This is a genomic window from Stenotrophomonas sp. YJH_SMC_10, assembly GCF_059371555.1.
Window position 1 is genome coordinate 1 of record NZ_JCAFUS010000012.1, and the last position, 112,637, is coordinate 112,637.

A 112,637-nucleotide genomic window follows, 5' to 3' on the forward strand; every position below is an offset into this window, starting at 1 on the left:
CGTGGATTGAACCGCCGATACATCGGGTAGATCCACGCCATGCGTGGATTGAACCGCCGATACATCGGGTAGCTCCACGCCATGCGTGGATTGAGCCGCCGATACACCCCGTAGATCCACGCCATGCGTGGATTGAGCCGCCGATACACCCGGTAGATCCACGCCATGCGTGGATGAGGTGCCCTCCCGGGTAGGGTCAGAGCCCGTTCCTGCGGAAAGGGATCCGACCCCGTGCCATCAGATCTTCAGATAGATCTTGCGGCGGTCCAGCCACCACGCCACACCCCACCACAGCGCGACGAACGCCAGCGCCTGCAGCATCGATGCCAGCTCAAGCGCCTGCGGCATCGCGGCGGCCAGCTGCTGCCAGATCCAGCTCCAGGCACCGCTGGCCATCAACGCCACCGACATCACCGAGGCCCCCAGATACGCGGTGATCGCATTGACGCCGAAGCGCCGGCCCAGCGCCGGCCATCCCTTCTGGTCGATCAGCACGTGGCCCAACCACAGTGCCAGCGCGGCCAGGCCACCGGTCCACAGCACGTAGCTGGGCGTCCACAGTTGCTTGTTCAACGGCAACACCCCGGTCAGCAGCAGGCCCAGCACGGCGGTCACCGCACCCAGCCCCGCCAGCGCGGCGGCACGTCCGCTGCGCAGCAGGCCACCGGCCAACAGACCCAGTACGGTACTGGCCAGCGCACCCAGCGTGCTCAGCAACCCTTCCGGGTCATGGCCCAGCCCGGTATCGGCCTGCCACTGGTAGATCCAGGGGGCGAACAGCGTGGTGTCCAGGCGGCTGGCCGGGTTGGTCCATGGCGCCAGGTCACCGATGCCCAGCAGCAGCGCGGTGTAGCCCACCAGCAGCGTGACCAGCACGCCCACCTGCACGCGCGGCCGCGCATACACCGCCAGAACACCCACCAACGCTGCGCACACCGCGATCCGTTGCAGCACGCCCCAGATGCGGAAGTGATGGGTATGCAGCGCCCACCAGATCAGCAGGTGCAGCAGCGCACCGGCCACCAGGATGCGCAGCGCGCGCTCCAGCACGCCGCGCGCCAACGCCGGTCGCGCCGCCGTATCCTGCGCGCGCGGCGCCACGCTGAAGGCCATCGACACGCCCACCAGGAACAGGAAGAACGGGAACACCAGGTCGGTGGGCGTGCAGCCGTGCCATTCCGAATGGCGCAGCGGTGCGAACACCGCACTCCAGTCACCCGGATTGTTGACCAGCAGCATCGCCGCCACGGTGATGCCGCGCAGGGCATCGATCGAGCCCAGGCGGCGTGGCGGCGTACTGTTCATCAGGCGGCCTCGTACTGTCCGGCAATCCAGGTACCACGCACCTGCAGGGCGTCGTCCAGCAGCACCAGGTCGGCCTGGTAGCCCTCGGCGATATGGCCCAGGCGGTCGTCGACGTTGAGGAACTGCGCCGGATAGGTCGACGCCATGCGTGCGGCTTCGGCCAGCGGTTGGCCAAGCAGCTGCACGGTATTGCGCACGGCGGTGGCCATGTCCAGCGCAGAACCGGCCAGCGAACCGGCGGCATTGCGCACCACGCCATCGACGGCGGTGATGGTTTCGCCATACAGCACGTAACTGGGATCGTCGGCACCGACCGGCGGCATCGCATCGGTCACCAGCAGCAGGCGGCCACGCGGCTTGGCCGCCAGTGCCACGCGCAGGCTGGCCGGGTGCACATGCACGCCGTCGACGATGATGCCGATCCAGCTGTCGCGGTCTTCCAGCGCAGCGCCCACTGCGCCGGGCTCGCGGCCCTGCAGTGGCGACATCGCGTTGTACAGGTGGGTGAAACCGCGCACGCCCGCATCCAGGCCGGCGCGGATTTCTTCGTAGGTGCCTGCGGTGTGGCCGGCGGCGACGATCACGCCCCGCTCGACCAGTGCACGGATGGTCTCCAGCGGCACGCGCTCCGGCGCCAGCGTCAGCAGGGTCACGCCGTTGTCCAGCGACGCGGCCAGTGCGATCTCTTCTTCATCCGGCACGCGGAACTTGCTGGCATCGTGCGTGCCCTTGCGCGCCGGCGCGATGTACGGGCCTTCCAGGTGGATGCCGATCACCCCCGGCACGCCCTGCGCGATGGCCTCGCGCATCGCACCGATGGCTTCGCGCATCACCGCCACGTCATCGCTGATCAGCGTGGGCAGCATCGCGGTGGTACCGAAACGGCGATGGGCCTGCGCGATGGTGCGCAGCGCCGCGACGTCCGGCGTGTTGTTGAACAGCGCGCCGCCGCCACCATTGACCTGCACGTCGATGAAGCCGGGCAGCAGCCAGCCGCCGCCCAGGTCCACCTGCTCGGCCGCGTGGCCGAGCTGCGGCGCGGCATCGGGCAGCAGCGCGCTGATGCGGCCGTCTTCGATCACCACCGCCAGGTCGTCGCGGAACTCATCGCCCGCCAGGATGCGGGCGTTGCGCAGCACGGTTGCCATCACACCGTCTCCGTGACCTTGTTCAGGTGCGGCGGCAGGTCCGGGTTGAAGCCACGGCGCAGCGCCAGCGCATTGATGGCGCGATAGAAGCTCTGCACGGTCAGCAACGGTGCGCACAACGGATGCGGCGCGGCGGCCACCGGCAGGTTGCCACCGGCACCGGCCAGCCACACCTGCGCGCCCCGTGCGGTGAACTCATCGACCACCGCACGGGTACCGGCGCCGGTTTCGTCCGGCTGGGCGAAGGCCAGCACCGGGAAGCCGCGGTCGACCAGCGCCATCGGGCCGTGCTTGACCTCGGCCGAGCTGTAGGCCTCGGCGTGCAGGCTGCAGGTTTCCTTGAACTTCAGCGCGGCTTCCTGCGCTGCACCCAGGCCCAGGCCACGGCCGAGCACGAACAGGTTGGTGGCGTCGACCAGGCCCTCGGTCACCGCGCTCCAGTCGCACTGCCAGGCCTCACGCAGCGCATCGGGCAGCAGGTCCAGCGCTGAAAGCAGGCTGCTGTCCTGCTTCCAGTACGCGGCCAGCTGCAGCAACGCGGCCAGCGAGGCCAGGTAGCTCTTGGTCGCCGCCACGCTCTTTTCGGCGCCCGCGTGCAGCGGAATGACCGTGTCGGCCAGCTGCGCCAGCGGTGAATCCTCGACGTTGACCAGCGCGATCACGCGCGCGCCAGCGGCCTTGGCCGCCTCGGCGTTGCGCAGCAGGTCCGGGCTCTTGCCCGACTGCGAAATGACGATGAACAACGCACCGCGCAGCTGCAGCGGCGCCGCGTAGACCGAACCGACCGACGGCGAGGCCGACGCGACCACCAGGCCCAGTTGGGTTTCCAGCAGGTATTTGCCGTAGGTAGCGGCGTGGTCGGAGCTGCCACGTGCGCAGGTGACCACGAACGGCGGCGGCGCGGCGCGCAGGCTGGCAGCCAGCGTTTCCAGGGTGGCGTGGTTGCGCGAGAACTGGCGGGCAACCACGTCGGCCGCTTCGGCGGCCTCGGCGAACATCAGGGTGGACGTGGGGTCTGACAGCGACATGGCGGGCTCAGGCAGGATCGGAAGGAAGGGGGCGTGCGCCGGCCGGGCGCATCGGCGCGGTCGAGCCGCGCACCACCAGCTGCGGCACGAAGCCCTGGTTGTGCAGCGGCGCCGGCGCATCGTCGTAGGCATCGCTGCGCAGCTGCGCGATCAGCAGGCGCGCGGCGTGGCGGGCGATGTCCTCGGTGGCCTGCTTGGCGGTGGTCAGCGGCGGCCACGACTGGCGCGAGAACGGGCTGTCCTCGAACCCGGCGATGGACAGGTCGTAGGGCACGTTCATGCCGGCCGACTTGGCAGCGGCCAGCACGCCGGCGGCGATTTCGTCGTTGGAACCGAAGATGGCGGTGGGCGGCTCGCGCAGCGCCAGCAGGCGGCGCGCACCCCGGAAGCCGTCGTCGAAGGTGTAATCGCCCTGCACCACCAGGTGCTTGTCCACGGTCATGCCGTAGTCCTTCAGCGCGGCTTCGTAACCGGCATAGCGTTCGCCCGAGGAGCGATGCGAACTGCCCCCCCACAGGAAGCCGATGCGCTGGTGGCCCAGCTGGATCAGGTGTTCGGTGATCTCGTAAGCGGCCTCGCGGTCGTCGACGAACACGCAGGCACCGTCGGCGGGGTCTTCGGTGGCGGCGATGATGCGCACCAGCTTGATGCCACGCGCGGTCAGCGCCTGGATCAGGTCGCGGCGCTCGGACATCGGCGCGGTCAGCACCAGCCCGGCCAGGCGCGAGCGCTGTACCCAGTCGGCCAGCTCATCGGCCAGCAGCGGCGAGCTGGAATCGCAAGGATGGATCTGCAGGCCGAAGCCGGTTTCGCGGCACGCGGCCAGCACGCCGTTCTGCACGCCGATGATGTGGTACGGGTTCGGGTTGTCGTAGACCAGCCCGATCACGAAGGTGGTGCCGCTGCGCAGGTTGCGCGCGGACGGATCGGGTTCGTAGTCGAGCTCGGCGATGGCACGCAGTACCCGCGCACGGGTGGCCTGCATCACCGAAGGTTCGTTGTTGATCACCCGCGAGACCGTCTTCAGCGAGACCTTGGCCTTCTCCGCAACGTCCTTGATGGTCGCTCTGCGCATGGGTTTTCCCTGGGGTTGGCTGCCGTCCATCATCGCCGATCAGGCCTTGTCCTGCGGCAGGCCGGCGCGATGGCCGATCACCGAGTAGAACAGGATGTACAGGTAGCACGGCACCATCAGCAGCACGAACACCAGCTGGAAGTCGATGTGCTGCTTGAGCACGGCGAACAGCTGCGGAATGATCGCGCCGCCGGCGATGCCCATCACCAGCAGCGCCGAGCCGGTCTCGGTGAAACGGCCCAGGCCGCGGATCGCCAGCGGGAAGATCGCCGGCCACATCATGGCGTTGGCGAAGCCCAGCAGGGCCACGAAGGCCACCGAGACGTAGCCGTGGGTGGCCCAGGCGCCGAGGCAGAACACCACGCCCAGCACGGCCGAGATGGTCAGGTAGCGCGACTGCGACACCACGTTGGGGATCAGCAGCAGGCCGACGACATAGCCGACCAGCATCGCGCCCAGGGTCAGCGAGGTGAACATCTTGGTCTGGTCCAGCGGCAGGTCGAAACCATGGCCGTAGGTACCGATCGCATCACCGGCCATCACCTCCACGCCCACGTAGACGAACAGGCACAACACGCCCAGCCACAGGTGCGGGAACTGGAAGATGCTGCGCCGTTCGGCGGCACCGGCGGCGACCGGCGTGGCATTGGCTTCGGACGACTTGATTTCCGGCAGCGGCGAGAACAGCACGGCCACCGCCAGCACCACCAGCAGCGCGGCCATCGCCAGGTACGGGGTGTGGATCTTGGCAGCGAACTCGTTCAGCAGCGCGGCCTTGGTGACCGCATCAGCCGCCTGCACCTGCGCATCAAGGTCGCCGATGCCATGCAGCACCAGCGTGCCGATCAGCACTGGGGCGAGCATGCCGGCGATCTTGTTGCAGATGCCCATCAGGGCGATGCGGCGCGCTGCGGTCTCGATCGGGCCGAGGATGGAAATGTAGGGGTTGATCGCGGTCTGCAGCAGGGCCAGGCCGCTGCCGATCACGAACAGGCCGCCGAGCGCGCCCGGGTACCAGCGCTGGGTGGCGAATTCGCCGAACAGGGCGGCCCCCCCGGCCATCACCAGCAGGCTCAGGCTCAGGCCCTTCTTCATGCCGGTACGGCGCAGGATCCACGACGCTGGCAGGGCCAGGAAGAAGTAGGACAGGTAGAACACCATCAGCACCAGGAAGGCGCCGACCTCACTGAGTTCGAAGGCCAGCTTGACGAAGGTGATCAGCGGACCGTTGAGCCAGGTGAAGAAGCCGATCAGGAAGAACAGCACGCCGACGATGGCGATGGAGGTGGCCACGTTCGGGCGCGCGCTTGCAGCGGGGACGGCGGACATCAGGAGGGCTCCTGCGGCGACGGCCGCAGAACGCGGCGTCGGAGAGTGGCTGGGAACAACGTTGTCACATTCTTTCGATGGACAACGGCGGTTTGTCAACTTCCATCCGACGCCCCCTGCTACCCATGTTGCACTGCGCAACGCAGTAGCCGTGCATCACGCTGAATGCGCTGCGCGGCTTGAACCCCATGGCACAACGGTTCCCGCGTGAATCCCGCATTCACGCCATGTAAACGTTTACCGCCTGGCGTATTCGTTGCGGCGCAGCAACGAAAGTGTCACGAACTCGTTGACATCGTTGTCAGCGCGGTTACAGACTCCGGCCCAATCGCCGCTCCCGATCCCGGGGCCGGCCCCACCTGCAGCAGGAGCCCGCGTGACCGCCAGCCACCCCGCCCCGGCCCATGTCCTGTCCCGCGTCGCGCCCTCGTTCCTGGCCGCCGACGTCGGTGGCACCCATGTGCGCGTGGCCCGGGTCCAGGCCAGCGGCGATGCCGCCCATCCGGTGCAGGTGCTGGAATACCGCAAGTACCGCAACGCCGACCACGCCGGTCTCAGCGCGATCCTGTCCGACTTCCTGGGCGAAGGCCCGCGCCCCACGCACTGCGTGGTCGCCAGCGCCGGCTACGCCCGCGAGGACGGCACCGTGATCACCGCCAACCTGCCGTGGCCGCTGTCGGCGCGCCAGGTGGAAGCTGATGTGGGCCTGCAGCGGGTCTACATCGTCAACGACTTCGAGGCGGTGGCCTACGCTGCCGCGCAGGTCGACGCCAGCGGCGTGCTGCACCTGTGCGGCCCGGACACCGCCGCGCGTGGCCCGACCCTGGTGGTCGGCCCCGGCACCGGCCTGGGCGCCGCGCTGTGGATCCCCACCGCGCACGGCCCGGTGGTGCTGCCCACCGAAGCCGGCCAGCCGACCCTGGCGGCCAGCACCGAACTGGAAATGGCCATCGTCCGCCACATGCAGCGTGATCGCGCCCATGTGTCGATCGAGCATGCGATCTCCGGCCCGGGCCTGATGAACCTGTACCGCGCGGTCTGCGCGCTGCAGGGGCAGGCGCCGACGCTGGCCAGCCCCGATGCGGTCACCGCTGCGGCCATGGCCGATACCGATGCACGCGCGCGCCAGGCGCTGGATGTGTTCTGCGGCCTGCTCGGCAGCACCATCGGTGACATGGCGCTGTTCTACGGCGCGCATGGGGGCGTCTACCTGGCCGGCGGCATCCTGCCGCAGATCCGCGAATACCTGCACGCCAGCACCTTCGTCGAGCGCTACCTGCAGAAGGGACCGATGGGCGAAGCGCTGGCACGCATCCCGGTGAAGGTCGTCGAGCACGGCCAGCTGGGCGTGGTCGGCGCGGCCAGCTGGTACCTGCAGCAGTCCGCGGCCTGACACCGCAACAGGCTTCAACGCAATCGCAGCACGCAGTACGTGGCACGCCAACGCACGGGACTTCGCCGCCGCCCCGCGCATGTCATCGCAACCGTTATCGAACACCGCCGCCGGCATCCAATCGAGTGATGAGGAGAGACATCATGAACACCCGCAAGACCCTGCTTTCGGCCGCCATCGTCAGCTGCATCGCCTTCAGTGCGCACGCGCAGCAGGCTGCCCCGACCGCCACCGACCTGGACACCGTGACCGTTACCGGCATCCGCGGCTCGATGGAAAAATCGCTGGACACCAAGCGCGAAGCCAATGCGCGCGTGGAAGTGGTCACCGCCGAAGACGTGGGCAAGCTGCCGGCGCACAACGTCGCCGACACCCTGCAGCGCCTGCCGGGCGTCAACATCAGCTCGTCCAGCGCCGATGAAGGCGGCTTCGACGAAGCCGACCGTGTCAGCCTGCGCGGCACCAGCCCGAGCCTGACCCAGACCCTGATCAACGGCCACACCGTCGGTTCGGCCGACTGGTTCGTGCTCAGCCAGGGCAACAACGTCGGCCGCAGCGTCAGCTACTCGCTGCTGCCGTCCGAACTGGTCAGCTCGGTGGAAGTGAACAAGTCCTCGCAGGCCAAGCTGCAGGACGGTGGCACCACCGGCACCGTCAACATCATCACGCGCAAGCCGCTGGAGTTCTCCAAGCCGTTCACCGCGGAAGGCTCGATCGGCCTGGTGCGCTCGGACCAGGCCAAGTCGAACGACCCGCAGTATTCGGCGCTGTTCAACTACAAGAACGACGAAGGCACCTTCGGCGTGATGGTGCAGGGCTTCAGCCAGAAGCGCGAACTGCGCCGTGAAGCGCAGGAAATCCCGGGTGGCTTCTTCAAGATCGGCGCAAACGATCCGGTCGCCAGGACCAATCCGGACCTGATCGGCGTCAACGTTCCGGGCCTGCTGGGTTCGACCCTGTTCGAACAGACCCGCGAGCGCAAGGGCGGCCTGGTCTCGCTGCAGTTCAAGCCGAGTGACAGCCTCACCCTCGGCCTGAATGGTTTCAGCTCCGAGCTGAAGGCGAACAACTACAACCGCAACTTCATGATGTTCGGCAACAGCTTCGCCAAGTCGCAGGCGCCCGATCCGGGCTATGTGGTCAAGGATGGCGTGCTGACCAATGCCACCTACCGGGGCGTGCCGGGCACCGACTACGCGGTGTACGACATGATCTACCGTGAGTCGAAGGCCAAGTCGAGCTATGTCACCTTCGATGCCGACTGGCAGATCAACGACAGCCTGACGGCAAAATTCCAGGCCGGCAGCACCAAGGGCACCGGCGAAACGCCGCGCCAGTACATCGCCGAAGTCACCCTGGCCAACGGCGGCGGCGCCAGCTGGGCCACCCACGGCAATGGCTCGCCGATCGACTGGAACGTCGGCGGCGACATCTCGCCCAACGGCGTGACCAGCTTCGGCACCTGGGGCAACCAGCAGGTCACCGCCGAAGACAAGGAGAAGTGGGCCACGCTCGACTTCAACCAGTACTTCAACGATGGCGGCGTGCTGAGCTCGATCGACTTCGGCCTGCGTTTTGCCGACCACAAGCGCGAAGCACTGTCGCCGGAAGGCGCAACGCCGGGCGACATCTGGAGCGCACTGAAGAACGGCGCGACGGCCAACTATCCCAGCGGCTTTGCCGGTGACATCGGCGGCACCTTCCCGCGCAACCTCTGGTACTTCACGCCGGGCGCGCTGAAGGACGCGGTGACCAACAACTCCACCTGGCTGGCCGGCAATGATGGCCCGACCGGTCGCCACAACTACGGCGCCGAATGGAAGGTGAAGGAAAAGAACTTCGCCGGCTACGTGCAGGCCAACTTCCGCGGCGACTGGTGGAGCGGCAACGTCGGCCTGCGCTACGTCAACATCAAGCAGGACATCGACACCTACAACGCCGTCAGCAAGGCCGCTGATGCCGATGTCAGCAGCCTGTTCGGCATGTGGGAGCGCCTGGCCTTCCAGAACAAGCGCAACCGTGTGCTGCCCAGCGCCAACATCAAGTTCGACCTGGACGACTCGCTGGTGCTGCGTGTCGCCGCCTCGCAGACCCAGACCCTGCCGGACTACTCGGCACTGGGTGCCTCCTCGTACGGTTCGGACCTGAACCGCACCGGCGGCGGCGGCAATCCGAACCTCAAGCCGACCCTGTCCACCAACCTGGACGCCAACCTGGAGTGGTACTTCATGCCGCGCGGCCTGCTGTCGGTGGGCGCGTATCACATGGACCTGAAGGACTACATCGCCTTCGACGTGGTCTCGCGCCAGCTGTACAGCGAACTGACCAACCAGCTCGAGACCTACCAGATCTCCACCCCGATCAATGCCGACGGCAAGGTCACCGGCGTGGAAGTGGCCTACGAGCAGCCGATCGGCGAGTACTTCGGCATCAATGCCAACTACACCTATGCCAACGGCACCACCTCGCATACCTGGTCGGATGGCTCGCACAACCTGCTGGGCACCTCGAAGAACACCTACAACGTGGGTGCCTACTTCGAGAACGAGCGCTTCGGTGCCCGCGTCAGCTACACCCGCCGTTCCTCGTTCCTGATCAGCCTGTCCGGTACCAATCCGTACTACCAGGATGACTTCGGCACGCTGTCGGCATCGCTGAGCTTCAAGGCCACCGATTGGCTGAGCATCAGCCTGGATGGCCTGAACCTCAACAACCCGACCTACAAGTACTACCAGACCGCGGCCATCCCGACCTCGTTCTACAGCAACGGTCGCCAGTACTACCTCAACTTCCGCTTCAAGTACTGATCCAGCGGCAGCAACATCGCCGAGTCGTGCACGCACGCCGGGCCTGGGTCATTCCGGGCCCGGCGTTTTTCATGTATAGCGTTCATCGCACCGTTCCAAGGAGTCGTTCCGATGGTCAAGCCTTCCCGCGCCCGGATGCGCAGCGCGCTGCTGCTGGGCAGCCTGATCGCCCTGCTGCCGGCACTGCCGGCGCTGGCCGCCGATCCCACGCCCGCCACCGAAGCCCCCGGCCCGCAGCTGCGCACCGGCAGCCTGATGCTGATTCCCGCGCCAGCCACTGTGCAACGCGGCCAGGGCAGCGGCATCACCGTGCGCGCCGATACCGTGCTGCTGGCCGAAGGCGAGGCCGCACAGCGCGTCGCCAGCCAGTTCGCCGACCTGCTGGCGCGCAGTGGCGGCCCGCGCCTGGCGCTGGCCAAGGGCAAGACGGCGGCCAGCACCGGTGGCATCCGCTTCCAGATCGTGCCCACCTTCCGCGACAGCGGCGAGAGCTACACGCTGGAAAGCACCGCACAGGGCGTAGTGGTACAGGCCGGCAACGAAACCGGCCTGTTCTATGGCGCAACCACCCTCGCCCAGCTCGCCACCGGCGGCAGCAACGGCGTGCTGCCAGCGGTGCAGATCCAGGACGCGCCACGCTTCAGCTGGCGCGGTTTCATGCTCGACTCGGCACGGCATTTCCAGAGCCTGGACGAGATCAAGCGCGTGCTCGATGCGATGGCCGCGCACAAGCTCAACACCTTCCATTGGCACCTGACCGATGACCAGGGTTGGCGCATGGAGATCAAGCGCTATCCGAAGCTGACCGAGGTGGGCAGCTGCCGCCTCCCGGCCGGCGACGGTGGCATCGATCCGGTCACTGGCAAGGAGCATCCGTATTGCGGCTTCTACACGCAGGACCAGATCCGCGAAGTGATTGCCTATGCCGCGAAGCTGCATATCCAGGTGATCCCGGAAATCGACGTGCCCGGCCACGCCACGGCTGCGATCGCCGCCTACCCGGAACTGGGCTCGATCGGCACGCCGCTGAAGCCGATCAGCGAATGGGGCGTGTTCCCCAACCTGTTCAACGTCGAGGACGGCACCGTCACTTTCCTGGAGAACGTACTGGAGGAAGTGATCCAGCTGTTCCCGGCGAAGTACGTGCACGTAGGGGGCGACGAAGCGGTCAAGGACCAGTGGATCGCCTCGAAGCAGGTGCAGAAGCGCATGCGCGAGCTGGGCATCAAGGATGAGATGGCCATGCAGAGCCACATCATCAAGCGCCTGGAAACCTTCCTGGAGGAGCACGACCGGCGCCTGATCGGCTGGGATGAAATCCTCGAAGGCGGGCTGCCGCCGCAGGCCACGGTGATGTCCTGGCAGGGCACCGAAGGTGGCCTGGCCGCGGCCAGTGCCGGCCATGACGTGGTCATGTCGCCGGTCGGCTACCTGTACCTGGACTACCTGCAGACGGCCTCGCCGAACGAACCTCCCGGCCGCCCGACCCAGGTCAACCTCGGCAAGCTGTACAACTTCGAACCGGTGCCGGCCGAGCTTGCGGCCGACAAGCGCCAGCACATCCTGGGCCTGCAGGCCAACATGTTCACCGAACACACGCGCACCTACGCGCGCCTGCAGCACAACCTGTTCCCACGCCTGGCCGCAGTGGCCGAGACCGGCTGGAGCACGCCGGAACATCGCGACTTCCGCGATTTCCTCGCGCGCCTGCCCTCGCAGCTGCAACGCTACCGCGCCTGGGGCCTGGCCTACGCGCAGACGCCGTTCGAAGTGGGCGTTGACTACACCGATGATCGCGCGAAGAACTCCGTGACCGTGTCGCTGGCCAACCCGCTGGGCTATGAAGTGCGCTACAGCACCGATGGCCAGCCGGTGACGGCGCAGTCACCGCTGTACCACCAGCCGCTGACCGCGCAGCTGCCCGCTACCGTGCAGGCCGCCGCGTTCTACCAGGGCCAGATGCTGGCGGCGAAGCCGACGGTCGCGGCGTTCAGCGCACAATCGCTGCTCAGCCGCCGCAGCGATGAACTGCTCAGCTGCGTGGGCAAGAAAGGTCTGGTGCTGCGCCTGGAAGACGATGGCCCGCGCGAGGGAACGCGTGCGGTGTTCAACGTGGACATCTTCCAGCCGTGCTGGCGCTGGCCGCAGGCGCAGCTGGACGGCATCGGCAGCGTGGAAGTCCGCGCGGGGCGCATTCCGTACTACTTCCAGCTGGCCCACGACGAGCCCAAGCGTCGCTTCGAGAAGCCCAAGCGCGCGCATGGGGAGATGCTGGTTCGTCGTGGCGACTGCAGCGGCAAGGTACTGGCGGAAGTGCCGTTGCCGGCCAAGCCGGATGCCGATGGCTTCGTGACGCTGCGTGCGGCGCTGCCGAAGGGGACGCAGGGCACCGCTGACCTGTGCATCAACTTCACCGGCGACACGCGCCCGGCGATGTGGGTGCTGGATGAGGTCACGCTGGGGAAATGACGGCAGGCCTGTCCGGGTGGGTGCCGACCTTGGTCGGTACCTCGGACAGTTCATCCACGCATGGCGTGGATCTACTGATTCCATCCACGCATGGCGTGGATCTACGGTTAGGTGCCAACCTGCGTTGGCACGACCCTACCCGCGCCAGCGCAGCAGCAGGTCGCGCATGGGGGTCAATGCCGTGCCCATGCCCGCCAGCACGCCCACCGTGTTGGCGATGGCGTCCATCGGATCGGCCATACGGTCATCGGTCAATGCACCCTGCGCAAACTCGATGCCGATCCCCATCAGCACCAGGCCCACGGCCACCCACAGCAGCGGACGACCGCGACGGAACAGCTGCACCGCGCTGCCGGCCAGGATGAAGTAAGCGAGGACGTGTTCGCCCTTGTCGCCGTTTTCCGGCAGCGGGATCGGCGGCGGCGGGATCAGGCAGACCACGATCACCAGCAGCACCGCCAATGTCCAAAGCGCGATCCACAGCCGCGGCCGCCGCAGCGGCTTGATCAGCGGCAGCGCATCGCTCACAGGCGCCAGCTCAGGTCACCCAGCTCGAAGGCGGGCTCGAAGTCGACGCCGCGCTGCAGGCCGATCGCCTGGAAGCGCTCCCCCATCTCGGTCGGCAGGGTCAGCTTCTTCACCTGGTCGCGCAGCTGGATACGGCCGACTTCATCGGTGCGCTCCTCGGCCAGCGACAGCACCTGGTCAAGGCCGTTGCCGAGCAGGAAGCTGGCCTGGCTGCAGTAGCCCGCCAGCTCGAAACCGCCGTGCATGCCGGCCTCGGCCATCGCGGTGAAATCCACCGACGCGGTGATGTCCTGCAGGCCCGGCCAGCGGTGCACGTCGTTGTGCACGTGGTGGCGGTAGAACGCGCGCACGGTGCCCTCATCACGGTCGTGCTGGTAGAACTCGCCACGGTTGTAACCGTAGTCGATGAACAGCATCGCGCCGCGCTGCAGGCCGCCCGCCACTGCCTGCAACCAGTACGGCAGCTGCGGCAGCACTTCGGAGCGGTAGCCCTCGGCGAAGGGGCGCTCCAGGTAGCGCTCGATGTGGCGCACCGCACCGTTGAGCAGGATGTCGGCCGGCTGCGCGCCACGGATGAAGTTGCCTTCGGCATCCAGCTCGACGGTTTCCTCGTAGACCTCGCCGTCCCGGATCAGGAAGCGCGGCGTCGGCAGCGCGTCGATCACTTCGTTGGCAAACACCACGCCCTCCCAGTCCTCTTCGAACGGGCGGTCGACCCAGTCCACGCGCGCGGCCAGCTCCACCGGCAGGTTCTGCTGCAGCCGTTGCTGCTGGCGCTCGCGCAGGTCGGCGCTGGGTTCGAGGATGGCGTAGCGCGACGGCAGTGCATCAAGTTCCGCCAGGCGCAGCAGCACCGCCTCGGCGAATGCACCGGTGCCGCCCCCCAGTTCCAGCAGGCGCGCCTGCGCGCCCAGCTGTGCGAATACCGGCGCCAGCGCATTGGCTACGCTGCCGGCGAACAGGCTGCCGAGCTCGGGCGCGGTGGTGAAATCGCCACTGCCACCAAACTTGCTGGCACCCGCGCTGTAATAGCCCCAGCCGGGCGCATACAGGCACAGCTCCATGAAGCGGGAAAACGGCATCGCCCCGCCATGGGCAAGGATTTCGGCGCGCAGGGCGGCCGCCAGCTGGTCGCTGTGGGCCAGGGCATCGGCTTCGGGCAGGGGGAAGGTGGGCTGCATGGCGTCTTCGAATGCGGTGACAATGGTGCACAGGATAGCCGAGCCTTGGAGGACCCTCGATGAGCGACACCCACCCCGTGGTCCTGATCACCGGCAGCGCACGCCGGATCGGTGCGGCCATCGCCCGCCAGTTCCATGCCTGCGGCTGGTCGGTGGTGCTGCACGCCCACACCTCCAGCGCCGAGCTGCAGCAGGCCGCGTTCGATTTCGACAACGTGCGCCCCGGCAGCGTGCTGGCCCTGCAGGCCGACCTGCGTGACGCCGACGCCCTGCCCGACCTGGTGGAACAGGCGGTTACCCACTTCGGCCGCCTGGATGCGCTGGTCAACAACGCGTCCAACTTCTTCCCCACCCCGCTCGGCCAGGTCACCGCTGAGGCGATGGACGCGCTGTATGCGGTCAACGCACGCGCGCCATTGCTGCTGTCACAGGCGGCGGCGCCCTACCTGCGCCGCCAGCAGGGCTGCATCGTCAATTTGACCGACCTGCACGGCACCGACCCGATGCGCGACCACATCGCCTACACCATGGCCAAGGCCGCGCTGGAGATGGCCACCCGCGCGCTGGCGCTGGAGCTGGCACCGAAGGTGCGGGTCAATGCGGTCGCGCCGGGGGCGATCCTGTGGCCGGAACAGGGCAAGGACGATTTCGCGCGCGAGGCGCTGCTGGCACGCACGCCGCTGGCGCGGATCGGCACGGTCGAGGAGATCGCCGAGGCGGTGTACTGGCTGGTGGCCGAGGCCAGCTTCGTGACCGGCCATACCCTGCGCGTGGATGGCGGGCGTACGGTCAGCTGAGAGGTTGCCGGCCAGCGGCCGGCACTACCGGTAGTGCCGGCCGCTGGCCGGCAGCCCCGTCATTCCAGGTCAACCACCTCGAACGCCTCGCCAAACTGCGGGTGCGCGCGCCACAGCGTGGCCAGGTCCAGTCCGCTGACCGGATCGATGAAGTCCGGCGCGATGTCGGCCAGCGGCTTCAACACGAACGCGTGCTTCAGCTCCGGCCGCGGGATGCGCAGGTGCCCCGGCCCTTCCACCACCAGGTCGCCATAGAACACCACGTCGATGTCCAGGGTGCGGTCGGAGAAGCGCGGCCCGCTGCGGTCGCGGCCATGCGCATCCTCCAGCGCATGCAGCCAGTCGTCCAGTTCCTGCAGCGGCAGGCCGGTCTCGATCGCCACCGCGTTGTTGAGGAAGGCCGGGCCATCAAAGCCGACCGCGGCAGTACGGTAGGCGGGCGAGACCTGCAGCGCGCCGAAGCGCTCGCGCAGGGCCGTCACCGCGGCGTGGAGGTAGCGGCGGGGCTGGACGTTGCTGCCCAGGCTCAGGAGCACGGTGGTCATGCGGTTCAGGTGACGGCACTTGGGGGGCGTGGACATGCCGTCGTCACGGCGGCCTGCCTACAATCCGGGACGCACATGATAGGGCACCGACATGACCTATTGCGTTGGAATCGAGGTGGACGAGGGCCTGGTCTTCGCTGCCGACACCCGGACCAATGCCTCGCTGGACGATGTGCGCGTGCATCGCAAGCTGCACGTGTTCGAGTATCCCGGCCAGGCAGCCTACGTGCTGATGGCGGCTGGCAACCTGGCCACCACCCAGCTGCTGGTGTCGCGCCTGGGCCGCGACGCCGCAGAGCGACGCGTGCCCAACCTGCGCGACATGACCCACCTGTTCGAAGCCGCCGCGTATGTGGGCCAGCTGCTGGTGGACAGCCAGGTGCACAGCAGCCACAGCGAACACGGCCATGACGGGGTCAACACCCAGGCCACGCTGATCTTCGGCGGCCAGATCGCCGGCGAGCGGCCCGGGCTGTACATGATCTACCCGCTCGGCAACGCCATTGCCGCCTCGCCGGAGACGCCCTACCTGCAGATCGGCGAATCCAAGTACGGCAAGCCGATCCTCGACCGCATCCTCAGCCCGGCCACGCATCTGGAGGATGCCGCGCGTACGGCGATCGTGTCGCTCGATTCCACCATCCGTTCCAATCTGTCGGTGGGCCTGCCGATCGATCTGGCGCTGCTGCGCGACGGCGAACTGCGCATCGGCCAGCAGCTGCGGCTGGGCGCGGATTCCACGCTGTATGCCGACATCCACCAGAACTGGTCGCGGCGGCTGGAACAGGCGGTGGACGCGCTGCCGCGCTTCCCCTGGGAAACCCTGGACCGGTAGTGCCGGCCGCTGGCCGGCAACCGCGTTGATCCCACCACGTAGGGATGCCGGCCAGCGGCCGGCACTACCGTGGCATCAGCCCAGCGCTTCGGCCACCGCGCGGAATACCTGCTGCATCTGCAGCGGCTTGCGCAGCACATGCACCTCCACGCCGGGCGGGAACGCATCGGCGGGCACGGCCACCGCGGCATCCTCCAGCACCAGCGCCGGCCCGCGATAGCCCAACGCGGCCATCTCGCCCAACAGCTGGCTGGCCGGCAGCAGCTTGGAACCGGCATCGGCGATCACCAGGGCCGGCATCGCCTCCTGCTGCATCCAGCGCAGCGCCGCCGGGCCATCGGACGCCAGCTGCAGCTGGTAGCCCTGGCTGGACAACGCATTGCCGAGCAGCGACAGGCGCGTGGCCTCGCCGTCGACGACCAGGATCGACTGGCCACTGCCCAACGCCACCAGCTGTTCGATCGGCTCGCTGCCGTCGCTGGCTTCGTGCATGGGCAAGCGCAGTTCGAAGCAGGTGCCCTGCCCCGGCTGGCTGCTGACATGGATGCTGCCGCCGGCGCCTTCCACGATGCGCTTGCAGGAAATCAGGCCCAGGCCGGTGCCATCGGCCTTGGTGGTGAAGAACGGATTGAACAGGTGCGACAGCGTGTCCGCGTCCATGCCGATGCCTTCATCGGCCACGCAGATGCGCATCCAGTCCACGCCATCGCGCTGGCCGGCATGGCTGGCGGTCAGGCTCAGGCGGCCACCGTTGGGCATCGCCTGGATCGCGTTGAGCGCCAGGTTCAGCATCACCTGCTGCAGTTCGGTGTAGTTGGCGTCGACCACCAGGCCTTCATCCTGCACCTGCAGTTCCAGGCGCACGGCGTCGGGCACGTTGCTGCGCAACAGCAGGGCCACCGCATCGAACAGGCCCTTGATCTCGATGCGCTCGCTCGGCTTGCGCGATCCGCGCACGAACGACAGCATCGATTCGGCCATCTCGTGGCCACGGCGGCCACACTCGGCGATGACATCGGCCAGGTGGTGCAGCTGCGGATCGTCGGTACGGGCCTTCAGCAGGTCCGGCATGATCAGCAACGGCTGCAGGATGTTGCGCAGGTCGTGGCTGAGCCCGGCGGCAAGCAGGGACAGGCTTTCCAGGCGCTGCGCACGCATCAGTTCGGTTTCCACGCGTGCGCGCTCGACCGCACTGCGTGCATCGCGGATCGCACGCGCGACCGCCGAGGGCAGGCGTGCCGGCAGGTGCTTGATGATGTAGTCGTTGGCGCCCTTCTGCAGCGCCGCCACCGCGTTCTCCTCGCCCATGGTGCCGGAGACGAAGATGAAGGGCACTTCCGGCGAGGTCTCGCGCACGATGCGCAGCGCATCATCACCGGAGAACCCCGGCATGCTCAGGTCGGACAGCACGATGTCCGGCTGGAACGCGGCCAGTGCCTGGCGCAGCTCAGCCTCGCTCTCGACGCGCTCGAAACGGGCGTCCAGGCCCGCATCGAGCATCTGTTCGGACATCAGCTCGGCATCTTCCGGTGAATCCTCCACCAGCAGGATGCGCAGCGCCCCCAGGGCGGGACCGGTCAGGGGCATGGGCTCACTCGAGTTCCGGTGCCTGGTTGATCAACGCCCAGAACTTGCCCAGGGTCTGCACTGCGCCGAAGAACTGGTCCACATCCACCGGCTTGACCACGTAGGCGTTCACGCCCATGTCCCAGCTGCGGGCCAGATCGCTTTCCTCGCGCGAGGACGACAGGATCACCACCGGCAGGCGCTTGAGCTCCTCGTGCTCGCGGATCTGCCGCAGCACTTCCAGGCCATCCATGCGCGGCATCTTGATGTCCAGCAGCAGCACCGCCGGCAGGCCTTCCTCGCGCTCGGCGAAGGCGCCGCGACGCAGCAGGTAGTCCATCACTTCCACGCCGTCTTCGACGTGCACGATGGGATTGGCCAGGCGCGCCTCTTCCAGGGCATCGATCGCCATTTCGGCGTCGGCCGGGCTGTCTTCGGCGAGAAGGATGGTGCGCAGAGTGGTCATGCAGAAGGCCCTTGTTTGTCCGCGTCGTTCGCGGGAGGCAGGTAGAAGTGGAAGGTGGCGCCGACGTCCGGCTCGGCCTCGGCCCAGATGCGGCCGCCATGGCGGGTCAGCACGCGGCGCACGCTGGCCAGGCCGATGCCGGTGCCCGGATAATCGCTGGCCTTGTGCAGGCGCTGGAACACACCAAACAGTTTGCCGGCGTAAGCCATGTCAAAGCCTGCACCATTGTCGCTGACCGTGAACTGATGGCCGCCATCGGGCTGCGGCTGGTAGTCCACGCGGATCTTCGCCGGTTCACGGTTGCCCGAGTATTTCACCGCGTTGCCAAGCAGGTTCAGCCAGACCTGGCGGATCATGTTCTCGTCGCCCACCACGATCGGCAACGGCGCGATGCTCCACTCCACCCGGTGCGCATGACCGCTGTTCTCGGCCTCGGTCTGCAGGTTGGCATCGAGCATGGCGCGGGTATCGGCCACCAGCGACTGCATGTCCACGGCCTGCTGGCGCATCGCCGCACGGCCCAGGCGCGAGTAGACCAGCAGGTCGTCGATCAGCGCCGCCATGCGACGGGCGGAACTGGAGATCACCTCCAGGTAGTGGCGGCTCTTGTCATCGGCAGCATCGCCAAGGTGGCGCGACAGCTTGTCGGAGAATCCGGCCACGTGGCGCAGCGGCGCGCGCAGGTCGTGCGAGACCGAATAGCTGAAGGCTTCCAGCTCGCGGTTAACCTCGGACACCTGCGCGACCTTGCCTTCCAGCTGGCGGTTCAGCTCTTCCACGCGCAACTGCACTGCGCGCTGCAGGGTGACGTCGCTGATGGTCAGCAGCACCACCTCGTCATCGGTGTCGGGCAGCGGCATGCGGCGCGCATTGAGCATCATGTAGCGCACCATGCCATCGGCGGTACGCTGTTCATGCTCGAAGTCCCAGAGCTCGCGGCCACGCGACAACACATCGGCCAGGCGCTGGCGCACCACCGTATCCCGCCAGGCGCCGTCGCCGACGTTTTCCAGCAGCAGGCCATCGGCACGCTCGTCCTGCAGGTCGTACAGTTCGGCGAACGCCGGGTTGTGCAGCTGCACGCGCAGGTCGCGGTCGAGCAGCACGATGGGTTCGCGCACGGTCTGCAGTACCGACGCCGCACGCGCGGCCGAGCGCAGCGACTGGCGTTCGGCATGCAGGCGGCGGCCGATCTGCCGCTGCAGCAGCCACAGCACCAGGCCCAGCAGCGCCAGCTGGATCACCAGCGAGCTCCACGCGACCAGTTCGGTCTGCTTGCGCTGGCGCGCGGCCTGCTCTGCACGCCGTGCCAGCAGCGTCTGCTCGCTGGCCTGCAGTTCTTCCACCAGGCCCCGGATCGGGTACCGCGTGCTCAGGTCCTGCACCAGTTCGCGCTGGTCGCTGTTCGGTTCGGACCGGGCCAGTTCGCGTGCCACCGCCAGGCGGCCGTCCAGCATCGATTCGATGCGGCCAATGCGGATCAGCTGCTCGGGGTTGTCGCGGGTCATCCGCCCCAGCTCGGCCAGCCGTCCGGGAATGTCGTTGGCCTTGGCCATGCGCTCGCGCAGGCCGGGCGCATCCACGCCCTTGGACAGGGTCAGGGCGGCCGATTCGACGTCGCGCACATCGGCCTGCAGCTGTTGCAGTGCCACGCCCACGGCCTGGGTATGGTTGACCCAGGCCATCGCCTCTTCGCTGTCCTGCTGCAGTTTGCGCAGCGTCAACCACGGCACCACGATGATCGCGGCAGCCGCCAGCGCCAGAGCCGGCAACCGCCAGCGGTCCCAGATGTCGTCACTGAAAACCAGCGCCATAGTTCCTCGTCAGCACGGCCGCGGAGCGGGACCTGGGGCGGAGCCCGGCTGCGGCGGAACCGGCAATATAGCGCAGGCGATCACAACTCTGGAGCCCGAAGCGCGGCAGGCTGGCCGGGCTCACGCAGCCGGCCCCATACGCGAGTGGGCGCCCCTTGCGGGGCGCCCACCCTGTTCAACGCGTGGTGGCTGTTCAGCGCTTGGCGGCGGCGCTGACCTTCAGCGCGGCGGCATCGACGCGGGTCACGCCCTTGATGCCCTTGGCGGTATTGACTGCCTTGTCCTTCTCCGCCTGCGTGGCGACGGCGCCGCTCAGGCTGACCACGCCGTTCACGGTTTCCACCTTGATCTCGGTGCCCGGAACGTTGCTGCTGGCCAGCAGGTCAGCCTTCACCTTGGTGGTGATCCAGGTGTCGGTCACCGGCTCATTGGAGTCATGGCGATCAGCATGAGTGGTCGGGTGGGCACTGGTCGGCGGGCTCTTCGCGGCCGGATCCTTGGCGAATGCGGCCGAGGAGGACATGGCCAGGCCCAGCGTCAGGGCCGAGGCAATCAGCGTGCGGGTCGTATTGCTCATCGTGTCGTACTCCTTCGGAATGTGCTGCCAGTCTGGACAAGCGCACGTGGAGCAGGCGTGGCGTTGCGGTCATGCTGCCGTGAATCGGCAGCCCGGCGATGCCAATGGTTCAGTTTGGGCTCGTCCGCCATCGTCGTTTACCCTGCCCTTCCCCATTGCCGGAGCCCTGCCATGCGCCCCGACCTGCAACTGGCCCTGATCGGTTACGGCCTCGCCGGCCGTGTCTTCCATGCGCCGCTGATCCAGCACACGCCCGGGCTGGCGCTGCACAGCATCGTCAGTTCACAACGCGACACGCTGCTGCGGACGTTCAGCGATGTGCACGTGCGTGCCACGCCGCAGCAGGTATTCGATGATCCGGCCGTGGATGCCGTAGTGATCGCCACGCCCAACGAACAGCATGCGCCACTGGCCATCGCGGCGCTGGCGGCAGGCAAGCATGTGCTGGTCGACAAGCCGTTCGCACTGGACGTGGCCGAAGCGGAAACGGTGCTGGCGGCGGCACGCAACGCCGGGCGCATCGCCACCGTGTTCCAGAACCGGCGTTTCGATGCCGACTTCCTCACCCTGCAGTCGCTGCTGGCCGAAGGCACCTTGGGCGACGTGGCCGAGTGCCACGCGCACTTCGACCGCTACCGGCCACAGGTGCGCGACCGCTGGCGCGAACAGGACGGGCCCGGCAGTGGCCTGTGGTACGACCTCGGTCCGCACCTGCTGGACCAGATGCTGGTGCTGTTCGGCTGGCCCGACGCCATCGATGCCGATCTGGCCGTGCAGCGCGAAGGCGGCGGCGGCATCGATTACTTCCACGCGATACTGCACTACCCGCGGCATCGGGCGATCGTCCACGCCGGTTCACTGGTGGCAGCGCAGACGCCGCACTTCAGCGTGCATGGCAGCACCGCCAGCTGGATCAAGCACGGACTGGACGTACAGGAGGCGCAGCTGCGCCGCGGCGTTGCGCCGGGCGCACCGGGCTGGGGCATTGATCCGCGGCATGGCGAGCTGGTGCGCTGCGATGCCGAAGACAACGTGCAGCGCAGCACCGTCGACAATCTGCCCGGCGACTACCGCCGCCTGTATGCACAGTTCGCCTCGGCGATGCACGGCGAGGGCGAAGCCACGGTCAGCCCGGTGCAGGCCCTGCAGCTGATGCGGCTGCTGCAGGCCGGCATGGACAGCGCGCGCGAAGGGCGGCGGATCGCGTTGGGGTGATCGGCAGGGCTGCGCCCTGCACCGGCAGAAACGGTAGTGCCGGCCGCTGGCCGGCAACCTCAACAGCAACAGCAAAAGGCGGCTATCCGTGAGATGGCTCTTGTAGAGTCGAGCCATGCTCGACTGGCTGCATGGGGTCAGAGCCCTTTCCTGCGGAAGGGGATCCGACCCCGATCTGCCTGGGGTCGGATCCCTTCGGCAACGCCGAAGGGCTCTGACCCACCGCAGTGCTTACGACTTCTTGATCGCGTGCCCGCCGAATTCATTGCGCATCGCCGACAGCAGGCGGTCGGTGAACGAATTGGATTCGCGCGAACGCAGGCGTTCCAGCAGCGACAACGTGATCACCGGTGCAGGCACGTCCAATGCGATTGCTTCGGCTACGGTCCAGCGGCCTTCACCGGAATCCTCGACGTACGGTGCGATGCCATCCAGCGACGGATTGCGCTTGAGGGCTTCGGCACTCAGGTCCAGCAGCCACGAACGCACCACGCTGCCGTGGCGCCACACCTCGGCGACCTGGGCCAGGTCCAGTTCCATTTCCTGCTTGCGCTCCATCAGCGCGAAGCCTTCGGCGTAGGCCTGCATCATTCCGTACTCGATGCCGTTGTGGACCATCTTGGTGAAGTGGCCAGCGCCGGACGGGCCGACACGACCCCAGCCCCGGTCCTCGGCCGGTGCCAGCGTGCGCAGCAGCGGTGCGATCTGCTCCACCACCGACGCTTCGCCACCGACCATCAGGCTGTAGCCTTCCTGCAGGCCCCACACGCCACCGCTGGTGCCGCAGTCGACGTAGCCCAGATCGTCCTCGGCCAACGCCCTGGCGCGGCGGATCGAGTCCTGGTAGTTGGAGTTGCCGCCGTCGATGACGATGTCACCTTCGGCCAGGTGCGGGGTCAGCTGGCCCAGCGTCTGGTCGACGGTTTCACCGGCCGGCACCATCAGCCACACCACGCGCGGCACCGGCAGCGCGGCCACGGCGGCGGCCAGCGAATCGACCACCTCCAGGCCCGCCTCGGCGGCGCGCTCGCGGGCGCCTTCGCCCGGGTCGTAGCCGACCACGCGGTGGCCGCCGCGATGCAGGCGCTGGGCCATGTTGGCCCCCATGCGGCCAAGGCCGATCATTGCAATGTCCATTGTTTCACCTTCAGTTGGGGTCTAGGGTCAGGCTGCCTGGCCTGCCGGTAGCCGCGCAGTGGCGCAGTTGCGCCTCGCGCCAACGCCGGTAGAGCGTGGTGTGCAGATTGTGCACCGCCAGGTCGATCGAAAACGGGGTTCGCGGGTTGCGGTCGAGCAGCCGGGCGATGTGGTAGCCGATGGGACGTATACCGCGTGGATGCACGTAGATCACGAACTGCCGGTAGAACGGATCGTCCAGCAGTTGATCCATGCGCGCCAGCGCCGCGTGGTAGCGCGGCGCCAGCCGTGCGCGCAGCTGTGGATCGCGCTCGTACAGCAGCCGCTCGAAGTAGCGCTGGCCGGTACGCGGTATGTCCTGCGCCAGTGCCCACACCTCGGCATTGCGCTGGTCATACCAGGCCAGGCCGCCGTGCGTGGCCAGCGCCCGCGCAGCATCCTCGCCCACCTCGACCACCACGAAGTTCTCGGCTTGGTTGCTCAGGTCGTCCAGCGTGCCTTTGTCGTACACATGTTCGATGAAACCGGGCACGCCGACGAACGCCTGCCGTCCCATCGCCGAGGTGCGCACTGCCTTGCCATCAGCGAAGAAATCACCCGCGTGCGCGCCAAGCAGAATGCTGTCGGTCCGGTGCAGCGCGAGGAAGGTGCCGATCGACAGTTCATCCGCCGCAAAGCCGGCGTCGAACGCAGCGTCGCCGTACAGCTCGCGCTGGGTGGCCAGCTGCGCAACCTGGCGACCGACACCGCATTCGGCACGCACGGCCCCGCTGTAGAACGCCTCCAGTGCGCGGCTGTTGCCCGCACTGGGCATGAAGCCACGGCCGAGGCTGCGCGTGCGCTGCCACCCCTGTGCCGGCGCACCGTGCACGCCGAAGCCGATCCAGCCCAGCTGCAGGCCGGAGAACCGGAATCCGGGATTGCCCTCGAGTGCCTGCGTCGCACGCCGCGTGGCTGCGCCCAGCTCGAACGCGTAGGCGCAGACCGTGGCCGGATCATCCAGCAGCTGCTGCAGCAGCGCCTGCCGTGCGGTCAGGGCGAGGGCCGCTGGCCAACGCACCTGCAGATCGCCGGCGGCCTGCGCCGCAGCCAGCGACGCACGCGTGCACACTGCGCCGCCGTGTACCTGCGGTGCACTCACGGCCGCGTCCTCGAAGCGCCAGCCCAGCCGTTGCAGCAGGCCCTGTGCACAGTCCAGCGACGGCGCTGCCACGACCCACGATGGCACCAGCAGCAGGGCCACGCTCAGCCACCTGCCGCGCACGCTCAGCCCTGGTCCGTCGCCGCCGGTGCGGGTTCCGGCGCTGTGGCCGGTGATGGCGATGGCGAAGACGCGCCCGCTGCAGCGGGAAGGTACTGCTGCAGGCGCTGGAAGAAGCGGCGATAGAACTCGGCATCGGTGACCGTGCTGCTGGCCACCTTCACCAGCGAGTCGTCGTTGCTGCCGAACGGCAGCGACACCGAGCCCAATGCGCCCACGCCGACACTGGCCGACGTCGGGCTCTTCTTCAGCGCGTAACGGTCCTGCACCGCGCTGACAAACACCAGCGCCTGGCCGCCACGCGGCGCACACGAGATGCGCAGCACCAGCTGCTCATGATCGTCCTCGCGCGGCTGGAAGTTCTTGTTGCCTTCCACCTGGGCATCATCGGCACGGGCGATGGCATAGCCCTGGCTGAGCAGCGTGCGGCGCGCGGCCTCGCAGGCCTCCGCAGGGCGCCCCTCGACGGTACGCGAGAAGGTGTCGCCGGAGTCGAAGGACTCGCGCAGCACGGTGCTGTCGGCGGCGCGGCCACCACAGGCCGACAGGATCAGGGCGCTGGCACAGGCGACGGCAGCGCTGGAAAGACGGGAGGCCCGCATGGGTGCTCCTGCGAGGACGGTAGCGGCAAGGGTAGTCCCGCCGCCGTGTGCGGCAGGTCGACATCGCCGCCCATGTTGCTCCCGGTTCATGCGCCGGCAGCGCCACGGACGGGGGCCCTCAAACGGACGGGGCCCCAAAATAGAAAGGGGCCGGCAATGCCGGCCCCTCGGGGATCGCGTGGTGCGCCGGTTCAGTCCGCCCAGCGGCCCGCGCCGGTGGACTGCGGCAGCACCTGTGCCGACAGCGGGCGGTCGTTGGCCAGCAGGTTCACCGCGTCGGCCAGGATCGACGCCGACTCGCGCAGCAGCGGGTCCGGGCGCTTCTCGGCAGCCTTCTCGCGCGCCGCATCCTTGACGATGTCACGCTCGTTGCCGGTCAGGCCATCATCGCTGCTGTCATCGGCCAGCGGGTCCAGGGCCAGGCCCAGTGCCTTGCGCTGCACCTGGCGCTCCTTGCGCTGGGCATCCTGGCGCTCACGCTCGGCGCGGCGGGTTGCCTCGTTGAGCGAGATGTACTTCTTGGCCGCCTCGGCACGGAACTGCTCCACGTCCTCGTTCCACCACTGGAATTCCTTGTCGGTCGCGATGCGCGCGTCGTGACGGGTTTCCAGCTTCGGCAGCAGCGGCGCGAAGTTGCCGTACTGGGTATGCGGCACGGCCGCGATGCGGGTCCACGGCAGTGCGTTGTCGTAGGTGCTTTCGCCGAACTCGGTGGCATCGACGCTGGCCGGGAACGCCAGGTCCGGCACCACGCCCTTGTGCTGGGTGCTGCTGCCGCTGATGCGGAAGAACTGGGCGATGGTCAGCTTGACCTGGCCGAAGCGCTGGGTTTCGCCGCTCGGCCAGCGATCGAGGTCGACGATGTTCTGCACGGTGCCCTTGCCGAAGCTGGTTTCACCGATCACCAGGCCACGGCCGTAGTCCTGGATGGCACCGGCGAAGATCTCCGAAGCCGAGGCCGAACCGCGGTTGATCAGCACCGCCAGCGGGCCGTCCCACGCCACGCCCTGGTTGCGGTCGCTGTTGACGGTGACGCGTCCGCCGGACTCGCGCACCTGCACCACCGGGCCCTGTTCAATGAACAGGCCGGTCAGTTCGATCGCTTCATCCAGCGAGCCGCCCCCGTTGTTGCGCAGGTCCAGCACCACGCCGTCCAGCTTGTCGTTCTTGAAGCCGGCCAGCAGCTTGGCCACGTCGCGGGTAGCCGAGGCGTAGTCGGCGGCATTGCGGCGACGGCCTTCAAAGTCCTGGTAGAAGGTCGGCAGCTTGATCACGCCGATCCTGCGCGCCGGTTCGCCGTTGGCGGCCGGGATGCTCATGGTCTCGCCCTTGGCGGCCTGTTCGGCCAGGCGCACCTTCTGGCGGGTCAGCACCAGCGTGTGGTGCTTGCCGTCCACGCCCTCGGCGGCCGGGATGAACTCCAGCTTGACCTGGGTATCCTTGGCACCGCGGATCTTGGCCACGACGTCGTCGATGCGCCAGCCGATCACATCCTCGACCGGCCCGGACTTGCCCTGGCCCACGCCGACGATGCGGTCGCCCGGTTTCAGGGTGCCGTCCACTGCGGCCGGACCACCGGCGATGATCTCGCGGATCACCACCATGTCGTCCTGCCGCTGCAGCTGCGCACCGATGCCTTCCAGCGACAGCGACATCGCCTGGTTGAAGTTCTCGGCGGTGCGCGGGGTGAAGTAGTCGGTGTGCGGATCGACAGCGCTGGTGTAGGCGTTCATGAAGAACTGGAAGACGTCCTCGCCCTTCAGCTCATTGACCGACTTTTCCAGCGTGGCATAGCGCTTGTCCAGCGTCTTGCGGATGTCATCGGGCTTCTTGCCGGCCAGTTTCAGGCGCAGCCAGTCATTCTTGACCGACTTGCGCCACAGCTCGTCCAGCTCGGCGCTGCTGGCCGCCCACGGCACCTTCTTGCGGTCGTACTCGAAGCGTTCGTCGGTGGTGAAGTCCGGCTCCTGCTTGAGCAGCTTGCGCGCATAGGCCACGCGTTCGCCGACCCGTTGCTTGTAGACCGCGAACACCTGGAACGCCGGCTCCAGCTCGCCACCACGGATGGCCGAGGAGATGTTGGCTTCGAACGGCGCGAAGCGCGCCACGTCGGCCTGGGTGAAGTACTGCTTGGCGCCGTCCAGCGTTTCCAGGTAGCGCTTGAACACGTCCTTGGAGGTGGCCTCATCCAGCGCGCGCGGGCGATAGGCGTAGCGGCTGTCGGACAACAGGCCGTACACCAGCTTGGAGGTGGTCACCTGATCGGCGGTGGCCGCGGCGGGCAAGGCAGGCGAGTCGGCCTTGGCCGCCAGCGCCAGCGGCGCGACCAGCGCCAGGGCCATCAGGAATGCGGGGGCTTTGAATTTCATTGACGTGCTCGAAGGCGCCTTGCCAAGGGAGAGACTGCGGGGTGTTCAGACACCGCGACAGTGCCGAAAGTTGCCGGGTTTGTCACCCGGCCGCGCTCGGTGGAAAACCAGCCTAGCCGGGCCGGTGTAGCAAATTGTGAATGCAGGCGAAGGCGTGCGCGCGCCCACCAGGGCGGTGGTGGCATCCCTTGGCAGCGCCGGGCCATGTCCCGGCGGCGACCGCTTACCGGACGCCGGCGCCCTTGGCCTGGACGTCGGCGTGGTACGACGAGCGCACCATCGGGCCGGACGCCACATGGCTGAAGCCCAGCGCGTAGCCGTAGTCTTCCAGCGCCTTGTAGTCCTCGGGGGTCCAGTACTTCAGCACCGGGTGGTGATGCGCGGTCGGCTGCAGGTACTGGCCGATGGTGATCATGTCCACATCGTGCGCGCGCAGGTCACGCATCGTGGCCTTGATCTGTTCGAAGTCTTCGCCCAGGCCCAGCATGATGCCGCTCTTGGTCGGCACGTCCGGGTGCTGCGCCTTGAAGTTCTTCAGCAGGTTCAGCGACCACTGGTAGTCCGCACCCGGGCGCACGTTGCGGTACAGGTCCGGCACGGTCTCGATGTTGTGGTTGAACACATCCGGCGGGTTCTGCGCCAGGATCTCCAGCGCACGTTCCATGCGGCCCTTGCCGCGGAAGTCCGGGGTCAGCACTTCGATGCGGGTACCCGGCGACTTTTCGCGGATGGCGGTGATGCAGTCGACGAAATGCTGGGCACCGCCGTCGCGCAGGTCATCGCGGTCGACGCTGGTCACCACCACGTACTTCAGGCCCATGTCGGCCACGGTCTGGCCCAGGCTGGCAGGTTCGTTGGCATCCGGCGGCTTCGGGCGGCCGTGGGCGACGTCGCAGAACGAGCAGCGGCGGGTGCAGACCTCGCCGAGGATCATGAAGGTGGCGGTGCCGTGGCCGAAGCACTCATGGATATTCGGGCAGCTGGCTTCCTCGCAGACCGTCACCAGGCGGTTCTCGCGCAGCTTGGCCTTCAGGTTCTGCACCGCATTGCCCGAAGGAATGCGCACGCGGATCCACGACGGCTTGCGCAGCACCGGCGCATCGGCGAACTGCACCGGCGAACGGTTGATCTTGTCACCGCCCAGCTGCTTGACCCCGGCCTGCAACGGCGCGGCGGACGGAGAATCGCCCTGCACGATCTGCAGGGGAATGGAACGGGCGGTGGTTTCAGTCATGGCGGTTCCGGGGGCGGTCAGGCGGCCGCAGAAAGATCGGGCAGTTCGGGCGTGTGCTGCAGCAGCAGGCCGAACTGGCGGGCCAGGTGGTCCAGCAGCACCGGCTTGACGGCCTCCATGCCGGAGGGGCCGCCCAAGTCTACCACCGAGGTCACCTGCAACCCCTGATAGCCACAGGGGTTGATGCGGTGGAAGGGTTCCAGGTCCATGGCCACGTTGAACGCCAGCCCATGGAAGGTGCAGCCGCGGCGCACGCGGATGCCGAGCGCGGCGATCTTGGCGCCACCGACGTAGACGCCCGGGGCGCCCTCGCGGCGTTCGGCACCGATGTTCCACTCGGCCAGCGTATCGATGAGGGCCTGCTCGATGCGGCACACGTAGTCGCGCACACCAATGCCCAGCCGCGGCAGGCGCAGCAGCGGATAGACCACGATCTGGCCGGGACCGTGATAGGTCACCTGGCCGCCGCGGTCCACGTGCAGCACGGGGATGTCGCCCGGCGCCAGCACATGCTCGTCCTTGCCAGCCTGGCCCAGGGTGAACACCGGATCGTGCTCGACCACCCACAGCTCGTCGGCATCGGCGTCGCTGCGCTGGTCGGTGAAGCGCTGCATGGCGCGCCACACCGGCTCATAGGCCTGGCGGCCAAGGTCACGCACCACCGCCGGACGCGGCGCGCGGTGTTCCGGGGCGGCCTCGGCCGGGCAGCTGTCGGCTACAGCGTCCACTTCACTTCCGGGTGGTCGCGCAGCGCCTGGTGGGCCAGGTCGTACTGTTCGCGGCTCTCTGCCTTGAACACGATGCGGACGGACACGTACTTGCCGTTGGACGAATGCTTCCAGCTGATGCGTTCGTTCACCACATCGATGCCGGCAGCCAGCAGCAGGCGGGGGAGCTCATGTTCCAGGCCGCGGTTGGCCGCGCCCATGGCGCTGAGCTCGAACTGGCCGGGGAACTGGAAGCCGTGGTCGGGGTTGTCGGACTTGATTTCCATGGGCCCATTATCGGGCCGCAGGGCAACAAACCCAAGAGTATTCATCAACATCAAAGGCGGTACCGGCGGCCTGCTGCGTTGCAGGTGGCACCCACACCGGCGCTGCCATGCCCAACGGCAGCTGACTGCGATTCCTGCGCCGGCGCAGGCCGCGACGCCGCGCCGCACGGCTGGCGCCCGCCTTCACGCGAGGCCCCCGGCGCCTGCGCGGGTAACAAATTGTGTCCGCTGGACAATGTTGTTTTCGGAACAGACAAGTGATCCGGACGCGCTCGTTCCGGCGCGCGGGCGCGAGTACCGTGGCGTTGCAGAAAACGACAGAAAACCATCCCCTTCCCCATGAGCATTCCACCCATGCATCGTGTCGCAGTCCTTGGGCTGGCCGGCCTGCTGGCCACTGCCCTCCCCCTTGCCGCGCAGGCGGCCGAACAGTGTGGTCCGGACGCCATGCGCGACCACCCGCCCCAGGTCAATTTCCGCGTCGACAACGACCTGTTCGGTGGCCGCCACCAGGACCAGGGCTACACCAACGGCGCGCAGCTGACCCTGGTCTCGCCGAACCTGGTCGACTACACCGATGACCCCTGCCTGCCGCGCATGGCGCGCTGGGTGAACCAGTACCTGGAAGGCCTGCACCCGGGTCGGTTCGAACAGCAGAACATGATCTTCAGCATCGGCCAGGGCATCTTCACCCCCTCCGACCCGGCCCGCCGCGACCTGATCAAGGAGGACCGGCCGTATGCCGGCGTGCTGCTGGCCAGCTTCGGTTTCAATGCGCGCAGTGGCGACCGGCTGCAGACCACCCAGCTGGCGGTGGGCGTGGTCGGCCCCTGGGCACAGGGCAAGCAGGTGCAGGATGCGGTGCACGACCTTCTGGGCGACAAGAAGTTCGAGGGCTGGGACAACCAGCTGCACAACGAACCGGTGTTCATGCTGACCCACGAGCGCATGCGGCGCTGGCCGGCCGATGCCAGTGTCAACGCCGGCGGCTGGGGCTGGGATGCGATCAGCCACTACGGCGGTGCCATCGGCAATCTGGAGACCAAGGCCAATGCCGGTGGCGAGCTGCGTTTCGGCTGGAAGCTGCCCGATGATTTCGGCAGCACGCCGTTGCGCCCGGCGGGCGAGAACACGGCACCGACCCGCGGTGGCCGCCCCAGTGGCTGGTCCTGGCACCTGTTCGTGACCACCGACGCGGCCTGGATGATCCGAGACATCACCCTGGACGGCAACACGTTCCGCAGCAGCCACAGCGTGGACAAGCGCCATGTGGTGGCACAGGGCGGCTACGGCATCGCGGTGATGCGCGGGCGCTGGAAATTCGCGATGGCGCGTTACCACAGCACCCGCGAGTTCGATGGCCAGCGCCAGTCACCCGTGTTCGGCAGCTTCACCATCAGCCGCGCGCTGTAAGCAGGCAGGCCGCCGGTAGTGCCGGCCGCTGGCCGGCAGCCGGCAGATCCGGATGGGTTGCTGCGGGGCCGGCCGGCGGCCGGCTCTACCCCCCGTCCCGGATGGGTTGCTGGGAGCCGGCCAGCGGCCGGCTCTACCCCCGTCCCGGATGAATTGCTGGGGAGCCGGCCAGCGGCCGGCTCTCCCCCCCGTCCCGGATGGGTTGCTGGGAGCCGGCCAGCGGCCAGCTCTACCCCCCGTCCCGGATGGGTTGCTGGGGAGCCGGCCAGCGGCCGGCTCTACCCCCCGCGTGCGGGGGGAAGCGGCCTCCCGAAACAGAAAAGGCCGGCATTTGCCGGCCTTTTCGTTCACCACGCCGGGGCGTGGATCATTCCGATTCCCACCACATCCAGAAGCTGTCCCACAGGCGCTTGAAGAAACCGGCCTGTTCGACGGCGGCCACAGCCACCAGCGGCGCTTCGGCGATGACCTTGCCATCCAGCGTGACCTTCACGGTGCCGATCTGCTGGCCCGCGGTGAACGGTGCCTCCAGGGTCTTGGGCACGTCGATGCTCGGCTTCAGGTCGTTGTAGCGGCCGCGCGGCACGCTCACCAGCATCGGCTGGGCCACGCCCAGCTGCACCTTGTCGGTGGTGCCCTTCCAGACCTTGTGCTCGGCCACGGCCTTGCCCGGCTCGTACAGGCGATGGGTCTCGAAGAAGCGGAAGCCCCAGTTCAGCAGGGCCAGGCTGTCATCGGCACGCTGCTTTTCCGACGCACCGCCCAGCACCACGGCAATCAGGCGCTGGTCGCCACGCTGGGCCGAGCTCATCAGGCAGTAGCCGGCTTCGGAGGTGTGGCCGGTCTTGATGCCATCCACGCTGCCATCGCGCCACAGCAGCAGGTTGCGGTTCGGCTGCTTGATGTTGCCGACCTGGAATTCCTTGATCTTGTTGTACGCGTAGGTTTCCGGGTAATCACGCACCATCGCGCGGCCCAGCAGTGCCAGGTCGTAGGCGGTGCTGTGATGGCCTTCGGCGGTCAGGCCGTGGGCGTTGACGAAGTGCGAGTCCTTCATGCCGATCTTGGCGGCGTAGCTGTTCATCAGCGACGCGAAGGCTTCTTCGCTGCCGGCCACATGCTCGGCCAGGGCGATCGCGGCGTCATTGCCGGACTGGATCGCCATGCCCTTTTCCATGTCTTCCAGGCGTGCGGTCTGGTTGACCGGGAAGCCGCTGTAGCTGCCGTCGGTACCCGCACCACCCTCGCGCCAGGCGCGCTCGCTCATCATCACCTGGTCATCTGCACGGACCTTGCCGTTCTTGACCTCGGCGGCAACCACGTAGGACGTCATCACCTTGGTGATGCTGGCCGGGGCCAGCTGCTCGTGGATGTTCTCGCCGGCCAGCACCTGGCCGGTGGCGTAGTCCATCAGGACCCAGGCCTTGGACACGCTCGGCGCCGGGGCCGGCGGGGTCGCGACGGTGGCCGGGGCAGCTGCGGCGGCGGCAGGCGCCGGCGTGGCCGGGGTCGGCAGCGGCGTCTGGGCGGAAGCCAGGCCCACCACCAGGGTGGCGGCCAGGGCGGTGGCGGCGGAACGGAAATTCATTGGACAGCAGGCTCCAGGGGACGGCCAGGAATGGAGGGTGGAACGAAGCGGCCATTGTAAGGCCGGGCGAGCCTGGGCCGGCAGCACCAGCCCAGGCGGATCAATCCTTGACGATCTGCGGCGAACCCAGGCCCAGACCGGCGATGCGGCCGACAAGTTCCGCGGCACTGGCATGGTCGCTGGCGGGAACGCGCAGGCGGAACAGGGTACGGCCACCGGCGGCGATGTCGCTGATGGTCGCGCCGACAATGCCGGCCGCGTTGAGCTGGCCCATCGCGCGGTTGGCATTGTCGCGGCTGGAGAAGCTGGCGACCTGCACCATCACCGCGCCGACCACCTGCTGCGACAGGCTGGGGGCTGCTGCGGTGGCGGGCACCGTACGCACTGCGGCCGGCGCGACCGTGCGCGGCGCGGCGCTGGCGACTGCAACCGGCGCCGTTGTGGTGCTGCGCACCGGCGGTGCGCTCGGCGGCAGGCTGCTGACCGCCACGTCCGGCACCGCGCTGGCCACGCCCTGGGTGGTGGCCGGCTGGCCACGCGCAGGCGTGGCGTCGGCCGGCAGGCGCTTGACCAGGCGATCGATGTCGCTGTCGGCGGTGGCACGCGCGGCCGGTATCGGGCGCGCCCCGGCCACCGCGACCGCGGTTTCCGCGGCACGGCGCTCGCGGCGCGACGGCTTCTGCGCCAGCAGGTTGCTCTCGCCCGGCTGCAGCGCACGCACTTCCACGTTGCCGGTGCCGCGCTGGGTGATGCCCAGGCGCACTGCGGCGGCATAACTGAGATCGACCACGCGGCCGTCATGGAACGGGCCACGGTCGTTGACGCGCACGATGACCGATTCGCCGTTGTCCAGGTTGGTGACGCGGGCGAAGCTGGGCAGCGGCAGTGTCTTGTGCGCGGCGGTGAACTGGTACATGTCGTAGACCTCGCGGTTGGAGGTCAGGCGGCCATGGAACTTGGCGCCGTAGTACGACGCCGTGCCGCGCTCGACATAGTTGCGGGTGTCGTCGAGCACCTTGTACGACTTGCCCAGCACCACGTAGGGCGATTTGTTGCCGATCGCCGAACGCTCTTCGGCGGTCACTTCCGGCTCGGGAATGCAGGCGACGTTGGGAATGTAGTCCGGGGTGCTGTCACGCACGCCGGGTCTGTACAGGCCGCCGGCGGTGTAGTTGCCGCGCGTGTTCGGGTCTTCCTTGGCCGCCGCATACGGCGAACCCTCCGGGCAATGCGCCGGGCGCGCGCCGCGGCCCTGCACCACCGTGCCGCTGGGCTTGCCACCGTGGCCGGCCGTGGCCGGCTTCTTCGGCGCGCTGCTGCAGGCGGCCAGCGCGAAGACGATCAAGCTCGGGACCAGCCATCTGATGTTCATGCCGGGGGCAGCTCCTGTCCGGCGATGGCCTGGGACAACTGGAACACGGCCATCGCGTACATCTTCGAGAGGTTGTAGCGGGTGATCGCGTAGTAGTTCTGGAAGCCCAGCCAGTACTGCTTGCCCGTGCTGCCTTCCAGCGTGATCGGCGTGGCCGTGGCGCCCGGCTGCACCGGTGCGCTGGGCTGGTAGCCGCGCTGCGCCAGATCGGCCAGCGACCAGGTCGGCATCCACTCGGTCGGGTTGAATTCCTCGCGCCCCGGGGCCAGCGTGGCCGGTACGGCCACCTGGCCACCCCGGACCCAGCCGCCCTTCTTCACGAAGTAGTTGGCGATGGACGAGAACACATCGTCATAGCTGGTGAACAGGTCACGACGGCCATCGCCATTGCCGTCCACGGCGTAATCCAGGTAGCTGGACGGCATGAACTGGCCCATGCCCATCGCACCGGCATAGCTGCCCTTGAGCGTGGTGATGTCCAGCTTCTCCTCGCGGCCCAGCTCGAACAGCTTGGCCAGTTCGTCGCGGAAGAACAGCTCGCGGCGCACTTCGCGTTCCAGCTTGGCCGGGTCGCCACTGCGCGGGTAATAGAACGCCAGCGTGTACAGCGCATCGAGCACGCGGTGGTTGCCGGCATTCCTGCCATAGCTGGTTTCCACGCCGATGATCGCCACGATCACTTCGGCCGGCACGCCGGTGCGCTGCTGCACGCGATCCAGTTCGGCGCGGTGTTCGGCCAGGAACGCGCGGCCGCCATCGATGCGCGCCTTGCTGATGAACATCGGCCGGTATTCATTCCACGGCTTGACCCGTTCGGCCGGGCGCGACATCGCGGCGATGATCGGTTGGCGCACCTGTGCCTGGTCGAGCACGCTGCGGATCTGCTCCGGCTTCAGGCCATAGCGCTTGGCGGTATCGGCGATGAAGCGGTCCCGCGCGACCTCGAACGGGACCGGGGTGAGATCGACTGGCGGCGCGGTGGCGGCGGTGGCTTCAGGCGCGGCCTCGGCCGGGCCATGGGCCTTGGCGGCGGGCTGGCGCGGCGTGCTGCTGGCCTGGGGCGAAGACGGTGGGGACTTCGGCTGGGTCGCGCAGGCGACCAGGCCGAGGGTGAGCATGCAGGCCAGAGTGCGTCGAATCATCGTCGCAGGTTAGCAGGTCATGGATGAATTAAAACCCCTAACACCATGAATCACAACGATTTGCCCGCGTTCAGCGGGAAATGTGAAGACGTCGTGATCGGGCTTCCCCATTCAGTGAGAGGTTGCCGGTTGCGTCCCCATCCCCGCAGACGCAACCGGCGACCGGATCCGGTCGGTACCTGCGCGGCTGCCGCTCCCCAGTGGCAGTACCCCGCGCTCCCTGTACCCGTTGGATCAGTACTGCTTCCCGCCCGACGCCCCCTCGCGCTGCAACGATTGACGGCGCGCCGTGCCGAACGGGCCGCCATTGTGCAGGCCGATTACGACAAGTCCATTGATCAAGATCAACGCGGTGTAAAAGTGTGAACCAGCTAACGTTTTTTGCGGACTTTGGTCGGTGGGTGTATTGCTTCGCATTGTTGTGAGAACGCTTCCACAACAGGCACTGCGCAACGTCAGAGAGTTTCCAGCCAACGGCGCAGCCCCTCGTGGGTGGAGTCTGGGTGGTCGCAGAAAGCAGAAGCCGCGGGTGGGCCGGTCGGGTTGGGTACGCGGGGGACGCCGTGAATCCGTCCATGGAGGCTTGGCAGCCGCATCCATGCGGCTGACACCCCCGCGTACCCAACCCGACCGTCCTCTGACAGATTTCGGAGGTCTGCCACCCACGGAAAAGAAAAAGAAGATCAAAAGCGGATCGCGGCGCTGCGCTTGCTCGTGATCCGAGCATGGCTATGCCGGTCGTCCTGACCGGCACCCTTCGCGCCGTCGCCATGGGCGACGTTGGCAGCGGCTCCTGCCGCTGCCTTCGGCTCTACAGGAAGCAATGAAGCGGGCGGCCAAGCTGCTTTTGCTCTTGATCTTCTTTTTCTTTTCCGTGGGTGGACGAACACGGAATCTGCCAGCGGGCGGGTGGGTGGGCAGTGCGGGGTGTCCGCGGCATGGATGCCGCGGCCAAGCCCCCATGGATGGGTTCACGGCGTCCCCGCACTGCCCATCCACCCGGCCAGCCCTCAGCAATCCGGCTTTCAACGACCGATTCCACCCACGAGGGGCTGCGCCGTTGGCTGGAAACCCTATCCCCCGTGCACGGGCCGGTGCCCACGCACCGCCATCACCAACCCGATGCCGGCCAACAGCGAAACCGCCGAGGTCCCGCCGTAACTGATCAGCGGCATCGGAATGCCCACCACCGGCAGCAGGCCGGAGATCATTCCACCGTTCACCAGTACGTAGACGAAGAAGGCCAGGCCCAGGCTGCCGGCCAGCAACCGCGCATGCGTGTCGCGCGCGTGCACCGCAATCCACAGGCAACGCCCCACCACGAACAGGTACAGCGCGAACAGCGTCGCCACGCCGATCCAGCCGAACTCTTCGGCCAGCACCGAAAACGCGAAGTCGGTGGTGTATTCGGGCAGGAAATCCAGCGTGGCCTGGGTGCCCTGCCCCCAACCGCGTCCCTGCCATCCCCCGGAGCCGATCGCGATGCGCGACTGCAGGATGTTCCAGCCGGTGCCCAGGGGGTCGGCCGCCGGATCGAGGAAGGTCAACACGCGGTCCTTCTGGTATTGCCGCAACAGCCCGAACCACGCCAGCGGCGCGGCCACTGCCAGCCCCGCCGCACCGGTCGCCACCCAGCCCCAGTGCAGGCCTGCCAGCAACAACGCGAACACGCCGCTGGCGGTGACCAGCGTGGCGGTGCCGAGGTTGGGCTGCATCAGGATCAGCAGCGCCGGCGCGCCGATCAGCACCGCGGCGGTCAGTACCGTGCGTGGCGACGGCGGCAGCGGTTGCCGGTGCAGGTACCAGGCCATCATCAGCGGCAGGCTGAGCTTGAGCAGCTCCGACGGCTGCAGGTAGAACACGCCGAGGTTCAGCCAGCGCTGCCCGTATTTGCCGGTACCGATCACGTACACCGCCATCAGCGGCAGCATCGACAACGCATACAACGCCGGTGTCCACGCGCGCAGGCGCAGCAGCGAAACACGCGACAGCAGCCACATGGCCAGCAGTCCACCGGCAAAGCGCGCCGCCTGCCCGGCCACCGGCCCGGACACACTGTGCAGCACCGCCAGGCCCGCGCCCATCAGGATCAGCAATGCGACCAGCAACGGCAGATCGATCGTGCGCACTGCCTCACGGCAGCCGCCAAACAGTCGTTTCCATTCCACGCGCAGCACGCTAGCAACGGGCGCTTGCGTGAAGCTGTCAGGGTGTTTCCGCTCCCGGACTCAGCCGTAGCCGCCGTGCACCGGGTTGTGGCTGCGCACCGCCATCACCAGCCCGAAGCCAGCCAGCAGCGACACCGCCGAGGTACCGCCGTAGCTGATCAGCGGCATCGGCACGCCCACCACCGGCAGCAGGCCGGAAATCATCCCGCCGTTGACCAGCACGTAAACGAAGAACGCCAGGCCAGTGGCACCGGCCAGCAGGCGCGAATAGGAATCGCGCGATTGGCTGGCAATCCACAGGCAACGCCCGATCACCAACAGGTACAGCGCCAGCACGGTGGCCACGCCGATCCAGCCGAACTCCTCGCTCAGCACCGAGAACGCGAAGTCGGTGGTCTGCTCGGGAATGAAGTTCAGGTGCGACTGCGAGCCCTCGCCCCAGCCCTTGCCGTCGAAGCCACCGGAACCGATCGCGATCTTCGACTGGATGATGTTCCAGCCGGCGCCCAGCGCATCCATCTCCGGGTCCAGGAACATCATGATGCGGTCCTTCTGGTACGGCCGCAGCAGCCAGAACCACGCCACCGGCGCGACTGCGGCCACGCCGCCCACGCCCAGGCCCACCCACCACCACGGCAGGCCCGCCAGCAGCAGCACGAACACGCCACTGGCGGCGATCAGCACGCCGGTACCGAAGTCCGGCTGCAGCATCACCAGGCCGGTCGGCACGCCGATGATGACCAGCGCGGTCAGCACCGTGCTGAAGCGCGGCGGCAGCGGCATCCTGTGCAGGTACCAGGCCACCATCATCGGCAGGCTGACCTTCAGCAGCTCGGCCGGCTGCAGGTAGAAGAACTTCAGGTCCAGCCACTGCCGGCCGTACTTGCCGGTGCCCAGCACGAACACCGCCAGCAACGGGATCATCGAGATCGCGTAGATCATCGGCGTGGCCGAGCGGATGCGCAGGATCGAGACCCGCGAGATGCCCCACAGCGCGGCCATGCCCACTGCGAAACGCGCGCCCTGGGCCATCACCAGGCTGTCGCCACCGGCGCTCTTCAGGGTGGCCAGGCCGATCAGCATCAGCGCGCCCAGCGCCAGGCACAGCACCCAGTCCAGGGTGCTGAAGAAGCGGCGCAGCATGTCGCCGGCCCAGCGCAGGAAGACGCTCATCGTGCAGGCCCCGCGTGGGTCGGGCGTGGCGTGGCCGGCAGCGCGGCCGCCGCCGGTGCATCCGGTTGCGGTGCGGGCGCGGGCGCCGGCGCTGGCACGCCGATCAGCACCGGATGGTCCCCGAGCTGCGCGGCGGCAAGGTCGCCTGCCTGGCGCGCGCCCGCGTCCTCGTTGTCGAACGCGGTGGCGCCGATGGCCGTGGTGCCGCGCTCGCTGTCCAGCGGCTGCATGCCCTCGGGCATCTTGCCCAGCAGGTAGGCATCGAACACCTTGCGTGCGATCGGTGCGGCGGCCGAGCCGCCGTAGCCGCCGCCTTCCACCGCCACCGCAATCGCGATCACCGGGTTCTCGACCGGCGCGAAACCCACGAACAACGCGCGGTGGCGCAGGTGCATCGGCAGGCTCTTCGGATTCACCGCAGCGGTGCCCTTGCGGCTGATGACCTGCGCGGTGCCGGTCTTGCCGGCCATCACGTACGGCGCACCCACCGCCACGCGCCAACCACTGCCGCCAGGCCGCATGGTCGCCATCATGCCCTCGCGCACGGCCTGCACGTTGTTGGGGTTGGGACTGATCGGCTTGCTTTCGCCGGCCGGCATGGCCGTCCAGTCGCTGTCGAATCCTTCGCGCTGCTGGATCACCAGGTGCGGGGTGCGCAGCTGGCCGTCGGCCAGCGCGCTGACGCCGCGCGCCAGCTGCAGCGGGGTCACCTTCCAGTCGCCCTGGCCGATGCTGATGTTGACCGTGTCGCCCGGGAACCAGGCTTCCTTGCGGGTCTTCCGCTTGTAGGCCGGCGACGGCAGGATGCCGCCGATTTCGCCGGTGAGGTCGATGCCGGTCGGCTGGCCGAAGCCGTAGTACTCCATGTAATGGTCGAAGCGCTCGATGCCCAGGTCCAGCGCCAGCTTGTAGTAATAGGTGTTGACCGACTCGGCGATGGACTTGCGCAGGTCGGTCCAGCCGTGGCCGCCACGATGCGCATCACCCCAGCCACGGGAAGTGCCGGGCAGGTAGAACATGCCGGTGGACAGCACCTTGTCTTCCGGGCGGCGCACGCCCGAATCCAGGCCGGCCAGGCCGATCAGCGGCTTCAGCGTGGAACCGGGGGCAACGCCACCGAGCACCAGGCGGTTGAACTGCGGCCGCGACGGGTTTTCGTTCAATGCCTTGAAGTCGGCATGGGAAATGCCGTTGACGAACAGGTTCGGATCGTAGGACGGCAGGCTCACCATCGCCAGCACTTCGCCGGTGCGCGGGTCCATGGCCACCGCCGAGCCTTCCTGGTCGCCGAAGGCAGCGACCATGGCGCGCTGCAGGTCGGCGTCGATCGACAACCGCAGATCGGCACCAGACTGCGCGGCAACGCGGCCGATGGTGCGGATCGCGCGGCCCTGCACATTGGTCTCGACCTGTTCGTAGCCGACCCGGCCACGCAGCTGCTGCTCGTAATAGCGCTCCAGCCCGGATTTGCCGATGTGCGTCAGCGCGGCATTGCCTTCGCCGAGGATCTCCAGATCCTTGTCATCGACGCGACCGACGTAGCCGATGATGTGCGCGAACAGATCGCCATACGGATAGCGCCGGGTCAGGTAGGGTTCCAGCTCGACCCCCGGGAACCGCCAGCGGTCGACGGCAAAGCGCGCCATCTCCTCGTCGCTCATGCGCAGCTTCAGCGTGACCGGCAGGAACTTGCGGCGCGCCTTGCGCGACTTGTTGAACGCTTCCAGCTCTTCCGGGCTGATGCTGATGATCTTCGCCAGCCCTTCCAGGGTGGCGTCCATGTCCTTGACCTTGTCCGGGGTGACGTCCAGGCGGAACGCCGGCACGTTCTCGGCCAGCAGGCGGCCGTTGCGGTCGTAGATCATGCCGCGCCCGGGCACCACCGGCCGCGGCTTGATGCGGTTGGCTTCCGAGCGCGTGGCGTAGACATCGTGGTCCAGCACCTGCAGCTTGAAGTACCAGCCGCCCAGGCCCAGCAGGCAGACCAGCACGCCCAGGAAGCCGAGCGCCGCGCGACGGCGGAACTGCTCGGCTTCGGCGTGCGGATTCTTGACCTGGCGGCGCGGAATCATGGCTCAGCGCCCGCGCTTGCCGAAGCGCACCGCGTCCAGCAGCACGAACACCAGCGGCCACAGGCCCATGCCCAGCAGCGGCGCCCACCAGTACGACCACGGCAGGGTCGGTTCGCCCACCAGGATGTGCACCAGCGCGCTGACGATGCGGTCGTTGAACAGCAGGCCACCGATGGCCAGCATCTGCTGCGACATCGGGAAGAAGCGGATGCGGGCGCGGAAGCGCTGCAGGATGAAGGCCAGCATCACCAGCCGCAGCGCCTGTTCGCCGAGGACACCGCCGTACAGCAGGTCGGCGACCACGCCGCTGGCGAAGGCGATGCCCAGGCCGACGCGCTCGGGCGCTTCGATGACCCAGTACGCCAGCACCAGCGCCAGCCAGTACGGGCGCAGCGGCTGCAGCAGCGCCGGCAACGGCAGCAGGCCCAGCAGCAGCGCCACCACCAGGCTGGCCGGCAGCACCCACGGGTTGTCGCGCAGGCGGCTCATCGCTGCGCCTCCGGCGTGGTCGGTTGCCGGCCAGCGGCCGGCACTACCGGAGCAGCAGGATCAGGCGAGGATGCGGGGGCAACAGTCCTCGTTTGCGACGAGGGCTGTGGCCGGCCAGCGGCCGACACTACCGGGGCGCTGACCGGAGCTGGCGTCGTTGCCGCTGGCGCGATCCCCACAGGCACGGTGGCGCCGGTGGCCGGGCCACCCGGGGCGGTTTCTTCCAGCTGCAGGCGCAGCTCCGGCGGAATGCGGATCGCCGCGCCCGGGCGCAGCAGCAGCACGTCGCGGCCGCGGTCGAGCTGCGCCGCCGGCTTCAGTTCGCCGACCAGGAACGCATGGGTGTCGTCCGGGCGCAGGCCGGTGATGGTGCCGACCGGGAAGCCGGCCGGGAAACGCCCGCCAAGACCGGAGGTGACGATCTCATCGCCCACTTCCACCCCGGCGCTGAGCGGAATATCGCGCAGCTCCAGCGTGTCGCCGCGGCCGTAGACGATCAGGCGCACGCCGTTGCGGGCCACGGTGACCGGCACCGCGTGGTCGGGATCGGTCAGCAGCAGCACGGTGGAGGTGCCGCCGGTCACGCTGATCACCTGCCCCATCAGGCCGCCGGCGTCGATCACGGCCTGGCCGACGTGCACGCCTTCGCGGGCGCCAGCGTCGAGCACCAGGCGCTGCTTCACCGGGTCCAGGTCGATGTCCAGGATCGGCGCCAGCTGCACGTCCAGGCCGCTGCGCTCGGCCACGTTCAGCAGTTCGCGCAGCTGCGCGTTGTCCAGCGCGGCGGTCTGCAGGCGGGTCAGGCGCGCGTTGGCCAGCAGCAGCTGGTTGCGCAGTTCGCGGTTCTCGGCGACCAGCTGGGTATGGCTGGCGGCGGAATCCTTGACCTGGTTGCCGAGCTTGCCGGGCAGGCCGGCCAGGGCCCACACCGGCTGCACCAGGCTGTTGGCCTGCTCGCGCAGGCGCGCCAGCCAGCCGGCCTGGTCATCGAGCACGATCAGGGTGATGGCCAACGCGAGATAGGCCAGCAACCGCAGGGGGCTGGCGGCATCACCGGATCGGGAGGCGACGGGAGGACCGGCGTAGGGCGGCACGGCGACGATTCAACTGGCAGAAGGCGGAAGGGAAACACGCGGACGCCCCGCCGGTGCCGGCCCGCCTTCACGGCGGGCCGCACCCCGGAAGGGCGCGGCGGGCAGGAACGGCCGGGACGGCTTATTCCGGCGCAAAGAACTCGTTGCCGTGCATGTCCACCAGCTCCAGCGCACGACCGCCGCCGCGGGCCACGCAGGTCAGCGGATCGTCGGCCACCTGCACGTGCAGGCCGGTTTCCTCGGAAATCAGGCGATCCAGGTCGCGCAGCAGGGCGCCACCACCGGTCAGCACGATGCCGCGCTCGGCGACGTCGGCGCACAGTTCCGGCGGGGTCTGCTCCAGCGCCAGCTTGACCGCGCTGACGATGCCCGACAGCGGTTCGTGCAGGGCCTCGAGTACCTCGTTGGAGCTGATCTTGATCATCTTCGGCACGCCCTCGGCGAGGTTGCGGCCGGAGATTTCCATCTCGATCACTTCCGCCTGCGGGTAGGCGCAGCCCAGCTCGACCTTGATGCGCTCGGCGGTGGCTTCACCGATCAGCATGCCGTGGTTGCGGCGCACGTAGTTGGTGATCGACTCGTCGAAGCGGTCGCCGCCGATGCGGACCGAGGCCGAATAGACGATGCCGTTGAGCGAGATCACTGCCACTTCGGTGGTGCCGCCGCCGATGTCGATGACCATCGAGCCACGGGCCTCGGTGACCGGCATGCCGGCGCCGATCGCGGCGGCCATCGGCTCTTCGATCAGGAACACGTCACGGGCACCGGCTTCCTCGGCCGATTCCTTGATCGCGCGGCGCTCGACCTGGGTCGAACCGGCCGGCACGCAGACCAGCACGCGCGGGCTCGGGCGCAGCACGCGCGACTTGTGCACCTTCTTGATGAAGTGCTTGAGCATCGCCTCGGTGTAGGTGAAATCGGCGATGACGCCGTCCTTCATCGGGCGGATGGTGGTGATGTGGCCCGGGGTACGGCCGAGCATCTGCTTGGCCTCGGCGCCCACGGCTGCCACCGAGCGGGTGCCACCGATGGCACGGTCCTGGCGCACGGCCACGACCGACGGCTCGTTCAGCACGATCCCCTGCCCGCGCACGTAGATGAGGGTGTTGGCCGTGCCCAGGTCGATGGACAGGTCGTTGGAGAACATGCCACGGAGTTTCTTGAACATCTGAGGAAGGAGTCCTGAGGGGTGTCGTGCCCGCCGCGGGATGGCGAAAAAATGGGCAGAAATCGAGGCCGACAAGCCTAGCAACCCGCCTGCCGCCGAGCAAGGAAAAAACTAGCTGAACCCGCGTCTTCACAGGCTTTCGGCCTGATCGGGCATCACCCGGTTCTGGCCCTGAGCGGCACCAGCGGGTAACCTTTGCGCCGTCGGGCGCCCAAGGGCGCCGTTTGCTTGCCCGCTGAACCGGGCCGGCCCACCCCAAAATTCACCGCATAGGCTTACATCGATGTCCGCTCTGATCTGTGGTTCTCTTGCCTTCGACACCATCATGGTGTTCCCGGACCAGTTCAAGAATCACATCCTGCCGGACAAGGTGCACATCCTGAACGTGTCTTTCCTGGTGCCGCGCATGCGCCGCGAGTTCGGCGGCTGCGCCGGCAACATCGCCTACAACCTGCACCTGCTGGGCGGCCAGCCGATCCCGATGGGCACCGTGGGTTCGGACTTCGGCCCGTACCGCGAGTACTTCGAAGGCCTGGGCATCGACCTGTCGCGCGTGCGCGTGATCGATGAGCTGTTCACCCCGCAGGCGTTCATCACCACCGACCACGACAACAACCAGATCACCGCCTTCCACCCGGGCGCGATGATGCGTTCCTACGAGAACCATGTGCGCGGCGTGCCGGGCGTGACCCTGGGCCTGGTCGGCCCGGACGGCCGCGAAGGCATGATCCAGAACGCGCAGGAATTCCACGAGGACGGCATCCCGTTCATCTTCGACCCGGGCCAGGCCATGCCGCTGTTCAACGGCCCTGAGCTGCGCGCCTTCATCGATCAGGCCGACTATGTGGTGGTCAACGACTACGAGTCGAACCTGCTGCAGGAGCGCACCGGCTGGGACGAAAAGGAGATCGTCAGCCGGGTCAAGGCCTACATCACCACCCGCGGCCCGAAGGGCGCGGTCATCCACACCCCGGAAAAGAGCTACGACATCCCGCCGGCGCACGAGCGCCGCGTGGTCGACCCGACCGGCTGTGGCGACGCCTTCCGCGCCGGCCTGATCTACGGCATCCAGAAGGGCTACGACTGGCTGACCATCGGCCGCATGGGCAACCTGATGGGCGCACTGAAGGTCGAGCATCCGGGCACGCAGAACCAGCGCTTCACCTTCGATGAGTTCAACGAGCAGTTCAAGCAGCAGTTCGGTTACGCGCTGGGCGCGTAAACCGAACTGCCCGCGCATTCCACCTTATCCCTGCGCCTTCGGCGCGCTCCCGTGAACAACAAGGGGGGCTTTCCACCCGATGCGCTGCTGGGAATGCTGTTGGTAGGTGTCGACCTTGGTCGACACTGCCGGCCAGCGGCCGGCACTACCCCTTCTGCTGCCAGGCCGCCAACAGCGCGCGGCAATCGGCGAAATGCCAGTCGGCCCGGCCCGGCCATGGGTTCTCCGGCAGATTGACCAGCACGGTGTGCGTGCCTGCGGCACGGCCGCACTCCAGGTCGTAGGCGTGGTCGCCAACCATCACCGCCTCCGCCGCTGCAATGCCCCAGCGCCGCAGGTGCTGCTGCAGGCCATCCGGCGAGGGCTTGGGCACCGCTTCATCACGGCCGACGATGTCGGCATCATCGAACAGTTCCCCGACCCCGATCGCCTCCAGCGTCAGCTTCGCCAGCGCATGGTCGTTGCGGGTCAGGATGCCCAGCCGGCACCCGGCGGCCGCCAGCGCGCGCAGCAGCGTCACCGCACCCGGCGCGGGCAGCGCGTCCTCGGCCAGCGCGCGCTCGTGATCCAGCAACCACGCGCGCTTGGCCTGCGCCGGCGCATCCGGCAGCGCCGCGATATGGTCGAGGATGTCTTCCTCGGCCGCGATCTGCAGCGCACGGCGGATCGCGGCGAAATCATGCACGGCCACCGTCAGCGTGCCGTCCATGTCGAATACCCAGTGCCGGATCGCGGACAACGCGTGCACTGCGCTGCCCGCCGCCCCCGTCACTGCCACCACTGCGGCATGCGGCTGGCGTCGACGCCACCGGTTTCGAACACCGCCGTGCGGGTGCCGCCGGCCTTGACCGGGAACTCGATGCTGATCGACTTGCCCTTGCGCGCCAGCTTCCACAGCGCCTTCTGGTCGGTGATGAACAGGGCGATGGCTTCATCGGTCTTCGGGCGCCACGCGGCCATCGATACCGGCTTGCCATCGTCCACGGTCACCTTCACCGTGCACTGCGGGCAGCGGAAATCACCGGCCTGCAGCACCAGGTAAGCGTGCCGCTTCCACTCCGGGTGATCGCGGAACACCAGCTGCACCGGCTTGGCGCCGCTGCCATCCACGTCCACCCGTTCCTTGCTGTAGATCTGCGCCGACACCTGGTTGCCCTTGCTGCCCACCGGGATCTGGTTGTACTGCCACAGCGCCTGCATGCGGCGCAGGTCGCGGGCGGCATCGCCCTTGGCCTTGACCTCGTCGAAGCCGGCGGCAATGCGTTCGGCGGCGGCGGTGTCCTTGTACTGGTCCAGCAGCGAGGCGCCATGCAGGCGCGCGCGTTCCCAGTCCTGCGCGGCCACGGCCATGTCGTACTGCTTGGCCACGTCCTCGGCCTTGGCTTCCTTCTGCGCCTGCACGGCGGCCGCGGCGGCTTCCTGCGCCTTGCGCTCTTCCTCGGGGTTGCTGCAGCCGGCCAGGGCCAGCATGCAGGCGGTGAGCAGGATCAGTCGTTTCATGGCGGAGGTCCTATGCGAGTGCATCCCGATTCTATCGGCAGCGAAAAGCGGATACACCAACGGCGGGTTTCCCCGCCGTTGGTGGTGAAGCAATGACCGGTTGCCGGCCAGCGGCCGGCACTACCGCTTACTTGGCTTCGGCCTTGGCCAGCATGTCCTGTACCGAGGCCGTGGTGATCGGGTGGTAGCCCGGCTTGGCCTTTTCGAAGGCCTGCTTGGCCAGCTCCAGCCCCTTCGGGGTCTTCACCAGTTCGGCGTAGATCGGCAGGATCAGCTTGCGACGGCCGACGCGTTCGATGAACGCAGCGGCGCCTTCATTGGCCTGCTCGTAGCCGCTGCGGATCGCCAGCGGGTACCAGCGCATGGCGATTTCGCCATTCGGGGTGCCAGTGAAGTGGAACGACTTGTCCAGCGTGGCCAGCTTGTCCAGCGGCTGGGTCGCGCCCAGGCCGTCGATGAAGCGCACCCATTCCTGCGTGCTCCAGTCGGCGATGACCTGGCTGCTGGGCACGGTGCCGGCGCTGGCGAAGGCAATGCGCGCGGTATCGACGCTGCTGAAGTTGCGCGACTGCGCCTTGGCCGCAAACGCCGGGATGCCCGGCTCGTCCAGCCACGCCTTCAGTTCGGCCTCGGTCACGGCCGACGGATTCTTCGGCAGCAGGTTCTTCTTCATGTACGCGACGAACTGGTCGGTGTTCGCGCTCTGGAAGGCGTGGTCATCGAACCAGCCCCGCAGGAACGGATCGAAGGTCTCACGGCCGAAGCGCTGCTCCAGGAACTCCAGGAACCATGCACCCTTGACGTAGGCGACCTGGCTGAGCGCTTCGTCGGGGTCGCGCTCGTTCAGCGGCGGCAGCGCCAGCGCCTGGTCGGCCGGGCTCATGTCCTTCACTTCGGCCAGCAGGTCGGTCTGGTCGATCTGCTTCTCCATCTCGGCCATCTCCTTGCCGTACAGGGCTTCGGTGATGCGGCCCTGGACGTAGGTGGTGAAGCCTTCATTGAGCCAGATGTCCTTCCAGCTGGCGTTGGTCACCAGGTTGCCCGACCAGCTGTGCGCCAGTTCGTGGGCGACCAGCGAGACCAGCGACTTGTCGCCGACGATCACGGTCGGGGTGGCGAAGGTCAGGCGCGGGTTTTCCATGCCGCCGAACGGGAACGACGGCGGCAGCACCAGCATGTCGTAGCGGCCCCAGCGGTATTCACCGTACAGCTTCTCGGCGGCACCGATCATCTTCTCGGTGTCTTCGAATTCCTTGGCGGCCTTGTTGACCATGGTCGGCTCGGCCCAGACGCCGGAGCGGCCGGAGATCGGCTCGAACACCAGGTCACCGGCGGCGATGGCCAGCAGGTAGGACGGAATCGGCTGCGGCATCTTGAAGGTGTAGTCACCGTCACGCGCGGCCTTCGGATCGTTGTCGGCGCTCATCAGCACCATCACGTCCGGGCGCGAGACCACGTGCGCGCTGTAGGTGAAGCGCACGCTCGGGGTGTCCTGCAGCGGCACCCAGGAGCGGGCATGGATGGCCTGCGACTGGCTGAACATGAAGGGCAGCTTCTTGCCCTCGGTCATCGACGGCGCCAGCCACTGCAGGCCCGAGGCGGTCGGTGCAGTGTGGTAGGTCACTTCCACCTTGGCCGGCTGCTCCGCGGCCTCGATGGTCAGCTTGCTGCCGAACACCTTGTCGGCCGGGGCCAGTTCGAACTTCAGCGGGCTGCGCGCGCCATCGGCGGCGACGGCCTCGACCTTGGACACGGTCAGCTCGCGGGTGTCGAGCACCAGCTGGCTGGCGTCCTTCTGCTTCCATTCCAGCGTATAGGTGGCGGTACCGCCGATCTGCATCTGGTCGAAGTCCAGCTTCAGATCCAGCGCGATGTCCTTGATGACGACCTTGTCCGGCTCGGCGTACGAGCTTTCGTCGTGGCTGCGGTTCTCGGCGTTCACGGGGGCGGCGGGGGCCTTGGCGGCAGTCGGGGCGGCGGCGGGCGCGGCCGCCTCCTGGGAGCAGCCGGCGGCCAGGGCCACGGCCAACGGAAGGAGCATCAGCGGATTACGCATGAATCGGGACCGTTACGGGGATCAAACCCCAATGGTACCTCCCTCCGGCCGCGCAGGCGTTGCGCGGTGCGGGGTAATGGCGGCCCACAGCACCGGTAGTGCCGGCCGCTGGCCGGCATCCGCACGGACGATGACCGGGCACGGGGATGCCGGCCAGCGGCCGGCACTACCCGGACACCGGGCTTACAGCTTGTAGCCGGAGTGGATCGAGACGATGCCGCCGGTCAGGTTCTTGTAGTGGCAGCGCTCGAAGCCGGCCTGCCCCATCATCGCCTTCAGTTCGTCCTGCGGCGGGTGCTTGCGGATGCTCTCGGCCAGGTACTGGTAGCTGTCCGAATCGTTGGCGAACAGCTTGCCCAGCCTGGGCAGGATCTTGAACGAGTGGAAGTCGTAGATCGGCTTGAACCAGTCCGCCGTCACTTCGGAGAATTCCAGCACGCGGGCCTGGCCGCCCACCTTCAGCACGCGGTACATCTCGCGCAGGCCGGCGTCCTTGTCGGTCACGTTGCGCAGGCCGAAGGCAATGGTGACCAGATCGAAGCTGTTGTCCGGGAACGGCAGGGCTTCGGCATTGCACTGCACGTAGTCCAGGCCCAGCACCAGGCCGCGGTTGGTCAGGCGGTCACGGCCGACCGACAGCATGCCGGCGTTGATGTCGCCCAGCACCACCGAACCCTCGGCGCCGACGCGCTCCTTCAGCAGGGCGGCGATGTCGCCGGTGCCGCCGGCCAGGTCCAGCACGCGGTCGCCCGGCTTCACCTGCGCGGTCGCCACGTAGTAGCGCTTCCACGCCCGGTGCACGCCCAGGCTCATCAGGTCGTTCATCAGGTCGTAGTTGCGCGCGACCGAGGTGAACACCTGGCCGACCAGCTTCTGCTTGTCCTTGGCGGCGACGTCGCGGAACCCGAAATGGGTGGTACCGGCTTTGTAGGGGGATTCGCTCATGCCCCCGATTATCGCACCGCCGGGGGCCAGCGGCACCCCCTGCCCGTATCATGGCGGGCCACGACTTACCGGAGCCCCACATGATCACCACGCCCGACTACCAGGCCCTGCTGCAGACCGCCATCGCCGAAGCCCGCCAGGGCCTGGCCGAAGGCGGGGTGCCGATCGGCGCGGCGCTGTACCACAACGACGGGCGCCTGCTCGGCTGCGGCCACAACCGTCGCGTGCAGGAAGGTGACCCGTCGGTGCACGGCGAGACCGACGCCTTCCGCAAGGCCGGCCGCCAGCGTCGCTACCAGGACACCATCATGGTCACCACCCTGGCCCCGTGCTGGTACTGCTCCGGGCTGGTGCGCCAGTTCAACATCGGCACCGTGGTGGTGGGCGAATCGCGCACGTTCCAGGGCGGCATCGACTGGCTGCGGGAGAACGGCGTCAACGTGATTGACCTGGACAACCAGGAATGCGTGGACCTCCTGGGTGATTTCATCAGCCGCCACCCGGACATCTGGAACGAAGACATCGGTGAATGAGCAGCGCAGCGCCTGCCGTTCCACCCGTTTAATGAACGCTTCAGTGCCGGCACGTTCTAGTGCCGGCAGCGTTTGCGGCCATCACTGTGACCTTGTGCACAGTCAGGGAGCGGGCCTGCACACGTTGCGGTAACACTCGCCCCCGCCAACACGCCTACGGTGGGGTTCACCGGGGCTCCTTTCCCCGGCGGAGCCAGCCATGTGCGCGCACGCCGTACGCCCTACGCCAGACCCGATTCTTGCCCCGATCCGCGACCGCCTGCAGCACCAGTTCGCGCTGCATCGGCGCGGTGCATTGTTCTGGACCGCCTACCAGGGGCTGCAGCTGGAACTGGCGCGCAGCCATCCGCTGGAGCATGAGCGCCTGTGCAACGCCATGGCCGACATGGCCGAAGACCTCGGCGCCGTCGAGCATGCGCAGCTCATAGGCAATCGCAACGCCGGCTCCACATCCCGCTGACACGGCATGCACCGGCGCATACGCCACACTGCGATCACCCCCCACTCCCATCCACCTCAACCGATTGGATCGACATGCACGCTGAAGTTCCCGCCATTCCCCCGGTCATCAACGTTGACGCCGAGCTTGATCACTGGCGCCGCCAGCATGCCGACGGCGCGCTGCCGCACAACTCGTTCGGCTCCTACGTGCCGTGGATCAAGTTCGCCTGTGATTCGCTGATCACCCAGCCGCGCGCCAGCAATGCGCAGCGCGACGAGATGTTCCAGACCCAGTACGCCCTGCAGATCATGCCCCGCCTGAGCGAAGCCCAGGCCCGCGAATTCGTCGACCGTTGCTGGCAGCACGTCTACCAGAGCAGCCCGGTACGCCTGCAGGACGCGCCGCGCCTGCGCGCCTGAGCTGCGGCGAAGCGGCTGCACGGTCCCTGCACGAGCCACTACCGATCATCCTCGTCACCTGAGTGGGACGGACGACGATGAAAGCACGCAACCTGTTCAACACCATCGCCAAGAAGGCCGCGGCAGCCACCGGCTCGCCCTGGACCTTCCTGGCCGCCGTGACCATCGTGGTGGTCTGGGGCATCAGCGGTCCGGTGTTCGGCTTCAACGACACCTGGCAGCTGGTGATCAATACCGGCACCACCATCATCACGTTCCTGATGGTGTTCCTGATCCAGCACACGCAGAACGCGGACACTGCCGCGATGCAGATCAAGCTGGACGAGCTGATCCGCGCGACCAGCGAGGCCAACAACGAGCTCCTGGACCTGGAAGAACTGGACGAGGAGCGGCTGGAAGAAATCCGGCGCGAGTACGAGCAGATGGCACGCGAAGCTGGCGACGCGCTGGCGCGCGTCCGCGCCTGCCACGCCGCGCGGCGTGACGACGAAGCGGTCTAGCCCTGTAGTGACACTGCCGGCCAGCGGCCGGCACTACCCTCGATCATCAAGGTAGAGCCGGCCGCTGGCCGGCTGTCCTTCAGCCGCGCTCGTGCCAGCCACCGCCCAGCACCTTGTACAGGGTGATGCGGTTGGACTGCTGCGCCAGCTGGGCCTGCAGCTGGGTCTTCTGCGCGTTGTAGGCGGTGCGCCGTGCGTCGAGCAGGGTCACGAAGCTGTCCAACCCGGCGTCATAGCGCGCCTGCGACAGCCGATTGGCCTGCTCGGCCGCCTCCACCAGGCGCTGCTGCGCGCTGACCTGCTCGTCCAGGCTGACGTTCAGCGCCAGCGCGTCGGCGGTTTCGCGGAAGCCCACCTGGATCGCCTTCTCGTACTGCGCCAGCGCGATATCGCGGTCGGCATTGGCGATGGCGAGGTTGGCGCGCAGCTTGCCGCCCTGGAAGATCGGCAGGGTGATCTTCGGCAGGAAGCTCCACACGCGGGTGCCGCTGTCGAACAGGTTGGACAGTTCGGTCGAGCCACTGCCGATGCTGCCGGTCAGCGAAATGCTCGGGAAGAACGCCGCACGTGCCGCGCCGATGTTGGCGTTGGCGGCCAGCAGCTGGTGCTCGGCGGCCATGATGTCCGGGCGCTGCAGCAGCACGTCGCTGGGCAGGCCCGCCGGCGGCGGCGCCAGCGCGAGCAGCTGCGGGCCGATGCTGTCCGGCAGCAATGCCGGATCCAGCTGGCCACCGGCCAGCAGCGCCAGCGCATTGCGGTCCTGGGCCAGCTGCCCGCGCAGGCGCGCGGCATCGGTGCGTGCGGTCTCGACCAGGGTGCGGGTCTGGGTCAGCTCCAGGGCGGAGCTGCCACCGCGTTCGTGGCGTGCCTCGGCCAGGCGCAGCGAATCCGCGTAGGTCTTCAGCGTGGCCTCGGCAATCTTCAGCTGCTGCGCATCGGCACCATAGGTCAGCCACGCGGTGGCGGTCTCGGCGACCAGGCTCAGCTGCGCGTTGCGGCGGTTGGCGGCCACGGCGAAGTACTGCTGCAGCGCCGCTTCGCTGAGGTTGCGGACGCGGCCGAACAGGTCCAGCTCGAACTCGGCCACGCCAACACCGGCGGTGAACTGCTCGGTGACGCCGGCGTCGGTGCCCTGGCGCTGCATCTGCCCGGTCACGGCCACGCCGGGCACGCGGTCGGCGCGCTGCACGCGGTACTGCCCCCGCGCGCGTTCAACGTTGAGCACGGCCACGCGCAGGTCGCGGTTGTTCTGCAGCGACTGCTCGATCACCTGCTGCAGGCGCCGATCAGTGAAGAAGTCGCGCCAGCCGACGGCGGCGACATCGGCGACCTGGCCCTGCGCGGCCTCGGCCGGCCACTGCGCCGGGATGGCCGGCGCGACGGCGGTGTCCTTCGGCGCCAGGGTGGAGCAGCCGGCGAGCGCGAGCGCGGCGGCAATGGAGAGGAACAGGGATGCACTTTTCATGGGAATGGCTTCCATCGGTACTGCCGGATGGCAGGAGGTAGTGCCGGCCGCTGGCCGGCAACCTCGTTGGATTCACATCAAGCAAGCAGTAGGTGCCGGCCAGCGGCCGGCACTACCGATTCGCTTACGTCGCGGACTTGCGCTTGAACACGCGCTGCACCACCACGAAGAACAGCGGCACGAAGAACACGCCGAGCACGGTGCCGACGATCATGCCGCCCAGCACGCCGGTGCCGATCGCCTGCTTGGCGCCGGAGCCGGCACCGCTGGAAATCGCCAGCGGTACCACGCCCATGCCGAAGGCCAGCGAAGTCATCACGATCGGGCGCAGGCGGTCGCGCACGGCGTGCATGATCGCGTCGACCAGGCTGGCGCCCTTCTCCAGGTTTTCCTTGGCGAACTCGACGATCAGGATCGCGTTCTTGCTGGTCAGGCCCACCGTGGTCAGCATCGCCACCTGGAAGTAGATGTCGCGCTCCAGGCCCTTGAAGGTGTTGGCCAGCACGGCACCGAGGATGCCCAGCGGGGCGGCCAGCAGTACCGCGGTCGGCACGCTCCAGCTTTCGTACATCGCGGCCAGGCACAGGAACACGATCATCAGCGACAGCGTGTACAGCAGCGGCGTCTGCGAGCCGGCCTGGCGCTCCTGGTAGGACATCGCCGTCCACTCGATGCCGAAGCCTGCCGGCAACTGCTTGGCCAGCTGCTCGATTTCGGCCATGGCATCACCGGAGGCAACACCCGGGGCCGGTTCACCCTGGATTTCCATTGCCGATACGCCGTTGTAGCGCTCCAGGCGCGGCGAGCCGTAGTCCCAGTGCTTGGTGGCAAAGGCGCTGAACGGCACCATCTCGCCCTTGTCGTTCTTCACGGACCAGAGATCGAAGTCCTCCGGCACCATGCGGAACGCCTGGTCGGCCTGCACGAACACGCGCTTGACGCGGCCGCGATCGACGAAGTCATCGATGTACGAACTGCCCCATGCGGCCGCCAGCGTGCCGTTGATCTGGTCGATCGACAGCCCCAGCGAGGTTGCCTTGGCTGCGTCGATGTCGATGCGGAACTGCGGCGTGTCTTCCTGGCCGTTCGGGCGCACGTTGGCCAGCTTCTTGCTGCCGGCGGCAAGGCCAAGCAGCTGGTTGCGCGCGGCCACCAGTGCCTCGTGGCCCTGGCCACTGTTGTCCTTCAGGAAGAAGGTGTAGCCCGAGGCGGTACCCAGTTCCGGAATGGCCGGCGGCGGGAAGGCGAAGATGAAGGCATCCTTGATCTGGCCCAGTGCCGCCATCGCGCGGCCGGTGATCGGCATCACGCCATTGTTGGCGTCACGCTCGCTCCAGTCCTTCAGCTTGACGAACGCCATGCCCGCATTCTGGCCCATGCCGGCGAAGCTGAAGCCCTGCACCGAGAACACCGAGTCCACCGCGTCCTTCTCGTTCTGCAGGAAGTGGTTTTCCAGTGCCGCGATCGATTCCAGCGTGCGCTCCTGGGTGGCGCCGACCGGCGCCTGCACCAGCGCCATCAGCACGCCCTGGTCTTCGTTGGGCAGGAACGAGCTGGGCAGGCGCACGAACAGCACGCCCATCAGCACGAACAGCGCCGCCACGATGCCCATGAAGCGCCACGGACGGTGGATGATGCCGCGCACGCCGCGCTGGTAGCGTTCGCTGGTGCGGTCGAAGCCGCGGTTGAAGCCATTGAAGAAGCGACCGGCCAGGCCACGGTGGGCGACGTGGTGCTCGCCCTTCTTCAGCGGCTTGAGCAGGGTCGCGCACAGCGCCGGGGTCAGCACGATCGCGACCAGCACCGACAGCGCCATCGCCGAGACGATCGTGGCCGAGAACTGGCGGTAGATCACGCCGGTGGAGCCGCTCATGAAGGCCATCGGCACGAACACCGCCGACAGCACCAGGCCGATGCCGACCAGCGCACCGGTGATCTGGCCCATCGACTTGCGGGTCGCTTCAAGCGGCGACAGTCCTTCCTCGGACATGATGCGCTCGACGTTCTCCACCACCACGATGGCATCGTCCACCAGCAGGCCGATCGCCAGCACCATCGCGAACATGGTCAGCATGTTCACCGAGAAGCCCAGCATCGCCAGCACGCCGAACGTACCCAGCAGCACCACCGGCACCGCGATGGTCGGGATCAGGGTGGCGCGGAAGTTCTGCAGGAACAGGTACATCACCACGAACACCAGCACGATCGCTTCGATCAGGGTCTGCACCACGCCCTTGATCGACACGCGCACGAACGGGGTGGTGTCGTACGGGACCTCGGCCTTCAACCCGGCCGGGAAGAAGCTCTTCATGTCCTCCAGCGCAGCGTTCACGCCTGCGGCGGTGTCCAGCGCGTTGGCGCCGGTGGCCAGGGTGACCGCCAGGCCGCTGGCCGGCTGTCCGTTGTAACGGGTGACGAAGTCATAGGATTCGGCACCCAGTTCGACACGGGCAACGTCGCCCAGGCGCAGCTCGGCACCGTCCTGCGCGCCGCGCACGATGATGTTGCGGAACTGCTCCGGGGTCTGCAGGCGCGACTGCGCGTTGATGGTGGCGTTGAGCTGCTGGCCCTTCACCGACGGCGCACCGCCGAGCTGGCCGATCGCCACCTGGGCATTCTGCGCCTTGATCGCAGCGGTCACTTCCGGCACCGACAGGCCATAGGTATGCAGCTTGTTCGGGTCCAGCCAGATGCGCATGGCGTACTTGCCACCGAACACCTGGATGTTGCCCACGCCCGGCACGCGGCTCAGGCGGTCGACGACATTGGAACCGACGTAGTCGGCGATGTCGTTGGCGTCCATGCTGCCATTCTCGGACACGAACGCGATGACGTTCAGGAAGCCCGAGCTGGACTTGGCCACGTTGATGCCCTGCCGCTGCACTTCCTGCGGCAGCAGCGGCATGGCCAGCTGCAGCTTGTTCTGCACCTGCACCTGGGCGATGTCCGGGTTGGTGCCGCTCTCGAAGGTCAGGGTGATGGTGGCCTGGCCGTTGGACGAGCTGTTGGAGGAGAAGTAGATCAGGCCATCAAGGCCCTTCATGTTCTGCTCGATGATCTGCGTCACCGAGTCCTCGACCACCTTGGCCGACGCACCCGGGTAGGTGGCGCTGATTTCCACCGCCGGCGGTGCGACGTTGGGGTACATCGAGACCGGCAGCTTGAACAGGGCCAGGCCGCCGGCGAGCATGATGATGATGGCGATCACCCACGCAAAGATGGGTCGATCGATGAAAAAGCGTGCCATGGGGTTCTCCGCTTACTTCGCGTCGCCGGCCGGGGCGGCAGGCTGGGCGGTCGCTGCCGGCGTGGCCGGAGCTGCGCCCTTCTCGGTGGCCTTGACCGGCATGCCGGGGCCGATCTTCTGCAGGCCTTCGACGATGACCCTGTCGCCGGCCTTCAGGCCGTCCTCGACCAGCCACTTGTCGCCGACCGTGCGGCTGACCTTGACCGGGCGCACTTCGACCTTGTTGTCCTTGCCGACCACCATCGCGGTGGTGTCGCCCTTCGGGTCGCGGGCGATGCCCTGCATCGGCACCAGCACCGCATCGCTGCGCACGCCGCCGCCGATCACCGCACGCACGTACATGCCCGGCATCAGCAGGCCGTCCGGGTTGTCCACCTTCACGCGCAGGCCGAAGCTGCCGGTGGTCGGATCGACGCTGACTTCGGAGAACTCCAGCGTGCCCTTGTGCTCGAAGGTGCTGCCGTCTTCCATCAGGATGCTGACCGGGAGGGTCTGGTTGTCCTGCAGGCGGCCGGCAGCCAGTTCGCGGCGCAGCTGCAGCAGCTCGGCCGAAGACTGGGTCAGGTCGACATAGATCGGGTCCAGCTGCTGCACCGTGGCCAGCGCATTGGCCTGACCGGCGCTGACCAGCGCACCCTGGGTGACGCTGGACTTGCCGATGCGGCCGCTGATCGGCGCAGTGATGCGGGCGTAGCCCAGGGTGACGTTGGCCGCATCCAGCGAGGCCTTGGCGGCACCGACGTCCGCTTCGGCCTGCTTCTGCGCGGCCACGGCGTTTTCCAGGTCCTGCTGGCTGACCGCATCGACCTTGGCCAGCTCGGTGATGCGCCTGGCGCTCAGGCGGGCGGCATTGGCGGTGGCTTCGGCACGGGCCAGCTGGGCGCGGGCGTTGTTGGCCTGGGCGCGGTAGCTGGCGTCGTCGAGCTGGTACAGCGGCTCGCCGGCCTTGACCATGCCGCCCTCGGTGAACAGGCGCTTGGCGACGATGCCATTGACCTGCGGGCGCACTTCGGCAACCAGGAAGGCATTGGTACGGCCCGGCAGTTCGCGGGTCAGGCCCACGGTCTCGGACTTCAGGGTGACCACGCTGACCTCGCCCGGGCCCTGCTCGGGGGCCTGGGGTTGGCCGCCACAGGCAGCCACGGTCGCAGCGATCGCCAGCGACAACGCAATGGGTCGGATTCGGCTCAGCAACATGACGGAAAGGCTCTCAGGGGAAGGAATCTCAAAAAGCGCTGATATCGACCGATCGGGCCGGCAGGCAACGCGCTCCGGCGTGCGGCGGCAGCCACGGGCGGCCTGCCAGGTACACGGCGGGAATGATGGGAGCGAAATATACATACATGCTTGTTTGTTTGTAAACAGGTACAATTCAGCCACGTTTCACCCGCACTCGTACCCATCCATGGCCCGCAAGACCAAAGAGGACACCCAGGCAACCCGGGAAGGCATCCTTGACGCCGCCGAAGCCTGCTTCCATGAACACGGCGTGGCCCGGACCACGCTGGAGATGATCGGTGCCCGCGCCGGTTACACCCGCGGCGCGGTCTACTGGCACTTCAAGAACAAGAGCGAGGTGCTGGCCGCGATCGTCGAACGCGTGCACCTGCCCTTCATGCAGGAACTGGAGCGCACCTCGACCGACCAGCGCGATACCCCGGTGCACGACCTGCGCGCGGTGATGATCCACTCGTTCATCGAGCTGTCCGAGGACGAGCGCCTGCGCAAGACCATGGAGATCATGCTGCGCAGTGATGCCTCGGCCGACACCCGGGTACTGACCGAAATGCAGCAGGCCGGCTTCCGTGATGCGCTGGACCGGATGGAGCGCGCCCTGCGCCGCGCCCGCGACCTGGGCCAGCTGCGCGAGGGTGCCGACCCCAAGATCGCCGCACGCATGCTGCACGCGACCGTGCTGGGCGTGCTGCACGGCGCGATGGTCGAACCGGACCTGATGGACCTCAAGCGCGATGGCATGCTCGCGCTGGACATGACTCTGGCTGCCTACGTGAAGGACGGCGTGTTCGTTCCCGGCACCGTCCCCGAGCCGCTGCCCGAGGCGTGAACGAGGCTGCTCCCATCACTGCGGCACCCCTGCAAGGGTAGATCGATGATCCTGGACAACGTGGTGTGGGGCTTCATCGGCTGCGGCAGCGTCACCGAGAAGAAGAGCGGTCCGGCGCTGGCCAGTACGCCCGGCTCGCGGGTGGCGGCGGTCATGCGCCGCAATGCCGCATTGGCCGAAGACTATGCGCGCCGCCACGCGATTGCGCGCTGGTACGCGGATGCCGATGCACTGATCGCGGATCCTGAAGTGAACGCGGTGTACGTCGCCACCCCACCCTCCACGCACATGCAGTACGCATTGCAGGCGATCGCCGCAGGCAAGCCGGTCTACATCGAAAAGCCGATGGCAATGGACCATGGCGAATGCGAACGCGTTCTGGACGCCAGCGCGCGCTGCGGCGTGCCGGTGTTCGTGGCTTATTACCGCCGTGCCCTGCCCCGTTTCGCGCAGGTGAAGCAGCTGCTGGACAGCGGCGCGATCGGTACGCCGCGCAGCGTGCGCGCGACCCTGCACCGGCCGCATTCGGCGGCTGCCGCATCGCCGGATTTCTGGCGGACCAACCCCGCCATCGCTGGCGGCGGGCTGTTCGTCGACCTGGGCTCGCACACGCTGGACCTGCTCGACCATCTGCTGGGGCCGCTGAGCGATGTACGCGGCCTGGCCAGTTCGTCGACCGGCGCTTACGCCGCCGAGGACAGCGTCTCGATGTGCTTCCGCATCGGGCCAGGCGTGCATGGCATCGCGCAATGGAGCTTCTGCGCGTTCCGTCGCCAGGATGAGATCGAGATCACCGGCGACCGTGGCCAGCTGCGCTTTGCGACCTTCGAGGATGTACCGGTGGTGCTGGAAACCGAAGCGGGCGTGCAGGCCTTCGACATCCCGAACCCGCCGTCGGTCCAGCAGCCGTTGATCGCGCGCCTCGTGGGCGAGCTGCGTGGCAGCGGCCGTTCGCCATCGACCGGCGCCACCGCTGCGCGCACCAGTGCGGTGATCGACCAGGTGCTGCGGGACTACCGCACCCGGCCATCGCGCTGACCGCACAAGAAAAAGGCCGCCTTGCGGCGGCCTTTTCTGTTGCAGCGGGCGGGGCCAGAGCCCTCGCCGCGGCGAAGGATCCGACCCCATCGGGCGTTACAGGATGTAGCGGCTCAGGTCCGGATCCTGCACCAGCTCGCCCAGGTGCTTGTCCACGTAGGCGCTGTCGATCGCCAGGCTTTCACCGTCACGGTCCGGTGCCTCGTAGCTGAGTGAATCCAGCAGGCGCTCCAGCACGGTGTGCAGGCGGCGGGCACCGATGTTCTCCTGGCGCTCGTTCACCTGGAAGGCGATCTCGGCCAGGCGGTCGATGGCATCGGCGGTGAAGCTGACCTTGACCCCTTCGGTGGCCAGCAGTGCTTCGTACTGCTTGGTCAGCGCGGCCTTCGGTTCGGTCAGGATGCGCACGAAGTCATGCTTGCTCAGTGCACCCAGTTCAACGCGGATCGGGAAACGACCCTGCAGTTCCGGAATCAGGTCGCTGGGCTTGGCCAGGTGGAACGCGCCCGACGCGATGAACAGGATGTGGTCGGTCTTGATCGTGCCGTACTTGGTGGACACGTTGGAGCCTTCCACCAGCGGCAGCAGGTCACGCTGCACGCCTTCGCGCGATACATCACCACCGCCCACGTTGTCACCGCGCTTGGCGACCTTGTCGATCTCGTCGATGAAGACGATGCCATGCTGCTCGCAGGCTTCGATCGCGGCGGTACGGATGTCGTCCTCGTTGACCAGCTTGCCGGCCTCTTCCTCGACCAGCAACGGGCGCGCGGCCTTGATGGTCAGCGTGCGCTTGTGCGCCTTGGCGCCGCCGCCGAGGTTGGCGAACATCGACTTCAGCTGCTGGCCCATTTCCTCCATGCCCGGCGGGGTCATGATGTCCATGCTCACGTTCGCGGCCAGGTCCAGCTCGATCTCGCGCTCGTCCAGCTCGCCGTTGCGCAGCATCTTGCGGAACTTGATGCGGGTCTCGTTGTCCTGCGCCGACGGCTCGTTGCGCGCCACTTCCGGATCGAAACCGATGCCACCGCTGCGGCGCGGCAGCAGTGCATCGAGGATGCGGTCTTCGGCGCGCTCTTCGGCCTGGGTGCGCACGCGCACCTTGGCCTGTTCGCGATACAGCTTGACCGCGGTATCGGCCAGGTCGCGGATGATCTGCTCGACGTCCTTGCCGACATAGCCGACTTCGGTGAAGCGGGTCGCTTCGACCTTCACGAACGGCGCGTTGGCCAGGGTGGCCAGGCGGCGCGCGATCTCGGTCTTGCCGACGCCGGTCGGGCCGATCATCAGGATGTTCTTCGGCATCACTTCATTGCGCAGCTCGGGCACCAGCTGCATGCGGCGCCAGCGGTTGCGCAGGGCGATGGCCACCGCGCGCTTGGCGTCGTGCTGGCCGACGATGTGTCGGTCCAGTTCCTGCACGATCTCGCGCGGGGTCATGGTGGCGGAGGAAACTTCGATCTTCGACATGGATGTGCTCACGGATTCTTTGTCGGTAGTGCCGGCCGCTGGCCGGCAACCAGGCACGCGTGCGGGGGAGCATGAGGTTGCCGGCCAGCGGCCGGCGCTACCCTCACAGCTCTTCGACCACCACGTTGCGGTTGGTGTAGATGCAGATGTCGCCGGCGATGCCGATCGCTTCGCTGGCAATGGTGCGCGCATCCAGTGCGGTGTGCGCCATCAGCGCGCGCGCCGCAGACAGCGCGTACGAGCCACCGGAGCCGATGGCGATGATGCCGTCCTCCGGCTCGATCACATCACCGGTGCCGCTGATGATCAGCGAGGTTTCCTTGTCGGCCACCGCCAACAGGGCTTCCAGCTTCCCCAGGCGACGCTCGGTGCGCCAATCCTTGGCCAGTTCGACCGCTGCGCGCTGCAACTGGCCGTGCTTCTCCAGCTTGGCCTCGAACAGCTCGAACAGGGTGAAGGCATCGGCCGCGGCGCCGGCGAATCCGGCCAGCACCTGGCCGTCGCGGCCAAGGCGGCGCACCTTGCGTGCATTGCCCTTCATCACGGTGTGGCCCAGCGTGACCTGGCCGTCGCCGGCAATGGCCACGTGCTCGCCGCGACGGACGCAGACGATGGTGGTGGCGTGGAAAACGTTGGGGTTCTGACTGGGGTCCATGATGCCTCCGGGGTGACAGAACCAGAGGTGGGGACTGCGCTGCGCCCTTCAAGCCACCCGCGACCGGCTGCCGCAAGGGCAACGTTCAGCTTTCTCCGCTGCCGTCGTTGCTGCGTCGGCGCTTCGCGCGCGGGTGCGCGGCGTCGTAGACCTTGGCCAGGTGCTGGAAATCGAGGTGGGTATAGATCTGCGTGGTGGCGATGTCGGCGTGGCCCAGCAGCTCCTGCACGCCGCGCAGGTCGCCGGACGATTCCAGGATATGGCTGGCGAAACTGTGCCGCAGCATGTGCGGGTGCACCTGCTTGAACAGGCCCTGGCGCTGCGCCAGCTGGCGGATGCGGATCTGTACCGCACGCGGGCTGATCGGCCCGTTGCGGCCGGGAAATACCGGCGAAGCCGGGCCGCCACCACTTTCCGCGCGCCAGGCCTGCAGCGCTTCGCGCGCCGGCCGGCCGAACGGCACCCTGCGCTGGCGGTTGCCCTTGCCCAGCACGTTGACCAGGCCGCTGTCGAAATCCAGATCGCGCCAGGTCAGCGCGCAGACTTCGCTCAGGCGCAGGCCCGAGGAATAGAACAGCTCCAGCAGCGCGCGGTCACGGCGGCCGAGGTCGCCGTCCGGCTCCAGCTCGACCAGCTGCACGGCCTCATCGGCATCGAGAACCTGCGGCAAGCGGCGCGGCGCGCGCGGGGCCTTCAACGTCGCCGCCGGGCTGGCCTCGACGCGTCCGTGCTTGAGCAGCCAGGCGTAGAAGCTTCGGCAGGCCGACAGGCGGCGCTGCAGGCTCTTGGCCGACAGCCCGCGGCGATGCTCATCGGCCACGAACTGGCGCAACGCATCGGCATCCAGTGCTTCCACGGCCACGCCGCGCGGCTCGGCCCAGGCCGACAGCGCGTCCAGGTCGCGGCGGTAGGCATCCAGCGTATGCGCCGACATCCGCCGCTCCACCTGCAGGTGCTGCAGGAAGGCCTGTACCGCGCTCATCGCCGTCGTGCCCTGCTCAGCCCGCGAAGCGCTTCAGGCCAGTGGCCAGGGCGTCGCCCATCATGCGCAGGAACAACGTGCCCATGCCCGGGTAGAAGCGGTTCGGGTCGTGGCTGCCGACCGCGATCAGGCCCACCCCTGGCAGTGGCAGCAGCGCGGTGGTCTGCACTTCCTCGCTGCGCGCGCCGTACAGCACGGCGTTCTTTTCCGGCTGCAGGCGGCCGCAGATCGGCTCGCCGTCCTTCAGGCAGTCGCGGAACGGCCCCAGCTGCGGATCATCGGCAGCGATCACCTGCAGCCAGTCGGCCTGCTCCAGCCCGGCCACCGGCGCATGCACCACCAGCCGCACCAGGTCGCCGGCGAAGTCTTCCTGAAGCGATGCGGCCATCGCGCGCAGGGTGTCAGCCGCGTTGTCCTGCTTCATCAGTGCCAGGGTCAGCTGGTGCGTACGCACCGCCAGCCGTTCATTGACCTGGGCGGTCGCGCCCAGGTCGGCCAACCGTCGCGCCAGCTCGCGGTTCTTCTCGCGCAGGACTTCCAGCTGGTAGCTGGCCAGCGACGCGGTCGGGCCGTCATCACGCGGCACCACCAGGGTCAGCGCCAGGTCCGGGAACTGCTTGAGGAAGCCGGGATGACGCCGCAACCAGGCAGCGACTTCATGGGCCCCGAGCTTGTCGACGGTTTCGGTCATGCCACCCACTCCCCTTCGAAGACGAATGCGGTCGGGCCGGCCATCACCACCGGCTGGCCCTCGCCCGGCCACTGGATGCGCAGGTCGCCGCCGGGCAGGCTGATGCGGGCATCCCGCTGCAGGCGGCCGCGCTGCATCAGGGTCACCGCGGCGGCGCAGGCGCCACTGCCGCAGGCCAGGGTTTCGCCGACGCCGCGCTCGAACACGCGCAGGCGGGCGTGCGCCGGGCCCATGACCTGGGCAAAGCCCACGTTCACCGACCTCGGGAACGACGCGTGCTGCTGCAGCAGCGCACCCACGCGCTCGACCGGTGCGGCATCGATCAGGCCCACTTCGATCACGGCATGCGGGTTGCCCATCGACACTGCGGCGAAGCGTACGCTCTCGCCCTGCAGCGGCAGCAGGTATTCCTCGCGCGGGTGGGCAAAGCCCACCAGCGGCACGTTGGCCGGCTCGAACGCGGGCACCCCCATGGTCACGGCGAACTGGCCATCGCCCAGCACCTTCGCTTCATGGCTGGCCAACGGGCTGTCGATGACGAATGTATCGCCTTGCGCACTGCCTTCGCGCACCAGCCAGGCCGCGATGCAGCGCGCGCCGTTGCCGCACTGTTCGGAGTTGGAGCCGTCGGCATTCCAGATGCGGTACGAGGCCACCGAACCGTCCGCACGCGGCGCCTCGATGGTCAGGATCTGGTCGCAGCCGACGCCGGTGTGGCGGTCGGCCAGGCGCGCGGCCAGTTCAGGCGTGGGCGGCGCGGTGCCGTCACGCAGATCAATCACTACGAAATCATTGCCCGCGCCATGCATCTTGCTGAAGCGCAGGGCCCTGGAACCGGCCTTACTCATTCCCGCTGCCCGCCGTCTTCTCCGGCGCGGGTGCCGGCTGGGTGGTCGGTGCAGCCGGGTCCACGGTGGTGGCCGGGGTAGCGGTGCCCTGGGTCTGCGCCGGGGTCGCCTCGGTGGCGGGCTCGGCTGCCGGTTCGACGGTCTCTTCCACCGGCACCGGCTTCTGCGGCAGTACCAGCGGGCCCTTGTTGCCGCAGGCGGCGAGGAGCAGCAGCGAGGCCGCTGCCAGCGGAATCAGGATGGCGTTTCGATGGGGGATCTTCATGCCCCGAGTATAGCCATTGGCGGCTGAGCGGTTGGTGCAGGGGATCGGGTTGCCGGCCAGCGGCCGGTACTACCGCCGGTGCTCAATCCGCGGGGGGCGGCAGCGGCCGGGTCCACAGCCAGATCGCCACCACGGTCATGCTGCCGATCGAGAACCACTTCACCCAGGCGATCGGCACGCACCACAGCATGATGCCGGCGCATACCGCCATGGTGATCGTGGCCATCCACTTGCCGTAGCGGCTGACCGCGCCGTGCGCCTGCCAGTTGGCGATGGCCGGGCCGAAGCGCGGATGCTGCAGCAGCCAGGTGTGCAGGCGCTCGGATCCGCGCGAGGCGGCCCACGCCGAGATCAGGATGAACACGGTGGTGGGAAGGCCCGGCACGAAGATGCCGACGATGCCGGTGCCCAGGCTGGCGTAGGCCAGCAGCCACCACGCCCAGCGGAAACGCACCACGCGTGGCGGCACAGCGCTATCGCCGGAGGCTGGTGGTTCGGGCAGGCTCATGGCCGCAAGGATACCGGTTCGGGGCGCCGGGAATGCCCGGCACCCCTTCACGCTCAGGGCTGGGCGATGCCCAGCTGCTGCAGCACGAATGCGTACGACTCGGACAGCTGGCGGTAGCGCTGGAAGCGCCCCGACTTGCCGCCGTGGCCGGCTTCCATGTTGGTGCGGAACAGGATCGGGTAGTGGCCGGTGTTGTCATCCCGCAGCCTGGCCACCCACTTGGCCGGCTCCCAGTACTGCACCTGCGAATCCCACAGGCCGGTGCCCACGAACAGCGCCGGGTAGGCCTGCCGCTTCACGTTGTCGTAGGGCGAGTAGGACAGCATGTAGTCGTAATACTGTTTCTGTTCCGGGTTGCCCCACTCGTCGTACTCGTTGGTGGTCAGCGGAATGGTCGGGTCGAGCATGGTGGTGACCACGTCGACGAACGGCACCTGCGCCACCATCACCCGGTAATCCTGCGGCGCCTGGTTGGCCACCGCGCCCATCAGCAGGCCACCGGCGCTGCCGCCGGACGCGGCGACGCGATCCTTCGCCGCCCAACCCTGCGCGACGAGGCCGCGGGTGACATCGATGAAGTCGTTGAAGGTGTTCTGCTTGTGCAGCAGCTTGCCGTTCTCGTACCAGTCGCGGCCCATTTCCTGGCCACCGCGGATGTGGGCGATGGCATACACCACGCCACGATCGAGCAGGCTGACCGCCGTCTGGTTGAAGTACGGGTCCATCGACATGCCGTAGCTGCCGTAGGCGTACTGGAACAGCGCGCCCTTGCCATCCTTCTGGTAGCCCTTGCGGTAGACCAGCGACACCGGCACCTTCACCCCATCACGCGCGGTGATCCAGACGCGATCGGTTTCGTACTTCGAGGCGTCATAGCCGATCACCGGCTGCACCTTCAGTTGGCGGCGCTCACCGGTGGCGGTGTTCAGTTCGAACACCGTGGTCGGGGTGGTCATCGAGGTGTAGACGTAGCGCAGCCACGGCGTATCGGCCTCGGTGTTGTCGCCCAGGCCCATCGAATACGCCGGCTCATCAGCCTTCACGTAGTCGCTGCGGCCATCCTTGAACAGCAGGCGGATACGCTCCAGGCCCTCGGAACGTTCGGCGATGGCGGTGTACGCATCGAACAGTTCAAAGCCCTCGATGAACACCGCATCGTCGTGCGCGATCCAATCCTTCCATTGCGCGCGCGAGGTGGCATCGGTCGGCGCAGTGACCAGCTTGAAGTTCTTCGCACCGTCGTTGGTGCGGATCACCCAGCGGCCGTCGTAGTGGTCGGCGTCGTATTCGACGTCGCGCTGGCGCGGAGCCAGCACGGTGAACGTGGTCGGATCGCTGGCCGGCGCGTAGCGCTCTTCCGACGACACCGTGCTGTGCACGCCGATGGTGATGAAGCGATCGTCGCGGGTGCGGCCGATGCCCATGTAGAAGCTGTCGTCCTGTTCTTCGTAGACCACGGTGTCGGCGCTGACCGGGGTGCCCAGCACGTGCTTTTTCACCCGCACGGTCAGCAGCGTTTCCGGATCGTTCTCGACGTACAGCACGGTGCGGTTGTCGTCGGCCCAGACCAGGTCGCCGGAGCTGCCGGTGATCACATCGGGCAGCACCTGGCCGGTGCGCAGGTCCTTGAAGCGGATCGTGTACTGGCGGCGGCCGACATCATCATCGGCCCAGGCCAGCAGCTGGTTGTCCTGGCTCACTTCCATCGAGCCGACGCTGAAATAGCCCTTGCCGGCGGCCATGGCGTTGACGTCCAGCAGGATCTCCTCGGCGGCCTCCATGCTGCCCTTGCGGCGCGCGTGGATCGGATAGTCCTGGCCGGTCTCGAAGCGGCTGTAATACCAGTAGCCGCGCTCACGCGCCGGCACGCTGGAATCATCCTGCTTGATGCGGCCGACGATCTCCTTGTACAGGGTGTCTTCGAGCGGCTTGAGCGGCGCCAGCACCTGGTCCGCGTAGGCATTCTCGGCCTGCAGGTAAGCCAGCATGTCCTTGTTCTCGCGCTTGTCGTCGCGCAGCCAGTAATAGTCATCATTGCGGGTCGCGCCGAACGGCGCCTTGACCACATGCGGATGCCTGGCGGCATCCGGCGGAACGGGCGGAGTGGCGGCGGTAGCAGTCGTGGTCATCAGGCTGGCGAGCAACAGGCAGAGGGTGGACTTCATGAAATAGGGTTCCTGGCGCATCAATGCAATGGTCTTCGGCGGGGTCACATCCGTTTTCCCGAAAGGGGATCTGACCCCAATCCCGGCAATGCGGCAACCCTGCGGATCGTCATGGTGGCCATGCCTGCCGGTAGTGCCGGCCGCTGGCCGGCAACCGACCCACCCGCAGGCCGTGAGGTTGCCGGCCAGCGGCCGGCACTACCGGAGCGCGTGACCCCGGTGCGCGGCGTACCATGGGCACATGAGCACCCTGCCCCACCCGCCGGGCTACAGCCGGCGCAGCCATGAAATCGCCCCGTTCCACGTGATGTCCCTGCTGGCCCGCGCGCAGGCGCTGGAACAGGCCGGCCACGATGTGATCCACCTGGAAATCGGCGAGCCGGACTTCACCACGGCCGAACCGGTCGTGCGTGCCGGCCAGGCCGCATTGGCCGCCGGCCATACCCGCTACACCGCTGCACGCGGCCTGCCGGCGCTGCGCCAGGCGATCAGCGGCTTCTATCGCAGCCACTACGGGCTGGACATCGACCCTGAACGCATCCTGGTCACTCCGGGCGGCTCCGGTGCGCTGCTGCTGGCCAGCAGCCTGCTGGTCGACCCCGGGCGCCACTGGCTGCTGGCCGACCCCGGTTATCCGTGCAACCGTCATTTCCTGCGCCTGGTGGAAGGCGGCGCGCAACTGGTGCCGGTTGGCCCGGACACGGCCTACCAGCTCACCCCCTCCCTGGTCGAACAGCACTGGAACGCCGACAGCGTCGGCGCGCTGGTCGCCTCGCCGGCCAACCCCACCGGCACCGTGCTTGCCGCCGACGAACTGGCGGCACTGTCGCAGGCCCTGCACGCGCGGGGCGGCCACCTGGTGGTGGACGAGATCTACCACGGCCTGACCTACGGCCTGGATGCGCCCAGCGTGCTGCAGGTGGACGACAGCGCGTTCGTGCTGAACAGTTTCTCCAAGTACTTCGGCATGACCGGCTGGCGGCTGGGCTGGCTGGTGGCACCCCCGGCAGCGGTACCGGACCTGGAGAAGCTGGCGCAGAACCTGTACATCAGCGCCTCCAGCATTGCCCAGCACGCCGCGCTGGCGTGTTTCAGCGAAGAATCGATGGCGATCTTCGAGCAGCGTCGCGAAGCGTTCCGCCAGCGTCGCGACTTCCTGCTGCCCGCGCTGCGTGAGCTGGGCTTCCGTATCGAGGTCGAGCCGCAGGGCGCGTTCTACCTGTACGCCGACGTCAGCGCATTCACCGACGATGCGCAGGCGTTCTGCGCCCACTTCCTGGAAACCGAGCACGTGGCGTTCACCCCGGGCCTGGATTTCGGCTTCCATCGCGCCAACCAGCACGTGCGGCTGGCGTACACGCAGGAAGTACCCCGGTTGCAGGAGGCGGTGGCGCGGATCGCGCGCGGGTTGAAGCGCTGGCAGGGATCACGTTGACGGTAGTGCCGGTCGCTGGCCGGCAACCCGGGAATGCGTGAATGATGCAGTTGCCGGCCAGCGGCCGGCACTACCGGCAAAGAAAAACGCCGCCCTCGGGCGGCGTTTTCCGTTCTGCTTACTTGCCGCCCAGCCGCTCCCACAGGAAGCTGTAGGCCAGCGCCGACATATGCGCGGCCTGCGCGTTGTTGGCGGCGCCGCCGTGGCCCCCTTCGATGTTCTCGTAGTAGGTCACGTCCTTGCCGGCGTCGATCATCTTCGCGGCCATCTTGCGGGCGTGGCCCGGGTGCACGCGGTCGTCGCGGGTCGAGGTGGTGAACAGCACCGGCGGGTAGTTCTTCTTCGCGTTGAACAGGTGGTACGGCGAGAAGGTCTTGATGAACTCCCAGTCGCTGGTATCCGGGTTGCCGTACTCGGCCATCCACGAGGCACCGGCCAGCAGGTGGCTGTAGCGCTTCATGTCCAGCAGCGGCACCTGCACCACCACCGCACCGAACAGCTCCGGGTACTGGGTCAGCATGTTGCCGGTCAGCAGGCCACCGTTGCTGCCGCCCTGCACGCCCAGGTGCTTGGCGCTGGTGATCTTGCGCTTGACCAGGTCCCGCGCCACCGCAGCCATGTCTTCATAGGCCTTGTGACGGTTCTGCTTCAGCGCCGCCTGGTGCCAGCGCGGGCCGTACTCGCCGCCGCCGCGGATGTTGGCGACCACATACACACCGCCCTTCTCCAGCCAGGCGCGGCCCATGCCACCGGAATAGCTCGGGGTCAGCGAGATCTCGAAGCCACCGTAGCCGTACAGCAGCGTCGGATTGGAGCCATCGAGCTTCATCGCCCTGTCGTGCACCACGAAGTACGGCACGCGGGTGCCGTCCTTGCTGGTGGCGAAGTGCTGCTCGATCACCTTGCCCTTGGCATCGAAGAAGGCCGGCATGGTCTTCAGCGTTTCCGGTGCCTGGCCGATCTCGGCCAGGGCCAGCGTGGTCGGGGTCAGGTAGTCGGTTGCAGTCAGCCACACCGCATCGCTGTCGTTGCTGTCCACGGCCGCCACGCCCAGCGTGCCAAAGGCCGGCGCGCCCACGAAGCGGCTGGTCTGCCAGCCATTGGCGCCCGGGGTCAGCACCGACAGGCGGTTCTTGACGTCGTCCAGCACATTCAGCACCAGGTGGTTCCTGGTCCAGGTGGCGCTGGCCAGCGAGGTGGTCGCGGTCGGGGTGAACAGCACGTCGAACTCGCGCTTGCCGGCCAGGAAGTCATCCAGCTTCGTCGCCAGCAGCGAACCGGACGCGTACGTCTTGCCGCCCACGGTCCACGGATCGCGCAGCTCCAGGGTCAGCCACTGCTTGTGCAGGCCCTTCTCGGCCGAATTCGGCGCGTCGATCTTGGTCAGCGTGCCGTCGTCGCCGCGCAGGTAGATCTCGTTGTTGTAGAACGCCAGGGTGCGGCTGACCAGGTTGCGTTCGAAGCCCGGGGTGTCATCGTGCATCGCCGCGATGTACATGTCCTCCGGCTTGCCTTCATACACCACGGTGGCCGAGGCCATCGGCGTGCCGCGCTTCCACAGCTTGGCCACGCGCGGGTAGCCGGAGGTGGTCATCGAGCCGGCACCGAAGTCGGTGTAGACGAACACGGTGTCGCGATCGACCCAGTTGAGGCCGCCCTTCGACTCCGGACGGAAGAAGCCGTCCTTGATCCAGGTCTTGTTGGCCAGGTCGAACTCGCGGGTCACGTCGGCGTCGGCACCGCCGCGCGACAGCGCGATCAGGCAGCGGCTGTAATCCGGGCGCAGGCAGTCGGCGCCGTGCCAGACCCAGTTCTCACCCTCGGCCTTGTTCAGTGCATCCAGGTCGAGCACGGTCTCCCACTGCGGCGAAGCCTTGCGGTACTCGGCCAGGGTGGTGCGCCGCCACAGGCCGCGTTCGTGCTGCTGGTCCTTCCAGAAGTTGTAGTAGTAGTCACCGATCTTCTGCACGCCGGGAATCTTGGCATCGGAGTCGAGCACCTCGCGGATGCGGGTCTCCATCTGCTTGAAGGCCGGGGTCTGCGCCAGGCGCGCCTCGGACTTGGCATTCTGTTCCTTGACCCAGGACAGCGGCTTGTCGCCGGTGACGTCCTCCAGCCAGGCGTAGCGATCGGTGTCTTCAGCGGCCACGGCGGTCCCCACCGAGGCAGCGGTCATCATGCCGGCCAGCAGGCAGGCGGAAGCGAGTCGTGACATTGCAGCTCCAGGCAGTCATAAGCCGTGGAACGCTAGCACGGAATGTCGTGGCCTCCCCCGTGTCGAAGGTCAGGCCGTGGCGGCCGGGCTGCGCCGGCCACGCGAGGCCGGAACAGGCCTGCGCCGCGCCTGTCCACCGGTACGCCGCACCAGCGGCAGCCCTGACAGGCGCGGCAGTGGAAAGCGCAGCAGCGCCCACCAGGCCACCAGCGGCATGCCCACCAGCCACATCGGCAGCCAGCCGAGCCACGTGCTGTTGCCACGTGCCGCCGGCCAGACCAGCACCAGCGCCAGCCCGGCCAGGGCCAGCTGCCGCACGCCACGCAGCAGGCGCGGGTCGGCGCGTTCGACAATGCGTTCAGTTGCAGGGCGACGGACGGAACGTGCGTTCATGGGGCTTCTCCGGTAGACAATGCAACACAGCTTGGGCAAGCCCCTTCTCACAGGTTGCGACACCATTGACGGATCGCGCACGCTCAGTCGACCATGCTCAGGCAAAGCCCTCCTGAGCCCGCTCCCGCATGACTTCGATCCGCCCGCTCTGCGCCGTGTTGCTGGCCCTGTCCCTGGCGGGTCCCGCCATGGCGGCCGGTGAGCCGCCATCACCCCGTGCCAGCGTCCCGCGCGCCGCCGATCCGGATGCACCGATCGACCTGAAGCGCTTCATGGGCACCTGGTACGTGATCGGCCGCGTGCCGAACTTCATCGAGCGCGGGCACGTGGCCAGCGTCAACGAGTACGAACTGCGCGACGCGCACAAGGTCGGCATCACCTACCGTTACCGCGATGGCTTCGGCGAACCGCTGCAGGAAGTGCGCGCGCGCGCCAGCGTCGACCCGGACAGCGGCAACCACGGCTGGCGCACCTGGTTCTACCGCGTGGTGCCCACCCATTCGCGGGTACTGGAAGTCGCCCCGGATTACTCGTGGGCGCTGATCGGTTATCCGGGCCGTGAGATGGCCTGGATCTTCTCGCGCACGCCGGACATGGACAAAGCCCTGTACAAGGAGCTGGCCGAGCGCCTGCGTGACGAGTACGGGGTAAACACCGACAAGCTCAAGCGCGTGCCGCAGCACCCGGAGCAGGTCGGCAAGCTGGGCTACGAAGTACCGAACGCGCGTTGACCGGATCGTGGGCGCGGATCCGGGGCCGCGCGTCCAGGATTCATGCCGCCCGAGGCTGCACGCGGCGTTCGATCTCGCTGCGTGTTGGCAACGTCTTGAGATCGTAGGCCGCCTGCATCGCAAGCCAGGAAGCGGCATCCCCGCCGAAATGCCGTGCCAACCGCGCTGCCGTGTCCGCCGAGATGCTGCGCTGACCGTGGACGATGGCGTGCAGCCGCGTTGCGGGAACATCCAGCGCCTTCGCCAACGCATTCACGCTCAGCGACAGGGGCAGCAGAAACTCTTCGCGCAGGATCTCGCCAGGATGGATGGCGCGCATGCCGTTGTGGGGACGCTTCATGGCGGGCACCTCAGTGATAGTCAACAATTTCCACGGCATCGGCGCCGCTGTCGGTCCAGGTGAAACAGAGCCGCCACTGATCATTGATGCGGAGGCTGTATTGTCCTCTCCGATCACCTGACAGCGCCTCAAGACGATTCCCGGGCGGGCTGCGCAGGAAGGCCAGCGTCTGTGCCGAATCGAGCAGCTGGAGTTTACGTTCAGCCGCGCGTCGTATCGGGCGCCAAGCGCGAGGGCAGGCTCCTTCAAACAGGGCACGGGTCTGCTTGCAGCGGAATGAACGGATCATTCCGTCAAACGTATTACGCCTTACGGAACATACCAAGGAACGCGATGTGCTGCCAGTCCCAGTCTGGCGATATCGATCCCTGATGGGCGTGGCGGCTTCCAGAGCCTGGCGCTATGACAGGCACCCTGTCGACCCTCTGCAGGCTGCAAGCTGCCGGCCAGCGGCCGGCACTACCCGAACGATGCCGGGCGCCGCCCGGCACTCTGTTATCTGCGGCTGTAATGCGCGACCAGGCGGTCGCCGAGCATCTGCAGCAGCTGCACCAGCACCAGCAGCAGGACCACGGTGACCAGGGCGACGTCGGTGTGCGAACGCTGGTAACCATCGCGGAACGCCAGGTCGCCAAGGCCGCCCGAGCCGATCGCACCGCCCATCGCGGTGAAGCCGATCAGGGCCACGGTGGTGACCGTCGCACCGGCAATCAGGCCCGGGCGCGCTTCCGGCAGCAGCACGCGGGTGACCAGCTGCCAGGTGGTGGCACCCATCGCCTGGGTCGCCTCGATCACGCCCCGATCCACTTCGCGCAGCGCGGTCTCGACCAGGCGCGCGTAGAACGGCGCGGCACCAATGACCAGCGGCACGATCGCACCGCGCACGCCCAGCGAGGTGCCCATCAGGAACAGCGTGACCGGGATCAGCACGATCATCAGGATGATGAAAGGCACCGAACGCAACAGGTTCACCACCAGCGCCAGCGCACCGTAGGCGAACGGACGCCGCTTCATCTGCGGCGCGCCGAACAGGTACAGCAGCACGCCCAGCGGCAGGCCGATGACCAGGGTCAGCGGCAGCGAACCAAGCAGCATCAGCAGGGTGTCGAGGGTCGCCTGGCCGATGTCGGCCCACTTGCCCGCATCCAGATGGCGGAAGAAACCACCGGCAGTGGCGATGATCATCGACGCAGCTCCTCAACATGCACGCCGGCAGCCACGAACGCGGCCTGCGCGGCAGACTGGTCACCGCCCACCAGGGCGACCACCAGCTGGCCATACGGGGTGTCCTTGATCCGGTCGATACGCCCGGACAGGATGTTGTAGTCGACCCCGGTCTGGCGCGCGACGCTGCCGAGCAGGGGTTCGTAGGTGTCGCCGCCGAGGAAGGTCAGGCGCACGATGCGCCCGCCGACCACGTCGAAATCGCGGTGCAACGCGCCTTCGTCCACATGCTCCGACTCGCTGACGAACCGGCGCGTGGTCGGGTGCTGCGGGTGCAGGAAGACGCGGGTAACCGGTCCGGTTTCGACCATCTGGCCGGCATCGAGCACGGCGACGCGGTCGCAGACGCGGCGGATCACATCCATCTCGTGGGTGATCAGCACGATGGTCAGGCCGAGCTCGCGGTTGATCTTCGACAGCAGCGACAGCACCGATGCAGTGGTCTGCGGGTCGAGCGCACTGGTGGCCTCGTCGCACAGCAGGATCTGCGGGCGGGTCGCCAGCGCACGGGCGATGCCGACGCGCTGCTTCTGGCCACCGGACAGCTGCGCCGGATACTTCTGCGCATGCGCTTCCAGGCCGACGGTCTGCAGCAGTTCGGCAACGCGCGCATCGATCTCCGCCTTCGGCGTCCCGGCCAGCTCCAGCGGGAAGGCGACATTGCCGGCCACGGTGCGCGAGGACAGAAGGTTGAAGTGCTGGAAGATCATGCCGATGCGCCGGCGCAGCGCGCGCAGGCCGTCCGCGTCCAGCGCGGTGACATCCTCGCCGCCGATCAGCAACCGCCCGCCACTGGGTTCTTCCAGCCGGTTGATCATGCGGATCAGGGTCGATTTGCCGGCGCCGGAATGGCCGATGATGCCGAATACCTCACCGGCTTCGATGGTCAGGTCCAGCGGTTGCAGCGCGCTGACTTCGCGGCCGGCAACGGCATAGGATTTGTGCAGGCGCTGGAACTCGATCACGGGCGTGGCTCACCGGCTGGGTGACGGAAGGGGGCGTGCAGCCTACCAGCGCAGGCCGTCGCGCGCCCGCGCCATGGGCCAGAATGTTATTCCTTTTGGTTCTAAGCCGCCCGCGCCGGCGCATTCGCCGGGGTCGGATCCCCGCAGGGGCTCTGACCGCATTCCCTGGCCCAACCGGCTCAGGGATGATCCAGCGGCTTCGGCGGCTCCTGCCGGTTCACCCGCTCGCGGTGCAGCAGGTACAGACCGGAGGCGACGATGATCGCGGCGCCCACCCAGGTATAGCCGTCGGGCAGCTGGCCCCAGAAGGCCAGGTCCCAGCCGATCACCCAGACCAGCCCGCTGTACTCCAGCGGCGCGATCATCGAGGCCTCGCCCAGCTGGAAGGCCTTGGTCAGGGCGATCTGGCCCAGGGCCCCGGCCAGGCCCATGCCGGCGATCAGCGGTGCATGCGCCAGCTGCAGCGGCACCCAGCCGGGAATGGACAGCAGGCCGGCACCGATGGCCATGATGACCAGGAACCACACCACCATCGACTGCGAGGTATCGGTGCGGGTCAGCAGGCTGACCGTGATCGCCGCCACGGCATAGGCGGTTGCCGCCGCCAGCACCATCAGGCCGGGCACCGAAATGAAGCCGTCCACGCCCGGACGCAGCACCACCAGCACGCCGACCAGGCCGATGCCGATGGCGACCCAGCGCCGCGGCCCGACCCGCTCGCCCAGCAGCGGCACCGACAAGGCGGCGATCAGCAGCGGAGCGACGAAGTAGATGGTGTAGGCGGTGGACAGCGGCAGGTCGCGCAGGGCGAACACGAAGCAGCCGATCATCGCCATGCCCAGCGCCCCGCGCAGCAGGTGCAGGCCCCAGCGGCGCGGCACCAGCGAACGCGGCCCCGCGCTGGCCAGCACCCACACCAGCACGAACGGCAACGAGGCCGCGCCGCGCAGGAAGGTCACTTCCAGGGTGGGGTAGCTGGCCGACAGCTGCTTCATGCCAGCGTCCATCAGCGAGAAACAGGCGACCGCAGCGACCATCCAGGCCACCGCACGCGAAGGGGAGCGTTGCACGTTCATGGCCCATTATCGCCCGGTCGTCGCCTTCTGCAGAACACGGGCATGCGGGCCCTCGCGATAGAATGGTCGCCACTGAATCCTGCGGAGCATCGCCCATGCCTTCCTTCGACGTCGTGTCCGAAGTCGACACCCACGAACTGACCAACGCCATCGACCAGGCCAACCGCGAACTGAGCACCCGCTTCGACTTCAAGGGCGTGGATGCCCGGTTCGAACGCGACGGCGATGTGATCAACCAGACCGCGCCGACCGAGTTCCAGCTCAAGCAGATGAACGACATCCTGCGCGCACGCCTGGCCGCGCGCGGCATCGACGTGCTCAGCCTGGAGTTCGGTGACATCGAGACCAACCTGGCCCAGGCCCGGCAGAAGATCACCGTCAAGCAGGGCATCGAGCAGAAGATCGCCAAGAAGATCGCCGCTGCACTGAAGGACGCCAAGCTGAAGGTGGAAAGCCAGATCAACGGCGACAAGCTGCGCGTGCAGGGCAAGAAGCGCGACGATCTGCAGGAGGCCATCGCAGTACTGAAAGCCGGCAAGTTCGAACTACCGCTGCAGTTCAACAACTTCCGCGACTGATCGATCCGCCGGGCCGTGCCCGGCGATCCCCGCGTCAATCGCGCAGCAGCTTGTACAGCGTGGTGCGCGAGATCCCCAGCTGGCGCGCAGCCAGGCTGAGATTGCCGTCCGCGGCCTGCGCCGCGCGGCGTGCCGCCTCGCGCTGCTGCTGACGCAGCAGTGGCGTACCGGTGGTGTTGCTGGCACGGCGCGGCGTACCGCGCCGCGCCGCGCACCGCGGCCCCTGCAGATGCTGCAGGTAGACCGCACTGCCCTCGCCCAGCCGGACCCGATGCGGTGCACCGGGTTGCAGCAGGCGGCGCCGCTGTGCCGCACTGGCGCCGGCAAACAGCACGCCCAGGTCCAGCAAGGGCAACGGCCCGCGCCTGGGCAGGCCCAGCAGGCGCCGCGCAACGCGGTTGGCCGCGCGCAGCTGGCCATCCTCCTGCACTGCCAGCAGCCCCTGCAGCGGCGACAGCAACCAGCGCGGATCATGCTGCACCGCCAGCAGGTGGACGTCGGCCAGCGCACTGAACAGGCGATTCTCGCTGGCCAGCGCCGCCTGCCGGAAATAGCCCTGCAGCAAGGACGGATCCCGCTCGCCCAGGCCGGTAATGTCGATCGCCCCACAGACCCGGCCATCGGGATCATGCAGCGGCTCACTCAGGCAGAACACCGGGGCGAAACGCTGCAGGTAGTGCTCGTTGCCACGCACCAGCGCAGGCAGGTCGTCGGCCAGGCTGACCGCCGGTGCGGTGGTGCCGATCACGCTCTCGCCGAGCCGCCGCCCGACCTGGATCGGCCGCAGCAGGGGCGCGTCTTCCAGGCCATGCGCCTGCTGCGCGATCACCATGCCATCGCGGTTGGCGCAGAACATCGTCCAGCCGCGCCCACCGAACGCGGCCCACAGCTGTTCGAGCTCGGGCCGCACGCAGCCCGCCAGGCGCCGGTCATCGGGATGGGACAGGTGGCGGCCGTCACCCAGCAGCGGTGGATAGCAAGGCTCCTGTCCCGGCTGCAGGCCCGCCGCACGGGAGCGCTGCCACGACCGCTGCAGGGGCAACGGCAACAGCTGCAATGACTGCGCATCGCCCTCGGCGAAGGCGGCACGCGCCGCCACCACCTGCTGTTGCCCGACTGTCGTGGCCATCATCACCTGCGCCCTCCGCCGGTGGCCGACGCGGCCACGGCTACCGAGGGTACACCTGCGTTGCCGCGGCGAACCAGGCGCCGCGGCAACGCATCGTTTCATGCGGCGATGCGCAGGATCGGCTTCAGCGTGATGCCACGGGTGCTGTCTTCGGCGGCCTGGTTGATCTGTTCCAGCGGATAGAACTTCACCAGCTTGTCGAACGGGAAGCGTCCCTGCTGGAACAGGGCCACCAGCTGCGGAATGAACACCTGCGGCACGCTGTCGCCCTCGACGATGCCACGGATGCTGCGGCCCCCCAGCAGCAGGTTGTTGACATCGAAGCTGGCAGTTGTGCCCAGCTTCGGCGCACCCACCACGCCCATCATGCCCCGTCCGCCGAGCGCCTCGATCCCGGCTGAAAGCACCTCCGGGCGCCCGGTCGATTCCAGCGCGTAGTCGGCCCCGCCGCCGGTGATCGCACGCACCGCCTCGACCACGTCAGTCTCGCGACTGTTGACCACGTGCGTGGCCCCCAGCTCCAGCGCCAGTTCCAGGCGCGAGGGCACCACATCGACGGCGATGATGGTGGTGGCGCCGGCCACCTTGGCCGCCATCACCGCGCTCAGCCCGACCGCACCGGCACCGTAGCTGGCGAAGCTGCTGCCGGACCGTACCTGCAGTGCATTGAGCACCGCACCGGCGCCGGTCTGGATGCCACAGCCCAGCGGGCCGAGCAGTTCCAGTGGCGCATCGTCGGGCACCTTGATCGCGTTGATCTCGCGCGCCAGCGCATAGGTGGCGAACGAGGACTGTGCAAAGAAGTGGTCGTGCAGCGGCTGGCCGTGCGCATCGGTGATCGCGGTATGGCCGTGGCCATCGTCGCCACCGAAATTCAATGCGAAGAAGTCGCGGCAGTAGGCGCCGTGACCGCCGCGGCAGGGATTGCAGTGGCCGCAGGCACCATAGGTCAGCACCACGTGGTCACCCACCTGCAGCGCCTTGACGTTGGGCCCGACCGCTTCGACGATGCCGGCACCTTCGTGGCCGAGCACAGCCGGCAATGGCACCGGGTAGTACTGGTCGCGCACGATCAGGTCGGTGTGGCACAGGCCGGCGGCCACCACTTTCACCCGTACTTCGTCATCCTGCACGCCACGCAGCGTGGCCTGCTCGATGACGAACGGCTGTTCCTTGCCGCGCACAACGGCAGCGGTGATCTCACGGGATGCAGCGTCGTTGTTCATGCGTAGGTCCTCCTGGATCAGATCGGGTAGGCGGGCGCTTCGCCCTTGACGGTCAACCACTGCCACTGGGTGAATTCTTCCCCGTTGGCCGGGCCGCCGATGCTGGTGCCGTTGCCGGACGCACCCACGCCGCCGAAGGGATTGATCACCTCGTCATTCACCGTCTGGTCGTTGATGTGCAGCAGGCCGGTGCGCAGGCGCTCACCCAGCTTCAGCGCGCGACCGACATCGCTGGAGACGATGGCCATCGACAGCCCGTACTCGCTGTTGTTTGCCAGCTGCACGGCGTGGTCGTCGTCGTCGAACGGCACCACCACGGCGACCGGCGCGAAGATCTCTTCGTTGAACGCGGGATTGCCGGCGTCGACGTTGCCGAGCACGGTCGGTGCGAAAAACAGATCGTGGTACGTGCCACCGGCTTCCAGCGAAGCGCCGGCCTGCACCGCCTGCTCGACCACGCGCACGGCATGGTCGCGCTGGCCGGCATTGATCAACGGGCCGATCGCCACGTCTTCGCGCGCCGGATCCCCCACCTTCAGCGACGCCGCTTTGGCCACCAGCTTCTGCAGGAACGCATCATGGATCTTCCTGTGCACCAGCACGCGGCCGGTGGCCATGCAGATCTGTCCCTGGTGCAGGTAGACGCCCCATGCCGTATTGGCCACCGCCAGCTCGAGATCGGCGTCATCAAGAATGATCAGCGAATTCTTGCCGCCCAGCTCCAGCGAAACCTTCTTCAGGTGCCGGCCTGCGGCTTCTCCGACCTTGCGCCCGGCCGCGGTGGAGCCGGTGAACTGGATCATCGCCACGTTCGGATCGCTGGTCAGTGCGGCGCCGGCGGCGCCGTCCCCCGGCAGCACGTGCAGGACGCCCGCGGGCAAGCCGGCCTGCTCGAACAGGCGGGCAATCACCGCGCCACCACATACCGCCGTGCGTGGGTCCGGCTTGAGCACCACCGCATTGCCCAGCGCGATCGCCGGGGCCACCGCGCGCATCGCCAGATACAGTGGAAAATTGAACGGTGAAATGACGCCGACCACGCCCAGCGGGCGACGCCGCGCCAGGTTCAGGCGGCCGGGTTCGGAGGGCAGGATCTCGCCGACACTGCGCGACGGCAATGCGGCGGCCTCGTGCAGCGCCTTGACGGTCACATTGGCCTCGAAGCCGGCCTTCAGGCGGGTCGATCCGCTTTCGCGGACCAGCCATTCAACCAAGGTGTCGATATTCTCCTCGGCCAGCCGCGCGGCGGTGCGCAGCACCTGTGCGCGCTGCTCATAGGGAGCCGCGGCCCAGGCCTGCTGGGCCTGCGCCGCAGCGGCTGCCGAACGCGCGACCTGCGCCGGGTCGGCCAGGCCGATCTCGCCGAGCGTCCGGCCGGTGGCCGGCTCGATCACCGGCTGCCGCTGCACGGCGGCCTGCCAACGGCCATCAAAGAAGGTGCCGGACCAGAGCGCATCCGGCAGCCACGGGGAAGTTGCAGTCATGGGTGTCCTCCTGTGTCGTGCGTCCATTCCACGCCCACCGCCGTCGGCAGGCAATCCGCCATCCGCCGGTGGCCTGCAAGGGATTGACGTGGCGGGGATTTCCAGCATCGCCGCTGTCCAGTTCCTGCACAGTGAACGGCGCGTGGCGGCACACGCCTACAATGGGCGGCCCCGCCAGCCGACGTGCCCGCCATGACCGATTCCCCCCTGCCCACCGATGACCCGATCGCCGCCACCCGCCTGTGGCTGGAGCGCATCGTCATCGGCCTGAACCTGTGCCCGTTCGCCAAGGCGGTATATGTGAAGGAGCAGGTCCGCATCGTGCTCAGCGATGCGACCACGCCCGAAGCGCTGGTTGAGCAGCTGGCCGAGGAGCTGGTGCTGCTGCGCGATACGCCGGCCGAGCAGATCGATACCACGCTGATCGTGCACCCGCAGGTGCTGACCGACTTCCTCGACTACAACGATTTCCTCGACAACGCCGACGCGGCCATCGAGGCGCTGGACCTGCAGGGCATCCTGCAGGTGGCCAGCTTCCACCCGGACTACCAGTTCGAAGGCGTGGCGGCGGACGATGCCAGCAACTACACCAACCGTTCCCCCTTCCCCACCCTGCACCTGCTGCGCGAAGACAGCGTGGCGCGCGCGGTGGACGTCTATCCGGACCCGGACGTGATCGTCGAGCGCAACATCCAGACCCTCGACCGCATCGGCGTGGACGGCTGGCACCGCCGCCTGCGTGGCGAGGACCTGACGTGAGCACGGTGCCATCGATTGCCCCATGGCCGGCCGCGCCGCTGTCGGGCAAGGTGGTGCTGGTCACCGGCGGCGCCAACGGCATCGGCCGTGGCATTGCCCAGTCCGTGCTCGGTGCAGGCGGCCGCGTGCTGATCGGCGACCTCGACGTGGACGCAGGGCAGGCCTGCCTGGACGAATGGCAGCGCGGCGATGACGCCGCGTTCCAGCGCCTGGACATCATGGACGAAGCCAGCGTGCGCGGTTTCGTCGCGGCCGCGCTGCAGCGTTTCGGCCGCATCGATGGACTGGTCAACAATGCCGGCATCGCCGCACCGCACGGCACGCTGCTGCAGGACATGGACTGGGAGGAATGGCAGCGCCGCCTGTCGTCGCTGCACGGTGCCTTCCTGTGCAGCAAGCACGCGCTGCCGGCGCTGTCGGCGAACGCTGCGGGCGCGATCATCAACATCGCCTCCACCCGGGCCTGGCAGTCCGAAGCGCACAGCGAAGCCTACGCCGCAGCCAAGGGCGGGCTGGTCGCCTTCACCCATGCGCTGGCGATCAGTGCCGGCCCGGCGGTGCGGGTCAACAGCATCAGCCCCGGCTGGATCGGTACGACGGCGTGGCAGGCGCCTTCGCGCCGCCACGCGCCCGCGTACTCGGCCATCGACCACGCACAGCACCCGGTCGGTCGTGTCGGCCGCCCCGAGGACATCGGTGCGCTGGCGGTGTACCTGCTGTCCTCGCTGTCCGGCTTCAGCACCGGCCAGGATTTCATCGTCGACGGCGGCATGACCCGGAAGATGATCTACGCCGAATGACCCGCCTCCGGTAGTGCCGGCCGCTGGCCGGCATTCCGGTGGGTCCACGCCCTGCGTGGATAACGGTGACGTGCCAACCAGGGTTGGCCCCGCCACACTGAGGGTTTACGCCATGCCCGAGTGGCGCAGCAGCGCGTCGATCTGCGGGGCACGACCGCGGAAGGCCTTGAAGTTCTCCGCCGCCGGACGGCTGCCACCCCGCGACAGGATTTCATCGCGGAAGCGTGCGCCGGTTTCGGCCACTGCCTGCGGGGCTTCCTCGAACGCGGCATAGGCGTCGGCACTGAGCACCTCGGCCCACTTGTAGCTGTAGTAACCGGCCGCGTAACCGCCGGCGAAGATGTGGCTGAACTGGTGCGGGAAGCGGTTCCAGACCGGCGGGTGGTTCACCGCCACCTCGGCGCGCACGCGGTCCAGCAGGGCCAGCACGCTGTCCTGTGCCGGTTCGAACTGGCTGTGCAGCAGCATGTCGAACAGGCCGAACTCCAGCTGGCGCACGGTGGCCATGCCGCTGTGGAAGTTGCGCGCGGCCAGCATGCGCTCATACAGCGCGCGCGGCAGCGGCTCGCCCGTGTCCACGTGCGCGGTCATGCCCTGCAGGTGCGCCCATTCCCAGCAGAAGTTCTCCATGAACTGGCTGGGCAGTTCCACTGCATCCCATTCCACGCCATTGATCCCGGCCACGCCCAGCTCGCCGATGCGGGTCAGCAGCTGGTGCAGGCCATGGCCCATCTCGTGGAACAGCGTGGTCACTTCGTTGTGGCTGAAGGTGGCCGGCTTGCCGTTGGCGCCACGTCCGAAGTTGCACACCAGGTAGACCAGCGGCGTCTGCACGCTGCCGTCGGCGCGCACGCGACGGTTGCGGCAGTCATCCATCCACGCGCCACCGCGCTTGCCCTCGCGTGCGTACAGGTCCAGGTAGAACTGGCCGACCAGCGCGCCCTGCGCATCGACCAGGCGGAAGAAGCGCACGTCTTCGTGCCAGACCGGCGCGCTGTCCTCCTGCACATGCAGGCCATACAGCTGCTCGATCACCGAGAACAGGCCGCCCAGCACCTTCGGTTCGGTGAAGTACTGCTTCACTTCCTGCTCGGAATAGCTGTAACGCGCCTGCTTCAGGCGGTCGGCGGCGAACGCCAGGTCCCAGGCCTGCAGGTCGTCGATGCCCAGCTGCGCGCGTGCGAACTGCTCCAGCTCGGCCCGGTCGCGGGCCGCGAACGGCTTGGCACGCGCGGCCAGGTCGCGCAGGAAGCCAAGCACTTCGGCCGGGTCCTGCGCCATCTTGGTCGCCACCGAGTAATGGCCGTACGAATCGAAGCCGAGCAACGCGGCCAGTTCGGCGCGCAGGGACAGAATGCGGTCGATGTTGCCACTGTTGTCCAGGGCCTCGTCGCCGAACTCGGACGCACGCTGCGCGCTGGCGCGGTACAGGATCTCGCGCAGGTCGCGGTCTTCGGCCCAGGTCTGCACCGGCAGGTAGCACGGCATCTGCAGGGTCAGTTTCCAGCCGGTCCTGCCGTCCTTCTCTGCCGCAGCGCGCGCGGCGGCCTTCACGTCTTCCGGCAGGCCCTGCAGCCGCGCTTCGTCCTCGATGAACAGCGACCATGCATCGGTGGCGTCGAGCACGTTCTGCGAGAACTTGGCCGACAGCGCCGACAGTTCCTCCTTGATCGCAGCGAAACGCTGCTGCGCCTCCGGCGCCAGCTCGGCACCGCCCAGCCGGAAGTCACGCAGCGTGTTGTCCAGCACCTTGCGCCGGGCTTCATCGAAGCGTGCTGCCTCCGGGCTGGCGGCCAGTGCCTGGTATTGGCGATACAGCGCCAGGTTCTGGCCCAGCGCACTGGCGAAGCGGGTCACCCGCGGCAGATTGCTGTTGTAGGCCTCACGCAGTTCGGGCGTGTTGACCACACCCTGCAGGTGACCGACCAGCCCCCAGGCGCGCCACAGGCGCTCGGTGGCATCGTCCAGCGGGGTCACGAAGGTCTGCCAGGTGACCGGCTGCACCTGCTCGGCCGCGCTGACGGCGGCTTCGGCCTCGGCCAGCAGCACGTCCAGCGCCGGCGCCACGTGCTCGGGGCGGATCGCCTCGAAGCGCGGCAGGCCGGAAAAATCGAGCAGGGGGTTGGCAACGGTCACGGCAGATCTCCAGGGGACGGGCCCGGCACGCGGGCAGCGTTCCCGATATGGCGCTGCCAGGTGCGGCTGACAAGGGGGCGTGCATTGCCGTTCACGTCGGCCTGACGGCCGCGCGCCGAAGCTCTGGCTGCGGGGGAGTCCGCAGCGGTACTTACCGAACGAGGCCCTACATGGAAGGTCTGGCTGCAGTTGCATCCGCCGCACCGCCGCGCTCGCTGGCATTGACCGCCAGTGCGGCCGAGCTGGCCTGGATCGCCGCGCTGTGCGATGCCGGCGACGACGCCCCGCGCCATCTGCAGCAGCTGCAGGCGGTGCTGCAGCAGGGGGGCACCTTCAACGACGCCCAGGAGTGGTACCCGTTCGAGGTGATCGAGCGCGGCGCCAGCCAGTTGCAGCTGGGCCACGAACGTGAGTTCGTGATCTGCGTGCTGCTGTGGCTGCAGGCGCTGGCCCAGGGCCGCGCCAGCATCCTGGACCCCAGCCTGCACCTGGATGACCGCGCGATGGATATCGAGGCGTTGCCGGACGCGCTGCGCGACGCCGTGCTGGATGCATTCACTGCGGCGGGATATTGAGACGGCCCGGCGACCGGGCAGCGTCGACGGTTGGTCGACCATCGCGCGCAGCGCGGCGATTTCACGACCTGAACGGAGAGCAGTCGACCAACCGTCGACGCTGCCCAGCCGATGCAGATCCGGCCGTGCGTTGCCGTGCTACAGCGCTTCCAGGCTGCACCACGGCAGTTCGGGCAAGCCCTGCCCGGCGACCGCTGCGGCCAGCTGTGCGTCGGCGCCGTCGACATCGATCCCCATCCGCGCGTACCACGCCGGGTCGTAGTAACTCTGCGCATAGCGCTCGCCGCTGTCGCACAGGATGCTGACGATGCTGCCGCGGTGGCCCGCCTCGCGCATCCACTGCGCGGCCTGCAGCACGCCGATGAAGTTGGTCCCGGTCGAGCCGCCGACGCGGCGCCCCAACTGCCGGCTGACATGGCGCATGGCGGCCAGGCTCAGCGCATCGGGCACCTTCACCATCGCATCGACGCTGGTCGGGATGAAACTCGGTTCCACCCGCGGCCGGCCGATGCCTTCCACGCGCGAACCACCGCTGCAGGTCAGCGCGCGCCAGTCCTGTTCACCCGCCACAGCGGCCCTGTAACCATCGAAGAACACCGACACTTCCGGGTCCGCGCACAGGATGCGGGTGTCATGCCGGCGGTAGCTGACATAACGGCCCAACGTGGCTGCGGTGCCGCCGGTGCCGGGGCTGCATACGATCCATTCCGGAACCGGGCTGGGCTCTTCGGCCATCTGCTTGAAGATGGACTCGGCGATGTTGTTGTTGGCGCGCCAGTCGGTGGCGCGCTCGGCATAGGTGAACTGGTCCATGAAGTGGCCGCCGGTTTCGCGGGCCAGCTTTTCCGAATCACAGTTGAGGTCGCAGGCGCGCTCGACCAAGTGGCAGCGGCCACCGTGGAACTCGATCGCGGCGATCTTCTCCGGCGAGGTGGTGGCCGGGATCACGGCGATGAACGGCAGGCCGAGCAGGCGCGCGAAATAGGCCTCGGACACCGCCGTCGAGCCGCTGGACGCTTCGATCACCGGCCTTCCTTCGCGCAGCCAGCCATTGGCCAGCGCGTACAGGAACAACGAACGCGCCAGCCGATGCTTGAGGCTGCCGGTGGGATGGCTCGATTCATCCTTCAGATAGAGGTCGATGCCCTCGAACCCGGGCAGTGCCAGCGGGATCAGGTGCGTATCGGCGGAACGGTTGAAATCGGCTTCGATCTTGCGGATGGCGGCGGCCACCCATTCACGCTGCGACATGGCGGGCAATCGTCTTCAGGACGGAACGGTGCGATCCAGCCATTGTACGTCGCAGTGCCGTCAGGTGCCGGCCGGTAGAATGGGCCATCCGGCCGGCAACGGCCCTGTCTGAAGGACCTCCCCCATGACCATTCCCGCCCTGCGCGATGTCCCCGGCGTCGCCGCCCAGGCCCCGGCCGAAACCAGCGGCTTCGTGTTCAACCACACCATGCTGCGGGTCAAGGACATCACCGCCTCGCTGGACTTCTACACCCGCGTGCTCGGCTACCAGCTGATCGACAAGCGCGACTTCCCCGAGGCCCAGTTCAGCCTGTACTTCCTGGCCTATGTGCCGGCCGGCGCGGTGGTGCCGGAAGACGACAGCCAGCGCCGTCTGTGGATGGCCGGCCTGCCGGGCGTGCTGGAACTGACCCACAACCACGGCACCGAGACCCAGCAGGGCGCGGTCTACCACGACGGCAACAGCGACCCGCGCGGCTTCGGCCACATCTGCGTGTCGGTGCCGGACATCGAGGCGGCCTGCCAGCGCTTCGAAGACCTGGGCGTGACTTTCCAGAAGCGCCTGACCGACGGCCGCATGAAGAACCTGGCCTTCATCAAGGACCCGGACGGCTACTGGGTCGAGATCATCGCCAACTGACAAAAAGGGGACGGAGGGGATTAAGCCGTTTCTGGCACTATTGGCCGGAAGCGACTTAATCCCCTCCGTCCCCTTTTTTGCGAGGTTCGCATGGAAACGATGGAACTGCACCGCGGCCGCTTGATCGACCACCTGCAGCTGGTGGTGCGTGACCTGGCCGCCAGCCGCCGCTTCTACCAGGCGGTGTTCGATACGATCGGCGTGCCGCTGGGCGGCGAAGGGCCGGACTTCTTCTGGGCCGACGAGCTGTTCATTTCCAGCGCCAGCAGCAAGGCTGCCGCCGGCCAGTTGACCGGCCGCCACCATCTGGCGTTCCAGGCACGTGACAGCGCGACCGTCGATGCCTTCCACACCGCCGCGATCGCCGCCGGTGGCACCGACAACGGCGCGCCGGGCGAACGTCCCTACCATCCGGGCTACTACGGCGCCTTCGTGCTCGACCCGGATGGCAACAACATCGAAGTGGTCTACCACGGCCCGGCCAGTTACAGCGCCGATTCGGTGAAGGTCACGTTCTGATTTCACCGGCGCCGTGAACGAAGAAGCCGGGCAATGCCCGGCTTCTCTGCATCCAGCGCTGCTGGCCCTCAGTGGGCCGCCATGTAGATGTCCTGCAGCACGGCCTTTTCCAGCTCCAGCTCGCCCAGCAGGTTCTTCACGATATCGCCCAGGCTGAGGATGCCGACCAGCTGGTTGCCGTCGGTCACCATCAGATGACGGCGCCGCGAGTACGTCATCAGCGACATGGCCTGCTTCAGCGTGGCGTCCGGCGCAATGCCCTCAAGGCCGGTGGACGGCAGGCTGGAAATCACCCGGCGGCCGGCCTGCGGGCCGTCGTCGGCCAGGGTACGCACGATGTCCTTCTCGGAAATGATGCCGACCGGGGCATCGTCCTTCATCACCACCAGCGCAGCGATCCTGTTCGCGCTCATCTTGTGGGCGGCGGCACCGATCGTGTCTTCGGCATCGATGGTGATGACAGCTTCTTTCTTGGATTGCAGGAGTTCGCGGACGTTCATTCTTGTTTCCTGGTGCAGGTCACTGAAGTCAAAAAAGTGTGCTCTTCCGATACGCCCCCTCCCCGGGAACAGACCTTTCAGCGCACGTCTGGCGCACCCGGCTGCCGCATCGAATGGTTCGGCAGGCGACGTGCTGCAACGCGAACGAGGAAGGGTTCAACCGCTCAACCCGGACCTCGGTCGAATCGATTCTACGACTGCGACCCTCGGTCACTACCGGCATCGATGGGACAGTTCGTCGTGGGAACCGACTGACGATCCAGAGAATGGCACCGCGGCTGAAACCGCCGCTGAATACTGCCGGCCCTGCGCATTAAAGATTGACGGACGCCTGCCGCCCGCGGACAGAACAGCCGGCCGCTGTCCCACTTGGCGCTGCCACCGCTGCAAACGAAAGGGGGCCACGCGGGCCCCCTTCGCTTGCAGCGTCGCCGCCATCCGACGGCTGTTACTCCACCGTCACGCTCTTGGCCAGGTTGCGCGGCTTGTCCACGTCGGTGCCGCGTGCCAGCGCGGTGTGGTAGGCCAGCAGCTGCACCGGGATGGTGTGCACGATCGGGCTGAGGACGCCGGCATGACGCGGCGTGCGGATCACGTGCACGCCGTCGGACTCATTGAAGTTGCTGTCCTGGTCGGCGAACACGAACAGCTCGCCACCACGGGCGCGCACTTCCTGCATGTTCGACTTCACCTTCTCCAGCAGGCTGTCGTTGGGGGCGATCACCACCACCGGCATGTCCTCGTCCACCAGCGCCAGCGGGCCGTGCTTCAGTTCACCTGCCGGGTAGGCCTCGGCGTGGATATAGGAAATCTCCTTGAGCTTGAGCGAGCCTTCCAGCGCGATCGGGTAATGCAGGCCACGGCCCAGGAACAGCGCATTGGACTTGCGCGCGAAGCGCTCGGCCCACGCCGCGATCTGCGGCTCCAGGTTCAGTGCGTGCTGCACGCTGCCCGGCAGGAAGCGCAACTGCTCCAGGTAATCCGCTTCCTGCGCCGCGTCGATGCGGCCATGCAGCTTGCCCAGCACCACGGTCAGCTGGAACAGCGCGGCCAGCTGGGTGGTGAAGGCCTTGGTCGAGGCCACGCCGATCTCGGCGCCGGCGCGGGTGTAGCACACCAGTTCGCTGGCGCGCGGGATCGCGCTTTCCGGCACGTTGCAGATCGACAGCGTGTGCGTGTGGCCGAGCGACTTGGCGTACTTCAGTGCCTCCATCGTATCCAGCGTTTCGCCCGACTGGGAGATGGTGACGATCAGGTGCTTCGGGTTGGCATAGGCCGCGCGATAACGGTACTCGCTGGCGATCTCCACGCTGCACGGCAGGCCGGCGATGGCCTCGATCCAGTAGCGCGCGGTCAGGCCGGCGTAGTAGCTGGTGCCGCAGGCAATGATCTGCACGCCCTCGATGCCCGACAGCACCGCTTCGGCGTTCTTGCCGAACAGCTCGGCCGGGAAACCACCGGCGTCGATCGCCGCCTCGATGGTGTCGCCCAGTGCGCGCGGCTGCTCGTGGATTTCCTTCTGCATGAAATGGCGGTACGGGCCCAGCTCCAGCGATGCCAGCGACACGTCGGACAGGTGCACATCGCGCTCGACCGGCCGGTCATGCTCATCGAAGATGCGCACGCCATCGCGACGGATCTCGGCGGTGTCGCCCTCTTCCAGGAAGATCACCTTGCGGGTGGCCGAGATCACCGCCGAGACGTCGGAGGCGACGAAGTTCTCGCCCTCGCCCAGGCCCACCAGCAGCGGGCAGCCCATGCGCGCGCAGACGAAGCGCTCCGGCTCGGCACGGCTGACCACGGCCAGCGCGTAGGCGCCGGTCAGCTCCTTCACCGTGTGCTGCAGCGCCACCAGCAGGTCATCGCCGCCCTTCAGGTGATGGTGGATCAGGTGCGCGATGACTTCGGTGTCGGTCTGCGACTCGAAGGTGTAGCCCATCGCACGCAGTTTCTCGCGCTGCTCTTCGTGGTTCTCGATGATGCCGTTGTGCACCAGCGCCACGCCGTGGCTGATGTGCGGATGCGCGTTGGCCTCGGTGACGCCACCATGGGTGGCCCAGCGGGTGTGGCCGATGCCCAGCACCGCATGGAAGCCTTCGGCTTCAGCCGCCGTCGCCATTTCCGATACGCGGCCGGTACGGCGCACACGCCGTACCTCGGGGCGCTCGGCGTGGTCGATCACCGCGATGCCCGAGGAGTCATAGCCACGGTACTCAAGCCGCTTCAGGCCTTCGATCAGTAGCGGCACCACGTCGCGATCAGCGATTGCACCCACGATTCCACACATGTCACGCGTTTCCTTGAAGACGATCGGCGCATTCTAGCCCGCGCGTCCGGCTTCGCCCTCCTGTCCGCTTAATGAAAGTGTCCGGAAAGGTGTCCGCGGACACCCGGACACTCGTGCGAGCCACCCAAATCATTGATCTGCAATGAATTAAAGTTGGCACGCTACGTGCTTGGTGCTGGCTACCACCGTCAGGCACGCACCGATGATCCGCGACACTTCCGCACAGGACCAGATCGTTTCCTCCGCCCCGGCCGGCACCTCCCGCGCAAGCTGGCACCGCTACCGCTGGCCGGCGCTGGGCGCCATCGCGCTGCTGGCCGGCATCGGCTGGGCGGTGCATGCCTGGTCCAATGCCAGCCGCTCCTTCGACAGCAGCCGCGTGCGCATCGCGGAGGTGAAGCGGGGCGATCTGGTCCGCGACATCGCCGCCGATGGACGGGTGATCGCGGCCAACAGCCCGATCCTGTATGCCGTGTCGGCCGGCACCGTCGACCTGAAGGTCGTTGCCGGTGACGTGGTCAAAAAGGGCCAGGAGCTGGCGATCATCGACAGCCCGGAGCTGCGCAGCAAGCTGGCCCAGGAACAGGCAACGCTGGCGGGCCTGGAAGCCGAGGCCAGCCGCGCCGCGCTGGACGCGACCCTGGCCCGCGCCAAGTCGCGCAAGGAAACCGACCAGGCCACGATCGAACGGCAGGCCGCCGACCGCGACCTGCAGCGCTACCAGCGCGGCTATGACGGCGGTGCGGTGCCGCAGATCGACCTGGCCAAGGCCAAGGACTCGCTGAAGAAGGCCGACATCACCCTGGCCAACGCCACCACCGATGCGCGCCTGCAGAGCCAGGGCGCGGACCTGGATGCCCGCAACAAGCGCCTGCTGGCCGACCGCCAGAAGGCCGTGGTGGCCGAGGTGCAACGCCAGGTCGATGCACTGACCCTGCGCGCGCCGTTCGATGGCCAGGTCGGCCAGGTGCAGGCCGTCCAGTCCACCAACCTGGCCGCCAATGCACCGGTGCTGGGCGTGGTCGACCTGTCCAAGTTCGAAGTCGAGATCAAGGTGCCGGAAAGCTTCGCCCGCGACCTGGCGATCGGCATGCCGGCCCAGCTGACCGGCGGCAACGGCAAGCCCTTCCCGGGCGAGATCAGCGCGGTGTCGCCGGAAGTGGTCAACGGCGAGGTCAACGCCCGCGTGCGCTTTGCCAGTGCGCAGCCGGAAGGCCTGCGCCAGAGCCAGCGGATGTCGGTGCGGGTGCTGCTCGATACCCGCAAGGACGTGCTGAAGGTCGAGCGCGGCCCGTTCGTCGAGCAGGGCAATGGCATGGCCTACGTGATGGATGGCCGCACCGCCGTGCGGCGTCCGGTGGAACTGGGCGTCAGCAGCCTGGGCGAAGTGGAAATCAAGTCGGGTGTGCAGCCGGGCGACCGCATCGTGGTCTCCGGCAGCGACCTGTTCAAGGACGCCGAACGCGTCTCCGTCAACTGACACATCCTGGAGAGAGGACACCCCATGTACATGCTCGAAATGCGTTCGGTCGCCAAGGTCTTCCGCACCGAACAGGTGGAAACCCACGCGTTGCGCTCACTGGAACTGCAGGTCAAGGAGGGCGAGTTCGTCGCCGTCACGGGGCCGTCCGGCTCCGGCAAGACCACCTTCCTCAACATCGCCGGCCTGCTGGAGACCTTCACCAGCGGCACCTACCTGCTGGACGGCCAGGACGTGAGCACGCTGGGCGACGACGCCCGCAGCCGCCTGCGCAACCAGAAGATCGGTTTCATCTTCCAGGGCTTCAACCTGATCCCCGACCTGAACCTGTTCGACAACGTCGACGTGCCGCTGCGCTACCGCAAGATGAGCGCCAACGAGCGCCGCGAACGCATCGAGAAGGCGCTGACCCAGGTCGGCCTGGGCTCGCGCATGAAGCACTACCCGAATGAGCTGTCCGGTGGCCAGCAGCAGCGCGCGGCGATCGCGCGTGCGCTGGCCGGCAGCCCGCGCCTGCTGCTGGCCGACGAACCGACCGGCAACCTGGACACGCAGATGGCGCGCGGCGTGATGGAACTGCTGGAGGAGATCAACGCCGCCGGCACCACCATCGTGATGGTCACCCATGATCCGGAACTGGCCGCGCGTGCACAGCGCAACGTGCACATCGTCGACGGCCAGGTCACCGACCTGGTCCGCGAGCCGGTGCTGGCCACGCCGCGCCACATCGTCGCCGTCAACGAGTGAGGCCCGGCCATGTTCGCCTACTACGCCCGATTGGCGGTACGCAGCTTCCGCCGCAACAAGGTCCTGACCGCGCTGATGGTGGTGGCCATCGCGCTCGGCATCGGTGCCTCGATGACCACCCTGACCGTGTTCCACGTCCTCTCCGGCAACCCCATTCCGGACAAGAGCGAGCGCCTGTTCTACGCGCAGATCGACCCGCGGCCCCGCAACGGCTTCGGCCTTGAGGAGGAACCGGAAGAGCAGATGACGCGTTATGACGCCGAAGCGCTGCTGCGCGAAGCGAAAGCCGAGCGCCAGGTGATGATGACTGCCGGTGATGCAACGATCGAACCGGACAACAGTACGCTCAAGCCGTTCTCCATCGACACCCGCTGGACCTCGGCCGACTTCTTCCCGATGTTCAACGTGCCCATGCAGTACGGGCGGCCGTGGACCCGCGAGGACGACAACGGGCGGGCCCGCGTGGCCGTCATCTCCAAGGCGCTCAACGAGAAGCTGTTCCAGGGCGCGAACAGCGTCGGTCGCGAAATCCGGCTCGAGGGCAATGCGCTGCGCATCGTCGGCGTCATGAAGGCCTGGAACCCGGAGCCACACTTCTTCGACCTCACCACCGGCGCGTTCGGCAAGGAAGAGGATCTGCTGGCGCCGATCTCCACCTCGTTCGATCTGCAGCTGGGCAGCAATGGCAACATGAACTGCTTCGGTGAAAATCCCGACGGCGCCAACAGCTACTCCGTCAACGCGCCCTGCGCGTACCTGCAGTACTGGGCAGAGATGGATCCGTCCAAGGCCGGCGACTACCGGCGCTATCTGGAGAACTACTCCAGCCTGCAACGCCAGGCCGGCCGCTTCGAACGCCCGGTCAACGTCCGCCTGCGCAACGTGATGGAGTGGCTGGACTTCAAGGGCGCTGTACCCAGCGACGTGCGGCTGCAGCTGTGGCTGGCCCTGGGCTTCCTCGGCGTCTGCCTGGTCAACACGGTCGGCCTGCTGCTGGCCAAGTTCCTGCGCCGCAGCGGCGAGATCGGTGTGCGCCGCGCGCTGGGCGCCAGCCGCGGCCAGATCTTCCTGCAGTGCCTGGTCGAAGCCGGTGCCGTGGGTGTGGTCGGCGGCGTGCTCGGCATCGGACTGGCCCTGCTGGGGCTGTACGCGGTCCGCCAGCAGCCCGTCAGCTACGCGCAGCTGGCCCACCTGGATGGCAGCATGCTGCTCCTCGCGCTGGGCCTGACCCTGCTCGCCAGCCTCGCCGCCGGCTTCCTGCCCGCCTGGCGCGCGATGCAGGTCACTCCCGCCATCCAGCTCAAGTCGCAGTAAGCACGAGAACGAGGACATCCCATGGACATCCGCCCCATCCTCAGCACCCTGCGCCGGCACAAGACCGCTGCCGCGCTGATCGTGCTTGAAATCGCCCTGACCTGCGCCATCGTCTGCAATGCCCTGTTCCTGGTCAGCCAGCGCGTGGAGCGCATCAGCCGGACCAGCGGCATGGCCGAAAACGAGCTGGTCCTGGTCCGCGTGACCGGCGTCGGCAAGCAGACCGATGCCGCCGCCCGCACCCGCGAGGACCTGGCATCGCTGCGCGCCATCCCCGGGGTCACCGCGGTCAGCGTGATCAACCAGGTGCCGTTCCGCAACAGCTCGTCCAACACCAGCATCTCGCGCGAAATGAACCAGGAACGGCCGACGGCCAGCGTCGGCATGTACACGTTCTCCGAAGACGCGTTGCGCACGCTGGGCCTCAACCTGGTTGCCGGCCGCGACTTCCAGCCGGCCGAGTACTTCGACTTCGACAACCTGAGCAAGGCCAACGGCACGCCGGTGATCCTCAGCCAGGCCGCCGCGCACAAGATGGCGCCGGACGGCAATGCGCTGGGCAAGACGTACTACATGGGCAAGCAGACGGTGAACGTGATCGGCATCGTCGATACGCTGGCCACGCCCAATGGCTGGGGCAACAACTGGGATGACACCATGATCATGCCGGTGCGCCGCGTCTTCGGCGATGGCATCTACATGCTGCGCACCGATCCTGCGCGCCGCGATGAGGTGCTCAAGGCCGCACTGTCCGCCCTGGACCGCAACGATCCCAACCGACTGATCCGCGAGAAGCAGTCGTTCACCGACCAGCGCGAGGACTTCTTCAAGAACGACCGCGCAATGGTCGGCCTGCTGATCACCGTCTGCGTGGCGCTGCTGGTGGTCACTGCGCTCGGCATCGTCGGGCTGGCCAGCTTCTGGGTGCAGCAGCGCAGCAAGCAGATCGGCATCCGCCGCGCGCTCGGCGCCACCCGGGGCCAGATCCTGCGCTACTTCCAGACCGAGAACTTCCTGCTGGCCACGCTGGGCATCGTGCTGGGCATGCTGGCCGCCTACGCGATCAACCTGGCACTGATGAACCTGTACGAGCTGCCGCGCATGCCGCTGCTGTACCTGCCGCTGGGCGCCCTGCTGCTGTGGACGCTGGGCCAGGTCGCGGTGTTCGGCCCGGCGCGCCGCGCTGCGGCGGTCCCCCCCGCAGTCGCCACGCGCGGAGCCTGAGATGCGCACACGTCTGATGACCCTGCTGATGCTCCTCCCACTGCCGGCAGTTGCCGGCGGTGGCAGCGCAAGCACCCTGCAGTGGCAGCAGGGCGAGGCCCGGCTGGCGCTGCACTCGACCGAAGGCCAGATCCAGGTGGAGGCGGCGCGCCCGGAGGGCCGATTCGGTGTCCGCCGCGGGGACCGCATCCTGCGCGTGGATGACACGCCCGTGTACCAGATCGATCACCTGTCCCGGGCGCTGATCGATTCCCCCGCCGCGCGGGCCTACCTGCTGCTGCGGCGGGAGCGACGGCTGGTGAGCGTCGCGGTGGATGTGGACGCCTGGCGCCAGGCGCTGGACGCTCCGCCGCCGCCCCCGCCGCCGCCCCCGCCGCCGCCACCTCCTCCGCCCCGCCCCTGAGAAGCGGCAACGCCTGCATGGCCACGGCTTTGGCTATGCTTGATGGGTGGCGCCGGGCTCTCCCGGCGTACGGACACGAACACGGCTCCATCGGTGCCGCCCATCCCTTTCTGCAGAACCGCTTGATGCCTTCGATCCTGATCATCGATGACAACGCCAGTGTGGGCACCGCGCTGGACGTGCTGTTCTCCCTGCACGACATCGACACCCTGCAGGCGCAGAGCCCGGCCGAGGGCCTGGCGCTGCTGGAGTCGCAGCCGGTCGACCTGGTGATCCAGGACATGAACTTCAGCGAGGACACCACCTCCGGCGAGGAGGGCGAAGCGCTGTTCGCACAGATCCGCGCGCGCCACCCGGACCTGCCGGTGATCCTGCTGACTGCCTGGACCCACCTGAGCAGCGCAGTGGACCTGGTCAAGGCCGGTGCCGCCGACTACCTGGCCAAGCCGTGGGACGACCGCAAGCTGCTGACCACGGTCAACAACCTGCTGGAACTGTCCGAGGCCCGTCGCGAGCTGGACCGGCGGCGCGCGCGTGAGCTGCGGCAGCGCACTGCGCTGGAGGAGAAGTACGACCTGTGTGGCGCGGTCTTCGCCGACCCGGCCAGCGAGCGCGTCATCGCCCTGGCCTGCCAGGTCGCGCGCTCGGAGCTGCCCGTGCTGATCACCGGCCCCAACGGCGCTGGCAAGGAGAAGATCGCGCAGATCATCCAGGCCAACTCGCTGGTGGCCAAGGGCCCGTTCGTCACGGTCAACTGCGGCGCACTGCCGTCGGAACTGATCGAGGCGGAACTGTTCGGCGCCGAGGCCGGCGCGTATACCGGCGCCAACAAGGCACGCGAAGGCAAGTTCGAAGCTGCCGACGGCGGCACGCTGTTCCTGGATGAGATCGGCAACCTGTCGCTGGGCGGGCAGATGAAGCTGTTGCGCGTGCTGGAGACCGGCCGCTTCGAGCGCCTGGGCTCCAACCGCGAACGACAGGTCAAGGTCCGCGTGGTCAGCGCGACCAATGCCGACCTGCCGGCGATGATCCGCGACGGCAGCTTCCGCGAGGACCTGTATTACCGCCTCAACACGGTCGAACTGGTGCTGCCGCCGCTGGCCGAACGTCCGGGTGACATCGTGCCGCTGGCCGAGCGCTTCCTGGCTGCCGGCAAGCCGCTGGCCAGCGCCGCCGCTGCCGCCCTGCAGCGGCACCCGTGGCCGGGCAACGTGCGCGAACTGCGCAACGTGATCCAGCGCGCCGAACTGCTGGCGACCGGCAACCGCATCGACGTGGCCGATCTCAACCTGCCGCGTGCGGCACCGGCACCGCGCGCCACCGCGAACGCCGGCAATGATCCAGACCGCGCGCGCATCGAGGACGTGCTGGCGCGCCACCATGGCGTCATCGCCCAGGCGGCCGCCGAGCTCGGCCTGAGCCGCCAGGCGCTGTACCGGCGCATGGACCGGCACGGCATCCCACGCGAATGAAACGGCGCTCGTTCACCTTCCGCCTGTTCCTGCGCCTGCTGCCGGTGCTGGCCCTGGCCGCTGCGTTGCCGTGGCTGCTGGCCTACTGGATGGACCATGGCTGGGTGGTGACCTCGGTGTCGGCGGCGCTGCTGCTGGCGCTGATGTGGTGGACCCTGCGCCGCGCCACCGCTCCGGTGCGCTCATTGATGCGCGCGCTGTCCGGCACCACCAGCAGCTACCGCGACGGCGAGTACACCTTCGGCGTGTACTGGCCGGACAACGACGAACTGGGCGACCTGGTGCAGGCCCACCGAGAGCTGGGCGATGTGCTGCGCGAACAGCGGCAGGGCCTGGTGCAGCGCGAACTGCTGCTGGACACGATGGTGCAGAACACGCCGGTGGCGATGCTGTTGATTGCATCCGGCGGCGATGGCATCGCCCGCGTGGTGTTCTCCAACCTGGCCGCGCGCAAGCTGCTGCACGGCGGCTGGAAGCTGGAGGGCCAGCGCCTGGAAGAGGTGCTGGAACAGGTGCCGGTGGAGCTGCGCGATGCCATCGTCCGCGGCGGCGACAGCCTCTTTGCGGTGCATGCCGAGGGCGAAGAAGGCGATGAGGAGGACGAGCAGGTCTATCACCTCTCCCGCCGCGCCTTCCAGCTCAACGGCCGCCCTCACGATCTGCTGCTGGTGCGCCTGCTCACTGCCGAGCTGCGCCGCCAGGAAGTGCAGACGTGGAAAAAGGTGATCCGGGTGATCAGCCACGAGCTCAACAATTCGCTGGCACCGATCGCCTCGCTGGCCCATTCCGGCGGCGTGCTGGTGCAGCGGGAGCGTTTCGAACGGCTGCCGGAGATCTTCACCACCATCGAGGACCGGGCGCGCCACCTGGAGGGCTTCATCCGTGGCTATGCGCGCTTTGCCAAGCTGCCCCAGCCACAATTGCAGACCGTGCACTGGGCGCCCTTCCTGTCCAGCCTGCGCCAGCAGATCCCGTTCACCCTGGAGCAGGAGCCGGACGAGGAACTGAGCAGCCGCATCGACATCGCGCAGTTCGGGCAGGCGCTGTTGAACCTGCTGAAGAACGCCCACGAAGCCTGCGCCGAAGCCGATCCGCCCAATGATGACGTGCGGGTGCAGCTGACGCGGCTGCCGCAGTGGCTGCGCCTGGATGTGCTGGATCGCGGCAAGGGCATGAACGAGCAGGTGCTGCAGAACGCGCTGATGCCGTTCTATTCGACCAAGCGCAATGGCACCGGCCTGGGATTGGCGCTGACCCGCGAGATCGTGGAGGCGCACGGGGGACGGGTGTCGCTGCAGAACCGCGGTGATGGCGGCTTGTGCGTGTCGATCCTGTTGCCGGTGGCTTGATCGGGTAGATCCACGCCATGCGTGGATGTGCCGAGCCAGGTCGGCACCTACCCAACCTGCCGCATCGCCACCCGCAGGTGCATCGGGAACCCCAACGCAGCCTCTTCGGCCATCACCGCGCGCAGGCCCTCGCTCCACTCCGCTTCCGGCACTTCAACGAACCCTTCGCTGGCGTAGAAGGCTGCATTCCACGGGACATCGCTCAAGGTGGTCAGCACCGCGGCGGCAAAACCGGCCGCCCTGGCCTGCGCCAAGGCATGCCGCAGCAGGGCACGGCCATGGCCACGACGCGCATGTGCCGGGTCCACATCCATCTGCACGACATGGAACTCGCCGCACAGCTCGCCGCCCAGCAGGTAACCCGCAATACCGCCTTCAGCGGCATCGACCACCCACAGCTGCCCGCGCCGAAGGCCATCCTGCAGTGCCTGCGGGTCCAGGCCGTGGCCGGCAAACACCGGATAGGCTTCGTGGCCCTTCAGCAGTTCGCCGGCACGCTGTTCAATTGCCGGCAACAGGCAGAGCTCGTCGGCGCGCGGGACACGTGGCTCAGGGCTTCTTGACCGGGCGCTTCCAGCCATCGATCGTTTCCTGTCGTGCGCGCGCCAGGGTCAGCTTGCCGTCCGGAGCGGTGCGGGTGATGACCGAACCCGCGGCGATGGTGGCGCCCTCGCCGATCGTCAGCGGCGCCACCAGCGAGCTGTTGGAGCCGATGAACGCGTTGTCGCCGATGGTGGTGGTGGACTTGTTCACGCCATCGTAGTTGCAGGTGATCGTGCCGGCACCGATGTTGACCCGGCTGCCGATCTCGGCATCACCCAGGTAGGTGAGGTGGTTGGCCTTGCTGCCGACGCCAAGGGTGACCTTCTTGGTTTCAACGAAGTTGCCGACGTGCACGCCATCGGCCAGCACGGTACCGGGGCGCAGGCGCGCGAACGGTCCCACCAGCGCGGCACCTTCGGTGACCACGCCTTCCAGATCGCAGTGTGCGCGCACCTCGGTGCCCGGGCCCAGATTGACATCCTTCAGGCGATTGAACGGGCCCACGGTGACGCCGTCACCGAGCGCGATGTTGCCCTCGAGGATGACATCGACATCGATCAGCACGTCACTGCCGACGGTGACCGTGCCGCGGATGTCCAGCCGCGCCGGATCGCGCACCCGCGCGCCCTGCGCGCACAACGCCCGCACCGCGCGACGCTGCCACGCACGCTCCAGCTGCGACAGCTGCCAGGGATCGTTTGCGCCCTCGGCTTCCTGCGCGTCGGCCACCAGCGCCATTTCGGCCGGGGTGTACTCATGCGCGGCGAAGGCGAACACGTCGGTGAGGTAGTACTCGCCCTGTGCGTTGCTGTTGGACAGCTGCGACAGCCAGCGCCGCAGCGCGGTGGATTCAGCGGCGATGATGCCGGTGTTGATCGTGCGCACGCGCAGCTGGTCGTCGGTGGCGTCCTTCTGCTCGACGATCGCGCCGACCCTGCCCTCGGCGTCACGCAGCACGCGCCCGTAACCGGTCGGATCATCGACCTCGGCCACCAGCACCGCCAGTCGCCCCGGCTCGGCCAGCAGGTCGCGCAGCGTCTGCGCGCGGATCAGCGGCACATCGCCGTACAGCACCAGCACCTGCGCGGCATCGGGCACCTGCGGCATTGCCTGCGCCACCGCGTGGCCGGTGCCGAGCTGTTGTGCCTGCTCGGCCCACTGCAGGTCGGGCTGGTCGGCAAAGTACTGCCGCACCGCCTCGCCACCGTGGCCGTAGACCACGTGGATGGCCGCCGGCTGCAACGCGCGTGCGGTATCGATCACGTGCGCCAGCATCGGCTGGCCGGCGATCGGCTGCAGCACCTTCGGCAGCACCGACTTCATGCGCTTGCCGGCGCCGGCGGCGAGGATGATGACGTGCAGGGCTTGGGTCATGGGAGCGGCGGTCCGTAATTCGTTGCCGGTGATTCTAGAGCGTGGGCCGTTAACATGGGCATCCCTCTTCCTTCACCATGCCGATGAGCCTCGTCCGCCAGGGAAGCGCCTACCTCGTGATTGGGCTCGTGCAGCTGCTGGTCGATTGGCTGGTGTTCGTGGCCGCCACCGCGCTGGGCATGCCGGTGGCGCCAGCCAACATCGCCGGTCGCCTGGCCGGCATGCTGCTGGGCTTCTGGCTCAATGGCCGCTACACCTTTGCAGAGGCCGGCACCCGCAAGCTGGGATGGAAGCGCTTTGCACGCTTCTTCGGGCTGTGGCTGCTGCTGACGGCGGCGAGCACGCTGCTGGTCAGCCTGGTCGACCAGGCGCTGGGCCTGCAGTACACCTGGCTGGCCAAGCCGCTGGTGGAAGGCGGTCTGGCGTGCGTGTCGTTCCTGTTGATGCGCTACGTGGTGTACCGCTGAGACGGCACCAGGATCGGGATCGGGGCTGGGATTGGTAGAGTCGACTGTCAGTCGACTGCGCTTCCATCAGGTCGCCAGAATGCCGCGCTGCGCGCGATAGTCGACTAACAGTCGACTCTACCCGGTCGACTCTACCCGGTCGGCTCCAGCCAGTCGGCCCTGCCCGCTCCAAATAAAAACGCCGGCACGGGGCCGGCGTTCTCGTGGATGCTGCGCGAGCCTCAGTGCTTGAGGGTCTTGCGCAGGCGCTCCAGTGCCTGCAGCTGGACGACGGCCTCGGCCAGCTTCTGCTGGGCTTCGGCCACTTCCATCGCTTCGCCGCGGTTGGCCAGGATGCGCTCGGCTTCTTCCTTGGCCTTGCGGACCGAGGCTTCGTCGATGTCCTGCGCGCGGATCGCGGTGTCGGCCAGCACGGTCACCACCTGCGGCTGCACTTCCAGGATGCCGCCGGAAATGGCGAAATCCAGCTGCTCGCCGTTCGGCGTGGTCACCACCACCTTGCCCGGCTTCAGGCGGGTGATCAGCGGCGCGTGCTTGGGCGCGATGCCCAGTTCGCCCAGCTCACCGGTGGCCACGACCAGGGTCGCTTCGCCACGGAAGATTTCCTGCTCGGCGCTGACGATGTCGCAACGGATCGTGCTCATGCAAATCTCTTCGCTGTTCGCGGCGGCGCAATGCCACCGTGGGGGTCCACCGGCGCGGGCGGTTGCCCGGCACCGGCGTCAGGTCGGGCAGGATCGCTCCCACCCGGCCCGGATCAGGCCTTCTCGGCCATCTTCTTGGCCTTCTCGACCGCTTCTTCGATGCCGCCGACCATGTAGAACGCCTGCTCCGGCAGGTGGTCGTATTCGCCATCGACGATGGCCTTGAAGCCACGGATGGTGTCCTTCAGCGGCACGTACTTGCCCGGCGAACCGGTGAACACTTCGGCCACGTGGAACGGCTGGCTGAAGAAGCGCTCGATCTTGCGTGCGCGCGACACGGCCTGCTTGTCCTCTTCGGACAGCTCGTCCATGCCCAGGATCGCGATGATGTCCTTCAGTTCCTTGTACTTCTGCAGGGTCTGCTGGACGCGCTGGGCGGTGTCGTAGTGCTCGTGGCCGATGACCAGCGGGTCCATCTGGCGGCTGGTGGAGTCCAGCGGATCGACGGCCGGGTAGATACCCAGCGAGGCGATCGAACGCGACAGGGTCACGGTCGAGTCCAGGTGGGCGAAGGTGGTCGCCGGCGACGGGTCGGTCAGGTCGTCCGCGGGAACGTAGACGGCCTGGATCGAGGTGATCGAACCATTCTTGGTCGAGGTGATGCGCTCCTGCAGGACGCCCATTTCCTCGGCCAGGGTCGGCTGGTAACCCACCGCGGACGGCATGCGGCCCAGCAGTGCCGACACTTCGGTACCGGCCAGGGTGTAGCGGTAGATGTTGTCGACGAACAGCAGGACGTCCTTGCCCTTGCCGTTTTCGTCCTTCTCATCGCGGAAGTACTCGGCCATGGTCAGGCCGGTCAGGGCGACGCGCAGACGGTTGCCCGGCGGCTCGTTCATCTGGCCGTACACCATCGCCACCTTGTCCAGGACGTTGGAGTCCTTCATTTCGTGGTAGAAGTCGTTGCCCTCACGGGTACGCTCACCCACGCCGGCGAACACGGACAGACCGCTGTGCGCCTTGGCGATGTTGTTGATCAGTTCCATCATGTTGACGGTCTTGCCGACGCCGGCGCCGCCGAACAGGCCGACCTTGCCGCCCTTGGCGAACGGGCACATCAGGTCGATGACCTTGATGCCGGTTTCCAGCAGCTCGGTGGCCGGGGACTGGTCTTCATACGACGGCGCAGCGCGGTGGATTTCCCAGTTGTCGCTGGCAGCGACCGGGCCGGCTTCGTCGATCGGACGGCCCAGCACGTCCATGATGCGGCCCAGGGTGCCGGCGCCGACCGGCACCGAGATGCCACGGCCGGTGTTGACGGCAACCAGGTTGCGCTTCAGGCCGTCGGTGGAACCGAGGGCGATGGTACGCACCACGCCGTCGCCCAGCTGCTGCTGGACTTCGAGGGTGATCTCGGTGTTTTCCACCTTCAGTGCGTCGTACACCTTCGGCACCGATTCACGCGGGAATTCGACGTCGACGACCGCGCCGATGATCTGAACGATCTTGCCCTGACTCATTGCTGCATCCTCTAATGTGTGCTTTGAACGAACGCGGTCAGACTGCTGCCGCGCCGCCGACGATTTCGGAGATTTCCTGGGTGATCGCTGCCTGGCGCGCCTTGTTGTAGACGAGCTGCAGGGTGCCGATCAGCTTGTTGGCGTTGTCGCTCGCCGCCTTCATCGCAACCATGCGTGCCGCATGCTCGGAGGCGACGTTTTCCAGCAGTGCCTGGTACACCAGCGACTCGATGTAACGCGTCATCACGTGCTCGAGCACGGTCGCGGCATCGGGTTCGTACAGGTAATCCCAGTCGTGGTGAGCGACCTGCTTCTCAGCCGGCGGCAGCGGCAGCAGCTGATCGAAGCTGGCCTTCTGCACCATGGTGTTCACGAAGCGGTTGTAGACCAGGTACACGCGGTCGATCTTGCCTTCGGTGAAGGCGTCGAGCATGACCTTGATCACACCGATCAGCGATTCCAGCTTCGGCACGTCGCCGATGTGGGTCACGCTGCCGACCATGTTGACCTTCACGCGGCGGAAGAAGGTCGAAGCCTTCTGGCCGATGGTCACCAGGTCCACTTCGGCACCCTTGTCCTGCCATGCCTTGGCTTCGCCCAGCATCTTGCGGAACAGGTTGTTGTTCAGGCCGCCGGCCAGACCGCGATCGGAGGAGATCACGATGAAACCGACCCGCTTGACCTGCTCGCGCTCGACCAGGAACGGATGCTGGTAGTCGGTGCTGGCCTGGGCCAGATGACCGATCACCTGCTTCATCGCCTGCGCGTACGGACGCGAGGTCTTCATCCGATCCTGCGCCTTGCGGATCTTGGAGGCCGAGACCATTTCCAGGGCGCGCGTCACCTTGCGGGTGTTCTGCACGCTCTTGATCTTGGTTTTGATTTCGCGTCCGCTTGCCATCTCTTGTTTCCCGTGGCGCGGGGCTGATGCCCCGCGTTGTTCAACCGTTTGTCATCTGGTCCAGCGGAGCCAGCGGCTCCGCTCTACAGGACCGCGATTACCAGCTGCCGGTGGTCTTGAACTCGGCGATGCCCTTCTTGAAGGCACCTTCGATGTCGTTGTCCCAACCGCCGGTGGCGTTGACCTTGCTGATCAGCTCGCCCTGGGTGTTGGCGAAGTGGGCGTGCAGGCCTTCTTCGAACGCCAGCAGCTTGTTGACCGGCACGTCGTCGAGGTAACCCTCGTTGACGGCGTAGATCGACAGCGCCTGGTTGGCGATCGACATCGGCGCGTACTGCTTCTGCTTCATCAGCTCGGTGACGCGCTGGCCACGCTCCAGCTGCTTGCGGGTCGCTTCGTCCAGGTCCGAGGCGAACTGCGCGAACGCAGCCAGCTCGCGGTACTGGGCCAGCGAGATACGGATGCCGCCCGACAGCTTCTTGATGATCTTGGTCTGGGCCGAGCCACCGACGCGCGACACCGAGATACCGGCGTTCACGGCCGGACGGATGCCGGCGTTGAACAGGTCGGTTTCCAGGAAGATCTGGCCATCGGTGATCGAGATCACGTTGGTCGGAACGAAGGCGGACACGTCGCCGGCCTGGGTCTCGATGATCGGCAGCGCGGTCAGCGAACCGGTCTTGCCGGTGACCTTGCCTTCGGTGAACTTTTCGACGTATTCCTCGGACACGCGGGCCGCGCGTTCCAGCAGGCGCGAGTGCAGGTAGAACACGTCACCCGGGTAGGCTTCACGGCCCGGCGGGCGCTTCAGCAGCAGCGAGATCTGGCGGTAGGCCACGGCCTGCTTGGACAGATCGTCGTACACGATCAGCGCGTCTTCGCCGCGATCCATGAAGTACTCACCCATGGTGCAGCCCGAGTAGGCGCTGATGTACTGCATGGCGGCCGATTCGGAGGCGGTCGCGGCCACCACGATGGTGTGGGCCAGCGCGCCGTTCTCTTCCAGCTTGCGCACGATGTTGGCGATGGTCGACGCCTTCTGGCCGATCGCAACGTACACGCACTTGATGCCGGTGCCCTTCTGGTTGATCACCGCATCGATCGCCATGGCGGTCTTGCCGGTCTGGCGGTCACCGATGATCAGCTCACGCTGGCCACGGCCGATCGGGATCATCGAGTCGACCGACTTGTAACCGGTCTGCACCGGCTGGTCGACCGACTTGCGCCAGATCACGCCCGGCGCAACACGCTCCACCGGAGCGGTCAGGTCGGTGCCCAGCGGGCCCTTGCCATCGATCGGCTCGCCCAGCGCGTTGACCACGCGGCCCAGCAGTTCCGGACCGACCGGCACTTCCAGGATGCGGCCGGTGGTCTTGGCGACGTCGCCTTCGCGCAGGTGCTCGTAGTCACCCAGGACCACGGCGCCGACCGAGTCGCGCTCCAGGTTCAGGGCCAGGGCGAAGGTGTTGTTCGGCAGTTCGATCATTTCGCCCTGCATCACGTCGGCCAGACCGAAGATGCGCACGATGCCGTCGGACACGCTGGTCACGGTGCCTTCGTTGCGCGATTCCGCGGCCAGCTTGACCTTCTCGATGCGGTTCTTGATCAGTTCGCTGATTTCGGAGGGGTTGAGCGTGGTTGCCATCGTCAAGTCCTAGTGCCGGCAGCGGGGCCGGACGTTAAATGAATTCAGTTAGCGAGCGCGGTCTGCAGACGGGCCAGCTTGCCCTTCAGCGAACCATCGATGACCACGTCGCCGGCGTCGATCACGGCGCCGCCGATCAGCGAGGCATCGACCGCGGTGGTCACGTCGACCTCGCGGTTGAAGCGCTTGCGCAGCGCAGCCTTGATCGCGTCCAGCTCACCGGCCGACAGTTCGGCCGCCGAGGTCACCGTGGCCTTGACCACGTGCTCGGCTTCGGCGCGCAGGGCGTCGAACATGCCGGAGATTTCCGGCAGCAGCGGCAGACGATGCGATTCGGCCAGGATGGCCAGGAAGCGCGAGTAGGTCTCGCCGTGCGACACCGGCGCCAGCAGGGCGACGGCGTCGTCACGACCCAGCTCCGGGTTGGCGAGCAGGGCCGCCACGCGCGGGTCGGCGGCGACGTGGGCGGAGAACGCCAGGGCGTCCGACCACGGCGCGAACGCGCCTTCGTCGCGCGCGGTCGCGAACGCGGCGCGGGCGTACGGGCGGGCAAGCGTGAGGGCCTGGCTCATCCTTAGATCTCCGAGGCCAGCTCGTCGAGCAGCGCCTTGTGGGCGTTGGCGTCGATTTCGCGCTTGAGCAGCTTTTCGGCACCGGTCACGGCCAGCGCGGACACCTGCTTGCGCAGATCTTCACGGGCACGGTTGGCGGCGGCGTCGATTTCAGCCTGGGCCAGTTCCTTCTGACGGGTGGCTTCGGTGATCGCTTCGTTACGGGCAGCATCAACGATCTGGTTGGCACGCGCGTGGGCCTGATCGATGATCTCGTTGGCCTTGGTGCGGGCTTCCTTCAGCGCTTCGTTGACCTTCTCCTGCGCCTGGGCCAGGTCTTTCTGGCTGCGGTCGGCCGCGGCGAGGCCTTCAGCAATCTTCTGCTGGCGCTCTTCGATCGCGTTCATCAGCGGCGGCCAGATCTTGGTCGCGATGATCCAGATCAGACCAGCGAAGGCCAGCGCCTGCGCAAGGAGGGTGAAATTGATATTCATGGTTAGCTCGATCGCTGGTTTCGGGGTGGACGCGCCGCCGTAGCGGCACATCCGGCCTTCATCCGAAACCGGGTGCTTCAGCACCCGGTCGTCTCAAACCGCTGTATCAGCCGGCCAGAGCCTTGGTGACGGCGCCAGCGAAGGTAGCCGACAGCGGGTTGGCGAAGGCCAGCAGCAGGCCAACGGCGACCGAGATGATGAACGCGGCGTCGATCAGGCCGGCGGTGATGAACATGCGGACCTGCAGGACCGGGATCAGTTCCGGCTGGCGCGCGGCCGACTCCAGGAACTTACCAGCCATGATGGCCAGACCCAGACCGGCGCCCAGCGCGGCCAGGCCGATCATGATGCCGACGGCAAGGGCGGTGGAGCTCTGAATCTGCGCGAAGTTGGTCAGGACGGCGAAGTACATGGTTATCTCCAGGAACTTAAGTTGCTAAGGGTGATGAAACGGATGAAGGTTGAAACGCGTTGAAGCTTGAAACTCAGTGAGCGTCTTCCGACAGGCTCAGGTACACGATCGACAGCATCATGAAGATGAAGGCCTGCAGCGGGATCACCAGCAGGTGGAACAGCATCCAGCCAAGGCCGAACGCACCACCGGCAATGGCACCGAAGAAACCGGCACCACCCAGCACCCAGATCAGCAGGAACACGATTTCGCCGCCGAACATGTTGCCGAACAGTCGCATCGCCAGCGAGATCGGCTTGCTCAGCCACTCGACGATGTTGAGGATCAGGTTGAACGGCATCATCCACTTGCCGAACGGCGCCGTCAGGAATTCCTTGATGAAGCCCAGCAGGCCCTTGGACTTCAGCGCGAAGAACAGCATCAGGAAGAACACGCTGATGGCCATGCCGAGGGTGGCGTTGACGTCAGCGGTCGGTACCGGCTTCCAGTAATGGATGCCCGCCCATTCCAGCGGCTTGGCGATGAAGTCGGCCGGGATCATCTTGATCAGGTTCATCATCAGGATCCAGAAGAAGATCGTGATGGCGATCGGCGTGACCAGCTTGCTCTTGCCGTGATAGGTGTCCTTGGCCTGGCGGTCGACGAATTCCAGGCAGATCTCGACGAAGGCCTGCCACTTGCCCGGCACGCCGGCAGTGGCCTTGCGGGTGCCCAGCCAGAACGCGACCACGATCACCAGGCCCATCAGGACGGCGGTGAGGAAGGTATCGACGTGGATATGCCAGAACATACCCTCACCCTTGCCGACCGGCGCGGTCAGGTTGTGCAGGTGATGCTGGATGTAGCTGGTAGGGGTTAGAGCCTCGCCCGCCATGTGTCCGGAACCTTCAGTTAATTGAATTCTGTCAACGCCTGGCCATGGCCAGGACCTGGAACATCAAGCCGACGGCGATACCGGCCAACAGCGCCAATGCAGGCAGCTTGAAGACCAGGAACCCCACCAGCAGGACGCCGAAAACCACGACCCACTTGGCCACGATCGCAATGATCAGGCGAGCCATCGCCGATCCTGCGGCCACCGCGCCACCGCCCAGTGCCATCCGTGCAGCCACCCAGCCACCGGCGGAAATCGCCACTCCGGACGCCAGCGCACCGAGGGCATATTTCGGACCCACCAGCAGGAAGGCCAGGGCCAGGACAGCGACCGCGGCCAGCGGGTAGACCGCGGCGCGCAGCATCAGTCGCCGACCCGCATCAACGGAGTTCAGCACAGGACGTCCCGCGTGGTTGCAAGTGGAAGGCTGAGGCGGCTAAAGCAGGGGGGCCTCATCGAGCCGCCAAATTATAGCAATGGGACAATTTGCGAGACAACCGCTGCCTGTTCATCCCTGGAAGCCGCAAGTTGCGGTAACGGTTACATTTTTGCGTGCCACCAGGGGGACAATGACGTCCGCACCATGTTGCGGCGCAGTATTGAACTTTGGTCGCAGGCTGCGGAACTTTCGTCAGGCAAGCCGGTCCGATCATTCGACCTGCCTGCAGCATCCTCGTCGGCTCCACCCCGCAGGTCCCACGATGGCCCCGAAGCCCCGCTCCGGGGCCATCCTTTTGCAGGATCGCGACAGGGCTGAACCGTACACGCCCCATGGACCATACGTTCACGCATGGTGGACGCGTGCGTCCGGCACAGTGGTCTTCATTCTGATGAACCACTGCAAGGACTCTTCGATGCGCCCCGTACCCACCCTGCTCGCCCTTTCCCTGCTCGCCGCCGGCGCTTCGTTCGCCTCTGCGGCCCACGCCGCCGAAGGCGATGACCGCTTCGCCATCCGCCTGGGTGCGATGAACATCGACTCGGACAACACGCTGCGCGGCAGCACCACCGTGGCCGGCCAGGACATCTCCCTGGACCAGGACTTCAAGCTGGGCGGCAAGGAATGGGAGCCGCGCATCGACGGCATGTTCCGCATCAGCAACCGCCAGCGCCTGCTGTTCAACTACTTCAAGTACGACAAGGACCGCCGCGAGACGCTCGACCAGGGCATTTCCTTCGGCGGTGAGACGGTGCCGGCCGGCAGCTTCGTGAAGGGCGAGCTGAAGTACCAGGTGGCCAGCCTGGTCTACGACTACTCGGTCGTCGATACCGACACCTTCGACCTGGGCCTGCAGATTGGTGGCGAGTACGCCAAGGTCAGCACCAAGGGCTACGCCGACCTGGGCACTGTGTACGAAGGCCAGTTCCTCAACGAGAAGGCCGACGGCGTGGCACCGGTGGTGGGTGCACGCATGACCTTCACTCCGTCCGAGCGCTGGATGATCACGCTGCAGGGCCAGTACCTCAACACGCGCTGGGGCAGCTTCGACGACTACAAGGGCGACCTGAGCCGCGCCAATGCGATCGTCGATTATCGCTTCACCAAGAACTTCGGCGTGTTCGCCGGCTACGACTGGTTCAAGCTGGACGTGGACAAGAAGGGCAGCGACGGCACGGTCGGCCTGAAGCAGGAGTTCAAGGGCCCGGTGGCCGGCATCAGCTTCGTGTTCTGATCCCCTGCCCCTTCCACGGCATCTTCTCTCCTGGCGCGGCCTCCGGAACATCGGGGCCGCGTTTTTTGTGGGTTGCTGGCGAAGAGCAGAAGCGGGTTGGTCGAGCGCCGGAGGGAGCGGGGGCTGCGTGCGAATGTCCCCCGGCGCCGGCCTGCGGCCGGCACCTCCTCCTTTACTTCGCACACGCCCCCCGCTCCCTCCGCGTGTAAGGCATCCCGGCGGCCCAGGCTGTGGCTCTCGACTATCCGCAAGCCGAGCCGCTGCGCGGGTGGCAATTGCCGTAGACGCATGCGTGGTCGAGCGCTGGAGGGAGCGGGGGGGTGCATGCGAATGTCCCCCGGCGCAGGCCTGCGGCCGGCGCCTCCTCCTTTACTTCGCACACACCCCCCGCTCCCTCCGCGTATCAGGCATCCAGGCGGGCCAGGCTGTAGCTCTCGACTATCCGCAAGCCGAGCCGCTGCGTGGGTGGCAGGCGTCTGGACAAAGTAAAGGAGGAGGCGACCGCCGCAGGCGGACGACGGGGGACATTTGTCCAGACGCCTGCCACCCACGCAGTGGCCCAGACCCTCGCGATGTGCTGCCGAAGGCATCCCCGCAGCCAACAAAAAACCCCGGCAGAAACCGGGGTCTTCGTTCGGAACGGCGCGGGCGCCTTACTTCTTCTTCGGCATGTACAGATCGGTGATCGTGCCGTCGTAGATTTCCGAGGCCATCGCCACCGACTCGCTCAGCGTCGGGTGGGCGTGGATGGTGTGGCCGATGTCTTCGGCTTCCGCACCCATCTCGATCGCCAGGCCGATCTCGGCCAGCAGGTCACCGGCATGTACGCCAACGATCGCGCCACCGATGATGCGGTGCGTCTCTTCGTCGAAGATCAGCTTGGTGAAGCCCTCGGTGCGACCGATGCCGATCGCGCGGCCGCTGGCCGCCCACGGGAACTTGGCCACGCCGACCTTCAGGCCCTTGGCCTTGGCTTCGGTCTCGGTGACGCCAACCCAGGCGATTTCCGGGTTGGTGTAGGCCACCGACGGAATCACGCGGGCCACCCACTCCTTCTTGTGGCCGGCCGCCACTTCGGCCGCCAGCTTGCCCTCGTGCGTAGCCTTGTGGGCCAGCATCGGGTTGCCGACGATATCGCCGATGGCAAAGATGTGCGGCACGTTGGTGCGCATCTGCCGATCGACCGGGATGAAGCCACGATCGGTGACCTGCACGCCGGCCTTTTCGGCATCGATCTTCTTGCCGTTCGGCGAACGGCCCACGGCCACCAGCACGCGGTCGAAGGTGCCCTGCGCCAGCGCCGGCGCCTGGCCTTCCTCGGCGGCGTCGAAGGTCACGGTGATGCCCTTGGCGTCGGCAGTGACACCCGATGCCTTGGTCTTCAGGTGCACGTCGATGCCCTGCTTCTTCAGGCGGTCGGCCAGCGGCTTGACCAGGTCCTTGTCGGCACCCGGCATCAGCTGGTCCATGAATTCGACCACGGTGACCTTGCTGCCCAGCGCGCTGTACACGGTGGCCATTTCCAGGCCGATGATGCCGCCGCCAACGACCAGCAGCGAGCCCGGCACTTCGGCCAGCTCCAGCGCGTCGGTGGAATCCATCACGCGCTTGTCGTCCCACGGGAAGTTCGGCAGCTTCACCGCCTGCGAACCGGCGGCGATGATGCACTTCTGGAAGCGCAGCAGCTGGGTGCTGCCGTCAGCAGCGGTGATTTCCAGCTCGTTGGCCGAAACAAACCTGCCGACGCCCTGCACGTTGCGGACCTTGCGCTGCTTGGCCATGCCGGCCAGGCCCTTGGTCAGCTGGTTGACGACCTTTTCCTTGTACTGGCGCAGCTTGTCCAGGGTGATGGTCGGCTTGCCGAACTCGACGCCGAAATCACCGGCGTGGGCCACTTCGTCGATCACCGCAGCAGCATGCAGCAGCGCCTTGGACGGAATGCAGCCCACGTTGAGGCAGACGCCGCCGAGGCTGGCATAGCGCTCGACCAGCACCGTATCCAGGCCGACGTCGGCGGCGCGGAACGCAGCCGTGTAGCCGCCCGGGCCCGAGCCCAGCACGACCATCTCGCATTCAATGTCGGCCGGCTTGCCACTGGACAGCGCCGGCTTCGGCGCAGCCGGTTCGGCCGGGGCACGGTGCGACGGGGTCACCGGCGGCTTGCTGGCCGGGGCGGCCGCAGCGGGCGCCGGCGCAGCGGCCTTGGCCGGGGCTTCGGCGGCACCTTCAGCATCCAGCACCACGACCACGGCGCCTTCGGACAGGGTGTCGCCCAGCTTGACCTTGATTTCCTTGACCACGCCGGCGGCCGAGGACGGCACTTCCAGGGTGGCCTTGTCCGACTCCAGGGTCACCAGACCCTGATCCTTCTTCACCGTGTCGCCGACGGCGACCAACACTTCAATCACCGGCACATCGCTGTAATCGCCGATGTCGGGAACCTTGACTTCAATCGTGGCCATGGTGGGTTTTCCTCATGCCCGGCCGGCGCCGCCGGCGGGCTGTCACTGCATCTGTTCACGCGGCCGCGCCAGGGGCAGCGGCCGCACGGTGGGGGCGAAGCGGTGCGTTACAGCAGCACGCGGCGCATGTCGGCCAGTACCTGCGACAGGTACGTGGTGAAGCGTGCGGCCAGGGCGCCATCGATGACGCGGTGGTCGTAGCTCAGCGACAGCGGCAGCATCAGCTTCGGTGCGAAGTCCTTGCCGTTCCAGACCGGCTGGATGGACGACTTGGAGACGCCCAGGATGGCCACTTCCGGTGCATTGACGATCGGGGTGAACGCGGTGCCGCCGATGCCACCCAGCGAGCTGATCGAGAAGCAGCCGCCGCTCATGTCGGCCGGGCCCAGCTTGCCGTCGCGCGCCTTCTTGGCCAGTTCGCCGGTTTCCTGCGCGATCTGCACCACGCCCTTCTTGTCCACGTCGCGGATCACCGGCACGACCAGGCCGTTCGGCGTGTCAGCGGCGAAGCCGATGTGGAAGTACTTCTTCAGGGTCAGGTTTTCACCGCTGGCATCGAGCGAGGCGTTGAACTCCGGGAACTTCTTCAACGCCGCGGCGCTGGCCTTGATCAGGAAGGCGAGCATGGTCAGCTTGATGCCGGCCTTCTCGTTCTCCTTGTTCAGCGCCACGCGCAGGGCTTCCAGGTCGGTGATGTCGGCCTGTTCGAACTGGGTCACGTGCGGGATCATCGCCCAGTTGCGGGCCAGGTTCGCACCGGAGATCTTCTTGATGCGCGACAGCGGCTGGACTTCGGTCTCGCCGAACTTGCTGAAGTCGACCTTCGGCCACGGCAGCAGGTTCAGGCCACCACCGGCGGCGACGGCGCCACCGCCGGCAGCCGGCACGCCGCCGCTGAGCGCGGCCTTGACGAACTTCTGCACGTCGCCCTTGGTGATGCGGCCGCCCTTCTCGGTGCCGTTGACCTGCAGCAGGTCCACGCCCAGCTCGCGGGCGAACACGCGCACGGCCGGGGTGGCGTACGGCACCTTGGCCGGCAGCACGCCGTCGGCGTTGAACTGCACCGGCGGGCTGGACGGGGTACCGGCCGAGGCGATCTCGCGGGCCGCCAGCTTGTCCGGCTGGGCCGGAACGGCCACCGGCTCGACCTTGGTGGCGGTCTCGGCAGCGGCCGGGGCGGCGGCAGCAGCGGCCTTGCTCGGGGCCGGTGCGGCAGCACCTTCGGCCTCGATGATGGCGACCACGGCACCCTGCGACAGGGTGTCGCCGACCTTGACCTTCAGCTCCTTGACCACGCCGGCCACCGACGACGGTACTTCCATGGTCGCCTTGTCGCTTTCCAGCGTCACCAGGCCCTGGTCCTTCTTGACCGTGTCGCCCACGGCGACCAGCACTTCGATGACCGGGATGTCGGTGTAATCGCCGATGTCCGGCACCCGTGCTTCAACCGCACCGCCGCTGGCAGCCGGGGCAGCCGGTGCGGCAGCCGCCGGGGCCGGCGCGCTCTGGGTGGCGGCAGCCGGGGCAGCGGCCTTGGCCGGGGCCGGTGCGGCGGCGGCCGGCGAGGCGGCTTCGCCTTCGGCCACTTCGATCAGCGCCACGACCTTGCCTTCGGACAGGCTGTCGCCGACCTTGACCTTGAGTTCCTTGACCACGCCCGCCACCGACGACGGCACTTCCATGGTCGCCTTGTCGCTTTCCAGCGTCACCAGGCCCTGGTCCTTCTTGACCGTGTCGCCGACGGCGACAAGCACCTCGATTACCGGGATATCGCTGTAGTCACCGATATCGGGGACAAGTGCTTCCTTGATTTCGGCCATGGGGATAACTCCGGCAATCTGGTGTAGGGAAACGTCTATTGTGCGGCCAGCGGGGGCCAGCGCCAACCGTTACAGGTGTTTTCAGTACACACGCAGCCGGGACAGGCTGTTGCCCATGGGTCGGGTGCGCGACCAGTCGGTAGCGTATTGTCCAGGCGATGTCCGCCTCATGTCGCCCGTGCGTCAGCGACCGGTTGCCAGGCCTTGCGCAGGCGCGGCAGCGACCACGCGGCATTGGCAGGGCTGGTTGACGGCAGCGCGACCACCGGTGGCGGCGCCTCCAGCCGCGGCAGCACCCAGCGCTGGAAGGCCTGCAGTGATGCACCGCCATTGCAGCCGATCAGCGTCAGCTCAGGCAGCGTGGCGATCAGTTCCGGCAGCGCATTGGCCACTTCGGTGCCGCGCACGATGTCCGCATCCAGGCTGCCGCGCCGCTCGCAGCGGCCGATCACATCCCACAGGCCGATGCCCGCAGCGTTCAACGCCTGCAGCCGCGCTGCATAGGGCAGGTCCATGCTGAAACCGCAGATGTCGGCCATCAGCGGCCAGAAGCGGTTGCGCGGATGGGCGTAATACCGCTGCTGCTGCAGCGACGCCGCGCCTGGCATCGAGCCGAGCACCAGCACTCTGCAGTC

At 67.4% G+C, this 112,637-nt stretch carries 102 protein-coding genes (1 of these 102 running past the window's edge); 31 read left to right on the forward strand and 71 right to left on the reverse strand.

Annotation, left to right across the window (positions count from 1 at the left end; translation table 11 throughout):
* Window positions 1–237: 237 nt before the first annotated feature.
* Genes AC5P9C_RS15210 through AC5P9C_RS15230 form a run of 5 tightly spaced genes read right to left on the reverse strand, consistent with a single transcriptional unit; the run spans window position 238 to window position 5,885 of the window.
* Window positions 238–1,305 carry an acyltransferase family protein gene (locus tag AC5P9C_RS15210; RefSeq protein WP_343541285.1) on the reverse strand — a complete coding sequence of 356 codons (1,068 nt, stop codon included), beginning with the start codon at window positions 1,303–1,305 and terminating at the stop codon, window positions 238–240.
* Entirely contained in the window at window positions 1,305–2,453 is a 1,149-nt protein-coding gene (nagA, locus tag AC5P9C_RS15215; RefSeq protein WP_057494992.1) for an N-acetylglucosamine-6-phosphate deacetylase, read from the reverse strand. Before nagA ends, AC5P9C_RS15210 begins: the two co-directional genes overlap by 1 nt.
* The gene (locus AC5P9C_RS15220; protein ID WP_414615345.1) at window positions 2,453–3,481 is read right to left on the reverse strand and encodes an SIS domain-containing protein; all 1,029 of its coding nucleotides are present in this window, start codon (window positions 3,479–3,481) and stop codon (window positions 2,453–2,455) included. Before AC5P9C_RS15220 ends, nagA begins: the two co-directional genes overlap by 1 nt.
* Window positions 3,482–3,488: 7 nt before the next feature.
* On the reverse strand, window positions 3,489–4,556 hold the full coding sequence (locus AC5P9C_RS15225) for a LacI family DNA-binding transcriptional regulator (protein ID WP_005411045.1): 1,068 nt from the start codon (window positions 4,554–4,556) through the stop codon (window positions 3,489–3,491).
* A 39-nt stretch (window positions 4,557–4,595) separates the two neighbouring features.
* A complete protein-coding gene (locus AC5P9C_RS15230) occupies window positions 4,596–5,885 on the reverse strand; it encodes a sugar MFS transporter (RefSeq protein WP_343542618.1) in 1,290 nt (429 codons plus the stop codon).
* 376 nt (window positions 5,886–6,261) lie between these two features.
* On the opposite strand from AC5P9C_RS15230, the gene AC5P9C_RS15235 reads away from it, so the two are divergent.
* The 3 genes from AC5P9C_RS15235 to AC5P9C_RS15245 all read left to right on the forward strand — a co-directional run bounded on the left by AC5P9C_RS15235 (window position 6,262) and on the right by AC5P9C_RS15245 (window position 12,554).
* Window positions 6,262–7,278 (forward strand): glucokinase family protein, encoded by a 1,017-nt coding sequence (locus AC5P9C_RS15235; protein WP_053461389.1) that lies wholly within the window; start codon window positions 6,262–6,264, stop codon window positions 7,276–7,278.
* A gap of 143 nt (window positions 7,279–7,421) precedes the next feature.
* A complete protein-coding gene (locus tag AC5P9C_RS15240; protein WP_057494989.1) occupies window positions 7,422–10,085 on the forward strand; it encodes a TonB-dependent receptor in 2,664 nt (887 codons plus the stop codon).
* 111 nt (window positions 10,086–10,196) lie between these two features.
* Window positions 10,197–12,554 carry a beta-N-acetylhexosaminidase gene (locus AC5P9C_RS15245; RefSeq protein WP_343542619.1) on the forward strand — a complete coding sequence of 786 codons (2,358 nt, stop codon included), beginning with the start codon at window positions 10,197–10,199 and terminating at the stop codon, window positions 12,552–12,554.
* Window positions 12,555–12,689: 135 nt separating this feature from the next.
* Here AC5P9C_RS15245 and AC5P9C_RS15250 read toward each other — a convergent pair whose 3' ends face one another.
* Entirely contained in the window at window positions 12,690–13,082 is a 393-nt protein-coding gene (locus AC5P9C_RS15250; protein ID WP_064239194.1) for a VanZ family protein, read from the reverse strand.
* Window positions 13,079–14,263 (reverse strand): class I SAM-dependent methyltransferase, encoded by a 1,185-nt coding sequence (locus AC5P9C_RS15255; protein WP_103282024.1) that lies wholly within the window; start codon window positions 14,261–14,263, stop codon window positions 13,079–13,081. Before AC5P9C_RS15255 ends, AC5P9C_RS15250 begins: the two co-directional genes overlap by 4 nt.
* Window positions 14,264–14,322: 59 nt before the next feature.
* On the opposite strand from AC5P9C_RS15255, the gene AC5P9C_RS15260 reads away from it, so the two are divergent.
* Complete coding sequence (locus AC5P9C_RS15260) at window positions 14,323–15,060, forward strand: pteridine reductase (RefSeq protein ID WP_049466695.1); 738 nt, start codon at window positions 14,323–14,325, stop codon at window positions 15,058–15,060.
* Between the two features lie 59 nt (window positions 15,061–15,119).
* On the opposite strand, the gene folK is transcribed toward AC5P9C_RS15260, so the two are convergent.
* A complete protein-coding gene (folK, locus tag AC5P9C_RS15265; RefSeq protein WP_049466693.1) occupies window positions 15,120–15,605 on the reverse strand; it encodes a 2-amino-4-hydroxy-6-hydroxymethyldihydropteridine diphosphokinase in 486 nt (161 codons plus the stop codon).
* 91 nt (window positions 15,606–15,696) lie between these two features.
* Here folK and AC5P9C_RS15270 point away from each other — a divergent pair, with 91 nt between their 5' ends.
* Entirely contained in the window at window positions 15,697–16,440 is a 744-nt protein-coding gene (locus AC5P9C_RS15270; RefSeq protein WP_053505139.1) for a proteasome-type protease, read from the forward strand.
* A gap of 75 nt (window positions 16,441–16,515) precedes the next feature.
* On the opposite strand, the gene AC5P9C_RS15275 is transcribed toward AC5P9C_RS15270, so the two are convergent.
* From AC5P9C_RS15275 to AC5P9C_RS15290, 4 genes are all read right to left on the reverse strand, one after another.
* Entirely contained in the window at window positions 16,516–18,027 is a 1,512-nt protein-coding gene (locus tag AC5P9C_RS15275; RefSeq protein ID WP_049467923.1) for an ATP-binding response regulator, read from the reverse strand.
* Window positions 18,028–18,031: 4 nt separating this feature from the next.
* On the reverse strand, window positions 18,032–18,472 hold the full coding sequence (locus AC5P9C_RS15280; protein ID WP_053461396.1) for a response regulator: 441 nt from the start codon (window positions 18,470–18,472) through the stop codon (window positions 18,032–18,034).
* Window positions 18,469–20,286 (reverse strand): sensor histidine kinase, encoded by a 1,818-nt coding sequence (locus tag AC5P9C_RS15285; RefSeq protein WP_053461397.1) that lies wholly within the window; start codon window positions 20,284–20,286, stop codon window positions 18,469–18,471. Before AC5P9C_RS15285 ends, AC5P9C_RS15280 begins: the two co-directional genes overlap by 4 nt.
* A gap of 193 nt (window positions 20,287–20,479) precedes the next feature.
* Window positions 20,480–20,863: a BON domain-containing protein gene (locus AC5P9C_RS15290; protein ID WP_049467929.1), complete on the reverse strand. Its 384-nt coding sequence runs from the start codon at window positions 20,861–20,863 to the stop codon at window positions 20,480–20,482.
* A 171-nt stretch (window positions 20,864–21,034) separates the two neighbouring features.
* Between AC5P9C_RS15290 and AC5P9C_RS15295 the strand changes: the two genes are divergently transcribed.
* Complete coding sequence (locus AC5P9C_RS15295; protein ID WP_343540690.1) at window positions 21,035–22,078, forward strand: oxidoreductase; 1,044 nt, start codon at window positions 21,035–21,037, stop codon at window positions 22,076–22,078.
* Window positions 22,079–22,309: 231 nt separating this feature from the next.
* Here the strand turns inward: AC5P9C_RS15295 and gnd are convergent, their stop codons facing one another.
* The 7 genes from gnd to AC5P9C_RS15330 form a co-directional block, all read right to left on the reverse strand.
* On the reverse strand, window positions 22,310–23,215 hold the full coding sequence (gene gnd, locus AC5P9C_RS15300) for a phosphogluconate dehydrogenase (NAD(+)-dependent, decarboxylating) (RefSeq protein ID WP_057494984.1): 906 nt from the start codon (window positions 23,213–23,215) through the stop codon (window positions 22,310–22,312).
* 10 nt (window positions 23,216–23,225) lie between these two features.
* Window positions 23,226–24,464: a hypothetical protein gene (locus AC5P9C_RS15305; protein WP_343540693.1), complete on the reverse strand. Its 1,239-nt coding sequence runs from the start codon at window positions 24,462–24,464 to the stop codon at window positions 23,226–23,228.
* A gap of 17 nt (window positions 24,465–24,481) precedes the next feature.
* Window positions 24,482–25,078, reverse strand: a complete 597-nt coding sequence (locus AC5P9C_RS15310; protein ID WP_057494982.1) for a DUF2242 domain-containing protein — start codon at window positions 25,076–25,078, stop codon at window positions 24,482–24,484.
* Between the two features lie 191 nt (window positions 25,079–25,269).
* Window positions 25,270–27,447: a carboxy terminal-processing peptidase gene (locus AC5P9C_RS15315; protein ID WP_049467942.1), complete on the reverse strand. Its 2,178-nt coding sequence runs from the start codon at window positions 27,445–27,447 to the stop codon at window positions 25,270–25,272.
* A gap of 223 nt (window positions 27,448–27,670) precedes the next feature.
* Window positions 27,671–28,681, reverse strand: coding sequence for a lipoyl synthase (gene lipA / locus AC5P9C_RS15320; protein WP_049467944.1), 1,011 nt, complete (start codon window positions 28,679–28,681; stop codon window positions 27,671–27,673).
* A 17-nt stretch (window positions 28,682–28,698) separates the two neighbouring features.
* The gene (lipB, locus tag AC5P9C_RS15325; RefSeq protein WP_049467946.1) at window positions 28,699–29,409 is read right to left on the reverse strand and encodes a lipoyl(octanoyl) transferase LipB; all 711 of its coding nucleotides are present in this window, start codon (window positions 29,407–29,409) and stop codon (window positions 28,699–28,701) included.
* The gene (locus AC5P9C_RS15330) at window positions 29,397–29,675 is read right to left on the reverse strand and encodes a YbeD family protein (RefSeq protein WP_049467948.1); all 279 of its coding nucleotides are present in this window, start codon (window positions 29,673–29,675) and stop codon (window positions 29,397–29,399) included. Before AC5P9C_RS15330 ends, lipB begins: the two co-directional genes overlap by 13 nt.
* 354 nt (window positions 29,676–30,029) lie before the next feature.
* Between AC5P9C_RS15330 and AC5P9C_RS15335 the strand changes: the two genes are divergently transcribed.
* The gene (locus AC5P9C_RS15335) at window positions 30,030–31,088 is read left to right on the forward strand and encodes a lipid A deacylase LpxR family protein (RefSeq protein ID WP_080355554.1); all 1,059 of its coding nucleotides are present in this window, start codon (window positions 30,030–30,032) and stop codon (window positions 31,086–31,088) included.
* A gap of 367 nt (window positions 31,089–31,455) precedes the next feature.
* Here AC5P9C_RS15335 and AC5P9C_RS15340 read toward each other — a convergent pair whose 3' ends face one another.
* From AC5P9C_RS15340 to AC5P9C_RS15380, 9 genes are all read right to left on the reverse strand, one after another.
* Window positions 31,456–32,676 carry a D-alanyl-D-alanine carboxypeptidase family protein gene (locus AC5P9C_RS15340; RefSeq protein ID WP_049468727.1) on the reverse strand — a complete coding sequence of 407 codons (1,221 nt, stop codon included), beginning with the start codon at window positions 32,674–32,676 and terminating at the stop codon, window positions 31,456–31,458.
* Window positions 32,677–32,776: 100 nt separating this feature from the next.
* Window positions 32,777–34,048 (reverse strand): septal ring lytic transglycosylase RlpA family protein, encoded by a 1,272-nt coding sequence (locus AC5P9C_RS15345; protein ID WP_343540680.1) that lies wholly within the window; start codon window positions 34,046–34,048, stop codon window positions 32,777–32,779.
* Entirely contained in the window at window positions 34,045–35,190 is a 1,146-nt protein-coding gene (mltB, locus tag AC5P9C_RS15350; RefSeq protein ID WP_049468725.1) for a lytic murein transglycosylase B, read from the reverse strand. The genes AC5P9C_RS15345 and mltB overlap by 4 nt, the downstream gene beginning before the upstream one ends.
* 1,073 nt (window positions 35,191–36,263) lie before the next feature.
* A complete protein-coding gene (rodA, locus tag AC5P9C_RS15355; RefSeq protein WP_187756830.1) occupies window positions 36,264–37,358 on the reverse strand; it encodes a rod shape-determining protein RodA in 1,095 nt (364 codons plus the stop codon).
* A 60-nt stretch (window positions 37,359–37,418) separates the two neighbouring features.
* A complete protein-coding gene (rodA, locus tag AC5P9C_RS15360; protein WP_057494977.1) occupies window positions 37,419–38,531 on the reverse strand; it encodes a rod shape-determining protein RodA in 1,113 nt (370 codons plus the stop codon).
* Window positions 38,528–40,603, reverse strand: a complete 2,076-nt coding sequence (gene mrdA / locus AC5P9C_RS15365) for a penicillin-binding protein 2 (RefSeq protein WP_164688583.1) — start codon at window positions 40,601–40,603, stop codon at window positions 38,528–38,530. The genes rodA (AC5P9C_RS15360) and mrdA overlap by 4 nt, the downstream gene beginning before the upstream one ends.
* Before the next feature lie 3 nt (window positions 40,604–40,606).
* Window positions 40,607–41,092 (reverse strand): rod shape-determining protein MreD, encoded by a 486-nt coding sequence (gene mreD, locus AC5P9C_RS15370; RefSeq protein WP_049470244.1) that lies wholly within the window; start codon window positions 41,090–41,092, stop codon window positions 40,607–40,609.
* Window positions 41,089–42,186 (reverse strand): rod shape-determining protein MreC, encoded by a 1,098-nt coding sequence (gene mreC, locus AC5P9C_RS15375; protein ID WP_343543859.1) that lies wholly within the window; start codon window positions 42,184–42,186, stop codon window positions 41,089–41,091. The genes mreD and mreC overlap by 4 nt, the downstream gene beginning before the upstream one ends.
* A 121-nt stretch (window positions 42,187–42,307) precedes the next feature.
* Entirely contained in the window at window positions 42,308–43,354 is a 1,047-nt protein-coding gene (locus AC5P9C_RS15380) for a rod shape-determining protein (protein WP_005419402.1), read from the reverse strand.
* Window positions 43,355–43,637: 283 nt separating this feature from the next.
* Between AC5P9C_RS15380 and AC5P9C_RS15385 the strand changes: the two genes are divergently transcribed.
* The gene (locus AC5P9C_RS15385) at window positions 43,638–44,576 is read left to right on the forward strand and encodes a carbohydrate kinase family protein (protein WP_005411078.1); all 939 of its coding nucleotides are present in this window, start codon (window positions 43,638–43,640) and stop codon (window positions 44,574–44,576) included.
* A 145-nt stretch (window positions 44,577–44,721) separates the two neighbouring features.
* On the opposite strand, the gene AC5P9C_RS15390 is transcribed toward AC5P9C_RS15385, so the two are convergent.
* From AC5P9C_RS15390 to ubiE, 4 genes are all read right to left on the reverse strand, one after another.
* Window positions 44,722–45,357 (reverse strand): HAD family hydrolase, encoded by a 636-nt coding sequence (locus AC5P9C_RS15390; protein ID WP_270953665.1) that lies wholly within the window; start codon window positions 45,355–45,357, stop codon window positions 44,722–44,724.
* A complete protein-coding gene (locus tag AC5P9C_RS15395) occupies window positions 45,345–46,076 on the reverse strand; it encodes a hypothetical protein (protein WP_103282029.1) in 732 nt (243 codons plus the stop codon). The genes AC5P9C_RS15390 and AC5P9C_RS15395 overlap by 13 nt, the downstream gene beginning before the upstream one ends.
* A 127-nt stretch (window positions 46,077–46,203) precedes the next feature.
* Window positions 46,204–48,132, reverse strand: a complete 1,929-nt coding sequence (locus AC5P9C_RS15400) for a M1 family metallopeptidase (protein ID WP_414615073.1) — start codon at window positions 48,130–48,132, stop codon at window positions 46,204–46,206.
* A 183-nt stretch (window positions 48,133–48,315) separates the two neighbouring features.
* Window positions 48,316–49,077: a bifunctional demethylmenaquinone methyltransferase/2-methoxy-6-polyprenyl-1,4-benzoquinol methylase UbiE gene (gene ubiE / locus AC5P9C_RS15405; protein ID WP_005419407.1), complete on the reverse strand. Its 762-nt coding sequence runs from the start codon at window positions 49,075–49,077 to the stop codon at window positions 48,316–48,318.
* Between the two features lie 80 nt (window positions 49,078–49,157).
* Between ubiE and AC5P9C_RS15410 the strand changes: the two genes are divergently transcribed.
* The 4 genes from AC5P9C_RS15410 (at window position 49,158) to AC5P9C_RS15425 (ending at window position 50,971) form a co-directional block, all read left to right on the forward strand.
* Entirely contained in the window at window positions 49,158–49,610 is a 453-nt protein-coding gene (locus AC5P9C_RS15410) for a nucleoside deaminase (protein WP_005419409.1), read from the forward strand.
* A 199-nt stretch (window positions 49,611–49,809) separates the two neighbouring features.
* Window positions 49,810–50,070 carry a hypothetical protein gene (locus tag AC5P9C_RS15415; RefSeq protein WP_049464600.1) on the forward strand — a complete coding sequence of 87 codons (261 nt, stop codon included), beginning with the start codon at window positions 49,810–49,812 and terminating at the stop codon, window positions 50,068–50,070.
* Between the two features lie 74 nt (window positions 50,071–50,144).
* Window positions 50,145–50,471, forward strand: a complete 327-nt coding sequence (locus AC5P9C_RS15420; protein WP_049464602.1) for a hypothetical protein — start codon at window positions 50,145–50,147, stop codon at window positions 50,469–50,471.
* Window positions 50,472–50,548: 77 nt separating this feature from the next.
* Window positions 50,549–50,971, forward strand: a complete 423-nt coding sequence (locus AC5P9C_RS15425) for a low affinity iron permease family protein (RefSeq protein ID WP_049464604.1) — start codon at window positions 50,549–50,551, stop codon at window positions 50,969–50,971.
* Window positions 50,972–51,050: 79 nt separating this feature from the next.
* Here the strand turns inward: AC5P9C_RS15425 and smeF are convergent, their stop codons facing one another.
* From smeF to smeD, 3 genes are all read right to left on the reverse strand, one after another.
* A complete protein-coding gene (smeF, locus tag AC5P9C_RS15430; protein WP_143025173.1) occupies window positions 51,051–52,451 on the reverse strand; it encodes a multidrug efflux RND transporter outer membrane subunit SmeF in 1,401 nt (466 codons plus the stop codon).
* A 109-nt stretch (window positions 52,452–52,560) separates the two neighbouring features.
* Window positions 52,561–55,683, reverse strand: a complete 3,123-nt coding sequence (gene smeE, locus AC5P9C_RS15435; protein ID WP_049464609.1) for a multidrug efflux RND transporter permease subunit SmeE — start codon at window positions 55,681–55,683, stop codon at window positions 52,561–52,563.
* 12 nt (window positions 55,684–55,695) lie between these two features.
* Window positions 55,696–56,880, reverse strand: a complete 1,185-nt coding sequence (smeD, locus tag AC5P9C_RS15440; RefSeq protein ID WP_074726175.1) for a multidrug efflux RND transporter periplasmic adaptor subunit SmeD — start codon at window positions 56,878–56,880, stop codon at window positions 55,696–55,698.
* A gap of 208 nt (window positions 56,881–57,088) precedes the next feature.
* On the opposite strand from smeD, the gene smeT reads away from it, so the two are divergent.
* A complete protein-coding gene (smeT, locus tag AC5P9C_RS15445; RefSeq protein WP_005411090.1) occupies window positions 57,089–57,748 on the forward strand; it encodes an efflux transporter SmeDEF transcriptional repressor SmeT in 660 nt (219 codons plus the stop codon).
* Between the two features lie 45 nt (window positions 57,749–57,793).
* The gene (locus tag AC5P9C_RS15450) at window positions 57,794–58,786 is read left to right on the forward strand and encodes a Gfo/Idh/MocA family protein (RefSeq protein WP_074726174.1); all 993 of its coding nucleotides are present in this window, start codon (window positions 57,794–57,796) and stop codon (window positions 58,784–58,786) included.
* Window positions 58,787–58,882: 96 nt separating this feature from the next.
* On the opposite strand, the gene hslU is transcribed toward AC5P9C_RS15450, so the two are convergent.
* The 8 genes from hslU to AC5P9C_RS15490 form a co-directional block, all read right to left on the reverse strand.
* The gene (hslU, locus tag AC5P9C_RS15455) at window positions 58,883–60,256 is read right to left on the reverse strand and encodes an ATP-dependent protease ATPase subunit HslU (protein ID WP_049464617.1); all 1,374 of its coding nucleotides are present in this window, start codon (window positions 60,254–60,256) and stop codon (window positions 58,883–58,885) included.
* Window positions 60,257–60,359: 103 nt separating this feature from the next.
* A complete protein-coding gene (gene hslV, locus AC5P9C_RS15460) occupies window positions 60,360–60,911 on the reverse strand; it encodes an ATP-dependent protease subunit HslV (protein ID WP_049464619.1) in 552 nt (183 codons plus the stop codon).
* Window positions 60,912–60,996: 85 nt separating this feature from the next.
* Complete coding sequence (gene xerC / locus AC5P9C_RS15465) at window positions 60,997–61,893, reverse strand: tyrosine recombinase XerC (RefSeq protein ID WP_074726173.1); 897 nt, start codon at window positions 61,891–61,893, stop codon at window positions 60,997–60,999.
* 16 nt (window positions 61,894–61,909) lie between these two features.
* Window positions 61,910–62,584, reverse strand: a complete 675-nt coding sequence (locus tag AC5P9C_RS15470; protein WP_057495124.1) for a DUF484 family protein — start codon at window positions 62,582–62,584, stop codon at window positions 61,910–61,912.
* Window positions 62,581–63,432, reverse strand: coding sequence for a diaminopimelate epimerase (gene dapF, locus AC5P9C_RS15475; RefSeq protein WP_074726172.1), 852 nt, complete (start codon window positions 63,430–63,432; stop codon window positions 62,581–62,583). The genes AC5P9C_RS15470 and dapF overlap by 4 nt, the downstream gene beginning before the upstream one ends.
* A complete protein-coding gene (lptM, locus tag AC5P9C_RS15480; protein WP_074726171.1) occupies window positions 63,425–63,697 on the reverse strand; it encodes an LPS translocon maturation chaperone LptM in 273 nt (90 codons plus the stop codon). The genes dapF and lptM overlap by 8 nt, the downstream gene beginning before the upstream one ends.
* Window positions 63,698–63,779: 82 nt before the next feature.
* Window positions 63,780–64,205 (reverse strand): YbaN family protein, encoded by a 426-nt coding sequence (locus AC5P9C_RS15485; RefSeq protein ID WP_074726170.1) that lies wholly within the window; start codon window positions 64,203–64,205, stop codon window positions 63,780–63,782.
* A 53-nt stretch (window positions 64,206–64,258) separates the two neighbouring features.
* The gene (locus tag AC5P9C_RS15490) at window positions 64,259–66,370 is read right to left on the reverse strand and encodes a S9 family peptidase (protein ID WP_495205209.1); all 2,112 of its coding nucleotides are present in this window, start codon (window positions 66,368–66,370) and stop codon (window positions 64,259–64,261) included.
* Window positions 66,371–66,611: 241 nt separating this feature from the next.
* On the opposite strand from AC5P9C_RS15490, the gene AC5P9C_RS15495 reads away from it, so the two are divergent.
* Window positions 66,612–67,805, forward strand: coding sequence for a pyridoxal phosphate-dependent aminotransferase (locus tag AC5P9C_RS15495; protein ID WP_057495121.1), 1,194 nt, complete (start codon window positions 66,612–66,614; stop codon window positions 67,803–67,805).
* Between the two features lie 118 nt (window positions 67,806–67,923).
* Here AC5P9C_RS15495 and AC5P9C_RS15500 read toward each other — a convergent pair whose 3' ends face one another.
* Complete coding sequence (locus AC5P9C_RS15500; RefSeq protein WP_049464633.1) at window positions 67,924–70,020, reverse strand: prolyl oligopeptidase family serine peptidase; 2,097 nt, start codon at window positions 70,018–70,020, stop codon at window positions 67,924–67,926.
* 69 nt (window positions 70,021–70,089) lie between these two features.
* A complete protein-coding gene (locus tag AC5P9C_RS15505) occupies window positions 70,090–70,413 on the reverse strand; it encodes a hypothetical protein (protein ID WP_057495120.1) in 324 nt (107 codons plus the stop codon).
* A 128-nt stretch (window positions 70,414–70,541) separates the two neighbouring features.
* Between AC5P9C_RS15505 and AC5P9C_RS15510 the strand changes: the two genes are divergently transcribed.
* A complete protein-coding gene (locus tag AC5P9C_RS15510; RefSeq protein WP_049464637.1) occupies window positions 70,542–71,144 on the forward strand; it encodes a lipocalin family protein in 603 nt (200 codons plus the stop codon).
* Between the two features lie 40 nt (window positions 71,145–71,184).
* On the opposite strand, the gene AC5P9C_RS15515 is transcribed toward AC5P9C_RS15510, so the two are convergent.
* The 5 genes from AC5P9C_RS15515 to AC5P9C_RS15535 form a co-directional block, all read right to left on the reverse strand.
* Window positions 71,185–71,484 carry a HigA family addiction module antitoxin gene (locus tag AC5P9C_RS15515; RefSeq protein WP_049439995.1) on the reverse strand — a complete coding sequence of 100 codons (300 nt, stop codon included), beginning with the start codon at window positions 71,482–71,484 and terminating at the stop codon, window positions 71,185–71,187.
* A 10-nt stretch (window positions 71,485–71,494) separates the two neighbouring features.
* The gene (locus AC5P9C_RS15520) at window positions 71,495–71,773 is read right to left on the reverse strand and encodes a type II toxin-antitoxin system RelE/ParE family toxin (protein ID WP_080355515.1); all 279 of its coding nucleotides are present in this window, start codon (window positions 71,771–71,773) and stop codon (window positions 71,495–71,497) included.
* A 206-nt stretch (window positions 71,774–71,979) separates the two neighbouring features.
* Window positions 71,980–72,669 (reverse strand): methionine ABC transporter permease, encoded by a 690-nt coding sequence (locus tag AC5P9C_RS15525; protein ID WP_049464639.1) that lies wholly within the window; start codon window positions 72,667–72,669, stop codon window positions 71,980–71,982.
* Window positions 72,666–73,673, reverse strand: coding sequence for a methionine ABC transporter ATP-binding protein (locus AC5P9C_RS15530; protein WP_010481369.1), 1,008 nt, complete (start codon window positions 73,671–73,673; stop codon window positions 72,666–72,668). Before AC5P9C_RS15530 ends, AC5P9C_RS15525 begins: the two co-directional genes overlap by 4 nt.
* A 179-nt stretch (window positions 73,674–73,852) precedes the next feature.
* Complete coding sequence (locus tag AC5P9C_RS15535; protein ID WP_014038546.1) at window positions 73,853–74,749, reverse strand: DMT family transporter; 897 nt, start codon at window positions 74,747–74,749, stop codon at window positions 73,853–73,855.
* A gap of 95 nt (window positions 74,750–74,844) precedes the next feature.
* On the opposite strand from AC5P9C_RS15535, the gene AC5P9C_RS15540 reads away from it, so the two are divergent.
* Entirely contained in the window at window positions 74,845–75,327 is a 483-nt protein-coding gene (locus tag AC5P9C_RS15540) for a YajQ family cyclic di-GMP-binding protein (protein WP_049464641.1), read from the forward strand.
* Window positions 75,328–75,361: 34 nt separating this feature from the next.
* Here AC5P9C_RS15540 and AC5P9C_RS15545 read toward each other — a convergent pair whose 3' ends face one another.
* From AC5P9C_RS15545 to AC5P9C_RS15555, 3 genes are all read right to left on the reverse strand, one after another.
* Entirely contained in the window at window positions 75,362–76,459 is a 1,098-nt protein-coding gene (locus AC5P9C_RS15545; RefSeq protein ID WP_049464643.1) for a helix-turn-helix domain-containing protein, read from the reverse strand.
* Window positions 76,460–76,554: 95 nt separating this feature from the next.
* Window positions 76,555–77,682: an NAD(P)-dependent alcohol dehydrogenase gene (locus AC5P9C_RS15550; RefSeq protein ID WP_053461428.1), complete on the reverse strand. Its 1,128-nt coding sequence runs from the start codon at window positions 77,680–77,682 to the stop codon at window positions 76,555–76,557.
* Window positions 77,683–77,699: 17 nt separating this feature from the next.
* Window positions 77,700–79,166 (reverse strand): benzaldehyde dehydrogenase, encoded by a 1,467-nt coding sequence (locus AC5P9C_RS15555; RefSeq protein ID WP_074726167.1) that lies wholly within the window; start codon window positions 79,164–79,166, stop codon window positions 77,700–77,702.
* 192 nt (window positions 79,167–79,358) lie between these two features.
* Between AC5P9C_RS15555 and AC5P9C_RS15560 the strand changes: the two genes are divergently transcribed.
* Window positions 79,359–79,925: a DUF1415 domain-containing protein gene (locus AC5P9C_RS15560; protein ID WP_049464648.1), complete on the forward strand. Its 567-nt coding sequence runs from the start codon at window positions 79,359–79,361 to the stop codon at window positions 79,923–79,925.
* Window positions 79,922–80,725 carry an SDR family oxidoreductase gene (locus AC5P9C_RS15565; RefSeq protein WP_049464650.1) on the forward strand — a complete coding sequence of 268 codons (804 nt, stop codon included), beginning with the start codon at window positions 79,922–79,924 and terminating at the stop codon, window positions 80,723–80,725. The genes AC5P9C_RS15560 and AC5P9C_RS15565 overlap by 4 nt, the downstream gene beginning before the upstream one ends.
* A 105-nt stretch (window positions 80,726–80,830) precedes the next feature.
* Here the strand turns inward: AC5P9C_RS15565 and AC5P9C_RS15570 are convergent, their stop codons facing one another.
* Window positions 80,831–82,861 carry a M3 family metallopeptidase gene (locus AC5P9C_RS15570; RefSeq protein WP_074726166.1) on the reverse strand — a complete coding sequence of 677 codons (2,031 nt, stop codon included), beginning with the start codon at window positions 82,859–82,861 and terminating at the stop codon, window positions 80,831–80,833.
* Between the two features lie 170 nt (window positions 82,862–83,031).
* On the opposite strand from AC5P9C_RS15570, the gene AC5P9C_RS15575 reads away from it, so the two are divergent.
* On the forward strand, window positions 83,032–83,436 hold the full coding sequence (locus AC5P9C_RS15575; RefSeq protein WP_049464654.1) for a hypothetical protein: 405 nt from the start codon (window positions 83,032–83,034) through the stop codon (window positions 83,434–83,436).
* A gap of 138 nt (window positions 83,437–83,574) precedes the next feature.
* Here AC5P9C_RS15575 and AC5P9C_RS15580 read toward each other — a convergent pair whose 3' ends face one another.
* Window positions 83,575–84,687, reverse strand: a complete 1,113-nt coding sequence (locus AC5P9C_RS15580; RefSeq protein ID WP_057495081.1) for a PLP-dependent cysteine synthase family protein — start codon at window positions 84,685–84,687, stop codon at window positions 83,575–83,577.
* A gap of 124 nt (window positions 84,688–84,811) precedes the next feature.
* Between AC5P9C_RS15580 and gloA the strand changes: the two genes are divergently transcribed.
* Both gloA and AC5P9C_RS15590 read left to right on the forward strand, forming a co-directional pair.
* A complete protein-coding gene (gene gloA, locus AC5P9C_RS15585; RefSeq protein WP_049464656.1) occupies window positions 84,812–85,327 on the forward strand; it encodes a lactoylglutathione lyase in 516 nt (171 codons plus the stop codon).
* Window positions 85,328–85,417: 90 nt separating this feature from the next.
* Window positions 85,418–85,846 (forward strand): VOC family protein, encoded by a 429-nt coding sequence (locus AC5P9C_RS15590; RefSeq protein ID WP_049464657.1) that lies wholly within the window; start codon window positions 85,418–85,420, stop codon window positions 85,844–85,846.
* A gap of 68 nt (window positions 85,847–85,914) precedes the next feature.
* Here AC5P9C_RS15590 and AC5P9C_RS15595 read toward each other — a convergent pair whose 3' ends face one another.
* Both AC5P9C_RS15595 and glmS read right to left on the reverse strand, forming a co-directional pair.
* A complete protein-coding gene (locus tag AC5P9C_RS15595) occupies window positions 85,915–86,346 on the reverse strand; it encodes a CBS domain-containing protein (RefSeq protein WP_014648481.1) in 432 nt (143 codons plus the stop codon).
* 448 nt (window positions 86,347–86,794) lie between these two features.
* Complete coding sequence (gene glmS / locus AC5P9C_RS15600; RefSeq protein ID WP_074726165.1) at window positions 86,795–88,633, reverse strand: glutamine--fructose-6-phosphate transaminase (isomerizing); 1,839 nt, start codon at window positions 88,631–88,633, stop codon at window positions 86,795–86,797.
* A gap of 202 nt (window positions 88,634–88,835) precedes the next feature.
* Between glmS and AC5P9C_RS15605 the strand changes: the two genes are divergently transcribed.
* The 7 genes from AC5P9C_RS15605 to AC5P9C_RS15635 all read left to right on the forward strand — a co-directional run bounded on the left by AC5P9C_RS15605 (window position 88,836) and on the right by AC5P9C_RS15635 (window position 96,622).
* Window positions 88,836–90,113, forward strand: a complete 1,278-nt coding sequence (locus AC5P9C_RS15605) for an efflux RND transporter periplasmic adaptor subunit (protein ID WP_049466613.1) — start codon at window positions 88,836–88,838, stop codon at window positions 90,111–90,113.
* Between the two features lie 24 nt (window positions 90,114–90,137).
* Complete coding sequence (locus tag AC5P9C_RS15610) at window positions 90,138–90,860, forward strand: ABC transporter ATP-binding protein (protein WP_049466611.1); 723 nt, start codon at window positions 90,138–90,140, stop codon at window positions 90,858–90,860.
* A 9-nt stretch (window positions 90,861–90,869) separates the two neighbouring features.
* Complete coding sequence (locus tag AC5P9C_RS15615) at window positions 90,870–92,174, forward strand: ABC transporter permease (protein WP_049443921.1); 1,305 nt, start codon at window positions 90,870–90,872, stop codon at window positions 92,172–92,174.
* Between the two features lie 21 nt (window positions 92,175–92,195).
* Complete coding sequence (locus tag AC5P9C_RS15620; protein ID WP_057495084.1) at window positions 92,196–93,398, forward strand: ABC transporter permease; 1,203 nt, start codon at window positions 92,196–92,198, stop codon at window positions 93,396–93,398.
* 1 nt (window position 93,399) lies between these two features.
* Complete coding sequence (locus tag AC5P9C_RS15625; RefSeq protein WP_074726164.1) at window positions 93,400–93,801, forward strand: PDZ domain-containing protein; 402 nt, start codon at window positions 93,400–93,402, stop codon at window positions 93,799–93,801.
* 125 nt (window positions 93,802–93,926) lie between these two features.
* Window positions 93,927–95,273 carry a sigma-54-dependent transcriptional regulator gene (locus AC5P9C_RS15630; protein WP_074726163.1) on the forward strand — a complete coding sequence of 449 codons (1,347 nt, stop codon included), beginning with the start codon at window positions 93,927–93,929 and terminating at the stop codon, window positions 95,271–95,273.
* The gene (locus AC5P9C_RS15635) at window positions 95,270–96,622 is read left to right on the forward strand and encodes a sensor histidine kinase (RefSeq protein WP_049466602.1); all 1,353 of its coding nucleotides are present in this window, start codon (window positions 95,270–95,272) and stop codon (window positions 96,620–96,622) included. Before AC5P9C_RS15630 ends, AC5P9C_RS15635 begins: the two co-directional genes overlap by 4 nt.
* A gap of 47 nt (window positions 96,623–96,669) precedes the next feature.
* Here the strand turns inward: AC5P9C_RS15635 and AC5P9C_RS15640 are convergent, their stop codons facing one another.
* Together AC5P9C_RS15640 and glmU are read right to left on the reverse strand one after the other, a co-directional pair.
* Window positions 96,670–97,203, reverse strand: a complete 534-nt coding sequence (locus AC5P9C_RS15640; RefSeq protein ID WP_495205210.1) for a GNAT family N-acetyltransferase — start codon at window positions 97,201–97,203, stop codon at window positions 96,670–96,672.
* Window positions 97,172–98,539 carry a bifunctional UDP-N-acetylglucosamine diphosphorylase/glucosamine-1-phosphate N-acetyltransferase GlmU gene (gene glmU, locus AC5P9C_RS15645; RefSeq protein WP_074726161.1) on the reverse strand — a complete coding sequence of 456 codons (1,368 nt, stop codon included), beginning with the start codon at window positions 98,537–98,539 and terminating at the stop codon, window positions 97,172–97,174. The genes AC5P9C_RS15640 and glmU overlap by 32 nt, the downstream gene beginning before the upstream one ends.
* 83 nt (window positions 98,540–98,622) lie before the next feature.
* Here glmU and AC5P9C_RS15650 point away from each other — a divergent pair, with 83 nt between their 5' ends.
* A complete protein-coding gene (locus AC5P9C_RS15650; RefSeq protein ID WP_049466598.1) occupies window positions 98,623–99,006 on the forward strand; it encodes a GtrA family protein in 384 nt (127 codons plus the stop codon).
* A 221-nt stretch (window positions 99,007–99,227) separates the two neighbouring features.
* Here the strand turns inward: AC5P9C_RS15650 and AC5P9C_RS15655 are convergent, their stop codons facing one another.
* The 9 genes from AC5P9C_RS15655 to AC5P9C_RS15695 form a co-directional block, all read right to left on the reverse strand.
* Complete coding sequence (locus AC5P9C_RS15655) at window positions 99,228–99,650, reverse strand: F0F1 ATP synthase subunit epsilon (protein ID WP_005411127.1); 423 nt, start codon at window positions 99,648–99,650, stop codon at window positions 99,228–99,230.
* A 113-nt stretch (window positions 99,651–99,763) separates the two neighbouring features.
* Window positions 99,764–101,170 carry a F0F1 ATP synthase subunit beta gene (gene atpD, locus AC5P9C_RS15660; protein ID WP_005419510.1) on the reverse strand — a complete coding sequence of 469 codons (1,407 nt, stop codon included), beginning with the start codon at window positions 101,168–101,170 and terminating at the stop codon, window positions 99,764–99,766.
* A gap of 37 nt (window positions 101,171–101,207) precedes the next feature.
* Window positions 101,208–102,071, reverse strand: a complete 864-nt coding sequence (atpG, locus tag AC5P9C_RS15665; protein WP_005411129.1) for a F0F1 ATP synthase subunit gamma — start codon at window positions 102,069–102,071, stop codon at window positions 101,208–101,210.
* Window positions 102,072–102,168: 97 nt separating this feature from the next.
* Window positions 102,169–103,716 (reverse strand): F0F1 ATP synthase subunit alpha, encoded by a 1,548-nt coding sequence (gene atpA / locus AC5P9C_RS15670; protein WP_005419511.1) that lies wholly within the window; start codon window positions 103,714–103,716, stop codon window positions 102,169–102,171.
* A 44-nt stretch (window positions 103,717–103,760) separates the two neighbouring features.
* Window positions 103,761–104,288: a F0F1 ATP synthase subunit delta gene (locus AC5P9C_RS15675; protein ID WP_049466594.1), complete on the reverse strand. Its 528-nt coding sequence runs from the start codon at window positions 104,286–104,288 to the stop codon at window positions 103,761–103,763.
* 2 nt (window positions 104,289–104,290) lie between these two features.
* Entirely contained in the window at window positions 104,291–104,761 is a 471-nt protein-coding gene (locus tag AC5P9C_RS15680) for a F0F1 ATP synthase subunit B (RefSeq protein WP_005419512.1), read from the reverse strand.
* A 106-nt stretch (window positions 104,762–104,867) separates the two neighbouring features.
* Entirely contained in the window at window positions 104,868–105,173 is a 306-nt protein-coding gene (gene atpE, locus AC5P9C_RS15685; RefSeq protein ID WP_343540389.1) for a F0F1 ATP synthase subunit C, read from the reverse strand.
* A 73-nt stretch (window positions 105,174–105,246) separates the two neighbouring features.
* Window positions 105,247–106,047, reverse strand: a complete 801-nt coding sequence (gene atpB, locus AC5P9C_RS15690; protein WP_049466592.1) for a F0F1 ATP synthase subunit A — start codon at window positions 106,045–106,047, stop codon at window positions 105,247–105,249.
* A gap of 31 nt (window positions 106,048–106,078) precedes the next feature.
* Window positions 106,079–106,444, reverse strand: a complete 366-nt coding sequence (locus tag AC5P9C_RS15695; RefSeq protein ID WP_014648497.1) for a hypothetical protein — start codon at window positions 106,442–106,444, stop codon at window positions 106,079–106,081.
* A 457-nt stretch (window positions 106,445–106,901) separates the two neighbouring features.
* On the opposite strand from AC5P9C_RS15695, the gene AC5P9C_RS15700 reads away from it, so the two are divergent.
* Entirely contained in the window at window positions 106,902–107,720 is an 819-nt protein-coding gene (locus tag AC5P9C_RS15700; RefSeq protein ID WP_049466590.1) for a hypothetical protein, read from the forward strand.
* Between the two features lie 653 nt (window positions 107,721–108,373).
* Here the strand turns inward: AC5P9C_RS15700 and lpdA are convergent.
* The 3 genes from lpdA to AC5P9C_RS15715 all read right to left on the reverse strand — a co-directional run.
* Window positions 108,374–110,182, reverse strand: a complete 1,809-nt coding sequence (gene lpdA / locus AC5P9C_RS15705) for a dihydrolipoyl dehydrogenase (RefSeq protein ID WP_053461449.1) — start codon at window positions 110,180–110,182, stop codon at window positions 108,374–108,376.
* Between the two features lie 107 nt (window positions 110,183–110,289).
* Entirely contained in the window at window positions 110,290–112,002 is a 1,713-nt protein-coding gene (aceF, locus tag AC5P9C_RS15710; RefSeq protein ID WP_057494524.1) for a dihydrolipoyllysine-residue acetyltransferase, read from the reverse strand.
* Window positions 112,003–112,169: 167 nt separating this feature from the next.
* On the reverse strand, window positions 112,170–112,637 hold the 3' portion of the coding sequence (locus AC5P9C_RS15715) for a DNA-deoxyinosine glycosylase (protein ID WP_343540391.1). 48 nt of this gene lie beyond the right edge of the window; 468 of the gene's 516 nt are visible here — the last part of the coding sequence; its start codon lies off the right edge, out of view; it ends in the stop codon at window positions 112,170–112,172.

What these genes read in the sequence shown, in the direction of transcription:
- AC5P9C_RS15515 (WP_049439995.1), bottom strand. Translation starts at nt 71,484, where the DNA reads ATGAAGCGTCCCCACAACGGCATGCGCGCCATCCATCCTGGCGAGATC.
- mltB (WP_049468725.1), bottom strand. Translation starts at nt 35,190, where the DNA reads ATGATTCGACGCACTCTGGCCTGCATGCTCACCCTCGGCCTGGTCGCC.
- AC5P9C_RS15535 (WP_014038546.1), bottom strand. Translation starts at nt 74,749, where the DNA reads ATGAACGTGCAACGCTCCCCTTCGCGTGCGGTGGCCTGGATGGTCGCT.
- AC5P9C_RS15295 (WP_343540690.1), top strand. Translation starts at nt 21,035, where the DNA reads ATGCGCCCCGACCTGCAACTGGCCCTGATCGGTTACGGCCTCGCCGGC.
- atpA (WP_005419511.1), bottom strand. Translation starts at nt 103,716, where the DNA reads ATGGCAACCACGCTCAACCCCTCCGAAATCAGCGAACTGATCAAGAAC.
- AC5P9C_RS15500 (WP_049464633.1), bottom strand. Translation starts at nt 70,020, where the DNA reads ATGTCACGACTCGCTTCCGCCTGCCTGCTGGCCGGCATGATGACCGCT.
- AC5P9C_RS15415 (WP_049464600.1), top strand. Translation starts at nt 49,810, where the DNA reads ATGTGCGCGCACGCCGTACGCCCTACGCCAGACCCGATTCTTGCCCCG.
- AC5P9C_RS15560 (WP_049464648.1), top strand. Translation starts at nt 79,359, where the DNA reads ATGACCGATTCCCCCCTGCCCACCGATGACCCGATCGCCGCCACCCGC.
- lpdA (WP_053461449.1), bottom strand. Translation starts at nt 110,182, where the DNA reads ATGGCCACGATTGAAGTCAAGGTTCCCGACATCGGCGATTACAGCGAT.
- AC5P9C_RS15495 (WP_057495121.1), top strand. Translation starts at nt 66,612, where the DNA reads ATGAGCACCCTGCCCCACCCGCCGGGCTACAGCCGGCGCAGCCATGAA.
- AC5P9C_RS15220 (WP_414615345.1), bottom strand. Translation starts at nt 3,481, where the DNA reads ATGTCGCTGTCAGACCCCACGTCCACCCTGATGTTCGCCGAGGCCGCC.
- atpG (WP_005411129.1), bottom strand. Translation starts at nt 102,071, where the DNA reads ATGGCAAGCGGACGCGAAATCAAAACCAAGATCAAGAGCGTGCAGAAC.
- AC5P9C_RS15655 (WP_005411127.1), bottom strand. Translation starts at nt 99,650, where the DNA reads ATGAGCACGATCCGTTGCGACATCGTCAGCGCCGAGCAGGAAATCTTC.
- ubiE (WP_005419407.1), bottom strand. Translation starts at nt 49,077, where the DNA reads ATGAGCGAATCCCCCTACAAAGCCGGTACCACCCATTTCGGGTTCCGC.
- AC5P9C_RS15315 (WP_049467942.1), bottom strand. Translation starts at nt 27,447, where the DNA reads ATGAAATTCAAAGCCCCCGCATTCCTGATGGCCCTGGCGCTGGTCGCG.
- AC5P9C_RS15425 (WP_049464604.1), top strand. Translation starts at nt 50,549, where the DNA reads ATGAAAGCACGCAACCTGTTCAACACCATCGCCAAGAAGGCCGCGGCA.
- AC5P9C_RS15595 (WP_014648481.1), bottom strand. Translation starts at nt 86,346, where the DNA reads ATGAACGTCCGCGAACTCCTGCAATCCAAGAAAGAAGCTGTCATCACC.
- AC5P9C_RS15525 (WP_049464639.1), bottom strand. Translation starts at nt 72,669, where the DNA reads ATGATCATCGCCACTGCCGGTGGTTTCTTCCGCCATCTGGATGCGGGC.
- AC5P9C_RS15510 (WP_049464637.1), top strand. Translation starts at nt 70,542, where the DNA reads ATGACTTCGATCCGCCCGCTCTGCGCCGTGTTGCTGGCCCTGTCCCTG.
- dapF (WP_074726172.1), bottom strand. Translation starts at nt 63,432, where the DNA reads ATGAGTAAGGCCGGTTCCAGGGCCCTGCGCTTCAGCAAGATGCATGGC.
- AC5P9C_RS15505 (WP_057495120.1), bottom strand. Translation starts at nt 70,413, where the DNA reads ATGAACGCACGTTCCGTCCGTCGCCCTGCAACTGAACGCATTGTCGAA.
- hslV (WP_049464619.1), bottom strand. Translation starts at nt 60,911, where the DNA reads ATGGACCCCAGTCAGAACCCCAACGTTTTCCACGCCACCACCATCGTC.
- AC5P9C_RS15290 (WP_049467929.1), bottom strand. Translation starts at nt 20,863, where the DNA reads ATGAGCAATACGACCCGCACGCTGATTGCCTCGGCCCTGACGCTGGGC.
- AC5P9C_RS15450 (WP_074726174.1), top strand. Translation starts at nt 57,794, where the DNA reads ATGATCCTGGACAACGTGGTGTGGGGCTTCATCGGCTGCGGCAGCGTC.
- smeF (WP_143025173.1), bottom strand. Translation starts at nt 52,451, where the DNA reads ATGGAAGCCATTCCCATGAAAAGTGCATCCCTGTTCCTCTCCATTGCC.
- atpD (WP_005419510.1), bottom strand. Translation starts at nt 101,170, where the DNA reads ATGAGTCAGGGCAAGATCGTTCAGATCATCGGCGCGGTCGTCGACGTC.
- AC5P9C_RS15605 (WP_049466613.1), top strand. Translation starts at nt 88,836, where the DNA reads ATGATCCGCGACACTTCCGCACAGGACCAGATCGTTTCCTCCGCCCCG.
- mreD (WP_049470244.1), bottom strand. Translation starts at nt 41,092, where the DNA reads ATGAGCCGCCTGCGCGACAACCCGTGGGTGCTGCCGGCCAGCCTGGTG.
- AC5P9C_RS15410 (WP_005419409.1), top strand. Translation starts at nt 49,158, where the DNA reads ATGATCACCACGCCCGACTACCAGGCCCTGCTGCAGACCGCCATCGCC.
- AC5P9C_RS15540 (WP_049464641.1), top strand. Translation starts at nt 74,845, where the DNA reads ATGCCTTCCTTCGACGTCGTGTCCGAAGTCGACACCCACGAACTGACC.
- AC5P9C_RS15615 (WP_049443921.1), top strand. Translation starts at nt 90,870, where the DNA reads ATGTTCGCCTACTACGCCCGATTGGCGGTACGCAGCTTCCGCCGCAAC.
- glmU (WP_074726161.1), bottom strand. Translation starts at nt 98,539, where the DNA reads ATGACCCAAGCCCTGCACGTCATCATCCTCGCCGCCGGCGCCGGCAAG.
- AC5P9C_RS15550 (WP_053461428.1), bottom strand. Translation starts at nt 77,682, where the DNA reads ATGAACAACGACGCTGCATCCCGTGAGATCACCGCTGCCGTTGTGCGC.
- AC5P9C_RS15335 (WP_080355554.1), top strand. Translation starts at nt 30,030, where the DNA reads ATGCATCGTGTCGCAGTCCTTGGGCTGGCCGGCCTGCTGGCCACTGCC.
- atpB (WP_049466592.1), bottom strand. Translation starts at nt 106,047, where the DNA reads ATGGCGGGCGAGGCTCTAACCCCTACCAGCTACATCCAGCATCACCTG.
- lptM (WP_074726171.1), bottom strand. Translation starts at nt 63,697, where the DNA reads ATGAAGATCCCCCATCGAAACGCCATCCTGATTCCGCTGGCAGCGGCC.
- AC5P9C_RS15470 (WP_057495124.1), bottom strand. Translation starts at nt 62,584, where the DNA reads ATGACCGAAACCGTCGACAAGCTCGGGGCCCATGAAGTCGCTGCCTGG.
- AC5P9C_RS15330 (WP_049467948.1), bottom strand. Translation starts at nt 29,675, where the DNA reads ATGGAAATCAAGTCCGACAACCCCGACCACGGCTTCCAGTTCCCCGGC.
- nagA (WP_057494992.1), bottom strand. Translation starts at nt 2,453, where the DNA reads ATGGCAACCGTGCTGCGCAACGCCCGCATCCTGGCGGGCGATGAGTTC.
- AC5P9C_RS15590 (WP_049464657.1), top strand. Translation starts at nt 85,418, where the DNA reads ATGGAAACGATGGAACTGCACCGCGGCCGCTTGATCGACCACCTGCAG.
- folK (WP_049466693.1), bottom strand. Translation starts at nt 15,605, where the DNA reads ATGACCACCGTGCTCCTGAGCCTGGGCAGCAACGTCCAGCCCCGCCGC.
- rodA (WP_057494977.1), bottom strand. Translation starts at nt 38,531, where the DNA reads ATGAGCGTCTTCCTGCGCTGGGCCGGCGACATGCTGCGCCGCTTCTTC.
- AC5P9C_RS15385 (WP_005411078.1), top strand. Translation starts at nt 43,638, where the DNA reads ATGTCCGCTCTGATCTGTGGTTCTCTTGCCTTCGACACCATCATGGTG.
- AC5P9C_RS15675 (WP_049466594.1), bottom strand. Translation starts at nt 104,288, where the DNA reads ATGAGCCAGGCCCTCACGCTTGCCCGCCCGTACGCCCGCGCCGCGTTC.
- AC5P9C_RS15545 (WP_049464643.1), bottom strand. Translation starts at nt 76,459, where the DNA reads ATGATGGCCACGACAGTCGGGCAACAGCAGGTGGTGGCGGCGCGTGCC.
- AC5P9C_RS15230 (WP_343542618.1), bottom strand. Translation starts at nt 5,885, where the DNA reads ATGTCCGCCGTCCCCGCTGCAAGCGCGCGCCCGAACGTGGCCACCTCC.
- AC5P9C_RS15285 (WP_053461397.1), bottom strand. Translation starts at nt 20,286, where the DNA reads ATGGCGCTGGTTTTCAGTGACGACATCTGGGACCGCTGGCGGTTGCCG.
- AC5P9C_RS15340 (WP_049468727.1), bottom strand. Translation starts at nt 32,676, where the DNA reads ATGAATTTCCGTTCCGCCGCCACCGCCCTGGCCGCCACCCTGGTGGTG.
- AC5P9C_RS15240 (WP_057494989.1), top strand. Translation starts at nt 7,422, where the DNA reads ATGAACACCCGCAAGACCCTGCTTTCGGCCGCCATCGTCAGCTGCATC.
- AC5P9C_RS15700 (WP_049466590.1), top strand. Translation starts at nt 106,902, where the DNA reads ATGCGCCCCGTACCCACCCTGCTCGCCCTTTCCCTGCTCGCCGCCGGC.
- AC5P9C_RS15630 (WP_074726163.1), top strand. Translation starts at nt 93,927, where the DNA reads ATGCCTTCGATCCTGATCATCGATGACAACGCCAGTGTGGGCACCGCG.
- AC5P9C_RS15625 (WP_074726164.1), top strand. Translation starts at nt 93,400, where the DNA reads ATGCGCACACGTCTGATGACCCTGCTGATGCTCCTCCCACTGCCGGCA.
- hslU (WP_049464617.1), bottom strand. Translation starts at nt 60,256, where the DNA reads ATGTCGAAGATCGAAGTTTCCTCCGCCACCATGACCCCGCGCGAGATC.
- AC5P9C_RS15255 (WP_103282024.1), bottom strand. Translation starts at nt 14,263, where the DNA reads ATGCAGCCCACCTTCCCCCTGCCCGAAGCCGATGCCCTGGCCCACAGC.
- AC5P9C_RS15680 (WP_005419512.1), bottom strand. Translation starts at nt 104,761, where the DNA reads ATGAATATCAATTTCACCCTCCTTGCGCAGGCGCTGGCCTTCGCTGGT.
- AC5P9C_RS15640 (WP_495205210.1), bottom strand. Translation starts at nt 97,203, where the DNA reads ATGGCTGGAAGCGCCCGGTCAAGAAGCCCTGAGCCACGTGTCCCGCGC.
- AC5P9C_RS15395 (WP_103282029.1), bottom strand. Translation starts at nt 46,076, where the DNA reads ATGAAACGACTGATCCTGCTCACCGCCTGCATGCTGGCCCTGGCCGGC.
- mrdA (WP_164688583.1), bottom strand. Translation starts at nt 40,603, where the DNA reads ATGATTCCGCGCCGCCAGGTCAAGAATCCGCACGCCGAAGCCGAGCAG.
- AC5P9C_RS15420 (WP_049464602.1), top strand. Translation starts at nt 50,145, where the DNA reads ATGCACGCTGAAGTTCCCGCCATTCCCCCGGTCATCAACGTTGACGCC.
- gloA (WP_049464656.1), top strand. Translation starts at nt 84,812, where the DNA reads ATGACCATTCCCGCCCTGCGCGATGTCCCCGGCGTCGCCGCCCAGGCC.
- atpE (WP_343540389.1), bottom strand. Translation starts at nt 105,173, where the DNA reads ATGTACTTCGCCGTCCTGACCAACTTCGCGCAGATTCAGAGCTCCACC.
- AC5P9C_RS15210 (WP_343541285.1), bottom strand. Translation starts at nt 1,305, where the DNA reads ATGAACAGTACGCCGCCACGCCGCCTGGGCTCGATCGATGCCCTGCGC.
- aceF (WP_057494524.1), bottom strand. Translation starts at nt 112,002, where the DNA reads ATGGCCGAAATCAAGGAAGCACTTGTCCCCGATATCGGTGACTACAGC.
- AC5P9C_RS15580 (WP_057495081.1), bottom strand. Translation starts at nt 84,687, where the DNA reads ATGTCGCAGCGTGAATGGGTGGCCGCCGCCATCCGCAAGATCGAAGCC.
- glmS (WP_074726165.1), bottom strand. Translation starts at nt 88,633, where the DNA reads ATGTGTGGAATCGTGGGTGCAATCGCTGATCGCGACGTGGTGCCGCTA.
- smeD (WP_074726175.1), bottom strand. Translation starts at nt 56,880, where the DNA reads ATGTTGCTGAGCCGAATCCGACCCATTGCGTTGTCGCTGGCGATCGCT.
- AC5P9C_RS15620 (WP_057495084.1), top strand. Translation starts at nt 92,196, where the DNA reads ATGGACATCCGCCCCATCCTCAGCACCCTGCGCCGGCACAAGACCGCT.
- AC5P9C_RS15650 (WP_049466598.1), top strand. Translation starts at nt 98,623, where the DNA reads ATGAGCCTCGTCCGCCAGGGAAGCGCCTACCTCGTGATTGGGCTCGTG.
- AC5P9C_RS15280 (WP_053461396.1), bottom strand. Translation starts at nt 18,472, where the DNA reads ATGACCACTCTGCGCACCATCCTTCTCGCCGAAGACAGCCCGGCCGAC.
- gnd (WP_057494984.1), bottom strand. Translation starts at nt 23,215, where the DNA reads ATGGACATTGCAATGATCGGCCTTGGCCGCATGGGGGCCAACATGGCC.
- smeE (WP_049464609.1), bottom strand. Translation starts at nt 55,683, where the DNA reads ATGGCACGCTTTTTCATCGATCGACCCATCTTTGCGTGGGTGATCGCC.
- AC5P9C_RS15610 (WP_049466611.1), top strand. Translation starts at nt 90,138, where the DNA reads ATGTACATGCTCGAAATGCGTTCGGTCGCCAAGGTCTTCCGCACCGAA.
- AC5P9C_RS15270 (WP_053505139.1), top strand. Translation starts at nt 15,697, where the DNA reads ATGACCTATTGCGTTGGAATCGAGGTGGACGAGGGCCTGGTCTTCGCT.
- xerC (WP_074726173.1), bottom strand. Translation starts at nt 61,893, where the DNA reads ATGAGCGCGGTACAGGCCTTCCTGCAGCACCTGCAGGTGGAGCGGCGG.
- AC5P9C_RS15225 (WP_005411045.1), bottom strand. Translation starts at nt 4,556, where the DNA reads ATGCGCAGAGCGACCATCAAGGACGTTGCGGAGAAGGCCAAGGTCTCG.
- lipA (WP_049467944.1), bottom strand. Translation starts at nt 28,681, where the DNA reads ATGACTGAAACCACCGCCCGTTCCATTCCCCTGCAGATCGTGCAGGGC.
- AC5P9C_RS15260 (WP_049466695.1), top strand. Translation starts at nt 14,323, where the DNA reads ATGAGCGACACCCACCCCGTGGTCCTGATCACCGGCAGCGCACGCCGG.
- AC5P9C_RS15485 (WP_074726170.1), bottom strand. Translation starts at nt 64,205, where the DNA reads ATGAGCCTGCCCGAACCACCAGCCTCCGGCGATAGCGCTGTGCCGCCA.
- AC5P9C_RS15380 (WP_005419402.1), bottom strand. Translation starts at nt 43,354, where the DNA reads ATGTTCAAGAAACTCCGTGGCATGTTCTCCAACGACCTGTCCATCGAC.
- AC5P9C_RS15520 (WP_080355515.1), bottom strand. Translation starts at nt 71,773, where the DNA reads ATGATCCGTTCATTCCGCTGCAAGCAGACCCGTGCCCTGTTTGAAGGA.
- AC5P9C_RS15310 (WP_057494982.1), bottom strand. Translation starts at nt 25,078, where the DNA reads ATGCGGGCCTCCCGTCTTTCCAGCGCTGCCGTCGCCTGTGCCAGCGCC.
- AC5P9C_RS15345 (WP_343540680.1), bottom strand. Translation starts at nt 34,048, where the DNA reads ATGAACATCAGATGGCTGGTCCCGAGCTTGATCGTCTTCGCGCTGGCC.
- AC5P9C_RS15635 (WP_049466602.1), top strand. Translation starts at nt 95,270, where the DNA reads ATGAAACGGCGCTCGTTCACCTTCCGCCTGTTCCTGCGCCTGCTGCCG.
- AC5P9C_RS15275 (WP_049467923.1), bottom strand. Translation starts at nt 18,027, where the DNA reads ATGCCCCTGACCGGTCCCGCCCTGGGGGCGCTGCGCATCCTGCTGGTG.
- AC5P9C_RS15245 (WP_343542619.1), top strand. Translation starts at nt 10,197, where the DNA reads ATGGTCAAGCCTTCCCGCGCCCGGATGCGCAGCGCGCTGCTGCTGGGC.
- smeT (WP_005411090.1), top strand. Translation starts at nt 57,089, where the DNA reads ATGGCCCGCAAGACCAAAGAGGACACCCAGGCAACCCGGGAAGGCATC.
- AC5P9C_RS15575 (WP_049464654.1), top strand. Translation starts at nt 83,032, where the DNA reads ATGGAAGGTCTGGCTGCAGTTGCATCCGCCGCACCGCCGCGCTCGCTG.
- AC5P9C_RS15400 (WP_414615073.1), bottom strand. Translation starts at nt 48,132, where the DNA reads ATGCGTAATCCGCTGATGCTCCTTCCGTTGGCCGTGGCCCTGGCCGCC.
- AC5P9C_RS15555 (WP_074726167.1), bottom strand. Translation starts at nt 79,166, where the DNA reads ATGACTGCAACTTCCCCGTGGCTGCCGGATGCGCTCTGGTCCGGCACC.
- AC5P9C_RS15490 (WP_495205209.1), bottom strand. Translation starts at nt 66,370, where the DNA reads ATGAAGTCCACCCTCTGCCTGTTGCTCGCCAGCCTGATGACCACGACT.